Here is a 115,343-nt window from a genome sequence, read left to right on the forward strand (position 1 = left end):
GCGCCCCCCGTCCGTTCCCCCGCCCTGCATCAGCAGGGCGGGGGAAGGAGCCGTAGTGGCTGACAGACCGAAGGTCCATTACCTGCCAGGCACAGCATATGAGCGAGCGCTCTCCTCCCGGATGCAGGCAGGAGACGAGACCGCGTTCCGCGAAGCATACGAAGCGCTCGCACCCAACCTCCTGCGCCTGCTCAAGCGTTACCTGGGGCGCGCGGCGCTCGCGGAGGAGGTCCTCCAGGAGAGCTTCGTGACGGCATTTCGTCACATCGGGAGCTTTCGCGGCGAGGCCCAGCTCTCCACCTGGCTCACCACCATCGCGCTCCGCCGGGCACAGAATGCGCTGCGCGCAGAGGCCCGGCGAGAGCAGAGCGAACGGAACCTGGAGCCACCCACCGAGGCCAGCGTTCCCCTACCGGACGACTCCCTGGCGAGAGCGCAGGAGGCCACGCGCATCGAGAAGCTGCTCGCCTCGCTGCCGGATGAGACGCGCCTCGCGCTGTTGCTGACCGCGGAGGGGTTCACCGCGCAGGAGATCTCCGACATGACCTCCGCACCCAGAGGAACCATCCTCTCACGCATCTTCCGGGGCCGGATCGCCCTCGGTAGGCTGCTGGGCCGGGACGGCATGAGCGGCTCCAGACATCGAGGGTCTCGCGGATGACATGCGAAGAGGCACTCGGGCTCCTGGACACGTCGCCGGCCTCGGCACAGGAGCACATTGCGAGCTGTGCTCGATGCCAGGATCTGCTCCAGCGCGCGGACGGGGCCCTCGAGCTCCTTCGTGAGACGCCTGCGCCCTCCATCCCCCCTGCGTTCTCACCCGCCCTGTTCGACGCGGCGCGTGCCGGCGTGCGAGCAGAGCGCTGGCGGCGGCGGGCGCGGCGGGCCGTGCGCCCCCTCGTGGCCTTGACCGCGACGGCGCTGATTGCCATTGCCGCCGAGCGGATGTTTCACGGCAGCGCCATTCATCGGCTCGCGGCTCCCGGGGACGCGCTGGTCACCACCGCCGCGGCGGTCTCGGCGGGAGCGACCCCTGGTGGTGCATCCATCTGGGTGGACAGACCCGGGGAGCTCCGGCTCGTGGAAGCGGGCCCGGCCGAGCGCGTCCGGCTCGAGGCAGGCAGTGCACGCTTTGAAGTTCGCAAGCTCACCCCGGGCGCCAGCTTCGCCGTCGAGACGGCCCATGCACACGTGTTGGTGCATGGGACGCGATTCACGGTGAGCACGAGCCGGGACATGACCCGCATCGCGGTCAGTGAGGGCCGGGTCGAGGTGCAGCCGCTCGGCGCCGCGCGTGCGCCGGAGCTGCTGACGGCCGGCGACAGCCTGGAGGTGCCTTCGGCGGCTCTGTTCCAGCGTGGGCTCTGGCTGCGCGCGGAAGAGCTCCTCGCCCGCGGAGAGTGGGACAAGGCACTGCACACGTTGGAGCAATCCCTGGAATCGGGGCTGCCGCCGGAGCTGGAGGGACAGGCGCGAGCACGCCGGGCGCTGGTGTTGGCCGCGACGGGAGAGAAAGGCGCCGCACTCGAAGAGTACGAACGGGCGCTGAGCCTCGTTCCGGACGAGCAGGCACCGCTATGGGCGGACAACGCGGCGGCCGAGCGCGCCATCCTGCTCGAGCGCAGCGGTCTTCCAGGCGCCGCGGCAGCCGCATGGCAGGAGTATCAGCGACGCTTTCCGCACGGGGTGCACTCGACGCTTGCGCGGGACAGAGGCGCGGGACCGACGCGATGAGATGGCTCGCGGTGCTGATGTGGATGCTGGCGTGCGACGCCCTGGCGGCAACGGTGACCGTCTCCGCGGCCGGTGCCCGGGGCGAGCCCCACCCGGAGCTGTCTCGAGCGGTGGCGAGTGCGCTGCTGGCGCAAGGTACTTCGGTGGCGATCATGGGCGAGGGCGGGAAGTGTGACCCACCCTGCCAGCGGCTGCGCGTGGAGCTGGACGCGGAAGGCGGTGTCAGCATCCAGGCGGAGCTGGGAACCCTGCGCGCGAGCCGCCACCTCGAGCACGTCGCTGGCGCTTCCACGGTCGAGCTCGCACGGGCAATCGCCCTCGAAGGGCAGGACCTCCTCACCCAGCTCGGGGAGCCCCCGCGTCCCGTGCCGAGGAAGGCTCCGGTGGGCGCGCCACGAAGAGCAGCGGAGCCGGTCGCCTCGGCGAAGGCGAGCGCCGCGCAGTCGGCGTGCGACGGGCCGGTCCAGACAGCGGCGCTCCCCGTCGGGCCTGCTCCCGTCGAACCCGTTCCCATCGAGCGGATGCCACTTCCCCCTGCTCCCGCGCCAGCGCCCATCGAGGTGCCGCGGCTTGAAGTGACAGCACCCTCTCCCGCTCCGCGGTCCTGGCTCTCGTTTGGCGCTCGCGGGCTGGTGCACTCCTTTCCCAGCACGCACCTGGTCATGGCCGGGGCAGCGCTCGGTGCTCGCGCGGAGCTGGTGCGCGGCCTCGATGTGCGGCTCTCGCTGGCCGCCACCGTTCCAACCATCGACGACAGCGGTCCGCTCCGCGTCCGCCTGCATACGACCAGCGGGTCGGCATTGTTCGCGGCGCAGCTCGGGAGCCTGCCGCTGTGGATTGGCGGTGGGGCGGAGCTCGTCTTCCTCGCGGTGGATCGCCCGGTGCCGGACTTCGACACCCTCGAGGCCGAAAGCGTCGGTGGGCTGTTGGGGGTGGAGACACGGCTCAGGCTCGCGCGCGCCACGGCGGTGCTCGGAGTCCAGGGAGCGTGGCACCCATTCGGCTCTCGCGCCGAGCTCGACAGGACGACGGCCTTCGTCTACCCGTCTTTCGGGGCGAGCGTGCTCGCCGGCCTCGAAGTCGATGTCTTCTGACGCCACGAGGCGCTCCACGAAGGTGTGCTTCCTTCGAGCGGCCCCTACTCGAGGATGAAGTTCCGGGGACGCAGCGGCTCGGGCTGGGGCTCGCCCAGCGCCTCCAGCAGGTTGATTTCCGCGGTGCGGGCGAGCGCGAGCAGGGGCAGGTCGTTGGGGGCATCCCCGAAGGGCTCCTCCAATTCATCGCTCAGCCGGTCCAGCCCGAAGAAGGTGTAGGCAATCATCGCCGCGAGCACCGGCGTGAACCAGCCCAGCGCCTCGGCGATACCGAACGGGAGCAGCAGGCAGAAGAGGTACGCGGTGCGGTGGAGGAGCACCGTGTACGTGAAGGGTACCGGGGTGGAGCGGATGCGCTCGCAGGCGGTGAACACGCTCATCAGGGCGTGCACCCGCTCGCTCAACGCGCTCCACGTGATGTCCGAGAGCCGGCCCTCCCGCAGCAGCGCGGCCAGCTCGACTTCGTGCTCTCGCAGCAGCGCGCTCGGCCGATTTCCGCTGGTCAGCACGCGTGAGCGCTCCGGCTCCGGGACGTAGCGGGAAAGGTCCTCCCGGGCGTCGTGTCCCCGCAGGTGCGCCGCGAGCGCATGCGCGAACGCGATGTTGCGGTGCACGAGCCGCCGCGCCGCCTGCCGCCCCGCCACGGGCAACTCGGCGCGCCCGTCATCCAGCAGCGCGATGGCCGCGTGTGAGAAGGCGCGCAGCTCGATGAGCAGCGCTCCCCACTGCTTCCGGGCCTCCCACCAGCGGTCGTAACAGGCGTTGTTCCTGAACCCGAGGAAGATGGAGAGCGCGATGCCCAGCAGGGACAGGGGCGCGGGCGAGGTGACCGAGAGCCGCAGGTGGCCCTGCTTGAGCGTCCACACGACAAGGCAGGAGAGCACCGCGATGCCCAGCACGTGGGGCAGCACGCGCGGCAGGATGGTGCCACGCACGACGAACAGGAGACGGAGGGAGCCAGGGCGGGGACGGACAATCACGACCGGCCCCTCGTCCTCCAGATTCACGCCAGTCGCAAGGGCGCCGTGCGAGCGTGTGTCCAGGAGTCGCGGTCCGTGAAGGCTCCCATCTGACCTATGCTCGTAGATTGTCTGATTGTCGGAGGCTTGCCATGGAGCCAATCCCCGCTGCGCAGTCCTCGTCCGGCAACGCGAACGACCTGGTCCGGAAGCTTCAGGAGACGGAGGAGACGGTGAACGCCTTCCTCGCGAATCCCTGGAAGGTGCCGTGGATCAAGAGGAAGGACCCGGAGCTCGTGAAGGCGTTCTCGCGGATCTCCTCTCGCCTCGTCGAGCTCCGCGTGTATCTGGAGCTCGGAGCCGCCGGGGCCAGTCCGCCACCGCCGGTCCACGCTGTCATCTCCGTCCTCCAGCGCATCACCGACACGCTGGGCCGCGACGCGGCCTGGGATGCCGCCGAGGATTTGAAGATCGCCTTGCTCTACTTCGCGCCGGACGCGCACCTGCTTTCGCTGCTCGACGGCGAAGCGGAGCTGAAGGAACTCCGCGAGCAGCGTGCGGCTGCCGAAAAGACGGGTGAAGCCTTCTCCCCGAAATGGCGGGCAGTGGTCGTGGACCGGCTCGCCTCGCTCTACCAGCAGCGGATGGACTCCTGGCGACATGACCGCGCGAATGAACAGCTCCGCGCGAACTACTACTTCGCGGTGACGGTCGTGCTCGGCGTGGTGCTCGGTCTGGCGGGCGCGATGACGGTCTGGGCGGGGAAGCCCTTTTCCGGCCCCGTGAACACCCTCCTCCTGACGGCGATGGCGGCCGGAGCCCTGGGGTCGGTCCTCGGCGGTGTCTATTCACTGCGGGACGAAGTCATGGGCATCCGGCAGCTCCGTGCCTTCTGGCCCGTGCTGACCGCGCAGCCCTTCGTTGGCGCGACCGCCGCGATGTTGCTCTTCGCCGTGCTGACGAGTGGTCTCATCCAGGTGGGGAACCTGGACGTGGAATCCTTCACCTGGCAGCACCACACCGTCTTCGGTTTCCTCGCGGGCTTCTCCGAGCCGTTCTTCCTCGGCGTCGTGAAGCGGGTCGCGGGCCTGGCGGACGAGAAGAAGGCGCCTCCCCAAGCGCCCCTTCCCCCGAAGCAAGCCGCGGCTACCGAGAGCCCCGTGGCAAAGCCTGCCCGGTAGGGCCATGGCATCACCGAGCAGACGCTCTAGCGGTAGCGCCAGAAGTCTGGCGGCATGGAGGCCATCGGCGCGGAGCTTGGGCCCTACCCGAGCGGCGGCGGGTCTGGCTATAGTTGGCGCCTGAACCGTGCGTCCTGGGACGCGGCTCTTCGAGGTCGCGCGCCAGAGCGGTCTTCTTGCTCGTCCGACATCCCGCCGGTCCCGCGTCGCAGCAGGCAGGAGATTGATCGTGACGAAGAGAGCACTCTTGTTGGCAGCGGTCCTGGCCGCGGGTTGCGGCGGTGAGGCCAAGAAGGCAATCGAGCAGCGACGCATGGCCGTGGCCCAGAAGCTCGCCAAGGTGACGTCGATCGCGGACCAGGCTCGGGCGCTGCCGCCGGTGAAGGAGGGCTCGCTCACGCTCGGCGCGGCGCCCCTCGTCATGGCCTTCCTCACGACCACGCCGCTGCGCACCGGCACCGTGGTCTACGCCGAGGACCTCGACGACCTCTCGGTTTTCAAGGACGAGCCTCCGCACTACACGATGCGCGTGAATCAGGCCCAGTTGGTTCAGGCCTGCGGCCAGCTCCTCGACAAGGGCACCTACGGCCAGCAGACCGCCGCCAACGTGCACGCCAACGTCGCCATCGAGTACCTCGACGCCTGCGCCAACCTCGCCTACGTCTTCGTGCTGCGCACCCGCGAGGTGAAGGGGCGCTCCTTCGAGGGCGACGTCGTCGCCTTCGACCTTGCCGACGGAAAGCCCATCGGCGGCTTCCCGATCTCGTTCACCAGCGAAGGCCGCCGCGACCAGGTGCGCAACACCACGACGAGCGTGAGCACGCAACGGGTGGGCGGCCGCAACCGCACCACGGTCACGAAGACGACCACGATCTCCACGGTGGACGCAGATAGCGATCAACTGCGCAGCGACCTCGATGGAGAGATCGAGGCCGCGATCGTGAAGCTCGCTCCGGCGGGCAAGTGGTTCGACTGACCGAGGTGGCCCGTAGACTGCTACGCACCTGATGAGAGCGCGGAGGTCGTCTCCTCATCCAGGAGAGCCCTTCATCCTCCGCGACCCTGTCGACCGACTTCGCGGACACTCCACTAGATCGGCATGAACACCTTGAAGCCGCTGCGGCCGCCAGCGCCCAGGGTGTTTCTCTCCACGAAGTCGCTGTAGGAGCTGCGGCCGTCGCCCGAGGTGATGGCGGTGTGGCCGTACTTGCTGCCCGCCGCCGTGGAGGTCTTCTCCCAGGTGAGGATGAGGCCGGGAATCTTCAGCGCCTCGGCGAGCGACAGGTTCACCTGCTTGAACTTGTCCCGCGGCAGGTTGTTGTCAATCTGGTTGCCGTTGCCCCACACCTTGATGCCGTAGGTGTTCTGGATGGCGCGGCTGACGCCCGTGGCGCAGAGGCCCTGGCTCGAGTAGCCACCCATGCTCAACGCCACCGAGCGGGCGTTGTTGGCGAGCGCGGAGTTGCCGCGCACGCCACCGGTGCTGGGGGGGGTCGAGGGCGTGCCGCTCACCTTGATGCCGAGCTTGTCCCAGGTCTTCGGCCCGACGACGCCATCGGCGACGAGGCCCTTGGCCGTCTGGAACGCCTTCACCGCTGCGGTCGTCTTCGGACCGAACTGGCCATCCGCCGCACCGGCGTTGAAGCCGAGCTGATTGAGGCGGTTCTGAAGCGCGGTCACGGGTGCGCCGCTGTGGCCCTGCTTGAGCGTGGGGCCGCTACCGCCCGAAGAAGCAGGCGTCGAGGGAGCCGCGGTCAGCTTGGCCCAGGTCTTCGGCCCGACGATGCCGTCGGCGACAAGGCCCTTGGCCTTCTGGAACGCCTTCACCGCCGCCTCCGTCTTCGGACCGAACTGGCCGTCCGCCGCACCCGGGGAGAAGCCCGCGCCGGCCAGCGCCTGCTGCAGGGCCTTCACGGAGGGGCCGGACGCGCCGCGCTTCAGGGTGGGCTGCGAAGGAGCGCTGGCGGCGGCGGGGGTCGTGCGCGCGGCGGAGGAGATACGCATTTCGAAGACCTCGAACAGAGCGACTGTGGGAGGGTTATCGCCCCCAGCGGCCGAGGGTTGCGTCCCATCCTCGCAAAAGTTGAAATTCCGGTGGGGTGCGACAGCCCGCCTCTCGCAGCCGGGCGGCGAAGCGCTCCGCGGAGTCCGGCGTCATGCGCCGCGGCGAGGAGCCAGTCCTCGGCCTTGTCCCAGCTCACGTCATTGCCGGCGCGCAGGGCTGGGCGGCTGGAGAAGGCCACCTGCACCTCGTCGAAGCCGAAGTCAGCGTAGAAGCGCTTGAGCGAGCGCACGAAGCGGACCACCTCTGCCTGCCCCCACGACTCGGCGTGAGAGGCCTTGAAAAGGTATCCGAGTTACCTGTGTCATGAGCAGGAGCCCCGGTGTCGCCGCACCGGGCCGGTGCGCGTCCCCGAGGCCCCGGACATCACCTCACACGCAGACCCACTGGGTGCCGTCACAGACGCAGGCAAAGCGCCGTCCTGATCCCCCGAGGAGGGTGCAGTACGTAACCGCGCCCTGCGTGGCACACGCCGTGGTGTCGACGTCCGAGCAGGCCGGGGTGGCGCTGGCCGTGACCTCCTCCGTGGCCGGCGTGGGCTCCTCGGACTGGAGCTCGGCCTCGGGCCCACCACAGCCCAGCAGGGACACACTGAACATCACCGCTACCGCGACGAAGACATTCTTCACGAGACACCTCGGACGGGTTGAGTGAGACCGGCTCAAACTACTCCAGTCTCTCCAACCTGTCGGACATATCTCGTGTCCGCGGTGATTCACGCGAGCAGCGACGCGAGGCCAATCATCCCGGCGATGAGCCCGCCGCCGATGAGAGACATGCTGCTCATGTCTTCCGGAAGCGCCTCGCCCTGGCCGGGGCTGCCCGCGGCACCGACCATGCTCAGCCGTCGTCGCGGGCCCGCGCCCTCGCGGGCCCTCAGAGACTCAGGATGCCCGTCATGGCCTCCGCCATGTCGAGCGGAAGCTCGCCTTCATGGGGGCTGCGCGTGCCAGCCCCTCGCGTCGCGGTCACCTTCACCACGAACCGTGAGGTGGACACCAGCCCTGGAGGCAGCCGCACCTCCGCGTCCGAGGTGACGACGTAGGCCCTGCTGGTTCCGTCGAGCGCGATGACCTGGACGAAGTAGCGCGTCGCGGTCCCGAGTTCGGGCGGGTCCCAGCTCACCGTGGGCGTGCCCCCCACGCCCGTGAGCCCGATGGAGGCGCTCTGCCCGTTGATGCGCAGGTTGCGCACCGGGCCGAGCCGGGGGGCCAGCGTGCCTGCCTCGGCCAGCCCCTCGAGGGTGTCGGCGCGCCGCAGGACCAGCGTGCCGTTGTAGGCGGAGTCGCCCGAGGTGAGCCGCACCTGCGTGGAGGCGGAAACATGCGCCACGCGCCGCCAGCGCTCCGGGAAGGCGTCCAGGAAGCGCACGGTATAGGGCGCGAGAGCGACATCGATGGACGTGGACGCGAAGGCGAGCTCGGGGGTGCTGCCGAGCCGCGCGAAGGGCTCGGCACCCGGGCGCGCCCCGATGGCCCAGTTGAGCGAGCGAAGCCGTCCCGCCTGCGGGTGCGCTCCCCTCAGTTGCGTCTCGAACGCCGCGACATCCACCGAGAAGGACACGCTGCGCTCGTTGCCCTCTGTGAGTCCCACGTCGAGCGCGGCTGCCTGCCCTGGCTTGAGCGAAACGCCTGGCTGGTGGAAGCCGCGCACCACCCGCGTGAATGCATGGCCCCCGTCGATGCCCGCGCTCTCGGAGAGCTGCTGCACCCAGAGCGAGTCCCCCTGGGAGCCATCGAGCAGGGTGAGGAAGCGGGACACCCGCACGTCGAGCTGCGTGGCGCCGGGCTGGGGCAGCGTGCCTCCGAAGTCCTCGGCGATGCTCAGGCGCATGTCCTCACTGGGGGTGCCACCATTGGGCGAGCTCAGCCGGAGGCTGTCGGTCTGCTGCCAGGGCGCGAGCCCGGAGACGTGCAGGTCGAGTGCGGTCCCCGCGGGGACGCTCCAGTCGAGGCTGGGCCGCTGCACCAGGGTGCTGCGCAGCTCCACCTGGCGCGCGTCCGTCCACAGGTGGGTGCCATTGAAACGCAGGAAGTAGGGGCCCTCCGGTACGCCAGGGATGACGTACCCCTCAATGCCGACATGCCGCGCGGAATACACCTTGAAGCCACCGTCTGGCAGCCCGCCCGGGACAAGCGCCGCCGGCTCCGGCTCGCCAATCCCCGCCCCCGCCTGCCACTCCGTGACATGCCCGCCCTCGTCGATGAATTGGACGATGGGCGCGAAGCGGACGCCTTCGCCCACCGTGTCGGTTCCGCTGTCCGCAGGCGTCCCGCTGTCGGTGGGCGGCGGCGCTCCCGCGTCGGGTCCATCCACCGGGTCGGAAGTGCAGGCAATGAAAGACACCGCAAGCAGCGCGGCGAGGCAGGGCCGAACGGGGCTCATCATGGGATTGTGTGGGTGTGTTTGACGAGGGGTGCGCACCGGTAATGGCGAGCGACACCTCCACTATCGCTGAAGTCTGGCAACGTGTGGAACAGGCGCGTTACAGCAAACCGGGCCTCGGAGGAGACACCCGCCCGCCACTGCCGGGCCACCTCCGCCGCCGCCCCTGAAGAGCCGGGCGGAGCGCGACGAGGGCTCGTGCGATGCGCGTGCCGGAGCCGCACAGGGTCAGCCGCGGCGGCGTCAGCAGCCCGGCGGGTGTTTGCCTCGGTGGCTACCTGGCGGAGCGCCGTCTGCGCTTGCAGTTGGAGAACGGCCGCTAACAGGCCTCGCGCACCGGACAGTGGAAGCAAGCCCCACCCTTCCCGGCTGAGCCATACCACGCTGAAGGTATGTCCAGGCTGCGGGGCGGCGGGCGCAGCACCGTGCGCCACCCCGCAGCCCTTTCCGGCGGTGCCTGTTTGTTCCGCTGCCGGTCATTCCCCTCCTATAGGATGGGTCCCTGCCATCGCGTTCGTGCCATGACGACCCACTCCAGGAGGGCGCCGGTCCGATGAGGGTTCCCAATCCAGACGCGAAGACGATGAACACCGTCCACCACGCGCATTGGCCGGTGGGCCTGCCGCACGCCATCTCCATTCCCGACACGAGCCTGTATGTGAATCTACAGGTCTCCGCGCTGCGCTATCCGAACCGGCCCGCGGTCGTCTTCTACGACACGGTGCGGACCTACGCGCAGGTGCACGAGGAGGTGCTCGCGCTCGCCGGCTACCTGCAGAACGAGTGCGGCGTACAGCGCGGCGACCGCGTGCTGCTGGACATGCAGAACAGCCCGCAGTTCCTCATCGCCTTCTACGCCATCCTCCGTGCCGACGCGATGGTCGTCCCCGTCAATCCCATGCTCCTGACCGAGGAGCTTCAGCACTACGTCACCGACAGCGGCGCAAAGGTCGTCATCGCCTCGCAGGAAATCTTCCCCCGCGTCGCGCCGCTGCTTGGAAGGACGTGCCTCACGAAGGCGGTGGTGGCGGCCTACTCCGACGCCCTGCTCGCACCGACCGAGCTGAACGTGCCCGACTTCGTGCGCGCCCCCTACTCCGTGCCCGCGACGCCGGGCGTGGTGCCCTGGAAGGAAGCGCTGGCCGCAAAGCACGCGCCTCGCGAGCACCTGGCCGGCCCGGATGACCTCGCGTGCATGCCCTACACGTCCGGCACCACCGGACGGCCCAAGGGCTGCGTGCACACGCACCGCACGGTGGTCTTCAACGCGATGGCCACGCCGACCTGGTGCGGACCGGTGGTGCCCGACAACGTCGCGCTGGCCGTGCTGCCGGTCTTCCACGTGACGGGCATGCAGTCGGTGATGAACGCCATGATTTACTCCGGCGGCGCCGTGGTCATGCTGCCGCGCTGGGACCGCGACACGGCCGGCCAGCTCATCACGCGGTACAAGGTGACGTCGTGGACGCTGATTCCGACCATGATGATCGACTTCCTGTCCAACCCGCGCCTGGGTGAATACGACCTCTCCGGCATCCGGCTCGTGTCCGGTGGCGGCGCGGCCATGCCGGCGGCCATCGCGCAGAAGCTGCTCGACCTCACCGGCCAGCAATACCTGGAAGGCTATGGCCTGTCCGAAACGATGGCCGCCTCGCACATCAACCCGCGCCATCGCATGAAGCAGCAATGCCTGGGCGTCCCCTACCTGAACGTCGACTCACGCGTCGTGGACCCCATTACCTTCAAGGAGGTACCGCGGGGCGAGGTCGGGGAGATATGGATTCACGGCCCGCAGGTGTTCAAGGGCTACTGGAACGACCCACAGAAGACCGAGGAGGCCTTCGCCGAGCTCGACGGCAAGCGGTTCTTCCGCTCCGGCGACCTGGGCTACATGGATGAAGAGGGGTTCTTCTTCTTCACCGACCGCCTGAAGCGGATGATCAACGCCAGCGGCTTCAAGGTCTGGCCCGCCGAGGTGGAATCCATGATGTACCAGCACCCCGCCGTGCAGGAGTGCTGCATCATCGCGGCGAAGGATGCGTACCGCGGTGAGACAGTCAAAGCGGTCATCGTGAAGCGGTCCGGCGTGACGGCGACGGGTGGGGACATCATCCAGTGGGCGCAGGAGAAGATGGCCGCCTACAAGGTCCCCAGGGTGGTGGAGTTCGTGGACACGCTGCCGAAGACGGCCACCGGCAAGGTGCTGTGGAAGGTCTTGCAGGACCATGAGTTGGCGAAGCCGTAGGCACCGCTCCGCTACAGCCGCAGGCGAAGCCCGAACACCTCGAGCGCCTCCTGTCTGAAGTCCAGGTCGGGAGCGCGCTCGAAGCCCATCTGCTCGTACATCGTCCAGGCCACCGTCATCGCGCGCGTGGTGTGGATGATGACCTGCCGCACCCCGTCTGCCTTTGCCCGGGCGATGCAGTCCTCGACCAGGGCCCTGCCCACGCCCATCCCACGCGTCCCGGGGTCCACCGCCAGCAACCTGAACCCGGCCGCGTCCTTCTCCCGCGTGGCACTTCCTCCCGAGCCGTACTGCGCCATGTCCGAGAAGTAGACCACTCCACCTGCGAGCGCATCGCCGATGACGGCCACGAGGAGTCGGGTGGCGGGGCGCTCCGCCATCCGCCCGATGTGGGCCAGCATGTCGTAGTACTTCGGCTGTTCGTCCGGCCCCGGGAATCCCTCCAGGCGCGAGTAGACGGAGACCATCAGCTTCCCCAGCCCTTCGAACTCGTCGCTTCTCGCTTCCCGGATGGTGATGTGGCTCTGCATCGCGCGGCCCTCGGCTGTTGGAGCTGCCCTGGACAATAGGGAGGCCGCTACTCGTGAGCGGTACGAAATCCGGACCGGGAGCCCGGCGGCTTCACGGTACCCTTGGTCGATGAAGACCTACGGTCAGTTCTGCTCCATCGCCCGCGCGTTGGACCTGCTCGGAGAGCGATGGACCCTGCTCATCGTCCGCGAGCTGCTCTGCGGGAGCCGGCGCTTCGGCGACCTGCGCCGCGGCATTCCGCGCATCTCCCGCACGATGCTCTCCGCGCGGCTGCGCGAGCTGGTCGACGCGGGCGTCGTCGCGCGCGATGACGGCGACGAGGGGCCTTCGTACGTGCTCAGCCGCTCAGGGGAGGAACTCGCGGGCGTCGTGCGCGAGCTCGGCACCTGGGGGCAGCGCTGGCTCCCCCGCGAGCTCCCTCCGGAGGAGCTCGATGTGGACGCACTCGTCTGGGACATGCGTCGCCGGGTGGATGCCGGAGCCCTTCCTACCGCCCCCGTCCTGACGCGGCTCGAGCTGACCGACGCCCGGGGACGCGCGGCCGTGCGCTACCTGCTCCTCCGCCGGAGCGAGGTGTCGCTGTGCTCCGTCAATCCCGGCTTCCCCGAGGAATTGGTCGTGCGCGCTCCGCTCCGCACCCTCACGGCCTGGTGGCGCGGCGACCTCTCGCTCGCCGACGCGCGCTCGGCGGGGATGGTCGTCCACGGTCGGAGGGAGTGGGTGCGCGCCTTCCCGAAGTGGTTCGAGCGCTACGCGTTCGCGGCTGTCACCCCCGCTGCCTCGGGATGACTCGCGGGCGGCTGCCCGCTCCAGCCGTGTCCTCCCTGAACGCGGCTGCGTCCCATGAGGACGGCGACGCGGAGCGCTCCGGGTGCCAACCCCGCGAGTCCCCGACTTCGCCGTGCTGGTACGCGGCTTGCTCATCTCCTCTCGACACCAACACGAGAGGGTTTTCATGAAGACGAAGAACGCAAGCTGCCTGGCCATCACCGTGGCCGCCCTGTTCTGTACGGCCTCGGCGTATGCGGCGGATTGCCGTGTCACCAGCACCGTCGAGTCGAGCGCCGCCAGCGTCCAGGCCAACACCGACGCGGGAGGACATGTGTCCATCCACGTCAAGGGCAACAAGACGGAGGCCGACAAGTCCCAGTTCCAGAGCGGCGCCAACTTCACCAGCGCCTTCCAGCAGTGGTCGGCCTACTCCGGGCCCAAGGGCCCCACCCCGAAGGGATGCGGTGGCGGTGACAAGGGCGTGATGGACTGCGTCCCCGCGACCCTCGTCAGCATGGGGGTGAACAGCGGCTACGTCTGCCAGGAGGTGGACGACAAGGGCAAGTGCACGAAGGGCTTCAACTTCACCCCCACGAAGGTCGCCTTCCGCTACGCCAAGAACGACAAGGGTAAGTGGATTCTCAACACGGCCTACCCCACCACGAACGACAGCTGCCAGTAGGCCCAGGCGGGCCCGCCGTGCTCCGACATCCGCTGTGTCGGAGCACGGCTCGCACCTGACTCACGCCACCAGCAGCGAGTCGCTCACCTGCGCGAGGTGATGGTCCGCGTCACCGAAGGTGGCGTTGATGACCGTCAGTCGCTTGAACAGGTGGGCCGCGGCCAGCTCGTCCGTGACACCCATGCCGCCGTGGAGCTGCACGGCCTGTTGCCCCACGTAGCGCGCGGACTGCCCCACGAGCGCCTTGGCCGCGGACACCATCCGCCGCCGCTCGGCCGCGTCCTCGGACTGCACCTTCACCGCCGCGACCATGGCCATGGACCGGGCCTGCTCGGTGGCAATCAGCATGTCCGCCATCCGGTGCTGGAGCACCTGGAACCGGCCAATGGGCACGCCGAACTGCTTGCGCGTCTTCAGGTACTCGCGCGTGGTTTCGAGCAGCGCGTCCATGGCCCCCACCGCCTCGGCGCACAGCGCGGCAATCGCCAGGTCCACCGCGCGCTCGATGACCGGCAGCGCGCCGCCTTCCTGCCCGAGCAGCGCCTCCGCCCCCACGCGCACGTCCGACAGCTTCACCTCCGCCGCGCGTCCTCCGTCCTGCGTCACGTAGCCATGGACGCTCACGCCCGGGGCCTCGCGGTCCATGAGGAAGAGCGAGACTCCCGACCTGTCGCGCGAGCCCCCCGCCGTGCGCGCCGAGACGACGAGCTTGCCGGCCTGCGCCCCGGAGAGCACCAGGGACTTGGTCCCGTTCAGGACGTACCCGTCACCCTCCCGCTTCGCCCCGGTGGCGACGTGCTCCAGCGCGTACCGACTCCCCTGCTCGTAGTGGGCGAAGGCCATCAGCAGTTCGCCCATGGCGATGGCGGGCAGCAACGCCGCCTGCTGCGCCTCCGTGCCCGCGTCGCGCACCAGCCCGCCGCACAGCACCACGGTGGGCAGGTACGGCTCCAGCACCAGCGCGCGACCGAAGCTCTCCATGACGAGCATCGTGTCCACGGGGCTGCCATTCATCCCGCCGTGGGCCTCGGGGACGCCGAGCCCGAGCACGCCCATCTCGGCGAGCGTCCTCCAGTGCTCCTTGCTGTAGCCCGCGGCCGAGCGGGAAATCTGGCGCCGCTTCTCGAAGTCGTACTCCTTCGCCAGGAAGCGGCGGAGCGAGTCCTGGAGGGCCTGCTGTTCCTCGGTGTAGCTGAAGTCCATGTCCGCCTCGCCTCACAGGCCCAGGAGCATCTGGGAGATGATGTTGCGCTGAATCTCGTTGGAGCCGCCGAAGATGCTCAGCTTGCGCATGTTGAAGTAGTCACCCGCCGCGGCCGCCGCGTGCTCGCCTCCGACACGCGGGCCGGAGTACCCCGGCTCCAGCGCCTCGGGCAGGTACGCCAGGGCGTCATGCCCGCAGGCCTGCATGGTGAGCTCGAAGATGGCCTGGCCGATTTCCGTGCCCTTGATCTTGAGCACCGAGGCGACGGGCCCCAGCCCCTTCTTCGCGTCCTTCGCCTCCGCCGACAGCACGCGCAGGAGCGTCACCTCCAGCGCGAGCAACTCCACCTTCGCCTGGGCCAGCTTGTCGCGGAAGCGCGCGTCCTCGATGAGCGGGCGGCCGCTGGAGGCCGTCTCGCGGCGGGCCACCGCCTCCAGCCGCTTGAGCAGCCGCTTCCACTGGCCCACGTTGGCCAGCCCCGTGCGCTCGTGGCCGAGGAGGAACTTGGCGTACGTCCAGCCACGGTTCTCCTCGCCCACGAGGTTCTCCACGGGCACCTCGACGTCGTCGAAGTACGTCTCGTTCACCTCGTGCTCACCGTCCAGCATGATGGTGGGACGCACGGTGATGCCCTTGCTCCTCATGTCGATGAGCAGGAAGGAGATGCCCTCCTGGGGCCGCCCTTCGGTGCTGGTGCGCACGAGGCAGAAAATCCAGTCCGCGTGCTGCCCGAGCGTCGTCCAGGCCTTCTGGCCGTTGACGACGTAGTGCTGCCCCTTGCGCTCGGCGCGCGTGCGCAGCGAGGCCAGGTCCGAGCCCGAGCCCGGCTCCGAGTAGCCCTGGCACCACCAGTCCTCGCCACTGAGAATCCGGGGCAGGAAGCGCTCCTGCTGCGTCTTGTTGCCGAAGGCCATGATGACCGGCGCCACCATCCGCAGTCCGAAGTCGAGCTGCCGGGGCGCGCCCGCGTCCGTGGCCTCCTCCTCGAAGATGTGCTGCTCGATGGTGCTCCAGCCCGTGCCGCCGAAGGCCTTCGGCCACCCGGGCGCGCCCCACCCGCGCTGGTGGAGGATTCGCTGCCAGAGGACCGTGTCCTCCTTGCCGAGCCGGAGCCGGTGTTGGACCTTGTGGCTCAGCGCCGGGGGGAGCTGGGCCGCGAGAAAGGCGCGCACCTCGCGCCGGAAGGCTGACTGCTCGGGAGTGTCGTTCAGGTCCATGTTCAGGTCACCTCGAAGAGACCGGCCGCGCCCATGCCGGTGCCAACGCACATGGTGACGACCACGTGCTTCACGCCTCGGCGTCTACCCTCGATGAGCGCGTGCCCCACCAGGCGCGCGCCCGACATGCCGTAGGGGTGCCCCACGGCGATGGCGCCGCCATCCACGTTGAGCCGCTCGTCGGGGATGCCCAGCCGGTCCCGGCAGTAGAGCACCTGCACCGCGAACGCCTCGTTCAACTCCCACAGGCCGATGTCGTCCACCTTCAGCCCGGCCCGCTTCAGCAGCTTCGGCACGGCGAACACGGGGCCGATGCCCATCTCGTCCGGCTCGCACCCGGCCACCGCGAAGCCACGGAAGTAGCCCAGCGGCTTCAGGTTGCGCTGAGCGGCCTGCTTCGCGTCCATCAGCACGCAGGCGGAGGCGCCGTCGGAGAACTGGCTCGCGTTGCCCGCCGTCACCACGCCGCCGGGCACGGCCGAGCGGATGCCCTTCACTCCTTCGAGCGTCGTGTCCGGGCGGATGCCCTCGTCGGCGGCCACCGTCACCTCGCGGGTGCCCAGCGCGCCCGTGCTCTTGTCGGCGGTGCCCATCAGGGTGGTGAGGGGGACGATTTCGTCGTTGAACCTCCCCGCCGCCTGCGCCGCAGCGGCGCGCTGCTGGCTGCGCACGCCGTACGCGTCCTGGGCCTCCTTCGAAATCCCATAGCGGGACGCAACCGTCTCCGCGGTCTGCAGCATGGTCCAGTAGAGCTCGGGCTTGTTCCGGGCCAGCCACTCCTCCTGGAGGTACTGGGTGTTGACGTTCGCCTGCACGGTGGAGATGGACTCCACGCCGCCGGCCACCATCACCCCCGCCCCATCCACGAGGATGTGCTGGGCGGCCATGGCGATGGCCTGCAGGCCCGAGGAGCAGAAGCGGTTGACGGTGACGCCGGCGACGCTCACCGGCAGACCAGCGCGGATGGCGGCCATGCGCGCCACGTCATTGCCGGTGGAGCCCTCGGGCAGGGCGCAGCCGAAGATGACGTCCTCCACCTCGGCCGGGTCCACGCCCGCGCGCTGCACGGCGTGCTGGATGACGTGGCCCGACAGCGTGGCGCCGTGGGTCATGTTGAAGCCGCCGCGCCAGGACTTCGCCAGCGCCGTGCGTGCGGTCGATACGATTGCGACGTCGTTCATGAGTGTCTCCCGCGGAAGTCAGTTGAAGGTCTTGCCCTCGGCGGCGAGCCGGGCGAGCAGGGGCGCGGGCTGCCAGAACGTGCGGTGGCCGCGAGGATTGGCCGCGAAGCCCTCCATCGCGCGCACCACGTTCATCAGCCCCACGGAGTCGGCGTAGAGCATCGGGCCGCCGCGGAAGACCGGGAAGCCGTAGCCCGTCAGGTAGACGAGGTCGATGTCCGAGGCGCGCTGGGCAATGCCTTCCTCCAGGATGCGCGCCCCCTCGTTCGCCAGCGCGAAGACGCAGCGCTGGACGATTTCCTCGTCGCTCAGCTTGCGCGGCGCGACGCCCAACTCCTGGCGGCACGCGTCGATGACCGCGTCCACCGCCGGGTCATGCAGGGCGTCGCGGCGGCCGGGCTCGTAGCGGTAGAAACCGGAGCCGGTCTTCTGGCCGAAGCGGCCCATTTCACACAGCCGGTCGGCGATGAGCACGCGCCGCATCTCCGGGCGCTCCGCGTACTGGCGCTTGCGAATGGCCCAGCCGATGTCGCCGCCCGCCAGGTCCGCCATCTTCAGCGGCCCCATGGCGAAGCCAAACGCCTCGATGGCGCCGTCCACCTGCTGGGGTGATGCGCCCTCCTCCAGCATCACCAGCGCCTCGCGCTGGTACATGGCAATCATGCGGTTGCCGATGAAGCCGTCGCAGACGCCCGACACCACCGCGGTCTTCTTGATGGCCTTGGCCAGCTGCATGACGGTGGCGAGCACGTCGCTGCCGGTCTTCTCGCCGCGGATGACCTCGAGCAGCTTCATCACGTTGGCGGGGCTGAAGAAGTGCGCGCCCACCACGTCCTGGGGCCGCCGCGTGAAGCCGGCAATCCGGTTCAGGTCGAGCGTGGAGGTGTTGCTCGCGAGGATTGCCCCCGGCTTGCAGACCTCATCCAGCTTGCGGAACACCGCCTCCTTGACGGACAGCTCCTCGAACACCGCCTCGATGACGAGGTCGGCCTGGCGGAAGTCTTCGTAGGACAGCGTCGGCTTGAGCAGCGCGAGCCGCTGCTCGGCCTTGTCGGCCTTGAGCTTCCCCTTGGCGACCTGGCCCTCGTAGACCTTGCGGATGGAGCCGAGCCCACGCTCCAGCGCCTCCTGCTTCATCTCCAAGAGGACTACCGGGATGCCGGCGTTGAGGAAGTTGATGGCGATGCCGGTGCCCATGGTGCCGGCGCCGATGATGCCCACCGACTGGAGGGTACGGGCCGGCGTGTCCTCCCCCACCCCGGCCACCTTGGAGGCGGCGCGCTCGGCGAAGAACGCGTGGCGCAGGGCGCGCGACTCGGAGGTCTGCATGAGGTTGACGAAGGCCTCGCGCTCCACCCGCAGGCCCTCCTCGAAGCCCTTCGTGACGGCGGCCTCCACCGCGTCCACGCACTTGAGCGGCGCGGGGAAGTTCTTCGACGCCGCGCCGACGGCCGTGCGGGCGTACAGGAAGAACGCCTCCGGCCTGGGGTGCGTCGCGGTGAGGTCTCGCACCCGCTTGAGCGGCCGGCCCTCCTCGACGACGACCCGGGCGAAGGCGAGCGCGCCCTCGAGCAGGTCGCCCTCGACGAAGTGGTCGAAGAGGGCGGTGCCCTTGAGCTGCTCGGAAGGGACGGTGGCGCCGGACACAATCATGTTGAGGGCCGCCTCCACGCCGATGAGGCGCGGCAGCCGCTGCGTGCCGCCCGCGCCGGGCAAGAGGCCCAGCTTCACCTCGGGCAGCGCAATCTGCGCCCCGGGCTGCACCACGCGGTAGTGACAGCCGAGCGCGAGCTCCAGGCCGCCGCCCATGCACGCGCCGCCGATGGCCGCGATGACCGGCCGGGAGGACGACTCCACGTAGTGGATGACGGTGCCGAGGTGGGGCTCGGCGAGCGACTTCGGCGTGTTGAACTCGCGGATGTCCGCGCCGCCCGAGAAGGCCCGCTCCGAGCCGATGAGGATGACGGCCTTCACCGCCGGGTCCGCCTCCGCCTTCCGCAAGCCCTCGACGATGCCGGCGCGCACCGCGTGGCCGAGGCCGTTCACCGGTGGGTTGTCCAGGCGGATGACGGCCACACTGCCGTGCTGCGCGTAGTGGGTGCTGCTCATGTCAGCTCCTCTCTCGCAGCCGCGCGCCGCGAGCCGGGTGAGTCACTTGCTCAACCTGACTCACGTTGAGTTTTCCTGTCAAGACGGCTATTAGCGATTCATGGCGACATCTCGACCCAGGGCCGCCGGGAGCAAGCGGCACTCGCCGCCGAAGGCGACCCGGCTGGCACGGGAGCTGGCGGGCGGAGGAGCGAAGGCGAAGGTCACCCCCCTGGACGCGTTCCAGCTGGCGCGGAAGAAGTGGCTGGCCGGGGAGCGCATCGACATCGGGGCGCTCGCGAAGGAACTGGGCGTGGGCCGGGCGACGCTGTTCCGCTGGGTGGGCAGCCGCGAGCTGCTCATCGGAGAAATCATCTGGTCCATCCAGGTGCCCTTCATGGAGAAGGCCCGGGCGGAGGTGAAGGAGCGCGGCGCGAAGGGCGCGGCCTACGTGGCGGGCGTCAGCGAGCGGCTGATGGAGGGCATCCGCTCCTTCGCGCCCCTGCGCCGCTTCATCGAGAACGACCCCGAGTACGCACTGCGGGTGCTCACCTCGAAGAGCAGCACGGTGCAGAGCCGCAACGTGGACCTGGTGCGTGAGAACCTGATGGACCAGGTGGAGCGCGGGCACCTCACCCCGCCCCTGCCGATTGATACCCTCGCCTACGTCATCGTGCGCATCGGCGAGGCGTTCGTGTACGCGGATGTCATCAGCGGCCGCGAGCCCGCCATCGACCAGGCCGCCGCCGCCATCCTCGTGCTGCTCGGCGGCAAGCCGAGGTAGCGACCTGCCGCGTGCGTACGGGACGCGCCGCGTTCCCACCGTACGCAGTCTCCCGGGACCTCACCGCCCCTACCCGGCGACTCCAGGCGGGGGGGGCCCACCTTCCCAGGCGGCATGGACGTTGCTGAAATGCCGCCGCATGAGCTCCGAATCCACGCTGTCCACCTCGAAGCCCCATGGTCCGCTCGGACCCATCGCGGTGTCATTGTCCGGCGGCGGCTATCGCGCGGCGGCATTCCACCTGGGGACGCTGCGGTTCCTGGACACCGTGGGACTGCTGCCCGACGTGGTGGGTCTGTCCACCGTGTCCGGCGGCACGCTCACCGGGCTCGCGTGGGTGGTGAGCCAGATTGATGGCAAGCCCTTCACGGAGTTCTACGACGGCTATTCGGCGTACCTGAAGCGGACCAACGTGATTGGCGAGGCGCTGGGCGAGCTCACCTCGAACCGCGACCACATCAGCCACAACTGGGCCAGCCTCATCCGCTCCGCTGCGGACGTGTATGCCCGGCCGGACTTCCTCGGGGACCGGAACCTCGGCGAAGTCCTCGGCGCGAGCGGGCTGCAGTTCCAGGAGGCCATCTTCAACTCCACCGAGTTCCACACCGGCCTGGACTTCCGCTTCCGGCGGAGCAACAACCCGGCCGCGCTGCTGGGCAACAACAACTACCGGCTGCCGCGCTCCGTGGCCCAACACGTCCGGCTGGCGGACATCGCGGCCGCGTCGTCCTGCTTCCCGGGCGGCTTCGAGCCGCTGGTCTTCCCGCAGCAGTTCCACTGGCCCCAGGACTTCCCGCTCAGCGCCGCGCTCGGTGAGCTGGCGCCGGGCTTCAATGGCGGGCTGCCGCTGATGGATGGCGGCATCTACGACAACCAGGGCGTCGACAGCCTGATGCTGGCCTTCGAGGGGACGCCCAACCCGCCCACGCTGCTCATCTCGGACGTCAGCGTGCAGCAGGATGAGATCTACAACATCCCCGAGAATCCGACGAAGCGGGGCTGGGTGACGCTGAACGGCGTCTCGTGGATGGGCTGGGGGCTGTTCTTCCTGACGCTGGCCAGCGCGGCCATCCTGGCGTGGCATGGCTTCAAGGCCGCGCGCGCGGGCACCTGGAGCCCCGAGGACTATTTCCTGTACCTGGTGCCCGGCGCGATGACCGCGTCCGTGGCGGCGGCGCTGGTCTGGGCCCACCGACGCCTTCACGACGTCAACGCGATGCTTCGCAAGACGCTCGACATGGACGCCTGGCCGTCGTTCATGAAGCTCACGGTGGCGGAGCTCGCGCAGATGCTGGTGCTGCGCGTCGGCTCGGTGCTGGCGCTGACCTCCAGCGTGTTCATGAAGCGGGTACGGGGACTGGTGTTCGACCGCGTGTACAAGGCCCAGGACTTCAAGGACCGGCGGATGTCGAATCTCATCTACGCGCTCACGGTGAACCGTCCCCGCCTGTTCACCGAGTACCCGTGGCTGCAGCCCGGGCCGCACCTGGTGGCCCTGTCCCAGCAGGCCTGCCAGATGCCCACCACGCTCTGGTTCAGCGATGCCAACCAGTTCACCACGCTGGAGTCCGCCGGAGAGGCCACCATCTGCTACGTGTTGCTGCGCCACATCATCGAGCACCGCAAGGGGCAGTACGAGTCCGAGGGACAGCCGCTGTACGGCCTCTTCCAACGGCTGCGGAAGGAGTGGGCGGGGTTCAACCAGGGCGTCCGCGCGCCCGAGGCCCAGCGCTCCGTCGCAGCCTAGCTTCCCGCCCCGAAGACACGACGGCCCGCCCCGGAGGTCCGAGGCGAGCCGTCGCACACCCACGCGTGGGCCGCGGGTCAGTCGAGGTAGAAGCACTGCCACTGGTTGTGGGGGAAGTCCTGGCAGATGCACGTGCCGGGCTGCCCGTTGGGGAACTGACAGGACAGCTCGGAGAACGGACCACAGCCCCGGTCCTGGAGCTGCGAGCAGGGCGTCTCGAGCGCCGCCTGGTCCTGCTGCAGCGCCGCGTCGTCCCCGTTGCTGTCGGGAACGGCCCCTCCGCCACAGCCCAGCAGCCCCATGGCGGAGACAACGAACGCGGACACGACATGACGTCGGAACATGCGTGAAACCCCTTTCACTCCGGTGAAGCCGGGATGGACGCAGCAGGGGATGCGTCCGTCAAGTTTCGCGGACTTTTCTGTACTCAAAGGAAATACCCGTCCCGTGAGGACGAGAGCGAGCCCGGCTCCGCTGCGCATGCCCAACCCGATTGCCGGTGGAGCAGTAGCCATGCTGAGTTGACGCCCGGGCTCCCAGTCAGCGGCGAGCCTCCATTCGCCGCTTCGCGAGAGGGTATGAAACATCAGTCGCATCGAATGCTGGGGTGGACGGTCGGGCTGCTGGTGTGGGCCGGGTGTAGCGGAGACGGAGGGCCGCCAACCGTTCCCGATACCCATGCGCCCTCCGTACCCGGCATGCTGCGCGCCGGCCCCGTCTCGAGCTCGATGATGGCCCTGGCCTGGGCGGCGAGCACCGACGATGTCGGCGTGACGGGCTACCGCGTCGAGCGGTGCACGGGCGACGGCTGCACTGACTTCGCGGTGGTGGGAACCCAGACGGGGCTCACCCACCAGGATGGGAACCTCGCCGCCAGGACGCTCTACCGCTACCGGATTGCCGCCTTCGACGCCGCGGGCAACATCAGCGAGGCCTCCGCCGCCACCCAGGCAACCACTCCGGAGCCCACCCCGGAGCCCACCCCGGATGGCGGCACCGGCAATGACGGCAATGCCACCGTGGCTGGCGAGGTCCGCCTTCCGTACCCGACGCTGAACCACCTGACGGTGGAATGGGCCTTCAGCGGCGATGACAACGCCAATGGCCTGGTGACGGTGCGCTACCGGCCCTCGGGCACCACGCCCTGGCGCGAGTCGCTGCCGCTGCGCCACGTGCCCGGCGGCGGCAACGAGGGCTTCAACTGGACCCGTCGCCATTCGGGCAGCGTGTTCGACCTGCAGCCGGGGACGACCTACGAACTGGAGCTGACGCTCACCGACCCGGACGGTGGAGCGACGACGCGCACGGTGAGCGGCACCACCCGGGCGGTGCCGGTAGCCATGGCGGGCGCCCCGGTCAAGGCGGTGACGCCCGGCACCTTCGCCACCGTCACCGCGAGCGCCCAGCCGGGTGACATCCTGGAGTTCGGCGCGGGAATCTACAGCGGCTTCGACTGGTCCCGGAGTGGTGCCGTCGGCAGGCCCATCGTCCTCCGCGGCGTCCCGGGCACCGTCGTCAACGGGCCGCTCAACGTCTTCAACCAGAGCTACGTGCACCTCGAGGGGCTCACGGTGAACGGGCGCATCCGCTTCAATGGCTCGAACCACCTCGCCATCACCCGCTGCACCGTCAACGCCAGCGCCAGCTCCGGAGGCGACGGCATCGTGACGTACCTCCGGGCGGAGAACGCCTATATCGCCGACAACGTGGTGACGGGCCTCACCACCTGGGCCGAGTCGTCGCTGGGCGTCGACGGCAACAACCTGGGTGAGGGAATCGCCGTCACCGGCCCCGGGCACGTCATCCAGAACAACCGGGTCACCGGCTTCCGCGATGGCATCTCCCTGTTGGAGGACGACGAGGCGGCGGACCAGTTCAGCATCGACATCCTGAACAATGACCTCCGAGAGAACGCAGACGACGGCATCGAGGCGGACTTCTGCTTCCACAACTGCCGCATCGTGCGCAATCGCCTGACCAACAACTTCATCGCGCTGTCATCGCAACCGGGGCTCGGCGGGCCCACCTGGTTCGTGCGCAACGTCGTCTACAACCCGGTCCACGTCGCCTTCAAGCTCTACCGCGGCAGCACCGGTGACGTGCTCCTCCACAACACGGTGGTGAAGAACGGCGATGCCCTGGGAATCTACGCGGGCCGGCCGGTGGCACGCCTCTACTCGCGCAACAACCTGTTCCTCGGCGGGCCGGGCGGCACTTTCAATGGCTACAGCAGCGGCTCCGGGCGCACGCTGCACATTCCCGACCTGGTGACCACCAACTCCAGCCTGGACCATGATGGCTTCGGCTCCACCTCGGGCGAGTTCATCGGCAGTTGGGGGAGCACCCGCTTCTCCAACCTCGCTTCGCTGCGCGCCAACACCAGCGAGAAGAGCGCCGTGCAGGTGGACCTCGGCGTCTTCGCGGCGACCGTCGCATACCCGGCCGCGCCGATGACACAGTATGCGGCGCCCGACCTGCGCCTCCGCACGGGCTCGGCCGCGGAGAACGCGGGACAGGTCCTCCCAGGCATCACGGATGGCTTCAGCGGCGCCGCGCCGGACCTCGGTGCCCATGAGGTGGGCGCCGCGCTACCGGTGTACGGCCCTCGGCCCTGAGATTCCCAACGCGCAACCTTCACGGAGCCCCCGCGCGGGGGCATGCTGCCCTTCGATTGGCACCCCTGGAGGCCGTGTGATTCGTACCCGCTTCTCCCTCGCAACTGTCGCCGCCGTGTTCCTGACCGTCGCCCTCTCCCCCCTGGCCAATGCGGCCCCGGCCGGAGCGCGCGCGCAGGACGAAGCGGCCCTCCGCAAGCTCGTGGCCGACCAGACCGAGGCCTGGAACCGCCAGGACGCGGCGGCGTGGAGCAAGGACTTCACCGACGACGCCACCTTCATCAACATCGTCGGCACCATCTTCAGCGGCCGCGCCGAAATCGAGAAGCGACATGCCTTCGTCTTCGGCACCCTCTTCAAGGGCAGCCGCAGCGAGGTGACGGTGCGCAACCTCCTGTTCCTCGACGGAGGCGTGGCGGTGGTCGACACGGAGCACCAGGTGACCGGCTACGCGGGGCTGCCTCCGGGCGTCCAGGCCACCACGCCGGGCGTGCTGCGAACCCAGATGCGGTACGTGCTGAAGAAGACCCGCGGCCGGTGGCTCATCGTCGCGGGCCAGAACACCGACGTGAAGCCCGCGCCCGTCCCTGCCGGAAGCTCGCCGGCGCCTGCCGGGCATTGACGGCAGCGGCACCTGGGAGCACGGCCAGGGCAGGCGCGTGCCTCCCTCGCTGCCCTCGCGCCAGGGCGTCACCGGGTCGGCGCGCCGTCACTCCCGAAGGTGCACGGGCGCGGCCATAGCGTTGAGCGATGCCTGAGTGGTTCCATGCACCGGACTCCTGGCTTGCCCGGCTCGTGCTCCAGCGGGGCCTGGGACTCGGCTACCTCCTCGGCTTCCTCGTCGCGCTGGAACAATTCCGGCCGCTGCTCGGGGAGAAGGGCCTCCTCCCCGTCCCGCACTACCTCGCCAGGGTGCGCTTCCGCGACGCGCCGAGCGTGTTCCACTTCCGCTACTCCGACCGCCTGCTGGTCGCCGTTGCGCTCGTCGGCATCCTCCTGTCGCTCACCGTCGTGCTCGGGCTCCCCGACGCGTGGCCGGTGCCCCTCACGGTGGCCCTCTGGCTCGTGCTCTGGGCGCTCTACCTCTCCATCGTCAACGTCGGGCAGACCTTCTATTCCTTCGGCTGGGAGTCGCTCCTCCTGGAGGCCGGCTTCCTCGCGGCGTTCCTGGGCCCGGCCTGGAGCGCGGTGCCCGCCCCGCTCATCTGGCTCTTCCGCTGGCTGCTGTTCCGCGTCGAGTTCGGCGCCGGGCTCATCAAGCTGCGCGGCGACCCGTGCTGGCGTGACCTCTCCTGCCTCGACTACCACCACGAGACACAGCCGATGCCGAACCCGCTCTCGTGGTACTTCCATCGCCTGCCCGGGCCGCTGCACCGGGCCGAGGTGCTCGGGAGCCACTTCGCCCAGCTCGTCGCGCCCGTCCTCCTCTTCTTCCCTCAGCCCATCGCCACCTTCGCGGGGCTCTTCATCGCGCTCACGCAGGCGTGGCTCGTCCTGAGCGGCAACTACTCCTGGCTCAACTTCGTCACCATCGTCCTCGCCTTCTCCGCCTTCGACGATTCCCTGCTCGCGCGGGTGCTACCGCTCGAGCGCGCCGGGACGACCGTCGTCTCCTGGCACGATGCGCTCGTCCTCGCGGTCTCCGCGCTCGTCGTCGCGCTCTCCTACCGGCCCACGCGCAACCTCTTCTCACGGGAGCAGGTGATGAATGCCAGCTTCGAGCCGCTCCGCCTCGTGAACACGTACGGTGCTTTCGGCAGCATCACCCGCGAGCGCTACGAGGTCGTCATCGAGGGCACGAGCGACGAGCGAATCACCCCGGACACGCAGTGGCGTGAGTACGAGTTCCGCGGCAAGCCGACCGACCCGAAGCGGCGCCCGCCGCAGTGGGCGCCGTACCACCTGCGCCTCGACTGGCTCATGTGGTTCGCCGCACTGTCGCCGGCGTATGCGCCCAGGTGGTTCCGGCCGTTCATGGTGAAACTCCTGCAGAACGACGCGGCGACACTCCGCCTGCTGCGGCGCAACCCCTTCCCACGACACCCGCCGCGTGCGGTCCGGGCAACCCTGTACCTCTACCGCTTCACGACCTGGCAGGAGCGGCGTGACACGGGCGCATGGTGGGAGCGCACGCGCCTGGGCGAGTACCTTCCACCGATGATGCTCCTCGGCTGACGGCCCGACACGCCCCACGTGGAACCGACGGACGTACGGCCAAGGCAGAAGTCGCGTGGCCCGCGCGGTTGCCCTTCACGCGGAAAGTATCCGCGACGCACCGACCCCGGCCCGTTGAAACCGACACTTCGATTCACGTAACCGTGCCCCTCCCCGAATCTCTGGGGAAACACCAACCAACACGCGTGTATCGACAACCGGGAGACGACATCGTGACTTCTCATGACCTGGGAGTTGCATCTGTAAATCAGTGGCGATGGAGTGCAATCCTGCTGGCGGCAATGGTGGGCTGTGGTCAGGAAACGCAGGCGCCAGCCGCTCCGTCGGAGCAGGAGGCCCTTCAGGTGGCGCAGCAACAGGCCGCGCTGCTGTCTCCTCCCGCCGGGTGTACGGAAATCACCCTGGGCGAGCTCCAGAACGGCATCGAGCTGACGCCGGTGCTGTACGGCTCGCAGCCGACGTATCGCGGTGAGTTCTCGAACCTGGGGAACCCCGCGGTCGCGGACCTCGCTCGCCTCCGGCTGGATGTGAATACGGCGCCGGGGCTCCATGACCTGGCCGCCGGCGGCACCAACCTCTTCACCTGCGAGCAGTGCGTATGGGGCATCCAGGATTCCGGGACGACGGGGCAGAAGATGTTCGTCGCCGAGTCGGGCGCGCTGCTGCTCGCGCTCAAGGTCTCCCCGCAGCAGACGGTGGGCGCGCTCTCCAACGTCGTCCTGCGTGAGTCGGTGGCGGCGGCGCCGCTGTCCGCCCCGTACACCGGAAGCGCTCCGGTGACGGGGGGCGAGTGCCGGTGGATTCGCTTCGCGACGTGGAACACGGTCCGCGCCGGAGGGTGTGACCCGCGTGAGGGCTCGCTGACGGCGAACCTGCCGGGCCACACCTGCGTCGCCACCGACTACGCGGCCGACGACGGCACGCTGGAGAAGTCGCTCGGCACGAAGACGCAGGGCGAGGCGTGCACGTACACGGCGGCGGCGGGTGAGCATGCGCTCGCGTCGACGGACTGCGCCCAGGGCTACGCCTGCACCGACGCCTATACCGACGCGGCGCAGTGCATGGCCACGTGCGACTACATGGCGGCGGACCCCGGCTGCCCGAGCGGCACGGTGTGCGGCGTCTACGGCCTGTGCAACGCGCAGTCGGTCATGGAGCCCCTCGGCTTCGCCTTCGACCCGGCGCTCATCGGGGAGACGTGCAGCGTCGGCTTCGCCGAGTTCTGCGGCGTCGAGGGCGCGCGAGGCGTCTGCCTGGACCTGACAGGCTCGGGGCGGGGCGTGTGCCGCCGCTATGCGCGCGCCCGCTCGGAGTGTGGCCCGGGTGAGGAGCTTGGCTACGTCAGCTACGGGCGTCCCGGTGGTGGGAGCGACCGGACCTACGGGTTCTGCTACCCGGACGGCCTGTAGGCCATGCCGCTACCTGCCCGGGTGCTGACAGGCCCGGGCAGGCGCGAGGCCAGGGCCTCCGCGCGCCTGGGCTGGACGACACGAACCTGCCCCCCGGGGCGGGGGAGCCTGGCATGCGGTGCCACGTTGCGTGGCCCGTGTGCCGCTCCCCACCTTCTCCGCACAGGACTCACGGCAGAGGAGGCCATCATGTTCTCGTCCAGACTTCCGTCTGTGCTCGCTGTCTCCGCGGCGCTGTGCTTCGCGGTCGGTTGCTCCAAGAGTGCGACGACCTCTCAACAGTATCCAGAAGCGACCGCCTCGGCCTCGAAGGAGGTCCCACCCGAGCAGCCACTCGCTCCGCCCCAGATCGAGCATGACTGCCCGATGATTGTCCCCGGGGCCCAGGCGCGAGCAGAGGACACCCCTGAAGGCGTGGCCCTCACCATCGTCACCACCGAGGAGGACAAGGTGGCGGACGTGCGCGAGCTCAGCCGCCGGTTGATGCAGCGGCAGCAGGAGCGCGGCACCGCGGGTCGCCGGGGAGAAGCTCAGCCGCCCGGGGTCGAATACAAGAACATGGGTGGCAGTGGCCTCCCGGGCTCGGCAGGTGCGCCGACTGTTCCGGCTGCCGCCCGTATCGAGGACATCCCGGGCGGATCCGTCATCACCTACCGGGCCTCCGACCCCAAGCATCAGGACCAGTTGAGCTCGGACATCCACGGGAACGCGGAGAAGATGACGCCGGGCCAGTGCCCGGGAATGGCTGCTCCGGTGAAGTGAGGACGTGGGCCGCCGCTGGCACGGAGTCCGCTCACTCCGTTCGCCAGCGGCAGAGGCCCGCCACGGCTCGACACCGCCGGGCGGGCACCTGGAACGTGCGGAGGGTTCAGGACGGCGCCACACGCGCATCCGTGTGGCGTCCGGCCCCGCGCACGTCAGTGGCGAAACCGCTGCATCAGACGGGCTGGAGGTAGTCGATGACGACCTGCCCGTTGCCACCGCCGACGTCGGGCTGGTTGGACTGGTTGCTGCCCGCGTTGTACGAGCCGCCACCTCCGCCACCGCCGCAGTTGCTCGCGGCACCGCCCGCGCCACCGCCGCTGTAGCCACCCGCTCCGCCAGCCGCGCCGGCCGCGCCACCACCGCCGCCGAAGCCACCATTGCCGTTGAGGGTGCCACCTCCACCGCCGCCGCCCGCGCTGATGGCCGCGCCACCGCCGCCGCCACCCGAGCCAGCGCCATTGGCACCCGTGCCGCCCGCCTGCACCAGGCCCGCGCCACCACCGCCACCACCGTGGAAGCCAGCCGCGCCTCCGGAGCCACCACCAGCGCTGCTGCCACCGCTCGCGCCAGGGCTGCCATTCCCCCCGTTGCCCGAGGCGTTCAGCGCCGCACCCGAGCCGTTGAAGCCATTGCAGCCAGCTCCACCACCGCCGCCCGCCGCCACCAGCAGTGACGAGACGGACGCGGCTCCCGTGCCACGCCACACGAAGGTGCCACCGCCACCACCACCGTTGGTGCCGTCAGCGCCACGGCCTCCCACCAGCAGCGTCAACTGCTCGCCCGCCGTCACGCTGAAGGTGCCCCGCAGTGAAGCGCCACCGCCCGCTCCCGAGTTGTTGAAGGCATTGCCGCCACGCGCGCCCACCGCCCTGACGGTCACCGCGCTCACGTTCGCCGGCACCGTGAAGGTCTGCAGTCCCCCCGTGTAGTTGTACGTCGCGGTGACGGGAACGGCCGGAACCCAGGTGAGGACGACCTGCCCGTTGCCACCGCCGACGTCGGGCTGGTTGGACTGGTTGCCACCCACGTTGTACGAGCCGCCGCCTCCACCACCGCCGCAGTTGCTCGCGGCACCACCCGCGCCACCGCCGCTGTAGCCACCCGCTCCGCCAGCCGCGCCGGCCGCGCCACCACCGCCGCCGAAGCCACCATTGCCGTTGAGGGTGCCACCTCCACCGCCACCGCCCGCGCTGATGGCCGCGCCACCACCGCCGCCACCCGAGCCAGCGCCATTCGCGCCCGTGCCGCCTGCCTGCACCAGGCCCGCGCCACCACCGCCACCACCGTGGAAGCCAGACGCGCCTCCAGCGCCACCGCCAGCGCTGCTGCCACCGCTCGCGCCAGGGCTGCCATTCCCCCCGTTGCCCGAGGCGTTCAGCGCCGCACCCGAGCCGTTGAAGCCATTGCAGCCAGCTCCACCACCGCCGCCCGCCGCCACCAGCAGCGACGAGACGGACGCGGCTCCCGTGCCACGCCACACGAAGGTGCCACCGCCACCACCACCGTTGGTGCCGTCAGCGCCACGGCCTCCCACCAGCAGCGTCAACTGCTCGCCCGCCGTCACGCTGAAGGTGCCCTGCAGCGAAGCGCCACCTCCCGCTCCCGAGTTGTTGTAAGCATTGCCGCCGCGCGCGCCCACCGCCTTGACGGTCAGCGCACTCACGTTCGCCGGCACCGTGAAGGTCTGCAGTCCCCCCGTGTAGTTGTACGTCTGGGTCTGCGGCGTCTGCCCGTAGGCGGGCCCCCATAGCAAGCCTGTTACAAGTGCCGTTGATACAGCGAGAAATCTCGATACACCGATGACATCAGGACGAGTGTTCCTCATCGCGACCTTTCTTGCCGTGCACTGCTGCCGTGGCCAGGGTTGGCCACGGCGCAGCCGCCTGAGCAAGCAGCGCGCCACTTCGCGTCCTGCATGAACGCACCCCCGGTATGAGTCGCCGTTGGCCCCGGGTCCATGAGAGCTGCGTCCGAACGGGAAACACGTGCGTCTCAACAGGAAGCAACCAGGATGGCTTCATGAAACAGATGCAGCTCTGTTGTAGATGTCGGGCGGGTGGGATGAGCACGGCGACCGCGAGCGCTCCTGCCCCGGCACTTCAGCTCCGAGGCAGGAGCACTCAGTCCGGGTGCGTCAGTCGTTGTCCGAGAGCGTCACGGTCGCGCCCGACGTGCCCAGGGTGTAGCCGGCGGTGGCCGTGAGCGTCACGACGACCGTCTCGCTCCCCTCCTTCACCGCATCATCGATGGGAGCGACGGGCAGCCCCACCGACGTGACCCCGGCCGGAAGGGTCAGCGGCGAGGTGAGCGCCGCGTAGTCCGTGCCCTGGGTCGCGGTCCCCGTCACCGTGAAGGAGATGGGGAGGTCGGATCTGGGCGCGGGGACGGCCGTCACGGAGAACAGGCCGCCATTCGCGTTGGCCTCACCCGCCGCGGAGTCCGTCGCGGTGATGCGCAGCTCCGGCTTCTCGTCGTCGAAGAGGTTCACCGTGGCCGCGGTGCTCGTGGCGAGCTGGTACGAGACATCCGCCACCAGCGTGACGGTGACGGCCTCCTTGCCTTCCACGAGCACGTCATCCGCGGGCTGCACCACCAGCACCGCCGAGGCCGCGCCTTCCGGGATGACCACCGAGGTCGCCAGGGGCTGGTAGTCGCTCGTGCTGGACGCGCTCCCGCTCACCGCCAGCAACACCGTGAGCGACGCCTGCGTCGGTCCGGTGCGGCTCACGGTGAATGCCCCCGGGTTCGAGGGCTCGGCGGCCTCCGCGTCGGTCGCCGTCACGGTGACGACGGGCTGCTCATCATCCAGCAGCGACACCGTCGCGGAGGCGCTGGTATGAACCTGATACGCCGCGTCCTCCAGCAGCGTCAGGATGACGGTCTCCTTGCCCTCGACGAGGGCGTCATCCAACGCCGTGAGCACCACGTTCGCCGAGGCCACGCCGGCCGGAATCGTCACCGTGCCCGGCAGGGCGACGTAGTCCGTCTCCGCCGCCGTTCCGGCCAGGGCGTAGCGAACCGTGAGCGCCGAGGTCGTCGGTCCGGTCCGGGCCACCGAGAACCGCGCCGTGTCGGTGCCCGGCTCCGCGCCCAGGGAATCCGCTGCGCTCACCGTCACCACCGGCAGCTCGTTGTCCAGCAGCGTCACCGTCCCGCTCGCCGTGGTCCCCAGCTTGTAGGTCGGGTCCGGAGCGACGGTCAGCACCACCGTTTCCTTGCCCTCCACGTCCGCGTCATCCACGGGCAGCACGTCGACACTCACCGAGTTCACGCCCGCCGGCATCGTCACCGCGCCTGAGAGGGCGGTGAAGTCGGCGCCGGAGGTGGCCGTCCCCGTCAGGCCATACCGGACGGTCAGCACCTGGCCGGAGACACCGCCCGAGCGGGTGAGCGTGAAGCGGCCGATGTCCGTCCCCGGCTCGGCGCCCGTCGCATCCGAGGCCGAGACGCTCACCGTGGGCGACTGGACATAGACGTAGATGGACGAAGACGTGGTGACGGCGCCGCTGGCGTCGTACGCCTTCGCGGAGAGGATGTAGGTCGCGGCCACCAGCCCGTCGAGCTGGAAGGTGAAGGGCGCCTCGCTGTCCTCACCCAGCTTCGTGGAGCCCTGGTACAGCTCGACGCGGGAGACGGGGCCCTCCACGTCGGAGGCAGCCACCTCGAAGGTCACCGTGGCGGGGGCGGCGAAGGCCGAGCCATGGGCCGGGGAGGTGATGCGCACCGTCGGCGCATCGTTCACCGGAGTCACCGTCAGCGTGGCGACGGCGAGCGGAGAGCTCTCCATGCCGTCATGCGCCTGGAACGTGAAGCTGTCAGTCCCGGCGTAGTTCAACTCCGGCCGGTAGAGCGGGCTCGGCAGCGAGCCCGAAAGCGTGCCGTGCGCGGGCGGGTCCACCACCGTCCACGTCAGCAGGTCCCCGTCGGCGTCGAAGGCCGTGAGGGCGAAGGCCTTCGAGGAGTCCTCGGTCAGCGTGGCGCTCTGGCTGTTGGCGAGCGGCCGCGCGTTGAGGGCCACGCTCCAGTGCTGGAGCGTCACGCCGCCGACGCCGTCCGACACCGCGACGCGCACCGAGTGGGTTCCCACCGCCGTGGGCGCGTAGGTGAACGAGGCGGTGTTGCTCCCGACGGAAGCGCCGTCCACGCTCCACGCGTAGGACAGCACCTGGCCGTCGGCGTCTTCCGCGAGGACGGCCAGCTCCACCGAGCCCGCCGGCCCCAGCTTGACCCGTCCCGCCGGAAGCGCGCTGCTGATGACGGGGGGCCGGTTCACCCGGGTGTAGTCGACATGGGCGAACCCCGTCGCCGCATCGACGGTGAGCGGCGCATCCAGGCTCGCCACCGCGAAATCCCCGCTCGCGACATCCACGATGCGGAAGGACTTCAGCACGGCGGGGTCTCCCACGGCGGAGTCCGTCATCCGCACGAGGAAGCGCTTCTCCGCGAGCGTGGCGGGGAGCAGGTCCGTGAAGTCGAACACGAACGTGGCATCCACGGCCGCCGACGTGGAGCCATTGAAGGCCCTCGCGCCACCCGTGTACCAGACCGTCGTCGAGTTCCACACCGTCGGGTCCACCGGCCCCGCGTCCACCGCCCCCGAGTCACGTCCTCCGCCCTGCCCCGCGTCCTGCTCGCCCGTCGAGCCACCGCCCTGGCCTCCGGGCCGGCCCGCATCCTCCTCGCCCGCCCCCACCAGGAACCCGCGTCCCTCGCCGGCCCAGGCCACCGCGTCCTGGAACGCCGACACCGGCATGCCGAACCCCACCTCGGTGAAGCCCAGTGTGAGCGCGAGCTGGTTGCGACGCAGGTGGTTGACCTTCACTTCCGCCACGAGCTTCGGCGTGTAGTTGGGACGCACGGTGAGGTGGTAGACGGAGTCGCCCTGGAAGATGGGGACGCGGCCCGTGCTCGGGCCGCCGGTGACGGCCGACACCGCCCGCAGCGCGTCGTAGGCCATCCAGGTGAAGCCTCCTTCGTTCCAGCCCGTGCCCCAGGAGTTGGCGATGCGCAGCGCGCCCTTCTCGCCCGGGTCCACCACGTTGTTCTTGTTGATGTCGGCCCAGATGGTGTCGTCGTACCCGACGATGGTCATCGCATGGGAGCCGTTGTAGCCGTTCTGCCAGTAGGTGACGTACTTGCCCGCGAACGCGTCGTCATCCGGCGTGGACGGGTCGTTCTTGATGGACATGCTCTGCCACGAATTGACGTACGTCCCGTAGACGAGGACGTAGCCATTGGCCAGCAGCTCCTTCACCCGCTGCAGGCCGTCCGGGGTGCTCACCTGGCTGATGTACTGCACGGGGTTCGCCCGAAACGGGAGCGCACCGCGCCACACCGCCGGGTCCACCGGCCAGGCCGTGTAGTTGGAGTCGTAGGGGATGTTGGCCCAGCTCGTCGCCCCCTGGCGCGCGAGCAGGCTGTAGGCGCTGGAGATGTAGCTGCCCTCGTCCACGCCATTGTTGATGAAGTTGTAGGTCCACTTCGGAGAGAACAGCCGCGTGTTGTCGGTGCTGTGCTTCGCATCCCAGCCATACATGAGCGCGACGGTGTGGCTGAGCTGGTAATACGTCGTGGCCCACGCGGTGCACGAGCCAATCGACCCCTGGCTGCGAATGGGCGGGAAGAAGTCCAGCACGCTGTTGTCGACATGCGACGGCAGCACCGCGAACGAGGCGACCCCGGACGGCGCGCGCAGGCCCGGGCCGAGGACTTCCTCACCCACCGCCGCGGCGGTGGACATCGACAATGCCCGCTCGCCCCTCGCACGCCGGAGCTCGTTCATGCGCTCCAGCGCGATGCGGTTCGGGAGGACCTGACGGACCTCGTGACCTTCCGAGCGAAGCTGTTCGACCTCCCGGGTCGTCAGGGGCTTCAAACCGGTGGCGCCGGACTCACGGGACGACTGCGCCAGGGCAGGCACTCCCCCCGCGAGCAACAGTCCGCCGACGAGTAACGCGCATAGATGATTTCGTGGTGACACGCACTTGCTCCAATCAATGAACAACGAGCTCTTTGAAGACGAGAAACACCACCCACGTCGTGACGTGTGCTCGAGGCCAGGTCTCGCGGAGGTGAATGGTGGCGCGCGCTCAGGCAAGCCCCGGGCCACGGACGAACCGTGGCTCGCTCAGGGGAGGACACCGCGCGGGCCGCGTGAAATCACGTCTGACTGTGGGCGTTGCTCCCCATCGAAGTGGGGGCGCGAGCCCACGGTCCGTCATGTTTCATGATTGGGTCATCAACGACTTGCAGCCTTCGAGAAACCGGCTCGTGCGGCTCACTTCTTCCTGGAAGGAACTCCCAGCATGCGCAGCGCCAGCTCGGCGTGAGCGTCCGCGAGGGTGTCGATATCCAACGCGCCTCCCGGCTCGTACCAGTACGGCAGGCGCACGCCCATCGCGGCAATCGCGCGCGCGGCGACGAGGGGATGCGGAGGAGCGAAGCGCCCCTTCGACACGCCGCGCTCGATGACCTCCATCAGCAGCGCGGCGGACTGCTCCCGGAGGGCCTGCGCCGGAGCCGCCAGCTCCGGCGTCAGGGCGTAGAACTCCTCGTTCACCACCAGGGCGAGCTGCGGGTGCTCCGCGTGAGCGCGGGTGTGGGCGCGGACGAGCGCGCGCACCTGCTCGGCCGGCTCGGAGCCCGCGTCCAGCAGCGCGGTCCGGAGCACCTCGTGGAGCGCCTCGTGGCCGATACGCACCAGCTCCGCGAGCACGTGGTCCTTGGAGGGGAAGTGCGCGTACAGCGCGCTGGGCCGCAGCTCCAGGACCGCGGCCAGGTCCCGAATCGACGTGTCGTGGAACCCCTTGCTCGCGAAGAGCTGCAGGGCCGTCTCCAGGATGCGCCGGCGCGTGCCCTCGGGGGCCGCGGAGGGCGGAAGGCTCGCGTGCTGGGCTCGCAGCCGCGAGCGGGGAGGGAGGCTCATGAAGGACCTTGAAAAACGAACGTTCGTTCAGATAGCGTGGTGGCGCTGCTGAGAGCATTTCTACTCGAACCCGTGAATGGCCGTTCGTTCAGGCGGCCGCAGACAGGAGACCGGGCATGCCGATGCTTCCGCTCGATGGGGTCTCCCTCCACTGCGACACGGCGGGCGACGGGACACCGGTGCTGCTCCTCCATGGCCTGGGTTCCTCCGGGAAGGACTGGGAGCTCGTCACCCCGCGGCTCGCGAAGCGCCACCGGGTCCTCGTCCCGGATGCGCGGGGACATGGCCGGAGCGAGACGCCCGCGGGGAAGTACGGCGTGCCGCTCTTCACGCGAGACATCGCCGCGCTGTGCGACGCGCTGGGCCTGGGCCGGGTGCACGTGGTGGGGCTGTCGATGGGCGGGATGATGGGCTTCCAGCTCGCGGTGGACCGGCCGGACCTGGTGCGCAGCCTGGTCATCGTCAACAGCGGGCCGGAGCTGAAGGCACGGACGCTGCGCCGGAAGTTCGACTTCGCGTTGCGGCTGGTGGTGCTGCGACTGCTGGGGCCCATGCGCATGGCCAGGATTCTCGCGCCACGGCTGTTTCCCAAGCCGGAGCAGGCGGACCTGCGGCAGCGCGTGCTGGACACCCTCGGACACAATGACCCGGGTGCGTACCTGCGCGCGACGCGCGGGCTGCTCGGGTGGAGCGTGCTGGAGCGCGTGAAGGACATCACCTGTCCCGTGCTGGTGCTCCACTCCGAGCGTGACTACACGCCGCTGTCCGAGAAGCAGGCCTACGTCGACCTGCTCCGGGACGCACGCCTCCAGGTGTTGAGCGACTCCGGGCATGCGGCGCCGCTGGACCAGCCCGAGCAGCTCGCCGAGGCGGTGGAGACCTTCCTCCGCGAAGTCGAGGGCGCGGCTCCGGCCACGCGCGGCCTGGGCTGAGCGGTCCGAACTTCCCCGAAGGAGGCAGGCCCATGTCGATGAGTCGGAGTGTTGGCGCGCTCGCGCGGATGCTGCTCGTGTGTCTCGCAATCTTCACGGGGGCGCCGGCCCAGGCCGGTGCCTGGGTAGCCGGCGCCCATGGCGGCCGGAGCTTCCAGCTCTGGGTCCCCGAGGGCTACCAGGCCGGAGCGCAGCTCCCGCTGGTGGTGGCGCTGCACGGCTGCCTCCAGAACCCGGACCAGTTCGCCGGCCTGACGCGGCTGAACGTGAAGGCGGACGCGGAGAAGTTCCTGGTGCTCTATCCAAACCAGGCGCTCTTCGCCAATCCCACGCAGTGCTGGAACTTCATGCTCGGGAGCAACCAGGAGCGCGGCACGGGCGAGCCGGCGCTGATTGTCGGCATGGTGGACCTGGTGAAGCAGCACTACGCGGTGGACGCGCGCCGCGTGTACATCGGCGGGGTGTCCGCGGGGGCCGTCATGGCGGGCACACTGCTGGCCTGCTACTCGGACGTCTTCGCAGCCGGCATGGTGGGCGCGGGAGCGATGTACAAGGCGGCCACGACGATTTCAGGCACGGCCTGGGCCATGTCGTTCGGCAGCATCTACCACCCGGATGACCGGGGCCGCGACGCGTGGGTGTGCTCGGGGCGGCCGCGCCGGACGGTGCCGGTGCTCGTCATGCACGGCACCGAGGACGACGTCGTCAACCCCATCAATGGCGAGCAGGCGGTGCGGCAGTTCCTGCAGACCAGTGATTACGGCGACGACGGTGTGAGCAACGACAGCGTGCGCTACGTGCCGACCTGGACGGGGAGCGCCAGCGTGCCCGGGGGCCGGACCTACACCGTGAAGGACTACGTCTACGGCGGCGAATTGCTGGCGAGACACTTCGAAGTCCGGGGCATGGGCCACGCCTGGCCCGGGGGTGATTCGCGCTACCCCTTCGCGGACCCCTCGGGGCCGGACGCCACCACCTTCATGTGGGACTTCTTCCGGCAGCACGCGCTGGACGCGCCGTAGACACGACGTCGCCCCCGGTCGACAGCCCCGGGGGCGACGGTTGCGACGGTGCTCCGCCGTGCGGCGGGAGCTACATCGTCGGCATGAAGATCTTCAGCCCGGTGCGGCCACCGGCGCCCAGCGTGTTGCGCTCGATGAAGTCGCTCACGGACGAACGGCCGTCGCCGGTGGTGATGGCGGTGTGGCCGTACTTGCTGCCCGCCGCCGTGGAGGTCTTCTCCCACGTGAGGACGAGGCCCGGAATCTTCAGCGCCTCCTCGAGCGACATGTTGACCTGCTTGAACTTGTCGCGCGGCAGGTTGTTGTCAATCTGGTTGCCGTTGCCCCACACCTTGAAGCCGAAGGCGTTCTGGATGGCCTTGCTCACGCCCGTGGCGCACAGGCCCTGGCTGTTGTAGCCGCCGATGCTCATCGCCGCCGCGCGGCCCGCCTCCGCGAGCTTGCGCATCGCGGGGGTCGCCTTGCCCGGAGCCGAGGCGCCGCTGCTGCCCTCGGTCTTCCCGCCGCCCTTCGTACCGCCAGAGCTCTTCGTGCCACCGGAGCTCTTCGTGCCGCCCTTGGTGCCCTCGAAGCTGTCCTTCCCGCCGTGGCCGGGAATGCGCAGGGTCTTCCCCGCGATGATGAGGTTCGGGTTGGAGATGTTGTTGGCTTTCGCCAGGGCCGAGACGCTGGTCTTGAAACGGGTCGCGAGGGCCGAGAGGGTGTCGCCGGAGCGGATGCGGTAGGTGGACATGGGAATCTCCTGGAGCGATTGTCGCCACGGCCCTCCCGGAGTTGCGCGGAATTTCCCAAGCTCTTGGAATTCACCCGAATTCATGGGTTCTGGCCGGATAATCCCGAGTAAAATCAAGAACCTGGGCGACGGGTAGGAATGGCCCCCGCCGCCCGGGTCTCCGGAACTACGGCTTGCTGATGAAGAGTTCGTACGCGCCGACGCCCGAGTAGTTCACCACGCGGAAGCGGTAGTACGCGGCCGTGCCCGGGTAGGAGATGTTCTCCACCGCCGTGGAGCTCTCGCTCGCGGCCACCTGCACCCAGGCGGCGCCGTCCCAGCGGTCCAGGTACAGGTCGAAGTCCGTGCCGCCCGGACCCGTGAGGCAGGCGGCATGGGTGCCGCTCACGGTGCTCTGGTAGTAGGTGCCGCCGGGGTGGATCTGCGTCTGCCCGTTCGCACCGCTGAACGTGCCCGTGTAGCGCGTGCCGGGGCAGGTGGAGCCGGTGCTCACCGTCACGTTCTGCGTCGCGGTGCCGGTGGCGCCCACGTTGTCCGTCACCGTCAATTGCACCGCGTACGTGCCCGCGGCGGTGTACGTCTTGCTCGGGCTCGTCGCGCTCGACGTCGTGCCGTCGCCAAAGGCCCAGCTGCGCGAGGCGATGGTGCCATCCGCATCCGTCGAGGTGTCGCTGAAGGTGGCCGTCAGGCTGCTCGTGGTGAAGTTGAAGTTGGCCACCGGGGACTGGTTGGCCGCCCCGCCCGTCAGGTCCACCTTCCACGCACCACGGCCGTAGGTGCCGGCCACGAGGACGTGCGGCACGTCGTCCACTTCGAGGTCCATGACGACCAGACCCAGCGGCAGGCCGGCGGAGAACGGCACGAAGTTGTCGCCGCCGTCGGTGCTCTCGTACACGCCGACGTCGGTGGCCACGAAGACGCGGTTGGTGTCCACCGGGTCGATGGCCACGCTGTTGGCCGGCACGTTGGGCAGGCCCGCGCCCACGGCGGACCACGTCGTGCCGCCGCTGGTCGAGCGGAACAGCTTGTTGCCGCCGAAGGCCGCGCGCGTGGCGAACACGCGCAGCCGGTTGTTCGGCGTCATCGCCACGTCGGACACGGTGCCGCCCGGGTAGTTCCCGGTGACGTTGGTCCACGTCACGCTCGCGGCCGCCGCGTCCACGGCGGAGAAGAGGGTGCCGCTGGACGTGCCGACGTAGGTGGGGATGGTGGTGCCCGTCAGCATGGGCGTGATGACCGCCACGCGCGCGCCCAGGTTCGCCGAGATGGCCGTCCACGTCATGGGGTTCGTGGACGTGGTACCGCGATACACCGTGTCACTGGCCACGAAGATGCGGTTGCTGGCCACCGCCAGCGGGGTGACCCAGGGGAAGTTCGCGGAGGCGGTGATGCCCGTCGTCGCCAGTTTGCTGAAGCTGTTGGGAGTCCCGCCCGTGGTGGAGCGGTAGACGCTGGGCAGGTTGCTGGAAGGGTAGCTCGTCTGGAACACGTTGTTCGTGTTGGTGGGGTCCACCGCGTTCATGAAGCCGTCGCCGCTGACGAACGTCAGGTCCCACACGGGACTCGAGGTACGGCGCGAGGACGAGTTGTCCTGCGCGCCGCCGAAGACGGTGTCCGCGTTGGTGGGGTGCACGGCCAGGTCGTAGAACTGCGTCACGTTCAGGTTCGAGTTCATGTTGACGAAGCCCGTGCCACCGTTGTCCGTGCGCCACAGACCGCCGTCGCTGCCAATCCAGAAGCGGTTGCCGTTGGTGCGCGAGTACAGGACGACGTGGATGTCCTGATGCACCGTCTGGCCGGAGCCCCACGTCGTGGTGAGGAAGGTGAACGTCGTGCCGCCATCGGTCGAGCGCGCCGGGCGGATGGCGCCCACCAGCACCTGATTCACGTCCGTGGGGTGCACGGAGATGGCCTGGTTGTAGGTGCACTGGCCCTCGCACGCGCCACTGGTGCGCAGGGTCCACGTCGCCGCGCCGTCCATGGAGCGGTAGACTTGGCCGCCCTGCAGCACGTAGAGCACCTGCGCGTCGCTCGGCGCCATGGACAAGCGCATGCGGGTGCCCGACGGCGTCATACCGCTGCTGGAGTTCGTCCACGTGGCACCGCCGTCGGTGGACTTGTAGACGCCCTGGCCGGGGACGCTCGCGTACGCCGTCGCGCTGCCCGGGGCGAAGACGATGTCCTCCACGTTGAAGCTGAGCACGCGCGTCCACGTGGCGCCCCGGTCCGCCGAGCGGAACATCCCGGGTCCCGTAGGGGAGGTGGAGCCGGTGCAGCTGCCGGCGCCGCCCGCGAGCACCACGTTGGTATTCGTCGGCTGCACGGCCACGGCGTTGACGATGGACAGCGGCATCGCGGTGGCGCCCGAGCCGTTCTTCGCGACCCACGTGGTGCCGCCGTCCGTGCTCAGGAAGACGCCCTGGCCGAAGTAGCCCGCGCACCCGCCGCCGTTCTTGTCGCCCGTGCCCACCCAGACGTTGTTGGGCGTGGCCGGCTCCACGAGGATGGCGCCGATGGGCAGCGTGCCCACGGAGTCGAACAGCGGCGTCCAGCTGGTGCCCGCGTTCGTGGTCTTCCACACGCCGCCCGCGGCGCTGCCGAAGTAGACGGTGTTCTCGTCCGTCGGGTGCGGGACGACGGCGTTCACACGGCCCGAGACGCGGCCCATGGTCCAGGAGCCCATGCTCATGGCCGACGGGCCCATGGACGTCCACACCTCGCCGGCGAGGGTGAGCTGGTTCTCTCGTGCGCGCCGCTGCTGGCGCAGGTCGTTGACGGCCCTGGCGCGCTCGGACCGCGGGTTGGCGCGCACCTTGTCCAGCCCGCGCGACTCCATGAACCAGCGCTTGCGCTCTTCAATCTCCCGCGTCTCATCCCGGGGACCGCCGCGCCCCTCCCGTTCCTCTTCTTCCCGCTCCTGCGCCCAGGCACTGCTTCCCAGCATCGACAGCGCGAGCGCGACGAACGCGCCCCGGCGTGCAGACAACGTCGGCTTCATCAGGTCCCCTCCCCTTCTGGCCACGCATCAGGGTGACGCGCGGCGCGGCGAACCGGGCACGGCCCCCGCATTCAGGGACGAAGGTCGCGGAGAGAGAGTCGCGGCCGGGGCACGCAACGTAGCGCCCGGGCCTGACTCGCACGGAAGGGAAATCGCCCGCCGCGAGGCGTCACGTGCACGGTGGCGTCCGCCGTCGACGGAGAAGTGCACCCCGCAACGGCGAAGGCCTCGGCGCATGCGCGGTGAGCGCCGGCCGGCCCGCGCCTCATCGGAGCGGAGCGCGCGCCACCATCGCCAGCGCGCCCGTCCCATGCGGCGGGCCGCATGAGCCCAGGTCCTCTTCCCCGAGCATCACTCCATCGCACCCGGAGTCGATCCGGGTCACTCCCGCGGCAACGCGGAGAAATGGGCGCGCACAGGCCGCGGAGGGATGGGATAGGAGCCGCGCCGACGCCATGGACACGCACGTCGCGAAGTCTCCCGCCTTGAAGGCCCTGCTGCTCACGACGGTGGGGTTCGCCCTGCGCGACGCGTACCCGTACCTTCCGACGGTGCTGAGCGGGGGCCCCGGGCTCTTCGTCGCGGTGGGCGTGTCGTTCTGCCTCCTCGCGCAGGTGTGGGGGCGGCTCACTGGAGTGAGGAGGGCTGCGCGGCCATGGCTTCTTCCGGCACGCGGGCTGGGGGGGCGCAACCTCGCGCTGGGCTTCGCGGCCGGGTTCGCGTTCAAGGGGCTCACCTCGGAAGCCCGTGAGGCCCTACCTGCCCGCGGCGTGGTGCCTCACCCGCCGCTGAGTGCCTGGACGAGCTGCACGGCATCCGTGGGGAGCAGCGCGCGATTCAGGTCGAACACCTGCTCGCCGTTCACGAAGAAGCGCATGTGCGGGCGCATCTGGTCCTGCTCGTTGACGACGCGGAAGCGCAGGCCCGGGTAGCGACGGTCGAGGTCAGCGAGCACCTCCGAGAGCGTGCCGCCTTCGGCCTCGACCTCGCTCTTGCGCGTGTACGAGAGGAGCGGACTGGGAATCAGCACCTTCATGACTCGCACTCCCCCGTGGCTCAGGCCAGCTCGATGGCTTCCACCGCGTAGATTTCAGGAAGGTTCCGCGCGAGACACGTCCACCGTTCGCCTTCGTCACGGCTGCCCCACAGCTCACCGCTCGTGGTGCCGAAGTACAGGCCGACCGGGTCCAACGTGTCCACGCACATCGCCTGGCGCTTCACCGTCCACCAGGCCTGGCTCTCCGGAAACCCCGAGGCCAGGCGCTGCCAGCGCTTGCCGCCGTTGCGCGTGACGTACACGGAGGGCGTACCGCCCGGGCTGGTGCGCGGCCACACCGTCGTGCCGTCCATGGGGAACACCCACGCCGTGTCCGCGTCGCGCGGGTGCACCGCCATCGGAAAGCCGATGTCCCCGACGCGCCGGGGCATGTTGCGCCCGATGCGCGTCCACTCGTTCGACGGCCGGTCGAGGCGATAGATGCCGCAGTGGTTCTGCTGGTACAGCCGGTCGGGGTTGCTCGGGCACAGGCGCACGCAGTGCGGGTCGTGGAAGCCGACGTTCGCCGGGTCGAAGCCCTCGACGACCTCCATGCCGCGCACGAGCGGCGCCCAGGTCCTGCCCGCGTCCGTCGACTCGTGCACGCCGCCACTCGACATGGCCATGTAGAGGTGCGCGGCATCGCGCGGGTCCACGATGACCGAGTGCAGCTTCGGCCCATCCGGCGTGCCGTCCTGCTCGCCGCCCATCCAGGCCCGGTACTGTGGGTGGTCGTTGAGCCCGGACACGGGCTCCCAGCTGACGCCGCCATCCTCGGAGCGGAAGAGCCCCTGCGGTGACGTCCCCGCGTACCAGGCGTTCGGCTCGCTCGCGTGGCCGGGCGTCAGCCAGAAGGTGTGGTCGACGACGCGGCCCTTCTCGCCCTCTGGCGCCTTCGCGAAGGCCGGCGGACGCGCCGCTTCCTTCCACGTGCGCCCGAAGTCCATGGAGCGGAAGACGGTGGGCCCGAGGTGCCCCGTCTTCGCCGCGGCCAGGAGCGTGCGGCCATCGCGCGGGTCGAGCACGACGTGGCTGATGATGTGGCCGAGGAAGTGAGGGCCGTCCACGCGCCACGTCCGACGCCTGTCATCGCCGTGGTACAGCCACGCGCCCTTGCGCGTCGCGACGAGCACCAGCACGCGGCCCTGGGCGCCGCGCCGTGGGGCGCGCTCGGGCGCCGCCTTCCGCTTCTTCAAACCCGCTGCGAGCTTCCGGGTGATGGCCATGAGGTGCTGCCCCTCCGAGAGGGAGATTCGGGTGGCACGCAATGTAGAGGAACGGCACGGCCCGCAGAAGCACGAGCCCGCCCAGGGGCCTCACGGCCTGGTCGCCCGGAGGAGCGCCCCCGCGCTCAGTTCCTCCCGCGTCCGCTCCCTCAGCCTCACCATCTCCGGCCAGCCCTCGCCCTCCGGCACCAGCGGCTCGCCGATGACGACCGTGATGCGCCCGGGCCGCAGCAGGTGCTTTCCCCTCGGCCAGATGCGCCGCGTCCCCGCGATGTGCACCGGCACCAGCGGCCTGCCTGCTTCCACCGCCGCCTTGAAGGCTCCCAGCTTCAACGGCAGCATTCCCGGGCCCCGGGCCCTCGTGCCTTCGGGGAAGACGAGCAGCGAGGTCCCCGCCTGGAGCAGTCGTGACGCCCGCTCCGCTGCCTCCGCCGCCGGCCCCGCGTGGAAACGGTCCACCAGCAGGTGTCCCGACTGCCGCATCGCCCTTCCCACCACCGGCCAGCTCCCCGCCTCCCGCTGCGCCACCGCCCGGAAGTCCACCGGCAGCACCGCCAGCAGCACCACCGAGTCCAGGTAGCTCACGTGCCTCGCCACCAGCACCCACGGCCCCTCGGCCCGCAGGTGCTCCTCACCATCCACCCGCACCGGACAACCCGCTCCCCTCAGCAGCCAGCGCGAGCCCCTCCGCACCAGCCGGTCCGTCCTCGGCCCCGCCGGCGTCACCCACAGCGCCACCTCCAGCACCAGCGCCGCCAACGACACCACCGCCGTGAAGTACCCCGTGTATGCCGCCGCCCCCGCCGTCCCCAGCAGCCGCCCCGCCCGCGCCCGCAGCGTGCTCGCCGCCAGCCGCGCGAACTGCGCCCACACCCCGCCCGGGCCCCGGGACAGCGCGCCTCTCATCCAGGCCTCTCGCGTGGCGCCGCGCCGGAGCTTGCCGCTCGACGTCTTGCGCACCGCTCCCGGCGACACCAGCACCACCTCGTCCGGCGGCAGCTCCAGCACCTCCACGACCCGTTCCACGATGGCCGCCCGCAGCCGCTCGCGAGCCTCGTGCGAACGCTCGCGCGTCTCCGCCACCACCACCAGCCGCTCCGTCCCCACCCTCGGGTCCGGCTGCCCGAACGCCGCCACGCGCCCCTTGCGCACCCCGGGCACCTCCCCCACCACCTCCTCGATTTCCGACGGGTACAGGTTGCGCCCCGCCTTGATGATGAGCTCCTTGCTCCTCCCCGTCACGTACAGCTCCCCATCCGCGAGGTAGCCCAGGTCCCCCGAGTCCATCCACCCGCCGCGCAGCACCTTCATGGTCGCCACCGGGTTGTTGTAGTACCCCGATGTCATCGATGGCCCCTGGAACTCGATGTGGCCCCGCACCCGCTCGCCCATCGGGCGGCCCCTCTCGTCGACGATTCGTACCGCGTAGCCGGGCAGCGGACTCCCACACGAGACGAAGTGCTGCGCCCTCGGGGTCTCCGCCGCGGGACGCGCCTCTCCCTTCCGCTCGAAGGGCTCGCGAGCAATCGCGTCGATGCGCGGCGGCCGGCCCGGCGGAGGGAAGGTGAGCGCCACCGCCGCCTCGGCCAGCCCATACGCAGGCAGGAGCGCCCCCGCCTTCAGCCCATACGGGGCAAAGCGCCGCGTGAAGCACTCCAGCGTCTCCGCGCTCACAGACTCCGAGCCGTTCAGCGCCACGCGCCAGGCGCTCAGGTCCAACCCCTCGAGCTCCTCGTCGCGCACCAGCTTCACGCACAGGTCATAGGCGAAGTTCGGCGCCGCCGAGAGCGTCCCCCGGTGCGCATGCAGCGCGTGCAGCCAGCGCGCCGGGCGCGCCAGGAAGGCCAGCGGCGAGAGGAAGGTGACCGGAATCCCGTACGTCAGCGGCATCAGCCAGGAGCCGATGAGCCCCATGTCGTGGTACAGCGGCAGCCAGCTCACCCCTACGTCCTCGGGGCCCACCCGCAGTGCCCGGCCGATGGCCCGGATGTTGGCCAACAACTGGCCGTGCGTCAGCAATACCCCCTTCGGCGCCCCCGTGCTGCCCGAGGTGTACTGGATGAGCGCCCCGTCCGCCTCCTCCACGTGCACCGCCGGTGCGCTCGCGTCCACCCATTCGAGCTCCCGGGGCGTCCGCGTGCGCCGCAGCGAGGACACCCGGGCCTTGAGCAGCGCCCCCACCCCGCGCGCCTCGTCGAAGGTGACGAGCACCCGCGGACTCGCGTTGCGCAGAATCCCCACCTGACGCCCCACGTACTCCTCCAGCCTGTCCATGCGGACGGGCGGGTAGAGGGGCACCGGAATGCCTCCCGCCAGCAGCGCGCCGAAGAAGCACGAGAAGAAGGCCACCTCCGTGCGGAGCATGAGGGCCACCGGCTCGCCGCGCTCCACGCCCTCGTGCACCAACGCCGCGGCCACCCCCGAAGCCCTCGCCCACAGCGTCCCGTACGTCAGCGGGCGCTCCGTGCCGTCGTCCTCGCGCAGGAAGAGGTGGGTGCGCTCGGGGTGGACCTCCGCGTGCCAGCGCAGCACATCCGTCAGGAGGGGGGCGAACTCGGGGGCCGCCCTTGCAGGGGCCTGTGCGGCATGCAGGGCGGGGGGCGCTTCCGCGACGGAAGGGTGCGCCTCGGCAACGAGTCGGGATAGCGCCCGCGCGCACGTGGCCCGGGCCACCGCGTCATCCGGCAGCGTGACGCCGAACGCCCGCTCCAGCCTCAGCAGCAACTCCACCCGCTCCAGGCTGCCCAGCCCGAGCGCCGTGTCCAGCGGGGCCTCCGCGCCAGGTTCCTCCGCGGCGCGCGGCTGGCCGAGCTCGGACAAGAGGCCGCCCAACACGTCGAGCACCCTGCGCTCGACGGCCTGCTGAGTACCTGGAGAGCCCTGCCCGGCCATGGCGCCCCCCCGTCCATATTGAATAGCGACGTCTCGCGAGCGCTTCACACCCGCGCCTTTCGAGCGCCCTCCCGCCAGCCCCGACGCCTGGCGGCAGCGGCGCGTTCGTGAGCTCGCGGGAAGCACGCGAGGGGCGGGATTCGCGGCGGCTGCAGGGGTGGAGCGGAGTTCAGCCCTTCTCGACGTTGTGGAAGTCCCGGCAGGGCTCCTTCAGCCCGAGGTAGTAGTGAAGCACCTTCGCGTTCATTGCGATTCGCTCCCACCAGCGTGCGGCCAGGCTCTTGCGCAGGGCGGGCGGCAGGTCGGCGGCCATCTCCGCGAGGTCGAGATAGTGCGTCTGGGTCGGGCCGATGCCCTCGAAGTCGTGAAGGAGGGAGCGCGCGGACCGGCCCAGGGCGGGCTCCAGGCTCCGCAGCAGCTCTTCGGTCATCAGCAGGTACTCCCGGGCCGGCACCTCGTTCTTCAACATGCGGTGCACGAGGATGACGTCCATGCCAGCCAGTTCCGTGTGGCGCTTCACCTTCTGGAACGCCACCTCTCCCACGTGAGCGACGAACTTGAGGTTCAGGCTGTCGACTTCCACGCACCCGTGGCAGGAGCACAACCGGTTGGTTGCGATTTCCTGCTGCCGGGCAAGAAACGCGCGGCGGATGTCCGCCACCGTCCGCCCGACGGAGGTGAGCTGCGCGTCGCTCTCAATCGGGACGTAGAGGAACGCGGCGTCCCCCTCCAGCTTCGCCAGCTTGAGCGGCCTGGACGCGTCGATGACGGCCTCGAGCAACGACGCCACCATCTCCTGCGCGTGTGCGAGCGACATGCGATGGGTCCGCATGAAGCGGGTGTACCCGCCGATGTCCGCGATGAGCAGGATGGAGCGCTGGATGGCCATGCCCCCAGGTTAACGCGCCGCCCGCCCATTCCGGAGCGAAGCGTGACGAGCCCCGCCCGACAGGGAGCCTCCTCCTTCACCTTGAACGGGGTGGGGTTCAAACGCCCCATGACCGGTGCGAGGATGCGGGCCGGAGGCAGTCGATGACCCGATGCACCGTGCTCGTCATGCTGCTCTGCGGCTGCGCGACACCCCAGGGAGGGCCCGAGATGGGAGACGACGTGGCCGACAAGGAACGTCGCCCGATGCGCAAGGGCGACCCGGAGCCCGTCTATACATTCGAACCGGGGCCGCCCGTCACCGACACGGCGGGCCTCACGGCCTGGCTCGAGGCCCACCGGGGAAAGCGTCTTCGGCTGCCCATCGTCATCGAGCTCGGAGAACCGGGCCGCCGCTTCGAAAGCGCGCGCGTCGGAGCTGTCGAGCTGCGGGTGACGGACCTGGCACTGGGCGTCCCGCTGAGCGAGCGAATTGCGCAGAAGTGTGGCCGGGAGGCGAGGCGCTGCGCGCTCTGGCTCGAGGGACGGTACGGCGAGACGCCCCCGTTCCCTGACCCCCTCCCTCGATACGAGGTGGTCAAGGTCGGTGAAGTCGTTGACGAGGAGGCGGAGCTGACGGCCGAAAGCGCGAAGTAGCGACCTAATGCGGGTTCTGCGGCAAGCCGTCGGCAATCTCGTAGTAGTCGCCCTTGTTGGCCACGTGGATGTGCATCGCCAATCGGGTGTCCGTGGGCAGGTCGAATGCGCCCATGGCGATGGAGATGGTGTCCTTGTGAATCGGGTCCCAGAAGAGTGAAGAGCCGCAGGTGGAACAGAACCCGCGCCGCACCTTTTCGGACGAGCGGAACCAGGTGAGCTTGTCGGCGCCGTGGAGCGTCAAGGCGGCGCGGGCCACGTCGGTGGACGCCCAGAAATGACCTGACTGCTTGCGGCATTGCGAGCAATGGCAGGCATCGGGCGGATGCAAGGTACCGCTGACCTCGAAGGTAACGGCCCCGCAAAGGCAGGATCCTCTGTGCATGGCGGACTCCTTTCTTCGCCACGGAGGCGAGCCTTCGCTCGCCCGGGCCCGCCGCATCTACCACCGCGGCGGGCGGGCTTCGAGGCTCAGGGTCCGCTCTGATTCTCCAGGGGCCCGGGCCCGAAGGCTCGCCTGCCCCCTTGCCTGCCGGTCGGGAGGGCGGATGTGCCTAGGCGACGTGCCGTGCCCATGTTCCCTCCAACGGACCTGCTGGAGGGATGAGATGGGACTGGAAACGATTCTGTTGTGGGCAGTCATCGGCCTCATCGCGGGATGGCTCGCGTCGGCCGTGGTGGGCGGGGGCTACGGCGTCATTGGCGACATCGTGGTGGGCGTGGTGGGCGCGTTCCTCGGAGGGTTCATCTTCCGGGCGCTCGGCACGGGGGCGCCCTTCGGCGGGCTCGCCGGAACCATCTTCGTGGCGTTCATCGGAGCCGTGGTCTTGCTCCTGGTGCTCAGACTCATCCGGTCCTCCACGGTCCGCAGAGCCTGACACGCGCCGGCCGCGTCTGATTTCAGGGCCTGTTTGAACGAACGGAGCCTGCTCGCCCTCGCGAGCAGGCTCTCTTCATTGGCTCAGTGTGGAGACGAGAGGCCGTCCTCCACGGGCGGCGTCACTCCCAGCTTGAGCAGCATCCGGTCCGCCGTCTGCAGTGCGCCCTCCACCCAGCCCTGCGCATCCGAGTAGGCCTCGCCGCAGATGTACACGGGGGCACCCTCCACGGGCTGGATGATGCGCTCCCCCACCTCCCAGCTCTTCACGCCGATGTTCCAGCTGTTCCACCCGCCGCCGAAGGGGTCATCGCCCCAGTCCATGAAGGCGGCCTCCTCCACCTCGGGCACGTAGGACAGCCCGTGGATGGCACCGAGCTGCCGTTGCACCTCGGCCACCATGGCCTCCGGCGCGTGGTGCTTGAGCCACTCGGGGTCCACCTCGCTGGACAGACCCTGCCGCTCGCGCCGGCCCTTGAACTCCTCCGGCCTGGACACGCCCTGCGTCTGCCGGCGCCAGCCGAGGCCGCGCTTGGGACGGAAGCTGTCCCAGAAGCCGATGTTCAAGCCATCGTCATAGCTGGCCATCAGCATGGCCGGCCCGTTCTTCACCGGCTGGCCGCTGCTGTTGGGCCAGTAGTACGTCTGCCTCACGGGCAGGTCCGTCACCGTGCGACCCTTCTCCACGCCCGACGGCAGCCACCACGGCGCCCGGTACGTGGTGAAGAGCTTGAAGAGCGGCTGCGGGGTGACGCTCTGGACCAACCGGCTCACCTCCAGCGACTGGAGCATCGGGCTGCCCCCGGTGATGAGGTCCAGCGCCCGGCGCGGCATGGCCAGCACCAGGGCCCGGGCCCGGACGGTGGGCGCGTCCTTGAAGTGCACCTCGGCCACGCCGTCCTTCCACTCGAAGCCGGTGACCTGGGTGTTGAGCTTCAGCTCGCCACCGGCCTCGCGGAAGCGTTTGGCCAGCGTCAGCGGCACCTGCTGGAAGCCCTTCTTGAAGCCCTTGTAGTCCGGGTTGATGCCGAAGTCGGACAGGTACCAGGGAATGGCATCCGCCGCGTTCCAGTTGTTGAGCGTGGATTGGTAGCCGCCCGCGTCCAGCGCCAGGTGGTACGCCTCGCCGCTGATGACGCGCACCAGGACCTGCCAGAAGCCCTGCGCGTACAGCGGCTTGCCCGCGAAGGAGGCCTTCCGCGCCATCTCGCGCCGGTCGTACTCGTTGAGGCCCTTGTCGGTGATGCCGGGGACGATCTGCTCGATGGCGTTGACGACGATGTTGCCCGGCGACTGTCCATGCTCCAGGAAGGACAGGTGGTAGGGCACGCGGTCGGGGCGTGAGGTGAAGTCCTGCAGCCGCAGGTGGATGCCGCGCAGGAAGGCGATGTTGGCCGGGTCATCGACGGGGAAGTCGTACGTCTCGATGCGCTCCTCCTGGCCCACGCCGTGGTTGAGGTGCTCCAGCAGCCGCTTGATGCGCGGCTGCACGGCGGGAAGGATGCGCATGCCCCCGAGCTCCGCCCTGGCGCACTCCGGCACGCCAGGCGCCATCACGGACAGGAGGCGTCCCCCCACGCGGTCGCTCGCCTCGAAGACGGTGACACTGCGGTTGCCACCCTGGGTCAGCAGCCGCCAACCCGAGTACACGCCGGAGACACCGGCGCCAATGATGGCCACATCGAGAATGGATTCGGACATGAGGGGCTCCCACGGCGGGTGTGGTGAGGCGGACCTGCCGGGAGCAACAGGCGTGCCTCGGCCCTCTCGCGAGTGTTTCCAGCCGATTGCGTCCTGGCGTCCGAGCGCGGCCCTACGTCCCGCGTCCTGTCAGGAGCGGGCTGCGTGCGGATGGTACGCGTCCCGCGCGCGGAGGCACCCACCCCGAGGTCCAGGGGTGCACCCCACCCCGCGGATTGCTCGTAGACGCGGGCGCAGGACCGGCGCTCCAGCCTCAGTCCCCCGGGTTGAGGAACAGGTTGACGACGGGGTCGTTGCTGGAGTCCCAGCCCAACACGCCGACGTACATTCCGCGGCGGCCCCCGGTGTCGGACTGCGCGTCGAAGCCAGACGGACAGGGGCTGCTGCCGCACAGCCAGCCGTGGAAGAAGATGCGCTGCCCGCCGTCGAGCGCCGCCGCGATGTCCCCGCCGCCAGGGCCGCACACCCCATCCGTGCTTCCGGGCGTGAGCAGCGTGTGCTGGGTGACGGTGTTGAAGGCGTTGGCGCCCAGGCCGGAGGCCCGCATCCAGATGGTCTCGTAGCTGCACTTGTTGTAGGGGCCGCGCGAGGCGAACAGGATGTAGGAACCCGCGCGCTTCACGACGACGGGGTTCTCCACGATGCGGTCCGAGCGGAGCAACTGGCGGCTGGTGGCGCCACTGAACACGTGCGTGCCGGCCGCGTTGAGCCGGACGATGCGCAGCGACGACGGCAACTGCTGCGTCTTGTAGAGCAGATAGCGCGTGCCATCGCTGTCCTTGAAGCCGGAGGGGTCGATGACCCCCGCCGTCGAGATGGGGCGGCCCGGGACGGTGTCATCCGCGGTGGGGGTGGCGGCCAGCCCCGGGCAGACCAGCGGCCCACCAGAAACGGGGGTGAACGGCCCCAGGGGCGAGCTGGCCGTGGCCGCGCCGATGCAGCGCTGGCCGCTGTCCAGCCCGTCGACCGGGGCGGCGAAGTAGAGCACCCACTCGTTCGCGCCGATGCGCTCGAGGTCCGGGGCCCACATGCCGCTGCTGGTGGCCCAGGAGGGCTTCGCGCTGAGGGCCGGCCCCTGGGACGTCCAGGGCCCGGAGGCGATGTCCCCCAACGCCGAGGGGACGTTGCTGCCGGTCGCCATGCCGTAGAACTGGCCGCTCTCGCTCGTCACGGAGGGGTCCGGGAACCCGTTGGTGGGCGCGTAGACCGGCTTCGGCAGCGCGGCCCGGGCGGGAGCGGCGGCCCCCAGGCAGACGGCGAGGACGACGGCCGTGGTGGGGGTGCCGGCCGTCGCCAGCCGACACAGGGAACGCACAGCAGCGAAGCATCGCTTCATGGGGAGCCTCCAAAAGGTGACCTTCGCCTCCCTGGAGGGAAGTTCCCCCCTGGAATCTCACTCAAAATGAACCCTCCGATTTTTTGAGATGTTTTCGGGTCCGCGCCCTCCGAGGAACATGCGGGCGCGCGCCGAAAAGGGAGGGCTTCCGATGCGGTACGGGCTCATCGCGGGGGGCGCATTGCTCCTGCTGCTGGCGCTCCTCGGCGTCGCCCTCGCGCCCGGCTCCTCCGCTGGCCGGGGGACCTCCGCCGAGGCGCGGGCTGCTGGCACCGACCCGGGCTCGAACGCCCCGGAGACAGGCCCGACGGCCGACGCGAGCGCCGTGCCGAGCGGCCAGGGCCAGGATGCCCGCGAGGAGGCCCAGGACGAGCGGGGGCTGCTCGCTCCCGCGTCCCGGCCCGACACCGTGTCGCCGCCCTGCGCGCTGCGCGTGGAGGGACGGGTGCTCGAGCGCGGCGCTGTCGTTCCAGGGGCCCGGGTGACGTCTCAAGGACAAGGCGCGGAGGCGAGGACCGACGGCGCGGGACGCTTCGTGTTGGAGGGGCTGGACTGCGGACGCGCCGAGCTGCGCGCCGAGAGCGCCACGGGACTGGGCCTGCGGGTGCTCGACCCCTTGAGCGAGGACACCTCGGGAGTCGACGTGGAGCTGGAGCCGGCGGGCGGGCTCCACGTGCGGGTGGTGGAGGCCGGCTCGGGCCGGGAGCTCGAGGGCGCGAGCGTCCAGTCTCCCACCGCGCCGGAGGTCCGCTGGCGCGAGGAGGGCGTGGGCCACTTCCGAGCCGCGCCGCTGCCGCCGGGTGCCCAGGCCGTCATCGTCCGGGCCCCGGGTCATGGGGCCGAGCAGCGGACCGTCATGGTGGACGCAGGCATCGAGACGCAGGTCGAGGTCGCGCTGCAGCCGGAGTACGTGCTGGCGGGTCAGGTCCTGGGACCCGAGGGGCTCGGCCTGGAGGGTGCGCGAATCGAGCTCATGGGGCCCGGGCGCGGCGGCGAGGAGGAGGTGCGCACGGGCGCGGATGGGCGCTTCGAGGTGCATGAGCTCACGGGGGACACCTATGAGCTGCGCGTCGAGCGCCCGGGATACCTCCCCGTGGCGCGGGAGCTCCGGCTGCCGCGGACCGAGCCACTGCGGCTGTCGCTGGCGCCCGCGGCAGCGGTGTCCGTGAAGGTGTACGGCGCGCGCGGGGCGCCCGTGGAGGAAGCGTCCGTCTCCCTCACACTGGTGGGCGAGGGACGCGGGGAGACGGTGCGAGAGGAAGGCACGGACGCCCGGGGCGACGTCCACTTCGGGGGGCTCGTTCCTGGCAGCTACATCGCGCAGGCGCGTGCCCCGGGCTACCTCACTTCCGAATCCGTCCGGGTGGGAGCCTGGGACGAGGAGGCCGTGCCCGTCACGTTGGTGCTGCGCGAGGGCCTCACGCTGTCCGGCCGCGTCCGGGATGCGCGGGGAGCACCGGTGGGCGCGGCGGAAGTGGGCGTCCTGGAAGAAGGAACGAGCGTGGGCAGCGCCCTCACGGATGCCCAGGGCCACTTCACCCTGTCAGGCCTCGTCGCGGGGCGACTCAAGCTGCGGGTGGAGAAGCTCGGCCATCCGCCGCGAGACGTGGAGGTGCAGGTACCCGCGACGAACGTGGAGCTGATGCTGGAGGGCTCCGTCGAGGGGGATTGATTCGAGCCCCCAAGGGAGCCCACGCGTCGAAGCCGTCCTCAGTTCGAAAGCTGCGAGCGCTTCAGGACTGTCGTGGAGACGGTGACTCCCGCTCCCGAAATCGTCGAGCGCTGCTGGGGGTTGTTGATGACCTTGAGCGTGACGGTGGGGTCCGCCAGCGTCGTGTTGAACTCCATGATGCCGAAGCTGTACTCCGCCGGGTCGGCGGAGACGCCAATGCCAGACGAGGTGAGCTCCCACAGCGGGTAGCCCCCCGCGGGCGTGCGCTGGGAGACCAGGCTCCGGTGGATGTCACCCGTCACGAAGAGCACCCCGCCAATCTTGTTCGAGACGATGTGGTCGAAGAGCGCCTGCTTCTGGGTTCCCCAGCACTCGCTGCCCAGGGTGGAGCCATTCACAATCACCTTGAAGGTCGCCTTCGAGGCCAGCAGCGAGGTCTTCAGCCAGGTGAACTGCGTCGAGCCATACATCTTCGGCGCATACCCCGCGGGCATGGACCGGGGACAGTCACGTCCCCAGCGGTCATCCATCATGAAGACCTCCACGCCGCTGACGGCGTTCGCATCCCCGGCCCAGGTGAACTTGTAGTTGATGCCGTCTCCGGCGAACTCGGGGTGGGGAAAGAGGGCCGCGTACACCGAGCGGGCCACGTCCTTCTGGGCGAAGGTGCCATCCTCGTCGTTGGGCCCGTAGTCATGGTCATCCCAGGTGGCGAACGTCGGGAAGGCGCGGAAGACGTTCGTGAACTCCGGCACCTGGCGCTGCTGGAAGTACTTGAACCAGTAGTGGTCCTTCGTGGGAGGGCTCTGCGTCGTGTACATGTTGTCCCCGATGAGCAGCTGGAGGTTGGCCTCTCCCGTGTTGAGCTGCTCGTGCATGATGTCCCACGAGGGCTGGCTCGGGTTCTTCTCGCCGTTCATGCAGGACGCGACGCCAATCTTGAAGCGCGCCGGTCCATCCGGCTCGGTGATGAAGTAGAAGCCACCGCGCTCGGTGGAGCTGCCCGCGGCGAAGATTCCATAGTGGTACTTCGTGTTGGGCTTCAGCCCTTCGACCACGCCCTTCCACGCGCGGAAGCCACCTCCGGTTCCCGTCTCCGCCATCTCCACCGTGGACACCCAGCACGTCTCACAGGCGGACGCCTCCCGGGCGCGCAGGGTCAGCTTCTCACTGGTGGCGTCCCCGTAGGTTTCCGCGGTGCCCACCCAGATGCTGGCGCCGGTCTGCCAGACACGGCCCACGAAGGGGACGCGCACGAGGGGCGCGGCGAAGGCCTGCGCGACGGTGGGAACCACGAGGCCGATGGCCACGAACACGCCCAGCAGTACGCCGGGCACGGAATTCTTTGTCATTGTCTGCTCCTCTGGATGCGCGGGCGTGCCCAAGGGGGTTGGGTGGCAACGCCTGTCAAAGGGAGGTCTTCTCCCGCGCAAGAGAGGGCCCGCACCCGCCCGTCATCTTGAAAAAAGAATAGCCCCTGAATTTTGCCCGGCGCCCCGGCGGCCTCCGCGAGGTGTCAGCGGACGGGAAGCCGCGCCAGCTCGTCCCGCGCCTCGACGACTCCGGAGCTTGCCGCCTGCTCCAGGAAGCGGCGCGCCAGCTCCAAATCCCTCGGCAGCCCCCGGCCGCGCGCGCACGCCATGCCCAGGACGTAGAGAGCCTCGGCGGCGCCGTGCTCGGCGGCCTCTTGCAGCCACCTCACCCCTTCGCGCTCGTGCCCGTCGATGCTCCACAACATGCCCCCCAGCATCAGCAGGGCCTCCACCGAGCCACGCTCCGCGGCGCCGCTCAGCAGCTCGCTCGCGAGCGGGACATCCACCGGCCCGCCCCGGCCCTCGAACAGCATGGACGCGGCCTCCAGCGCGGCCTGGGCATCACCCGCGCGCGCCGCCTCCACCCGCTTCGCACGCTCGTCCGCGCCCGGCACGCGCGGCACCAGGTGGAATGGCAGCCCGCTCAGGTAGGCCGGAAACCGCGCCCTGCCCTTCATCGCTTGCGCCCCCCAGGCTTCTTCGGCGCTTGCGCGGCCACCTTCGCGTACTTGCGGCCGGTGCGCTCGTAGTACTCGAAGAGGTTCTCCACCTGGAAGTTCTCCGGCGTCCAGGTGCCGCCCAGGTCCTCCGGCAGCTTCGGCGCCAGAATCATGTCCTCGGGCAGGTACTGCCCGGTGGACTGGCGCCAGTGCGCGTAGACGCTCGTGTCGAGGAAGTAGGGAAGCTCCCGGTCCGGCAACCACTTCGCGAACAGGTTCTCGAAGCCGAGGTGTTCGTGCGTCCAATACGCCACGCGGTAAGGCTCCAGGACGAGCACCCGCGGCACGTCGGAGTCACCATTCTCGAGCACGAGGATGGCGCCGTGGATGTTGTACCCGAGCACCCGCCGGTCCGGGTGGTCGGGAGGGACGAGGAAGGCCCACGCCTGGAGGCAGCGCTGAAGCCGCTCCAGCCCGGGTCCGAACAGGTAGACGAAGCGGTCCAGGAACCAGCCCGCGCCCAGCTCGGGGCCCACCGTCTCCCAGAGCAGGCTCACGCCCGGCTCGTTGAAGTGGATGGCATTCGGTGTCGCAGGAGCGGGGCGTCCCATGCCCCGGCGGAAGTGCTTCGCCAGGGGTGTCATCTCACGGAGTCCCCGCCGGCGGGTTCATCAGGAACCGGAAGTTGTTCCTCCAGATGGGGTGCGCGCTCGCGGGGATGCGGCCCATGACGGCCCTGCCCTCCTGGTTCATCTGGTCACCCCACTGCTCACCGATGCGGCTGTTCACCATGGAGTTGCCGACGTAGCGCCGCATCTGGTTGTAGAACCGCGTCCAGGCCGCGTCGGTGTAGTCCTCGCCCGCGGGGAAGACGATTTCCGGGAAGGCGTCCTCGCCGCCCGCGACCTGGTCGGGGTTGTGGAGCACGGCGAAGCTCTGGAACCCATTCCTCAGGCTGCCGAACTGCTCCCATACGGGCAGCCGCCGACGCAGCCGCTCGTAGTGGGGGTTGAGCCTGTCCCGGAAGCGAATCTCGTTGTTCTGACGGCCGACGATGCGCAGGTCGTAATAGATGATGACCTCCTCGCCCCGCCTGTCGCGGCGGATTTCGCGCACGGGCCGCAGGTCCTCGCGCAGGGGGCGGGGCAGCGTCACCCCGTTGTCGTCCACCTCGATGGCCGCCAGGTCTCTCGAGCCCTGCGTCCGGAGGATGGCGTCCGCAGCGACCTGGGCCCTGCGCAGCGTCTCGTTGGCCACCGTGATGAGCCGTGCCACCTCGATCAGGTCGGCCGCGTTCCGGGCGAGCGCGGTCCGGGTGCTCGCCAGCGCGGCATTCTGCGCCTGGATGTTGGCGAGCTCCGCCTGGAGCCGGTCGCGGCGCTGCTGCAGCCGTGCGAGGTAGCCGGCCACGCGCACCTGGGCGGCGGCGGCGCGCTCCTGCAGGCGCTGGAGGACGACGGTGCGCCCCCCGCGGTCCATCTGCCGGTACAGCGTGGCATTCATCCGGAACAGCGCCAGGTTCACCAGCCACCGGTCCACGGTGAGCTGGTTGATGCCCCGCTGCTGGAGCAGGAGCTGGCGCGCCATCTCCTGGCGGAAGATGCCGCGATACACCGCGCGAGGCATGCCCTGTCCGTCGGGATACCTCCGGGGGTTGCTCACGAAGGTCAGCGTGCGTATCGGGGTGACGGGGTTGATGCGCAGCGCGCGGGCGAGGTTGGCGATGCGCATGACGCGCCCGACGGTGGCGACGATGTCCGTCAGCTCGTTCATCGGCGCGCGCAGGGCCACGAAGGCGCGCCGGTTGATGCGATTGCGGATGATGCGCGTGAGCCGGAGCCTCACCGCGCGCCGCTGCACGTCATTCAACGTGGTGCGGATGAGATTCGGCCCCGTCTGGTTGTTCGCCCTCGACATCGGCGCGCCCGAGGCGATGCGCACGAACACGCCCGCGTCGTCGGCGTTGGACACGCGCAGCTTCGCCCGGTCATCCTGCTCCACCAGCTGGAGGGACTCTCTTCCTCCCTCCGGCATCGACGCCGTGCGCAGGATGGGGGTGAAGGGCTGGTCGGCCACCAGCGTGCTCAATTCGCGCAGCATGTCCCGCAGCCCGGCCTGCGACTCGCGCACCTGCCTGCGGACCTCCGAGGGACGCTTGCGCTGATTCTGTCCGGAGCGCCTTCGGCGCTGCCCCCGGTTCCGCTCGTACACCGGCCGGGCGTTGCGCTCGGCGTCCTTCAGCGACTTCTGCTCGTCGGCGCGCTCATCCAGCTCCCGCGCGCGGTCCCGCGTCAGCTGGATGAGGGTCTCCGCCCGCGAGCGGTCCGCCGGGGTCAGCAGGTCGAGGTTGCGCCGCCAGCGCGTCAGCTTCGTCTCGATGCGCTCCGCCTCGCTCGCCATCATCGGCGTGGTGCCGCGCGCGTCCTCCTGGATGAACAGGCGGTGCGACTCGTGCCCGTCGGAGAACGTCATGTTCTCTCCGATGGGGCCGTCGAAGCTCTCGGTGCCCTGGCCCCGGCCAGCGCCTCCGCGCCCGCCCCGTGCGCCTCCCGGCGCGCCGCCGCCCGTGCCCTCGCGCCAGTTGCCCGGCCGCCGCTGCTCCCCGCCGCGCCCGCGGTCCACGTTGTCGTTGAGCAGGTCGGTCATGAACTTGCTGGAGTCGAAGTCCACCTCGCCGAACTGGACGGTGGGCCAGCTGCGGGAGCCGAGCACGTAGTCCACGTCCGCGCCGATGCCGAACTCCCCCGGCAGCGGGTACTCCAGGTTGAACAGCGGCCACGTCCACCGCTTGTCCGGCGCGGGCGACCACCAGGGCGAGTCCAGCTCCACGAACAGGTCTCCGCTGAAGCCCAGGAACGGCTGCGCGGCGATTTCCATGTGGCCGGCGATGAACCACTCGGGACGCCCGCCCGGGGCCTGGCGCCGGCCGATGCGGGGCGTGGCGTCCACGTAGCCACGGATGCCCGCCAGCGCGTTCAGCCCCACGCCGGCCTTGATGTCGTGGCCGAGGATGGTGAGCCCCACGCCGCCCTCGGCGCGCAGGCGCAGCCCGGCGAAGGCGGAGATGTTGAGCGTGCCCTGGATGGTGAAGAGGTTCTCCACCCGCGGGTCCGTGGAGAACTGCCCCGTCACGCTCATGTTGTGCAGGCGGCCCGGGCCCACACGCGCCAGGGCCTCCAGCCCGATGTTGGCGAAGACGAAGACCTGGCCCACCACGGGGATGCCGTAGCCGGCGCGAATCTCCACGCGGAACAGGCGCCGGTTCCACTCCCGCTCCTGGAAGAGGATGAGCTCCCGCTGGGGGCGGACCTCTCCGATGATGGTCGCCTGCGCCTGGTTGTTGACGAGGACGCGCGCACGCCCGGACAGCCAGGGCGTGAGGGTGATGGAGAGCTCGCCCCAGCCGCAGAAGGCGCGCCGGCCCGGCCGCGCCGGGTTGTCCGGCCCCGGCTGGGCCACCGGGAGCGCCGACGGGTCCAGGTCGGTCCGCGTGGTGAGGTCCCTCGCGGTGCGCTCGTCGGTGGCGATGAGGGTGATGCTGCCGCTCATGCGCTCGGTGCGGTAGCCCACCGTGCCCTGGACGTGGACGAAGCCCTGGTCGAGCATCGCGACGACGGTGCCCGTCGCCGGGCCGATGGCGACCGTCATGCGCAGGTCGCCACCCAGCACGCCGTTGGAGCCCCGGCGCACGCGTAACTCACCGCCCGAGCCGCCCGGAATCTCGACGCGCGCGCCGCCCTCCACCTGCAGCGCCTGGTTGTCGAGCCGCAGGGTGCCGGTACCCTCGAGGTAGCCGCCCAGGCGGAAGCCGAGTCCCTCGACGGCGAGGTTGATGCGGCCGCCGGTGAATTCGTTGACCACGGTGGGGATGGTGATGTTCGTCATCCCCAGCAGGCCGAGCGCGGTGCTGCCCCCGCGCAGCATGCCTTCCACCAGCGCGCGCCGGGTGCCGCGCGCCGGGCCCGGCTGGCCCACGCCCACCCAGCCGGTGACGACGTTCTCCCGCACCGTCACCACCAGCACGGTGGGGACCTGGTCCGCGAGGGGCGCGAGCGCGGGGTGGCTCAGGCGGATGGCGGTGCCAGCGCCGGTGGTGCTGAAGGTGTCACCGCGCTTGCGCACGCGGATGGTGCCCTCGGCGAGGCCGGGCAGCCGCACGCGCAGGTCCACGTCGCGCCCGGGCCGCGCCTCCGCGGCAGTGGCCTCCGGCACCGTGAGCTGTCCCGAGGAGATGTCGACCTCATCGGGCGTGACGGTGCTTCCCACGGGCTGCGGGGTGAGGCGCACCGCCGGGGCGCCGCTCACGGTACCGGTGGGCCTTCCCGGGGCGGCCGCCCGCGCGGGCGCGGGGCGCGCGGCGGGCGCGGGGGTGGGGGCGCTCTGGCGCGAGGTCCGCGTTCCACCTGGCATCAGCGCACGCTCCTGACGGTGCCCGCGCCGCGCTTCAGCGGGCAGATTCCCCCGGCCGTCCGGTACTCACGCTGGATGGCGGCGTCGAGATGGTCGGTCCCCATGGCTCCTCCGTCCCCGAGTGCGAGCGTGGCCGCGTGCAGCACCACGTTCCGTATCTGTCCACCCGAGAGCGTGCAGCGCGCCGCCACCTCGTGCAGGAACTGGGTCTCCACGGCGTGGCCCACGGGCAGGTGGAGCTGCCAGATGCTCCAGCGCTCGGAAACCTCGGGCGGGCGGAAGTCGATGGTGACGTCCATGCGCCGCGCGAAGGCGGTGTCCATCTGGTCCCCCGCGTTGGTGGTGAGGAGCATGACGCCCTCGAAGGACTCGATGCGCTGCAGGAGGTAGTTCGTCTCCAGATTTGCGTAGCGGTCGTTCGCCGACTGGACGGCGGTGCGCTTCGCGAGCAGGGCGTCGCCCTCGTCGAACAGGAGCATCACGTCGAGCTCCTCCGCGAGCGAGAAGATGCGGGAGAGGTTCTTCTCCGTCTCGCCGATGTACTTGTTCACGACGGTGGAGAGGTCCACCTTGTAGAGTTCCATGCCCAGCTCCGCGGCGAGCAGCCGGGCCGCCAGCGTCTTGCCGGTGCCACTGGGCCCGCGGAACAACGCGCGCACACCGGGACGGAGCTGCCGCCCCACGGACGGACCCACGGCGTCCTGGAGCCGCTCGCGCTGGCTGCATCGCCGCTCCAGGTGGACCAACTCCCGCTGCACGTCGGGGGCGACGGCGAGCTCGCTCCAGTCACCGCCCGTCTCCAGGCGCGTGGCGAGCGCATCCAGCGCCTGTCGGTCGAGCGAGCCGACAGCGCGGCTCACGTCCTCGGCGGTGATGGCACGGCGGCCCGCGAGCGCCGCATACGAGCGGGCCAGCTCCCCCGCGGTGTGGATGTGGCCGCTGGTGAGCCGGAAGCGAGAGGCGATGGTGTCCAGCTCGGCCTCGTCCACGGCGTGCGCGCGGAGCCAGTGCGCGCGGCGTGCCGCCGGCCCCGGCGTCTCGAGTGTCAGCGTGACGGGGCGCTCGACAGTGCCGCTCACGCCCCCATGCCGGCCGAGCACGACGGCGACGGGCGCGTCACAGGCGCCCAGGCGGGGCAACTCGGTGACTTCGCCGGGCGCCGGCTCGAGGATGACGGCGGGCACGGCGTGGAGCAGCGTGGCCAGCGTGCCCGCCACGCGGGCGTGCTCGTCGTTGCGCGGCGTGGGCAGCTCCACCTCGAGCAGGCCGCGGCCCAGCGCGCGTGCGACAGCCCCCACCAGCGTGCGGCGTCCGCCATGGCGCGGCCCGCGGACAATCAGCGTGCGGACCTCGCGCTGCTTCAGCAGCGGAGGCAGGCGGGCGACGGTGTCCCGCACCGCGTCGGGGAGGATGAGCCGGGGAATCTCCAGCAGCTCCGCCGCCGGGCGGTAGCGCAGCCACGGCAACGGGCGGAGGCGCACGTCACCGCGCAGCGCATCCCACAGGGCTCCAGGCACTTCGAAGGCCCACTCGACGCGTGGCGCGTCGGGGTTCGTCACCCGCAGGAGGCCGGCCTCGCGGAGCGGCTCCAGGGCCGCGCGCGCCTCGCTCCCCTCCGCGTTCCACCACGCGTGGAGCAGCCCCAGTGTCGGGCGATGGACACCCGGCGCCGCCTGCAGCGCTTCGAAGAGGAGGCCGAAGCGCGCGTCCTCCTCCGTGAGGCCCACGCAGAACAGGAGCGTGAGCGCTCGGTGGTCCAGTCCCGCCGCCTCACGCAGGGCGCGCGCCGGCAGGTGGCCCGGGATGCGCTGCTCCCATGCGGCAAGGGCCTCCTGCCACCAGGCCTCGTCGCGCCCGGCTGCCCCCAGGGCCGCCAGCTCGTCGTGGTAGCCAGCAAGGAACGGAAACTCCTCGAAGGAGGGGGCGCGCGCGAGCACCCGCGAGACGGCCGCGAAGTAGTACAGGCGGAAGTGGTGTGCGGGCGTGGAGGGGACCGCCTCGAACGCCGTCGCAGGCTGCTTCATGGCTCCCCCACTCCGAAGCACTCACCGCGAGGTGGAGCATAGAGGTGGGCACACGCCGCGTACAACAAGGCGGGACTGCCAGAGCACACGCCCATGGCGCCTGGCCGGCCCTGGGCATACACGCCGTAAATCCAAGCACTTGACGGAACAGTGAGCCTCACAGGCGCCGTTCGCCGGGGCCGTGAGAATTCAATGCAAAAGAATCCGGGTGGGAGCGTCCTCGTATCGCCGCACGCATGAGTCCAGCACGACCGGAGAATCCATGCCCCCCCAAGTGACGGGTCAGCGTCCTTCACCGACGACGACGACGACGAAGCCGACCACGAGCAGGGTTCCGCCGACTCCGACGAAGCCGAGCGTGCCGACCCGGACCCCGCCAGCGCAGCCGAACGTGCTGCCGCGCGACTCGTTCACGACCTCGACGCAGAACAAGACGCCGCTGACGCAGCGACTGCTGGGCGACAACCTGCTGCTGAAGCCGCTCGTCACCGACGACTTCATGTCGGGCGTGAAGCTGCGCGCGACCTCGCGTCGAGACAGCGACCTCAAGCTGCCGAAGGACGCGAAGGAGAGCGTGAAGGTCTCCGACGTCCCGTTGCCGACGGATGCTTCCACGCCCACGCCGTCGCAGGCCTTCGTCATCGACGCGGCGATGAAGCTCGGCTTCTCGAAGGAGGTCGCGACGATTGCCGTCGCGGAGATGGCGCGGCGCGATGGGAACCAGCTCACCATCGACCTCGACTCGAAGAAGCCGCTGGTGACCGCCGAGGATTTCAAGAAGGCAGCCAACGGCGGCACGACGGACGCGTACACCTTCAGCCCCCACCAGGTCGCCATCCTGAAGGACGCGAACATGGCGGCCGCGTACGGGATGGACTCGCTCGACAAGCTCTACGCCGCGCAGGCCGAGGTGCTGCCCGCGCTCCGTCAGGCTGCCATCAACGGCACCGATGTCGACTTCGACCAGATGCTGAAGCTCGTGAACGACCCGGCGACGCGGGATGGAATGACCGCGTACTACGAGGCGATGCGGGTGACGCGAGACATCGGCCACGGTGACGAGCGTGGCTTCGAAGCGCTTCCCGCCGCGAAGACGAAGCTGGAACAGGCACTCAAGAGCCTGCCGGATGGCAGCCCGCTGAAGGCCTCGCTCCAGGCGATGACCGCGCAGATGGAAGGCGCGCAGAAGACGCTCCTCGCGGGGACGGAGTCGGGCGGCAAGACGCCGCGCGCCGCCATCGCGCTGATGAACAACATCGCCAACGCTCCGCTCGGCCAACTGCCCGACGAGGACATGGTGACGGGCTCCATCGACAACGTCGTGTCGGACGCCATCGAAAAGGGCGCGAACCCCAAGCAGGCCGAGGCGCTGAAGGGCGCGCTCGAGCTCGCCTACGGCCTGCGCGCGAACGGCGGCAGCTCCACCGAGCTCCTGGATGCGAACAAGAAGAAGCTCGCCGACCTGGCGAAGGACGCGGGACCGCTGGGCCAGGGCCTTCGGCCCCTGTTCGACAAGATTTCCAAGGAGGCGACGCTCAAGCCGTATGCCGCCCCGCAGATCAACTCGCAGGCCGATGCCGTCAACAACGCGGAGACCGTCTCCACCATCGCCGGGAACCTGAAGATCGCGGCGAGCATGGCCGGCATCGACGGCCTGCCGGACGCGCTCGACGCGCTGAAGAACTCGGCGGACGCCATCGCGAAGGGCAACACCGTGGAGGGAGCGGTCGCCGGCATCACCGCCGCGCCCGCCATCATCAGCGGCCTGCTGCAGCTCGTCGCGAAGCAGCCGCATCTCGAAGAGCAGGTGCTGAAGCTGCTCGGGCGCGTGGGCGGCCTCGCGAAGGGCCCCACGGACCTGCTCGGCATGTACGGCAATGCCAAGAAGGTCCTGTACGGCACCGACCTCGACGGCAAGAAGGTCTCGGCGGATGACCGCATCAAGGCCGGCGCGGACCTGGCACTCGACAACGTGCCTTCCGTCATCTCGACCATCGGCGCCATCTCCGGCAGCACCGCCACCATCTTCGAGATCGCCGCGGCCCCTCCGCTCCTCATCGGGCTCGGCCAGGCGAAGCTGATGATCTACGTCATGGAAGAAGCCGGGAAGATGAAGGGCAACATCGCGACACACGAGCTGCGCAAGCGCTTCGCGCTCGGTGACGGCGACGACGCGCAGTTCCAGAAGGCGCTCGCGGAGCAGGTGCAGACCGTGGAGCAGAAGCCCGTTGCGAGGACGGACCAGGCCCTTTCGACTTCGCAGTACCTGCTGCAGTCCCACTTCAAGGACATCGACACGGCGGCGCGCTTCCAGGCGTTCGCGGCGTCACGCCTGAGCGGAGGCCGGGCCACGGTGACCGCGCTGATGCGCGGCGAAGTCCCCTCGCAGTACCGCAACCCGATGGGACCGAACGTCACCACCAAGGACGGCGCGGCGCTCATCCAGGTCGCGAAGGAGCTGAAGGCGCTCACCGCGGAGTTCTACAAGAACGAAGTGGATGAGGTCCGCAAGACGCTCAACAACCAGGGCGGTCGCAACAGGGGCGACACGTACATGCGGACCGAGGAGCAGCAGAAGCAGCTGCGCCTCTCGTTCCCGAACCGCTACTAGGCAACCCGGGGGGAGGGAGCCGGAACGCCCAGGCGTGCATCTTGTACGCTGTCGACGACGGCCACCCGGTCCCCCACCTTGACGGCCTCGTAGAGGACGAGGATGGCGGCGTTGTCGTGGCGGATGCACCCGTGCGAGACGTCCTCGCCCAGCCGGGTCGGTGCGTTGGTACCGTGGAGTTCCTCGCCCGAGCGGGAGCCATCCGCCCAGGACAGGTCGATGATGCACGGGCCGTAGACGAGGCCGCCCCACAGCTTCAGGCCCAGGTCCCGTGCCTCCGCCGCGCCCAGCTTCGCGTTGACCTTCTTCAGGCCGAGGTCCGTCGGGGTGACACGTGCCCCCACGGCGTTGCCGAAGATGCCCTGCAGCCCGCCCTGCGCGTCGAAGAGGAAGGTCCGGTGCTCGTTCTTCACCACCAGCACGCGCAGCGGGGTGCCGTCGTAGCGTGGCACCGGGAGGTTTTTCACCTGGCCGCGCTGCTTCGGGAGCGGGGCGAGCGTGTCGAGGGCACGCAGGGTGGCGGCATCCACCACGCCGGTGGCCTGGACGTCAGCGAAGGCCGAGCGGGCGTGCACCTGGAAATTGAGGACCGCCTTGAGCGACTGCGGGCCGAAGGCGCCATCCGCGCCTCCGTGCAGGCTGAAGCCCATGTCGATCAGGGCCTGCTGCACGGCCTGCGCGCCCGGGCCCCGGGCGTTGCGGCCGAGCGTTGCCCGGCCTGCGAGCACCTGCGCCAGTTCGGGCTCGGCGGCGAAGCGGTCATTGCGAAGAGGGGTGGAACCAGCGGGAGTCGTGGACATGGGATTCCTCGTGCGAGGTGAAGCGCGGAAACAATCCAGGGGAGAGGCCAGGACCCTCAGGCGACGGCCACGGACGGCCGCTGCGGCGGGTCTCCGTAGGACCGGAACTCCCACCCTTCCGCCTGGAGGCCGAGGATGAAGTTCTTCAGGTCCCTGGCCGTGGCCTGATTCACATGCATGAGCATGTCCAGTGGCCCGCCCTGCCTGCCGTAGAGCCCCTTCCAGCGCTTGCGGCCCGGATAACACTTCTGCGTGTCGGCCAGGCCGCGGGGGGCCTTCCAGTCGTTGGTGTCCACGTCCCACCCGGTGAGCTGCAGGCCCAGCCCGGTCGCCACCTTCAGCAGCACCGGGCACTTCGGGCCCACCCACCCGGCGCCGTATGGAGGCCTCAACCGGTTGGGACGCACGCCCGCGGTCTGGAAGATGAGGTCCTGCGTCCGCTGGAGCTCCTGCCTGAGCTGCGCCTCGGGCAGCTTGGGAAGCGCCACGTGGCTCCACGCGTGACTCTGGAGGATGTGGCCGCGCTCGGCGATGAGCTTGACCAGCGCCGGCTGCTTCCGCACTTCCTCACCCAGCACGTAGAAGACACCCTGGATGCGATGGGCATCCAGGATGTCCAGCGTGGACTTCAGGGCCCAATCACTGCCCTTGTCGTCGAGCGGGCCGTCATCGAAGGTGAGGATGGCACCAGGAGTAGGGTTCATGGGTCAGACCTCTCTTCCGGAGTCCGGATGGACCGATAGGACGTTGGAACGTCCAGAGGTCACACGGACAGCGGCACGAAGAAGGTCTGGCTCCCCGACTCCCGGCCCGGCTTTGTTCATGCTCCGAACACAGCAGCGGGCTGTCGCGCCAACTCTCAGTAGAGGTAGTTCAGCGCAACGATGTCGTACTGGGAGAACTCGCCGGTCGCGGTCGCCCTGAAGCAGGAGTTCATGAGCGACGACGGGTCCGAGGTCGGCGTCCCGGGGATGAGGATGGCACCCACGCCCGCGCTTCCCTCGTTGCCGCCGCAGCTGGCCGCGTTGAAGAAGTCCGTGTGGCGGAAGCCAATCGTGTGACCCAGCTCGTGGGTGATCATGTGCTCGTTCGCATCAACGCTGTAGCTCTGCAGCCCGGTGCCGATGGTGATGGTCCCGTAGGGACGCCCCCCGGAGGGGAATCCCGCGGAGCCTCCGGCGCCACTCGTGGCCTGTGCGGTGATGTTCGCGTTGCAGCCGGTGGTCGGTCCTCGCGCCATGACGAAGCTGAGTCCCAGGCTGTTGTAGTTCTGGATGGCCAGGTCGAGCCCCTGGCTGAGCCGGCTGTAGGTGTTGAACGCAGAGGTCGGGTTGATGCAGATCTTCTTCACGATGGTGGTGTCGACCAGGTTGTTCGTCCTGTATTGCTCCGCGCTCCCCTCGCCGCGCTGGAGCATCTCCCGGGACGCCTCGAGCGATACCTGAGCGTCGCGCTCCACGTACACGGCACCCTCGACAACCATGATGCTGTCGGCCGGATACCCGGCCTCGATGAGGTTGGAGATGATCTCCTCGTTCTCGAGCCGCGGGTCAGCGTCGGTACCGCAGGCGGTCAGCAACGCGCCACAGCTCACCACGAGGACTGCCGTTCTCTTGAACATGCGGGTCTCCCTCCAGTTCTGAAGCGGTTCTTCCCACGCTCCCGACATGGGAGCGTCTGGGCGGAAGACAGACTTTATTCGAACCTTCTACCCGCAAAGCGGGTCATTTCTGACTAAGCGGTAAAATAAGAACGAGACCCTCCGGCTCCGCGTCGCCCACGCCGGAGCTAGCCCGGCCGGAAGCGGCGCTCGATGCGCGAGCGCAGCAGCGCCACCAACTCCTGCTCGTCCCCGGCCAGCACGGGCGCGAGCGAGTCCCGGCCCGCCTTGCGGATGGCGAGCGTCAGCACGGACGCCTCGACCCGGGCCTCATCCTTCAGCGCGCGTGCACCCGCCTTCACCACCAGGTCCGCGGGCTCCGCCGCGATGCCGTACGGCTTGAGGTACAGGTCCGTGAAGAGCTGCTTGAGCGCTCCGACGGTCAGCGCCTCGCGCGTCACGGGCAGCAGCTGGAAGGCAATGCCCTTGCCCGCGAGCTTCACCACCACTTCGTCGACGAGGCCGACCTTCAGGGCGAAGGGCAGGAGCGCTTCCTGGCCCTCGGACCAGTTGAAGAGGAAGTAGCTCTTGGCGACGTGGCCGCAGGCCGGGCACACCAGGCCATTGAGCTCATCCAGGCCCCGGGTGCGCAGCAGGTGGACGAGAAAGACGTCCGCGCCACAGCCCTTGCACTGCTCACGCGGGCCGAGGTGCGCGAGCACCCGCTGCGCCAGCATCGCGACGGTGCGGCGCTCGAGCGCAATGGGCACTCCGGCGAGCAACTCGACCGACTTGAGCTGGAGCCCGAAGCGCACCTTTCCCCCCTGGAAGCGCAGCCCGATCTCGAGGGGAGGTGGCAGCCGGGTGAGCAACTCCTCGAAGGCCGGGGCTTCCGGCCAGGCCGTGGCCACGGCGGCATAGCGCTCGGCCCAGCCCTCCCGGTTCGAGAGCGCATCGGGTGGACGCCCCGCGCGCTCGGCGAAGAAGGCCATCAGCACCAGCGTGGCCTCCCACGGGGCCTGATCCACCGCTTCCTCCAGCGTCTGCGCGAGCGTGCGGGCCTCGGACGAGGCCCGTCGGCGCTCGAGACGCTCCGCGCCCTTCCGCACCAGGGGGCTCTCGAGGATGGGGTCGAAGGTGCGCAGCGCCCCTTCCGGTTTCGCTTCGGTGAGCGGGTGCTTCAACGTGGTCAGCTCCCGGGCCGCTCGGTCGAGTCGGCCCATGCGCGCCAGGGCGTCGCGCATCGTGCGCTCGGCGTCCTCGGCGAGCTCGGTGAGGGTCTCCTGGAAGTAGTCGCGGCCCAGCTCCTGGCGCCCCTTCCATTCGGCATGGAGCCGGAAGGTGGACGTCGCTCGCAAGCGGTCGAGGTCCGCGAGCAGCGAGCGGCGAACAGGTGTCAGGGCGGCGATGCGCTTCTCGACGTGCGCGAGCCGCTCGTCCACGGACACCGTCGGCTCGAGCAGCTCGCCCTGGTCCACGCGGACGAGGAAGAGCTCCAGCAGGGTCCGGTCTGCCCGCTCGAAGGCGAGGTTGACCTGAATCATCAACTGGTGGAGCCGCTCCTGCTCCTCCTCCGTCCGGGCGAGGTCCGGGTGGAGCAGTCGCGCCAGCTTGCGATAGAGCCGCTTGAGGGTCTGCGCCTCGGACGCGAGGTCGGGAGGGGGAGAGAGCGGCTCGGGCACGTCGTCGTCGAGCGTGGCTCCAGGCGTCCAGGGGCGCTCGCCTTCCGCCTCTTCCCTCTCGGACTGATGCGACCGCGTGGACTTCTTGCGCGACTTGCGGCGGGACACCTTCGGTTGCGGCGCACGCAGCTCCGCGTCGAGTCGCGCCAGCTCGTCCTGGAGCGCCTGGAGCCACCGGACCAGGCGCTCGCGGCGCTCGAGCGGGACGAAGGCGACCGACAGCTCGCGCTCGTAGCGCGCGGAGAACGTGGCCAGCTCCGAGGCGAGGGTCTCCACCTCCAGGTCGAGCGTGGAAATCTCCTCGAGCAATGCGCGGAGCCGCCGCTCGGCCTCGGCGACGGCAGCTTCGGACTCGGTCTGGGGGCGCGCGAGGGTGCCGGAGCGAACCAGCGCGTCGGAAGCGCTCATCCCCACGCCTTCTACCACCAGCGACCTCCGCACGCCTCCGTGCCAGCCCGCCTACCCAGCGAGCGGGCCGGCCGGATGTCCCTCTTTGCGTCTCTCGCTCACACACCGTGGGGGTGGGGATGAACTCGAGGTGCAGTGGGACGCTACGTCGCGAACCGCTTCCGGTAATCCCTGGGTGAGGTGGAAAGGTTTCGCTGGAAGGTCACCCGCATCCGTTCCTCGTTCCCGAATCCGCACATCCGGGCAATCTGGTCGACATTGCGCTTCGACTCCTCCAGCAACCGCCGGGCCGCCTCCAGTCGAAGGACTTCAACGGCCTTCGCCGGGGTGCGGCCGGTCTTCTGCTTGTAGACGCGCGCGAAGTTGCGCGGGCTCATGCTGGCTCTCCTGGCCATCGCTTCGACCGTGAGGTCGTCCCTGCCCAGGTTGCCCGCGAGCCACAGGTGCAGCTCATCGAAGGCGGCGGTGTCCTTCGTCTGTGAGCGCAGCAGCTCGCTGAACTGTGACTGCCCGCCAGGTCGCTTCAGGAAGACGACCAGCTCCCTGGCCACCTTCATGGCGATGTCATGTCCATGGTCCGCCTCCACCAGTGCCAGGGCGAGGTCGATGCCCGCGCTGACACCGGCCGAGGTCCACACGGAGCCCTCACGGACGAAGAGCGCGTCGCGGTCGACCTCGATGGAGGGGAAGCGCTCGCGCAGCCGGTCGCACATGGCCCAATGTGTTGCCGCGCGCCTGCCGTGAAGCAGTCCGGCTTGCGCCAGCAGGAAGGTACCGCTGCAGACCGAGGCGGTGCGGCGGGCCGTCCTGGCCTTCCGCCTCAGCCAGCCGACCAGCTGCCCCGAGCGGGCGAGCACGTCTTCGATGGTCGGCGAGCCCGGAACGATGACGGTGTCGACACGGACGCGTGTGAAGGCGGCGAGCGGCGACGTCTGCAACGCGACGCCCTCCGCCGTCTGCACCAGCCCGCCGTCCAGGCTCACCGTGTGGCGGAGGTACCCCGGCAGGCCCTGCTCCGCCAGTGCCTTGGACGCCGCCCAGAACACCGTCTGGGGCCCCGACAGGTCCAGCAACCCCATGTCGGGAAAGGCGACGAAGAGCACGGTGCGCGGCTTGCCGGAAGCTGGCAGAAATTCCGGGTTATCTGTCATGGCTGCCACATCCTTCCCTCCGTACGTTCCCCCCGTCAACGGAGAGGCAAACATGAAAATCGTAGTCATCGGAGGCACGGGCCTCATCGGGACGAAGGCGGTCCAGCGGCTGCGCGGGCGGGGCCACGACGTGGTGGCGGCGGCGCCCAGCTCGGGCATCAATGCCCTCACGGGCGAGGGGCTGGCAGAGGCACTCGCGGGCGCGCAGGTGGTCGTCGACGTGGCGAACTCACCGTCGTTCGAGGACAAGGCCGTGCTGGAGTTCTTCCAGACCTCGGGGCGCAACCTCCTCGCGGCGGAAGAGAGGGCCGGTGTGAAACACCACGTCGCGCTGTCGGTGGTCGGCACCGAGCGGCTGCTGGGCAGTGGCTACTTCCGCGGCAAGATGGCGCAGGAAGACCTCATCACGGCCGGCAGGATTCCGTACACCCTCGTGCGCTCGACGCAGTTCTTCGAGTTCATGGGCGGCATCGCGCAGGCGGGAACGGAAGGCGACACGGTGCGCCTGTCCACTGCGCTCATGCAGCCCATCGCTTCGGACGACGTGGCGGACGCGGTGGCCGAAGCGGCGCTGGGCGCGCCGGTCCATGGCATCGTCGAAGTCGCCGGGCCGGAGCGCGTGCGACTCGTCGACGTGGTCCAGCGGTTCATGAACGCGAAGCAGGACGTGCGCAAGGTCGTCGCCGACGCCCAGGCGCGCTACTTCCGAGTGGTGCTGGACGACCAGTCGCTCATGCCGGCCAGCACTCCGCGTGTCGGGTCGACGCGGTTCGAGGAGTGGCTCCGCCGTTCCGCGCCATGAACACGGAAGGGTCATGACGCCGAGGCCTTCCGCTCGCGGGCATTTACGCGGCCTGCCCGCTCACGCGAAACTCGGGAGCGAATGAGCCTCTCGCGACTGCTTCTCCCGCTTGCCATCTGCCTGGGCGCTTGCGTCAAGCGGGTCAACATCGAGGTCCTCGAACCCGTCACACCCGCTCCCGCCGCCAGTGCCCGGCCCCTGGGCCAGCTCGACAAGGACCAGATTCGCGCCGTCATCGGGGCGAACCGGGCGCAGATTCGCGGCTGCTACGAGACGCGCCTCGAGTCCGCCCCGAACCTTCGCGGCAAGGTGGTCATCCGGTTCGTCATCGGCGCAGATGGCCAGGTACTGGAGTCCAAGGTCCGTGAGTCCACGGTCGGAGATGCGGAGCTGGAGGGCTGCGTCACCGCCCGCGTGGGCACCTTCCGGTTCCCACCCACGGGTGGCGGTGTCGTCATCGTCACCTACCCCTTCATCTTCAAGACGTCCCCGGAGGGCTGAAGCTCCGGCGAGCGCCACACTGCTCCAGCACTCCACCCCCGAGAGGTGCTACGTCACAGGGACAATGACGCCCAAACTCCGCGAGCAACTGACGTACTCCGCGTGCTCCGCCGGCCTGCTGATCCCCCTTCTCTATTTCGGGGTCCAGCTCACGGCCATGCCCTTCGCAGCGGGCTACAGCGTGTTGAAACAAACGGCGAGCGAGCTTGGCATGACCACGGTTTCGACTGTGCCGCAGGTGTTCAACTTCGGCACGATGTTGCGTGGCGCGGTCATGCTGGTGGCCGCGGGCGGATTCCTGGGTGCCTTGAAGCGGATGAACGTCGGCCCCTTCAGCACCTGGCTGACCACGTTGTCGATGGTCTCGATTGCCTTCAACGACATCGGTGCGGGACTGTTCCCCCTGCCCGATGATCGCCATGAAGGCGTTTTCCTGCTGGGCTATGTGTTCTGGCCACTGAGCCTTCTTGCGGCGATCTGGCGCTCGCCCGAGGCTCGCGCCTTCAAGACGTACATGCTCCTGAACGTCGTGCTCACCTATGGGCTCCTGGCCGCCAGAGGTGTCCTGGGTGACGCATTCATGCCCGCGGGCTTGTTTCAACGGGTCTTCGGGCTGGTCACCGTGGTGCCCATTGGCGCAGCGGCGTGGTTCGTAGGTCACGCGTTCAAGCAAGCACTGGACTTCAGGCCCGCGCCGCAACCTGGCTGACGCAGTAGACTGTGACGCCATGATCTTCCGTGGGAAGGTGCCCCGGACGCGCTCCGAGCTCATCGCCGAGGCGGACCGTGCTCGCGCCAGGGGCCGCACCAAGAAGGCCGTCGAGGCCTATCGCAAGGCGCTGGAGCTCGAGCCGGGAGACCCGGTCATCCACGGCAAGCTGGCACCGCTACTGGCCCGGGTGAAGCAGCCCGAAGCCGCGCTCCAGAGCTTCCACGCGGCGGCGAAGGGACACCTGGACAAGGGGTTCGCGGACAAGGCCATCGCTGTCTATACGCAGGCCGCGGATACGTTCCCCCACCGGGTGGACCTCTGGCAACAACTGGCGCAGCTCAGCCTCGCCAAGGGACACCGCGTCGACGCGGTGAGAGCCCTGCTTCGCGGACGATTCCACCTCCGCCACCGGAACGAGCGGCGCGACGCCATCCTCCTCCTGAAGGAGGTGCTGGCGCTCGATTCGGCCCTCCTGGAGGTGAAGCTGGACCTGGCCTTGCTGCTGGCAAGCGAGGGGCAGCGCGCCGAGGCACTGGCGTTGCTCGAGCCGCTGACCCGCGAGGCGCCGGGGCCGAAGCGCGCGAAGGTGAACTGGACGCTCCTGCGCATCTCGCCGGGCCTGGGGACAGGATGGCGCTGGTTGCGCTCCGCACTGGCGCGACACTGAAGCCTCTTCCAGGTCTCAGCGTATCCACTCGCGGCCGTGGTGGGTGTGCATGGGGTGGCGCCCACTCCCACCGGCCGGGAGCATCGCTCGGGCGGCCCCGTCATCGGCCCCCATCCCCCCTGTGCGTTGCAGCTCGTACCGGCCGAAATGTCTTCCCTGCTCACTTGCCACGGGGGGGTCTACGGTACTGCCGTGGTGGGGTGGTTGCTAAGCCCGCGGCATCACCGAAGCCGGGGAGGCTTCACTCGTGGGGCCGTTGGGACTCGAGGTTGTGGGCTCGACCATGAGACTCCAGTATCTGTCGCACCGTCCGTGCCTGAGGGTGGTTCGGGTGGTGCTCGACGAAGCGCCGGTACCGGCTCGCCGCCTCCTCGACGCGATTCAGGCGGGCCAGGGCCAAGCCGGAATACAGCAGGCAGTCCGCATGCTCGGGCACGAAATTCAGGCAGACATTCGCCAACTCGGCTGCCTGAAAGGCCCCCCCTACGCCACCCATTTTCAGCACCCCCTTGACCTGTGAGGCCATGCGGTCGGCATGCACCAATCTGCTGTCCTCGATGGACGAGGACTGCGACAGTGGCCAGTTCTGGCTGCCGCCGTTGACAGGCGTGACGTGCACCTGCATGAGGCCCACGTTGTCCGAGGGGTTGTCGTCGACGAAGCCACATTTCAGCGCCTCGACTCCCTCGATGACCACCTTGTTGAACGCCTCCAACTCGTTGCCCTGTCTCAGGAGGAACGCCACGGGCCCCCTCACGGCGACGTCTCCGTCCTGCGCGGAAGGCGACCATTGGATGCAGGCGATCCAACGCTCGAGGCCGCGCCCCGGCCCACGGGTGCGCGCTGGCACACCGCCCGAGGCCGTCAGCGTCACGGAATATCTGATCGACCGGCTCAGCCCCGTGAGCAGCGCGGCCTTTTCCAGGGACGCGCCTCTGGCCTCCGGGCGGAAGGCGATCTGCTTCTGCTTCTTCAAGCCAGCTTGTGTGCTCGCGAGCTGGATGCTGCGCTGACGCGGACTCCCCAGGGAGGGCGGGCTCAACGTGAAGAAGGAGATGCTCGAGGCCCCGACGAAGAACATCGCTTTGTCGGTCACCTCCCCGAGGGAGTCCTCCGCGGGCATCCGCGAGCCCGAGAGCAGGTAGAAGATGCGGAGCGGATTGGAATTGGAAGGACTGAGGATCGCCGGCCGCCGCGAACGCGGGTTCTCGGTGATATCCGACACCTCGTAGAGCCTGCTCGGTGTCAGCCCCGTGGCGGCGACGAAGCTTCGAGGCACGAGGATGACATGCCTCCGGGCCTCCAGCCGGAAGGTCAGCTTACGGGCGGTGTCCGACGTCGTGCCCGAGTCTGGCGCCTCGCGCGCGAAGGCCGCTGTCGCCATGGCCTCGGCGAGAGCTACGAGCGCCTCCTGTTTCGGCGCTTCCACCGGTGCGGCGGGTTGCTGGACGGAAACCTCCTCCAGAGCCTCCGCCGGCGGCGGCTGCGGTGACGGTTCATTCTCCGTGGGAGTCGGGCCCGCGCTCCAGTCGGGCATCAGCACGGCGGCAGTCCCGAGCGACAGCAGGAGGCCCGCGCCAGCAACGAGCGCTCTCCGTGAGAGACGTGGCGAGGACGCCGGCATCGTCTCGGGTTCCGTCTCGTGCTTCGGCCCGCGCTCGACGGCCGTCTGCCGCGCCTTCGGGGGAAGCGGCGAAGGCCCGTCCCCATTTCGCGTCGGAGTGAGGTTGGGTGCGGTGCTTCGCCAGAGGGCCAGCTCCTCCCGGAACGAGGGCGGCACCGACATCTCGCGTCCCTCCTTGGCCAGCTCCTCCCGGAACAACTCCCGGACGAGGTGCGCCAGGTTCACGGAGGAGAACCGGGGATCGAAACCGTAGAGGAAGCCCGCCAACGCATCGCCGAAGGCGTGGCTGGACTCGAAACGTGCCGGCAGGTCCACCGCCAGCGCGCGCATGACGAGCGCATCCAGCGCGGCGGGGATGCCTCCGCGCAGCTCGCTGGGCGCGGGGAAGTCGCCGCGCGCCATCCGCACCATCACCGTCTGCGGCGGCCCGGTGAGCGGGCGCTGACCGCACAGCATCTCGTACAGCACCAGGCCGGTGGCCCACACGTCCGTGCGCGCATCCACCGCCTCACCGCGCGCCTGCTCGGGCGAGAAGAAAAGGTACTTCCCCTTCACCACGCCGGGCTCGGTGTCGAACGTGCGCAGCAAGCGCGCCTTGGCGATGCCGAAGTCGACGATCTTGACCTGACCTTCGTAGCTGACGAGCACGTTGTCCGGAGAGATGTCCCGGTGGACGATGCCCAGCGGCTGCCCCTTCTCGTCCGTGCGCGTGTGCGCGTAGTGCAGGCCCCGGCACATCTCCAGCGCGATGAAGGTGGCGACCGGGACGGGCAGGCAGGAGAACCCGGAGCGCAGCGCCCGCTTCAGGATGCGGTGGAGGGGCTGGCCGTCCACGTACTCCATGGCCAGGAAGTAGTCCCCGTCCACCTGACCGAAGTCGAAGACCTGGGCGACGTTGCCATGCGACAGCGTGGCGGAGATGCGCGCCTCGCTGATGAACATGGAGATGAAGGCCTCGTCACCGGAGAACTCCGGCAACACCTTCTTGATGAGCACGGGCTTGGTGACGCCGGCGTCGCCCACCAGGCGGGCGCGCCACGTCTCCGCCATTCCGCCTCGACCGAGCCAGGACACCAGCTCGTAGCGGCCGAACCTGTCTCCGGGTTGCAAGGACATTGCGGCGTGGAGCCTACCTCATAAACCGGGAATTCAAGGCCATGCGCCTCACCCGCCCCGTGGCATGTTCCGGGACGTGTCGCGTCAGCACCTCATCCTCGAAGTGAGGGAAGACGGCGGACGCGCGATGAACCCGGGCTCGCGCAACGGCTCGTTCTGCGAGGGCATGCGCCTGACACCACAGGCCCGTCCGCGGAGTCGGGCCCCGGGAAGATCCGGGCGACCCGTCGTTTCCTTTCCCATGCCCCATTCTTCGCAGCACTCCTCGCGAACCCGAGGAGCCAGGATGCGCCGTGCCGTCATCAGCTTGATAGGAGCACTGGGGCTCCACACGGGATGCGATTCCGTGGCGGTGGTCGATTCACCCGCGCCCGAGGCGCGGACGGCGTCGACGGCCCTGTGCACCCCGCCGCCCGTCGACGAGGAGTTCCCCGACGACCCCTCGAACCCGAACTTCCCCAAGGGCTGGGTCGTCTTCACGCAGGTCCCCGGCACGACCGACGATACCCATGCCCTGCAACAGGCGCTCGATGCCCTCGATCCCCCGGGCTGCGGCGCGCCGCCCTGCCGCAACACGCTCTTCCTTCCTCGCGGCGACTACAACATCTCGGGGACCCTCTACATGGCGACCCGAGGCATCCGGGTCATCGGTGCCGCCCCCTCGAGCACTCGCATCCACTGGAGGGGACAGCCGTATGTCAACGCCACGGAGATCAGCCTGGGCAACGTTGGCGTCTTCCATGGACCCGACCGGGACTCGCTGTGGGGCTTCGACTCGAGCAGCTATCCGGACGTGGTCGAGTCGCTCGCCCCGCCCTACCCTCAGCCCACCCGCCCCAAGCCGTGGATGTTCCTGCTCAATGGCGCGGGCGGGGGTGAAATCAAGCGGCTGACGCTCGACGGCGCCGGTCGCGCGGAAGCGGCGATTCGCATCGCGAACAACCGCGGCCTCCGGCCGAACAGCAGCTGGGTGGACGCCAGCGGCCGGTTGCATGGGAGCAATGCGAGCGGATTCCGCTTCACCGACCTGATCATCGCCGACTCCGCCCGAGGCATCTGGGCCGGCTACAACGATCCAGTCCTCGGGAACTCGGCGAACGACGACGAGGGCTACATCCTCCGCACCCGGTTCCTGCGCATTGGCAAGGCGCACTCGGTGGACGTCGGGTTGCCCCCGGGCGCGGCGCAGGCCGGCGTGCTGTTGAGCGCGCAGCAGACCTACAACTGGGACATCCAGGACTCGTCGTTCGAGGACTGCGACGCGGGCATCGTGGCGGCGGTCGGCGGCTTCAATGCCTGGCACAATGTCTTCACCGGCTCGCGGGTCAGTGACCTGTACCTCGGCGGCTCGGGGGGCCGGTTCGAGGCGCGCGACAATACCTCGCAGGGCTCGTGGCGCTTCGTGCTCACCGACGGGAGCGACGAGAACGGCCACTTCGTCCCCCTGGTGAACCCCCAGAGCCAGAGCAACCAGGGCGCCGGCTGGTACAAGCCCATCATCCTCGCCAACAACGCCGTGCTGGCACCCCGCTGGGCGGCGCTCGACCTACGGACCCAGGCGGCGTTGATCATCGACAACACCCTGCAGAGTGCGACGTTCCCGGACGGCTCCGTCCACGCGCCCATCCAGTTCACCATCGGGCCAGGCTACCAGTCGGCGGGCACGTACTCGCCCAACAACCTGACAATCATTGGCAATGCGTTCAGCGGCACCGATACCACCGCCGCATCGCTCGTCTCCAACACCTGGTGGAGGGGCTCGCTGCAAGCGGGCCAGTGGAGTGGTCCTCCACCGATGCACCTCGTGCAGTTTGGAAACGCGACGTGGTCCGGGCCGCCCACGGTTCCCGCTCCGCCGGTCGCCCCGACCTATCACGGCCGTCCGGTCGTCGAGATCACCCCCTCGATGTCGGTGGCGGCGATCAACCATGCGCTCATCGACGCGATGGCACTGCCGACGCGGCCGATGTTCCACTTCCAGTCCGGCGTCTACTACCTCGACTCGACCATCGTGGTACCCGCCGGTTTCGACGGCATCCTCGCGGGCGACGGCGTGGGCACCCAGATCCTGCCCGACTTCCAGAGCTACGAAGGGGTGCCGGGCACGACGTATCTCGACCTCCCGCCCGGCTCGACGTTCCCGCTCTTCAAGCTGCTGGCTCCGGCGCGGGCGACGGTCCGCGATCTCCTCATCCAGACCGCGGGGTCCGCTTCCGCGGGGACCGCCAACCCGGCGAGGCCGCAGGTGCGCGCGTTCGTCATCAACAGCTTCGACAGCTTCGGTGACCAGACCTACCTCCGTCAGACGCTCGTCTCGGCGAGCAATGCGGACAAGGCGCTGAGCAACGGCGTGCTGACCGACACCTTCAGCCGCAGCCTGATGGTGGATGGCCTCGACGCCAACCTCGTGCGCTCCGACAAGGGCGCCTTCGGCGCGGCGAACATCGGCGTGCTGGTTCGCGGCTCGCCGACAGCCCCTCCGAGCCAGGCCGGCGTGCGGCTCAACGGAGGCAGCGCCGGACTCACCTGGCGCAGCGTGCTGCGCACCGAGCGCAACGCCCTCCTCATCGAGCAGGGCGTCGAGCACGAGAGCGTGCTGGGGTACGACCTGTCGAATGACGGTGGGCCCGACGGCGCCTCGGGGAGGGTGACGCTCGCGGGCTCGAGCAACCTGATCGTTCCGACCCATCCGCTCCCGTTGACCCTCCAATACGGCGACCTGAACGCGACCGGGTTCCAGGGCAACCTGACCGTCCTCGCCAAGAACTCCGACATGCACGTGGTGCGCGGCGGCACTCCCCACGGGGGCGACGGCACGCTCCTGCTCGGCTACCTGTTCGAGAACCACACGCCCATCGCCCCCTGGGGGCAGGGCCTGGCCCCCGTCTACGACCCCATCGCACTGCCGAATCAGCCGATGCCCTGTGGCCCCGTGCAGAGCATCGCCTCTCCCTTCCTGGCGAAACAGAACCGGGCCTACGCCTCGGTCAACGGCGGCTTCGGCTACAAGGACTGCGTCGAGATCAACACCATCAGCGGCGGCGTCTCCGCGGAGACCTCGTTCATGTCGCTGCTGCTGCGCGACTTCCGCGCGTCGCACGTCCTGCCATGGACGCGCACCTGCCAGACGGACCTGGCCGACCTCGTCATCGATCGCGTCGACGTCTCGTTCTTCGATCCGGTTGGCAACATCCAGACCGGCAAGGTGCTCTCCTACGGAGGAGCCATCCACCTCCGCAAGGTGACGGCCGCCAGCAACCATTGACCCCACCCGCTCGAGGGTGGCGGCGGTGCGAGGAGAGCGACGGGATGCCGCGACGCTCCCGCTGCACCGCCGTCACTTCCTCGGCCGCCTCCGGTACGCCACGAACGACGCAGGGAGGACTCTCGTCACCCCAGGCTCACTCCTTGGCGCGCACGTACACGTACGGCTCCGCGCGGACCCAGGCGTCCGGCTGCATCAGCGCCAGGGAGAAGTCGTCGTAATCAAAGGAGCTGGTGGTGAAGCTGCCGGTGTCCACGTACCAGGACACGTGCTGGCCGGGCGGCCGGGGCCGCGACGGCGCGAGGGTGCTCGGCTCCGGGAGCTGGAAGGCCACGGGCTGCTCGCCCACCGGAGCCATGTAGAGCCAGTCATCCGGTGCCAGCGCGGCGCCGATTCCCACCTGGAGCAGTTTCGTGCCCTCGGGTGGGCTCAGCGACCAGGTCTCCTGCGCCACCGTGGGAATCTCCGGCCCCACGATGCACTCCGCGACGCCCGGCGTGAGGTTCGTGGACGGTGAGGGCACGGCCAGGGGCTGGCTCGGCGTGCCCTCCCAGTAGACCCAGGCGCTGACACACGTATCCATCGTCTGCCCGGTGAGGATGGCGGTGAACCACTGCGCCGTGCCGGGCTGGAGGGGAATGGTGTCGAAGCGCAGTCTGCGCCCGGCGAGGTCCGCCTGGACGACACCGTTGGTCTCCGAAAAGAAGCCGGGGCGCTGTCGGTAGGCCGCGCCGCTCAGGGACGCCATGGACATCCACGACTCGGGGAGGGCGAGAGTGGCCGTGGTGGTCTGCAGCGGCAGCGGCCCGGGCGGGAAGGCGATGTCCAGCGACGTGTCCGCCGTGAAGGGGCCCACCACGCCCAGGTCCGCGTGAGACCAGAGCACGGCCGGAGTCTGGCTCCGGTCCGAGACGTAGGCGGTGATGGAGAGCCGCTCGTCGAGGGGCACGTCCGGTAGCGCGTAGGAGCCCGTGCCACCCACCAGGGTGACGGTCCTCCGGCCCAGGTAGCCGCCGTCCCCCGACACCTGCACCGTGGCCTGGATGCGAGTGCCCGACGGGCCTCCGGACAGCAGGCCCGACAGCCGCACCGAGGGCCGGGACGGCGGCGGGGCACTGCGCCACGTCCACTGGCCCGTGGAGGGCGCGAAGGTCCACACGTCACCGCTGATGCGGCTGTCCGCCTGTCGGACGCCACCCACGACGAGGAGCTGGCCGCTCCGGGCATCCGCCACCAGCGCATGGCCATGGAGCTTCGGCGGAGCGCCCGGCGCTCCATCCGGAACCAGAGTCATCCAGGCTCCGTCGCGGAGCACCAGCAGGTCGTTCCGGTCCAGGCCGTCGACCCTGCCGCCGAAGGCGTACAGCTCACCGGTGGCCGGGTGGAAGGCCAGGCCGAAGTCCTCGCGGGTGGAGGGCATCGAGGACAGGGGCCTCCACGTGTCGTTCGCGGGGGAGTAGGCGTTGCAGTCGGACAGCTCGCCCAGGAAGGCGTGGGTGCCTCCACAGACCACCACCTCACCGTGGACCGGGTCGAACGCCGCGGCCGCGTCGGCGCGAGCCATGGGAATGGGGCCGGAGGGGAAGCGCTGCGTCCAGGCGTGGGTGGCCGGCGTGTAGACCCAGGTGTCGTTGAGCGTCATCCAGGCGCTCGAGGAGTAGCCCCCGAAGAGGACGACGTGCTCGCCCGTTCCGTCCGCCGCCATCACCGCCGCGGTGCGACCCTCCGGGCCCGCCACGTCCCACCGGGTCCACGCGCGCGCGTCCGACTCGTACTCCCAGGTCTCGGTGGGGAAGGTGTTGTCCAGGCACGTGACGCCGCCGAAGACGACGAGCGTGCCGCTCGCGAAGGCCCCCGCGCCGTAGACGCGGGCCGGCATGGTGGCCGGCATGCCGTGAAGGACGGGCTCGTGCCAGGTGTTCGTGGTGGCGTCGCCCAGCTCGACGACGTTGTCGATGCACCCCCAGGTCCCCAGGGCGTTGTAGCCGCCGGTGACGAGGATGCGCCCGGAGGCCGGGTCCGTGGCGGAGACGAAGTCATAGCGGGGCATCGGCAGCGGCCAGGCCCCCAGGGACAGCGTCACGAGCGCGGCATTCACCCTCGCCATCGTCATGTTCTGCAGGTGGTTGCCGTTGGCGGTGATGTCCACGGTGTCGGAGTCGCCGTCCAGCCCCAGGCCGGTGAAGACCACCTTGCCCGTGGCGTCGGAGAGGGCCTGCCTCGGCGGGTCATACTCCTGGCCATTGCGGCGCACGCGGACGCCCACGCCCGGAAGGGCCCGGCCGGCGCTGTCCACGGTGAAGACGGTGAGGGTGTCAGTCAGCGGGCTGCCCCGGGGAGGAAGGCTCGCGGCGCCGCCTCCGGCGATGGGGCGGGGGACGCGGGTCTCCAGGGGCAGGACGCGCTCCACGCGGCCTCCCGCCGCGTCCGAGACGCGCACCGTCACCATGGAGCGACCAGCGCTGCCCTGGGCGGGGGCTCCAGAGAAGGTGCCACTCGCGGCGTCCAGGGCGAGGCCCGCGGGAAGGGGGCTGACGCTGAAGGTGAGCGGAGGCTGGCCGCCGCGCGCCGACAGCCGCACCGGAACTCCCGGGACGGCGAGCCAGGTGATGCCCTCGAAGGCTCCGGGCAGGGCCTCCGTGGTGAGCACGAGCTCCGCGGAGATGACCAGTCCCAGCGCCTTGCGCACGCGCTGGACGCCGTCCGTCACCTCCACGATGAGGACGGTGGTGCCCTCGGTCGTGGGGGTTCCCGACAGCGTTCCGTCCACCGCGAGCGTCACGCCTCCGGGCAGCGGCCCCGACACGAGCCTCCAGGACAGCGGACTGTTGCCACCGATGGCGGTCAGCTTCGCGAGGTAGCCCGCGCCAACGCGTCCCGGAGGCAGCTTGTTCGTGGTGATGAAGAGTGGAAGGGGCTGGGGCGGCAGCACGCCATGAATCCCAGACACATCCTGTTGCAATTCCGGAGCGCTCGCGGTGCTCCGGCCAGACTCCATCGAGGCGTCCTGGCAGGCCGTCAGGGCCAGCAGCAGGACACATCCCAGGTAGATACGATTCATTCCAGACATCCCCCTCGACTGCGCGTGGTCGTCCGCGAAGGAGCAACATCGCCAGGAGGTGGTGGGACAGCGGGCCTCTGGGATGCTGCGACTTCGCATTCCGCGTCCGGCCCGCGGGGCTGGGAACATCTCAAAATCCTCGCTTGAAAAGCAACGGGACTTTCCTTCAGCACGGGTATCCTTCCCAGACACGTCTGCGCAGAAGAGAGGATTGAGGCCAGACGCGGGCCATGGAGCGCCTCGTCTTCACCGGGGCGGAGGGCGCCCTGCCCCACCCCTCGTGACGACAGGCCGCCTGCGTCCCTGAGCACGCGCCCGGCCGCTCCCCCGGCAGCCGGGGCCCCCGCGCACGGATGGGGCACGCCCGCGACTCCCGGATATGGTCCGCCCCGAGATGAAGACCGCACCCTCGGAGCCCCTGGGCCTGCCCGCCCACCTTCCCGCGCTGGACGGCCTGCGCGGGGTGGCAGTGTTGATGGTGATTGCCTACCACTCGCTGACGGTGCTCACCACCGCGTCGGTGGGCAGGCTCTTCCAGGTGGGCTGGGCGGGCGTGGACCTCTTCTTCGTCCTGTCCGGCTTCCTGATTACGCGCATCCTCGTGCAGACGCGCGAGCGCGGGGCCTACTTCCGCACCTTCTACGCGCGGCGCGCGCTGCGCATCTGGCCGCTGTACTTCCTGGTGCTGGCCTTCGCCTTCACCCTCATGGGGCGGTTGCTGCCGATTCTGGCCTTCGACACCCAGCAGTATCCGTGGGCCCTCTACGCGCTGTACCTCCAGAACCTCTGGCTGACGGACTTCGGCCCCTCGCCGCTCAGCGTGACGTGGTCCCTGGCCATCGAGGAGCAGTTCTACCTGGTGTGGCCGCTGCTCGTGTTCTTCCTCCGAAACGGACAGCTGCGCGCGCTGCTGTGGGCGTGCGTGCTGCTCTCCCCCGTGGCGCGCTTCGCCGCGCTGTGGGAGGGCGTGTCTCCCTTCCAGGTCTACACCTTCACCCTGCTCCGCCTGGACGGGCTGGCGCTCGGGGGACTGCTGGCGCTGGGCGTGGTGGACGGCCGCTACACGGCGGAGCGGCTGGAGCGGTGGGGCCGGCGGCTCGCGGTGCCCGCGCTGCTCGTGGCCTTCGGAGTCTCCTTCGTCTTCTTCAGCCACGGGCACGCCATCCACATGGCCACGGCGCTCGTGGGGCCGGGCGGCCCGACGGTCCGCGCGCTGCTGGTGACGGGCCTGTACTCACTCTGGACGGTGGGCTTCGCCAGCCTGCTGGGGTGGGTGCTCACCGGGCGTGTGAGGGTGCTCCAGGCCGTGCTGCAGTGGGCTCCGCTGCGCTTCGTGGGGCAGGTGAGCTACGGGCTCTACCTCTTCCACACGCTCGTCTTCCCTGTCGGCGCCTACTACACGCGGCCGCTGTTCTACCGCTTCATTCCCTGGAGCGTCGCCGCCACCGCGCTCGGCCTGCTGTTCGAGTACGTGGTGCTGCTGGCGCTCACCGTCGTGTCGTGGCGCTGCTTCGAGCGGCCGCTGCTGCGCCTCAAGGACCGGTTCACCCACACGGACGCCCCCGGGAAGGCCGTGGCTCCCACGGCTTGACGGCCAGCGGCAGCCACCCTCAACCGGGTCGCATCCTCCCTAGGCTCCAGCCGCGGACGGGGCGGCCCCCTTCCCCACCCGTCCCTTCAGCTCCGCGAGCGCGGAGCCTCCCGGGCCATTGCACGCAAGCACGTCCACGATGACGGCGGCGGGGATGGCGCGCGCGAGCAATACCCCGTTGGGTGCGCGGAAGATGCGCAGCCCCGAGGCCCGCAGGCGCACGGGGGAGATGACCAGCAGCACATCCACGCCGGCCCGCTTGCCCACCTTCGAGTCCACCGCGGCAGCCAGGTGCACGTGGGTGCGCGCCGCGGAATGAACGCCCTCCCCGGAGAGGATGGCGCGCGCGGCGGCCACGGACGTGCCGTGGTAGAGGAGCGCGTCTCCGGATACCTCGTCCCAGCTGCGCTCCAGCCCGTCGAGCGTCACGGGAGTGCCCTCCAGGGAGTGGCCCTGCACGGCGCGCACCTGCTCGCCCCGCACCTCGAAGCGGGACTTGTTGTTCTCCGCGACCACCTCGTCGAACGCCCTGTGCGAGAGCCCCGTCATCCGCAGCACGTCGACGATGGGGGCAAAGCCCGCGGAGTCCATGGCGAGGCCCGTCTCCCGGGCACCATGACGCAACAACCACGACAGCTTCTTCGACTTCTGGGCGAGTCCCTGGAGCTGCTTCTCCGGACGGTGTGCGGTGGCCATGAGCGCTCTTCCTTTCTTCTGATGAAGGAACACTAGCCGGCCCCTTCCCCGAGCACGAATCGGGACTTCTCTCCAGCTATCGAAAAGGCGGATAGTTCCACTCATGGACACGGATGGGCTTCGCGCCCTGGTGGCGTTCGCGGAGGCTGGCTGCAATCTGACGCTCGCGGGGCGCACCATCGGGCTGTCCCAGCCGGCGATGCATGCACGGCTGCAAGGAGTGTCGCGGGCGCTGGAGACCGACCTCTATGAGCGCCGGGGCCGGCGCCTCCAGCTCACCCCGGATGGAGCGCGCGTGCTCGCCTGGGCACGTGACGTGCTCGAGCGTGAGCGCTCCCTGCGCGTGGAGCTGCGTCAGGGACACGCGGAGGAGCGGGTGGTGCTCGCGTGTGGAGAGGGGGCGCTGGTGCACGTGGTGGCCGAGCGCATCGCTCCGCTCCTGCGCGAGCGGGCCGGCGTGCTCTCCTTCCTCGTGGTGGATGGCCCCGCCGCGGTCGCCGCGGTGGAGCGAGGCTCGGCGCACCTGGCGGTGGTGGCCGGCCCCGCTTCCAGCCCCCCGGGCCTGCGCTCGCAGCCGCTGGTCACCGCCGCGCTGCTGGCCGTGGCCGCACGGCAGCATCCGCTGGCGCGGGCAGGGCGAGAGGTGGAGATGGGGGCACTGCTGGAGCACCGGCTCCTGGTGCCTCCGCTCGGCCGCGCCCTGCGCGCCACGCTGGAGGACGCCGCCGCGGCCCGTGGACGGGCACTCGCGGTCGCCGCGGAAGTGACTGGCTGGGAGGCGGTCTGCCGGCTCGCGGCCCTGGGCGTGGGGGTGGGCATCATCAACGACGTGGTGGCCACCCCGGGCCTCGCACGCCTTGCCGTGCGCGGCCTGCCCCCTGTGACCTACCGGCTGCTGATGCGGCGTGGACGGGGCACTCCGCTCGCGGACGAAGTGGTCCGGGCCCTGCTCGGCTGACGCTTCGGCTTGCCCCCCCGGTGACGTCAGTCCAGGCTCTGCTGGTCATCCTCCGAGCCTGTGATGCGCTTCCAGTTCTTCTTCTGGTGGGCGTCCCACTTCAGCTTGAGGAGGAGGTAGGCGAAGGTCGTTCCGTATGAGAGCCTGAGCGTCAGGTCACCCGTGGAGCCCTGGCTGCCTTGTGCGGTGACCATCACCTCGCCGTTGGTCGCCGACAGCGCCAGCGAAGTGCTGGAGCTGAAGACCTTGGCCGTCTTCGCTTTCAGGATCATGAAGATCTGGTGCACCAGACGACCGCTGTCGCCGCACTCCTTGAGGTGGGCGAGCACGGCCGGCGAGTCGTTGGCCGCCTTGATGATGTCGCTTGGGTAGATGTCCAGCTTCACGAGACAGAGCTGGTCGTGGCGCAGTTGCTCGTAGGCCACGGATGGCGAGAGCGTGACCGTGCCTGTGTCCGCACGCGGAACCGTACCCATGTCCGTGCCCATTCCGGTGTCCGAGCCCGAGATCGGCACCGACACGTCCACGGCGAGATCGACCGAGCTGGTGCCGGTGAAGTCAATCCTCGCCGTGGTGGCCCGGTGCACCTTCAGCCGGGCCACCGGGATGCGGCCGAGCACCTCGATGTAGTTCTGCTTCGTCAGCGGCGTCTTCTTGTCGCCGAACGAGCCAATCACCACGCTCGGCGCATTCGCACGGAAGTAGCTGAGACCCGCGAACTTCAAACTCGTATTGGTGATTCTGGCGTCGCCAGCCATCTTGGATTCCCCCTGAGCACGGTGACTGTCACTCAGGAGGGAGGGTGGCGCTGACGGATGTGACGGTCCGGACCCGGTCATCAGCCCGGAGGCACCCGGGCTCCGAGCGGGCCCTACTTGCTCGCCGCGATGGACTTCCGGAAGAGCGCCAGGCTGTAGACGAAGAATCCCACGCCCACCGCGCTCACCACCAGGAACTGGCGCCAGACGGCCCACAGCCCACCGCCGCGGTAGATGATGACCTGCGAGAAGCTGACGAAGTGCCGGGAAGGCAGGAGGTACGTGACGTACTGCAGCCACTTCGGCTGGCTCTCGACGGGCGTGCTCCCGCCCGAAAGCAGCATCAGCACGAGGATGACGAGGATGATCAGCAGCGCGAACTGCGCCATCGAACGTGAAATCGTCCCCAGGAAGATGCCGAGCGCCGTGGCGAAGAACAGGTAGAGCACGACGCCGACGAACCACAGCACCACCGAGCCGGCGAAGGGCACCTCCAGCACCATGTCCACGACCAGGAAGAGCGAAGCCCCGGTCGCGACGAGAATCACGAGGCTGTTGGCCCAGACCTTCGCCATCGCGATTTCGAACGAGGTCAGCGGCATCACGAGCAGGTGCTCCAGCGTTCCGTGTTCGCGCTCGCGGATGACCGCGGCGCCCGTCAGGACGACTGTGAGCAGGGTTATCTGATTGATGATGGCCACCACGCTCTTGAACCAGGACGACACCCCGTTGGGGTTGAAGAGCTTGCGAATGACCAGGTTGACGGGCTTCGGCCCCGTCTCCTCCGTGCGCTTGAGAAAGGACGCAATCCGGTCGTTTACGATGTTCTTGATGTAGCCGGAGCCGATGCCCGCCTGCTGCATGGCGGTCGCGTCGATGTTCACCTGGATGTCCGGGTTGCGCCCCGCGCGAAGGTCGTGCTCGAAGCGGGGCGGAATCACCACGACGAACATGAACCGGCCCCTGTCCATGTCCGTCTGGATGGCATCGGGGGAGATGAGCTCAGGCAGCTTGAAACGGGGCGGATAGAAGGCGTTGAGCAATTCCTTGGACAACGCGGACCCGTCCTCGTCGACGAAGGCAATCGAGGCGTTGTTCACCTCGCTCGAGGTCCCCGTGGCCTGGACATAGATTGCCAGGGTGAACGCGTAGACGACGAACACGACCATCACCACGTCGCTCAGCAGGCTGCGAAGCTCCTTGAGCCCGAGCCACAGAATGTTCAGCAGCGAGTTCACCCCTATTTCTCCTGCTTCTTCAGGCCGACACTGATCGCCAGGAGGAGGGGGACGCATACGGCCAGGAAGGCGACATCCCGCATGATGAGGTCCGCCCCCAGTCCCTTCGTGAACGCGCCCAGACTGGCGTGCATGTAATAGGTGGCCGGCCAGATGGAGCCGATGACACCGGCGCCCCCCTGCAGCGTGGAGACAGGCTGCAACAAGCCGGAGAACTGGATGGTCGGCGTGATGGTCAGGATGGCCGTGACGAAGACGGCCGCGACCTGGCTGCCGGTAAAGGTCGAGGTCACCATCCCGAGGCCCGTCGTCGCCATGACGTAGAACAGCGTGCAGAGAATCAACGTCAGGAAGCTGCCCTTGATGGGAACACGGAAGACAATCAGCGTCAGGGCGGTCAGGATGAAGAAGTTGATCATGCCGATGGCGACGTACGGCAATTGCTTTCCGAGCAGGTACTCCAACCTCCCCGTGGGCGTGACATAGAAGTTGATGATCGACCCCAGCTCCTTCTCGCGCACGATGCTGACCGTCATGAGAATCGCGGGTATCAGCAGCAGCAGAAGCGCCGGGACGCTCGGCACGATGGAATAGACGCTCTCGAACGTCGGATTGTACAGGTAGCGCTCTTCGATGTTGGCCGTGTACTTCTGGGCACTCGCCGACAGGAAGCCGCTCGCGGGGTCCTGCAACAACCCGTTGTGCACCCCCTGGACATATTGCGCGACGGTGTCGCCACGGAAGGTCATGGCGCCATCCACCTGCGCCAGCACCTCGGGCCCGGAGCCCCGGCGGAAATCCAGGCCGAAGCGGGGCGGAATCTCCAGCACCACCGAGACATCGTCTGACTGGAGCCGGCGAAGCGCCTCGTCCGCGGATTGGGCCGGCGGAGTCGGAGCGAAATAACGTCTGGCCGCGCCGAACTGCTCGAGATACGCGCGACTCTCGGGTGACTGGTCGAGGTCCAGCGAGGCATAGCGGATGTTTTCGACGTCGGTCGTGATTCCGAAGCCGAAGACGAGCATCAACAGCGCCGAGCCGACGAAGGCAAAGGCCAGCCGGACCTTGTCGCGGAGGATCTGGATGGTCTCATTGTGGGTGTATGCGAGCATCCGGCCGACCCGCAGCCGCAGGCCGGCCCGCTCCGGTCGCGCGGCCTTGGATGGAGGGGGAACGACGGGCGCTTCGACCGCGGGCGCCGGGGCCGGAGCGGTGTCCTTCTTGCCCTCGGCGCGCGCCGTCTCGGCAATGGCGTCTTCCATGTAGGCGATGAAGGCGGTCTCCAGGCTGTCGGCGTTGCGTGCCTCGATCAGCTTCTGGGGAGCATCCGCCGCCAGCACCCTTCCCGCGTTCATGAGGGAGATGCGGTCGCAGCGCATCCCCTCGTTCATGAAGTGCGTCGTCACGAAGATGGTGACGCCCTGATTGCGCGACAGGTCGATGAGCAGCTCCCAGAAGCTGTCCCGGGCGACCGGATCGACTCCCGACGTGGGCTCGTCGAGGATGAGGATCTGCGGCCCGTGCAGCACGGCGACGGCCAGCGAGAGCCGCTGGCGCAGCCCCATCGGCAGCGCCTCGGCCAGCGCATCCAGATGCGCGCCCAGTCCGAAGCGCTCGACCAGCTCGTCGATGCGCGCCTTCGCCTGGTCTGGCGGCAGATGGTAGAGCCGGGCATGCAGGACCAGGTTCTGATGGACGCTCAGCTCGCCGTAGAGCGAGAACGCCTGCGTCATGTAACCCAGGTTCTTGCGCACCTCCATGCTTCCGGCCTCGACGGAGCTGCCGAAGAGCTTCGCCGTCCCTTCCGTGGGGGGCAGCAGGCCGGTCAGCATCTTCATCGTCGTGGACTTGCCGCAGCCGTTGGAGCCCAGGAAGCCGAAGATCTCCCCGCGCTCAATCGACAAGGTGACGTGGTCGACGGCGGTGAAGGTCCCGAAGCGGCAGGTCAGTCCCTGGGCCTCGATGGCCAGCTCCGCCTTGCCCGGTGCACGGGGCGGGATGATGATTTCCTTGTGGCCGCTGCGCTTCTCCTCGGGGAGCAGCGCGATGAAGCACCGCTCCAGGTCCTTCGTCCCCGTGCGCGCCATCAGCTCCGCGGGAGACCCCGTCGCCAGCACGCGCCCCGCGTCCATGGCGACAATCCAGTCCCACTGCTGCGCTTCGTCCATGTAGGCCGTGGAGATGATGACGCTCATCCCCGGGCGCCCCGCGCGAATGTCGTCGATGAGCGTCCAGAACTGCCGCCGGGAGAGCGGGTCGACGCCGGTGGTGGGCTCGTCGAGGATGAGCAGGTCCGGGTCATGGACCAACGCGCCGCAGAGCCCCACCTTCTGCTTCATTCCGCCCGAGAGCTTGCCGGCGGGGCGCTCCGCGAACTTGCCCAGTCCCGTGGCAGCGAGCAGCTCCGGAACGCGGACCTTGCGCTCCTGGGGTGACAGCCCGAAGAGCCGGGCCATGAAGTCGACGTTGTCGTAGACGCTGAGCTCCAGGTAGAGGTTCTTCCCCAGCCCCTGAGGCATGTATGCGACGCGCGGGCCCACCGCGCGCCGGTGCCGGGCGTCGGCGATGTCCCCGTCCAGGACGATCACCCGTCCCTCCTGCATCTTCTTGGAGCCGGCGACCAGGGCCATCAGCGTCGACTTGCCGACACCATCAGGCCCCACGATGCCCACCATGATGCCGGTGGGAACGTCGAGCGAGAGGCCGTCGAGCGCGACGACGCTGCCGTAGCGGTGGGTCACGTTCTGGATGGAGACCACGGGCCTGCTGGCGGAACCGCCCGGCGCTGCTGGAGACGCGGATGAGACCATGGCTGAGCCCTCCCGGGGCGCCGGGCTACTGAGGTCCGGCTTCAGCCGTGATGACGTTCTGCAGTCGGTCAGGCCAGGCGGTGGAGGGGTCCAACTTGACGTAACCGACGCCGCGGATGCCTGTCTTGATGCGGTCGACGTAGCGGCTGGCCAGCTCCTTGGGGACCTGGAGCTTCACCCGGAACATCAGCTTCTCCCGTTCGCTCTTCGTCTCGACCTGCTTGGGAGTGAACTGCGCTTCTGGCGATACGAAGGAGACATATCCGGGGATGGAGCGCTCAGGCTCGAAGTCGACGGTGAGCCGTGCTTCGGAGCCGATCTTCAGGTTGGCGGCCTCGCTGGCAGGAAGGAATATCTCCATGTAGACGTCTTCCAGGTTCACGAGCGTCAGCGCCGGCCCGCCGGGCGCGAGCACCTCGCCGGGCTCGGCGAGGCGATAGAGGACTCTTCCCGTCACGGGAGACTTGAGCGTCGCGTCGGCGATGCGCGTTTGAATCGTCGCCGCGTTGGCTCGCGCGACTTCAATCTGCTCCTTGGAGGTCTTCAGCGTCGCTTCCGCCTCCGCCAGGGTGGCCCGGGTGGTCGCGAGCCGGCTCGTTCGGACGTCCAGCTCCCGCTGCGAACCGGCGCCCTGCGCCACCAGCTTCTTGGCGCGCTCGACCTCGATGTTGGCGAGCTCGATTTCACTCTTCTGCTTGACGATGGACGCCTCGGCCACCGCCAGGCGCTCCTGCGCGGCCGCGACGTTCGCGTTGGCTTCCGCCAGGTTGGCTTCCAGCGTGACGGTGTCCAGTTGCACCAGCACCTGGTCCGGTTTGACGAGGTCGCCCTCGTTGACAAGGATTTGTTTCACCCGCAGGGGTTCCTTGGCGGCGACATCCACCAGCTTCGCCTCGATGCGGCCGTTGCCCGAGACGATTCCCTCCGGCAGCGCGGATTGCTTCCCCTTCCAGTACCGGAAGCCAATGAACACGGCGACCGCGACGGCGATCAACCCAATGACCCACTTGATCTTCCCTTTCGGGCTCTTGGGCATGACAGATCCTCTATTCCTTTCCCGAGGGCGAGCTCTTCTTGGTTTCCTGCGACCGCGGCTTGGACAACATGTCGCCCCAGTCGGTCCGCTTCTCCATCTCGCCTTGCATGGACTCCGGCACGACGGGCTGGTCCTGACGCACCTCCCAGCCTCCGCCCAGCGCCTTGTACAGGGCGACCAGACTCGTCGCGATGGACGAGCTCGTCCGGGCCAGGTTGTTCTGCTGCTCCAGGAGCGAGCGTTGCGCGTCCAGCACGCGTTGGTAATCCACGGCGCCTTCGCGGTACTGCACCACGGAGAGCTCCACCGAGCGCTGCGCGGACTTCACGGCGGCCTGCTCGAACGCCATGGCCTTCTGGGCATTGACGAAGCCCACCACGGCGTCCGACACCTCCTGGGCGGCCTTGAGCACCGTGTTGCGGTAGTTGACGAGCAGTTGCTGGAACCGCGCGTCTTCGACACGCACCCCATTCTTCAGGCGGCCGTAGTTCAGGAAGGGCCAGACAATCCGAGGGCCGAAGGAATAGACCAGGCTGCCAATGGAGAAGAGATTGCCGGAGGCGCCGCCAGCGGTGCTCGCCTCGAGCCCGATGGTCCCGAAGAGGGAGAAGCTCGGGTAGAGCTCCGACTCGGCGATGCCGATGCGGGCACACTGCGCGGCGGCATACAGCTCGGCGCTGCGGACGTCCGGACGCCGCCGGAGTATCTCCGCCGGCATGCCGACGGCCACCGCCGCGGGCGCCAGCGGAATCTGCTTGGGGCCCGCCAGCAGGGCCTCCACGTCCCCCACGGGTTGGCCCAGGAGCGTGCTCAGGGCGTTGCGAGCCTGCTCCAGCCCGCTCTCCAGTTGGGGGATGGTGGCCCGGGTGCTCTCCAGCAGGGTCGACGCCTGCGCCACGTCGAGCTCCGAAGTGGCACCGTTCTGGAAGCGTGAGTCGGCGATCCGGTAGCCCTCCTCCTGAATCCTGACGTTCTCCCGGGCCTGCTCGATGAGCACCTCGAACGTCCGCACCACGACGTAGGTGCGCGCCACCTCCGCGGTGAGCGAGACGAGCGCGGACTGGTAGTCCGCCACGGTCGCGAGCAGGCCGGCGGTTCCCGCCTCCACTCCCCGCCGGTACTTGCCCCAGAAATCCAACTCCCAGACCGCGTCGAAGCCCAGCTGGTAATCCAGATAGTCGCGGTCCAGCACGCCGAGATTGGCCGTGTTGGCCGCGTTGTCACTGAGTCCCACCGCGGACGCGCTGCCGGTGGCCACCTGGACCTGCGGATACTGCTGGCCGGTGACGATGCCCAACTGGGCGCGCGCCTCCACGATTCTCAGACCTGCTATCTGCAGCGGCAGGTTCTGCCGGTAGGAGAGCTCGACGAGGCGGTCGAGCGTTGGATCGCCGAACGACTTCCACCATTGGGTGTCGACCTCGGCCTGCGTCGAGAGTCGCGGGTCGCCCTGGGTGCGCCACTCCTGGGGAACCGCGGCCTCGGGCTTCGTGAAGTTGGGACCGACCGTGCACCCGGAGAGCACCGAGAGCACGCCGAGCAGCGGCAATGCCCCGACGAAGGGTGCAAGCCCTGGATGCATTCCCTGCCTGGTGCTGTCCATCCCCCGCATTCGAGACACCTCGGTAGGTGCGGATGATCTGCACTTCGCGGAGCACGCGGAAGTACGAGTTGCCCAACTGCCCCGCGGGGCAATATTCGATGTCCGTTCCCCAGGACTGACACCGACCGGGGGGCGACGTGTCTGTCTCCGTTCGGACAGCGTTTGCGTGTCGCGTCCATATCTCCCGACTGTCTGTCGCGTCCTCGAAGGCACGGATTGCGCGCGTCGAGGGGCCGCATCACCATCAGGTCATGGCACACGTCACTCCCGCGGAGCCCCTGAAGCGCAACGTCTATGAAAAGGAGCTTCGCAAGCTCCAGGCCCGGCTCTGCCTGCTCCAGGAATGGGTCAAGCAGGAGGGAATGCGCGTCGTCGTGGTCTTCGAAGGGCGGGATGCCGCGGGAAAGGGTGGCACGATTCGCGCCATCACCGAGCGGGTGAGTCCCCGGGTGTTTCGAGTGGTGGCCCTCCCGGCGCCTTCGAGCCGGGAGAAGTCCCAGATGTACCTGCAGCGGTATGTGCCGCATTTTCCCGCGGCGGGCGAAATCGTGATTTTCGACCGCAGTTGGTACAACCGGGCCGGAGTCGAACCGGTGATGGGCTTCTGTACTCCCGAAGAGCACGACCGCTTCCTGATTGGCTGTCCCATCTTCGAGAAGTACATGGTCGATAGCGGAATCCTCCTGCTGAAGATCTGGCTCGAGGTCGGCAAGGAGGAGCAGCAGCGGAGGTTCGAAGCACGGATTGACGACCCCCTCCGGCAGTGGAAGCTGAGCCCGATGGACATCAAGTCCTGGACGCGCTGGTACGACTACTCCAAGGCGAGAGACCAGATGCTGGCCGCGACCGACACGCCGGATGCTCCCTGGTACATCCTGCGGTCCGACGACAAGAAGAAGGCGCGGCTCAACTGCATCCGCTTCCTGCTGGACCAGATTCCCCACAAGCGGGTGAAGCGCCCCAAGGTGAAGCTGCCCCGCCGCTCCACGCGTGGCGAGTACGACGACGCCGCCCCGCTCGAGGGGAAGAACTTCATCCCCGACAGGTACTGAGCGCCCGTCCGCGCCGGGACGCGGTGCGTCCTCAGTGCGCTTCCTCCAGCGCGAGGTGCGGGGTGGCTTCCTGCTCGAGGAGGGCGGCGGGGTCGGTCACCACGATGTCCGCGCCGTGGCGGCGCAGCTCGGCGGGCTGGCCCAGCCGGTCGACACCGATGACGTAGGCGAAGTGGGCCGCCCGTGCGGCCGCGATGCCGGCAGGCGTGTCCTCGAAGACGACTGCTTCCTCGGAGCCGACGTCGAGGGCCCGGGCGGCCGCGCGGTAGAGCTCGGGGGGCGCCGTGGCGTCGAGCCGCGCGTCGAAGAGGTCCGCGATGCCGGCCGACCGGAGCATCTCATCGCAGTGCCTGCTCGGGGAGACGACCGCGGTCCGAAGGCCGGCCGCGCGCGCCGCCTGGGCGTAGCGAACCGCTCCCTCATACGTCTCCGCCTGCTCCTGCCGGAGCAGCTCCACCAGGACCGCGGCCTTGCGGTCGTTCAGCGCGCGAACCGTGCTCTCCGGCAGCACGATGTCGCGGGAGTCGAGGAACGCGCGGAGGTCCTCCAGGGGCGGCTTGCCGTCGAAGTAGCGGCTGTAGTCGCGCACCAGGTCGAAGGGGATGAAGGGCTGCCCCGAGGCTCGCGCACGCTGCCGCAGGTAGTAGTCGCACAGCTGCTTCCAGGCCCGGGCGTGGAGGCTGGAGGTCTGGGTGAGGACGCCATCGAGACCGAAGAGGCAGGCGCGCGTACGGGGCGGAAGCCCCAGCCGCGTCCGTGCGCGAGGCGGCTGGCCCAGGATGAAGGAGTCGACCGCGTAGGCGAACCCGTCCTCTTCGTTGGAGCGCGTGACGTGGCGCGCGAACCGCTGGACCTCGGGACTGGCGTTGCCCATGGCGATGCCCAGGCCGGCGGTGGTCAGCATGGGCAGGTCGTTGGACATGTCCCCGATGGCGGCAATCTGCTCGAGCGGAAGCTGGAGCAGGCGTGAGGCCTCACGCACGACCATTCCCTTGTTCGCTTCGGGGTGCGTGACGTCGAGATAGTAGGGCGTCGAACGTGCCGCCGACGCTTCGGTGCCCAGTCGCATGGAGAGCTCGGCCTCGCAACGCGCGACCAGCGCCGTGTCCTCGCTCACACCGACGAGCTTGATGGGGGCGTCCAGCACTCGGCGCAGGTCCGCGATGACGACCGGGTCGAACCCGACGTTGTTCCGCTCGCGCGGCGCGCGGAACGCCTCGGGGTCGCGGAGGAACCAATCGGTCCCCTGGTATACCCAGACATCCAGGCCCGCCTGGAGCATGTAGTCGACAGCCTGCCTGGCAATGTCGGGAGGAATCGTCCGCTGCTCCAGCACCGTCGTGAGGTCGGGCTTGACGTACATGCCACCGTTGAAGGCGGCCACGGGGGCGGTGAGCTTCAGTGCCGCCACCAGCCCCGCCATCCCGCGCGGTGGCCGCCCGCTCGTGACGGTGAACATGACGCCGCTGGCACGCAGCCGGTCGACTGCCTCACAGGTCCGCGCGGTGAGGACCTTGTCCTGCGTCACCATGGTCCCGTCGATGTCCGCGATGAGCAACTTGATGGTCATGGCTGTCTCCAGCGCCCACCCGCTGCTGCCACCGCGAGCCGGGCGTTGCCAGTTACGACTGAGTCCTGAATCAAGGTGGCATCGCAACCTGGGCAACACCATCCTGCCCATTCCTCCGGGGCAGGCTCGTTGCCAACCGCCCCCCCGCTGGTTGCCGGCGTTCCAGCAGGCGCCCAGGTTCTCTTCCGGTGAATGGGAGGAACACATGCCGACGATGCCAGGGCTTGGTGAAACCGCGCGAGCAATCGTTGCTGACGGAAAGGGCATCCTGGCGGCGGACGAGACAGTCTCCACCATCACGAAGCGCCTGACCGCGCGCGAAATCGAGTCGACCGCGGACAGCCGCCGCGCGTACCGCGAGATGCTCTTCAGTACGCCCGACATCGCCCCATTCATCGGCGGTGTCATCCTGCAGGATGAGACCATCCGGCAGGACAGCTCGACGGGCATCCCGCTGGTGGACCTGCTGGCCGGCCGCGGCATCATCCCCGGCATCAAGGTGGACGCCGGCGTCCACCCCCTGGCTGGCGCGCCGGGAGAGTTCGTCACGGAAGGACTCGACGGGCTCCGCGCGCGGTTCGAGGAGTACCGCGAATTGGGTGCGCGCTTCGCCAAGTGGCGCGCGGTCTTCGTCATCCGCGACGGGATGCCGACCGGGAGGTGCATCTACGCGAATGCACACGCGCTCGCACGTTACGCCGCCCTCTGCCAGGAGCAGGGCCTGGTGCCCATCGTGGAGCCGGAAGTCCTGATGGAGGGAGCGCACGGGCTCGAGCGGTGTGAGGACGTGACGGGGCGCGTGCTGCAAGCGGTCTTCGACGAGCTCTTCGACGCGCAGGTGTCCCTGGAAGGGATGTTGCTCAAGCCGAACATGATCACCGCGGGCCAGGGGTTCTCCCGGCAGGCCACGGTGAAGCAGGTGGCGGAGGCGACGTTGCGCACCCTGACGCGCCATGTGCCGCCCGCGGTCCCCGGCATCGTCTTCCTGTCCGGCGGACAGGACCATGTCCTGGCCACCGAGCACCTCAACGCCATCAATGAACTGGACCGTCCGAAGCCCTGGAAGCTGACCTTCTCCTACGGACGCGCGCTGCAGGACGAGGCGCTCGCGGCCTGGCAGGGCCGGCGGGAGAACGTGCCTGCCGGCCAGCAGGCATTCCAGCACCGCGCCTGGTGCGACAGCGCGGCGGCCCAGGGCAGGTACAGCAGCGACATGGAGGGCGCGGCGTTCGCCCGGGCAGAGGCGCCCCCCTCCATCTAGCGCCAACCCGACTCAACGCTCCAAACGCAACACGGATGGGAGGCATGTCATGGCACACCCGGTAGGGACGGGAGAATCGGAGTACGCGCCGCCGCGGACGGCGAGAGAGCAGGGCCAGGGGCCCTCCGCACCCGGCAGGGAACGGACCCGGGGCGGTGGACCGCTGACCGCCCGGGAAGTGGAGTTGATGAACGCGTACTGGCGGGCGTGCAACTACCTCTCGGTGGGGATGATCTACCTCCAGGACAACCCGCTGCTGCAGCGGCCCCTGGTGCCGGAGGACGTGAAGCACCGGCTGCTCGGCCACTGGGGCGCGAGCCCGGCGCTCTCGTTCACCTGGATTCATCTGAACCGGCTCATCGTCGAGCAGGACCTCGACGTCATCTTCGTGGCCGGGCCGGGCCACGGCGCCCCGGGCGTGCTCGGGCCGGCGTACCTCGAGGGCACCTACTCGGAGGTCTATCCGGACAAGAGCCTGGACGCGGAGGGGATGCGGAAGTTCTTCAAGCAGTTCTCCTTCCCCGGTCACATCGGCAGCCACGTCACGCCGGAGACGCCGGGCTCCATCCATGAAGGTGGCGAGCTCGGTTACAGCCTCTCCCACGCGTACGGCATGGCCTACGACAATCCCGACGTCATCGTCGCCTGCGTCGTGGGTGACGGCGAAGCGGAGACCGGGCCGCTCGCGACGGCCTGGCACTCGAACAAGTTCATCAACCCCGTGCGGGACGGCGCCGTGCTGCCCATCCTGAACCTCAACGGGTACAAGATCGCCAACCCGACCATCCTCTCCCGCATCAGCCAGGAAGAGCTGGAGGCCCTGTTCGTCGGCTACGGCTACAAGCCCTACTTCGTCGAGGGCAGCGACCCGGCCGAGATGCACCAGAAGATGGCGGAGACCCTGGAGCGCGCCGTCGAGGAGATTCGCGCCCTGCAGAAGAAGGCACGGCAGACGGACACCCCGACCCGGCCGCGCTGGCCGATGATCGTCCTGCGCTCGCCCAAGGGGTGGACCGGACCGAAGGAGCTGGAGGGGCACAAGCTGGAGGGCTACTGGCGCTCACACCAGGTCCCCTTCGGCGACGTGCGGGCCAACCCGGCGCATCTGAAGGCGCTCGAGGACTGGATGCGCAGCTACCGGCCCGAAGAGCTGTTCGACGAGCAGGGACGGCTGATGCCGGAGCTCCGGTCGCTTGCGCCCAAGGGCATCCGGCGGATGAGCGCGAACCCGCACGCCAACGGCGGCCTGCTTCGCAAGGCGCTCAATCTGCCCGACTTCCGCGACTATGCGGTCAAGGTCGGCACGCGCGGCACCCAGCTGCATGAGAACACGAAGCCGCTCGGCGAGTTCCTGCGTGACGTCATGCGCAACAACATGACGAGCTTCCGCGTCTTCGGCCCGGATGAGACCGCCTCGAACCGGCTCCAGGCCATCTACGAGGTGAGCAAGAAGACCTGGATGGCCGACCTGCTGCCGGAGGACTCCGACGGGGGCGAGCTCGCGCGCGACGGCCGCGTCATGGAGATGCTGTCGGAGCACACGCTGCTCGGCTGGCTCGAGGGGTATCTGCTCACGGGGCGCCACGGCTTCTTCCACACGTATGAGGCGTTCGCCCACGTCATCGACTCCATGTTCAACCAGCACGCCAAGTGGTTGGACATCAGCAAGAACCACGTGAAATGGCGGGCGCCCGTCGCCTCGGAGAACATCCTCCTGTCCTCGACGGTGTGGCGACAGGACCACAACGGGTTCTCCCATCAGGACCCGGGGTTCATCGACCTGGTGACCAACAAGTCCGGCTCCGTCACGCGCATCTACCTGCCTCCGGACGCCAACACGCTGCTGGTGGTGGCGGACCAGTGCCTGCGCAGCACCGACTGCGTCAATGTCATCGTCGCGGACAAGCAGAAGCACCTGCAGTTCACCAGCATCGACGAGGCCATTGCCCACTGCGCCAAGGGGATGGGCATCTGGGCGAGGGCCAGCACGGACGCGGACGCGGAGCCGGATGTCATCATGGCCAGCTGCGGCGACGTCGCGACGCAGGAGGCCCTGGCCGCCGCCTCCATCCTGCGCGCACGCGCACCGGGCCTGAAGCTGCGCTTCGTCAACATCGTCGACCTGTTCAAGCTGCAGTCGGAGGCGGACCATCCGCACGGGTCCAGCCGACGCGAGATAGAGAGCCTGTTCCCGCCGGGCAAGCCGATCATCTTCAGCTTCCACGGCTATCCCTCGCTCATCCACAAGCTGGCCTATCGCTACATCGACCACGAAGACCTGCACGTGCATGGCTACAAGGAGAAAGGCAACATCAACACGCCTTTCGAGCTGGCCATCCTGAACGAGACGTCCCGCTTCCACCTGGTCATCGACGTCATCGACCGGGTGCCGGGGATGCATGCGAAGGCAGGACACCTCAAGGAAGAGATGAAGAACGCCATCATCTCCAACCTGGCCTACGCGCACGAGCACGGCAGGGACCGGCCTGAAATCGCGGACTGGACCTGGCCGGACTGAGAGAGAGGCTCACACATGGAGCAGCGACCGTTCGAAACGGGGGACGTGCCGGACGCGCTGCTCGTGCTCAACGCCGGTTCCTCGAGCCTGAAGTTCTCCGTCTTCCTCGAGGAGGAGCCCCTGCGGCTCCTCCTCCGAGGGGAGTTCGAGGAGCTGTCGACCCATCCGCGGTTCGTCGCGCACGCGGAGGGTGCCGTCATCGGTGAGAAGGACTGGGCCGCCGGAACGCGGCTCGGGTACGAGGGCGCCACCGACTTCCTGTTCACCTGGGGTCGAGGGGGCGTCCTCGGCGGGCACCGGATCGCCGCCGTCGGACATCGCGTGGTCCATGGCGGCATGCGGTTCTCCGGGCCCGCCCTCATCGACGCGGCGACCCTGGAGGAGTTGGAAGCGCTCATCCCGCTGGCGCCGTTGCACCAGCCCCACTGCGTGGAAGCGATTCGCGCCGTCATGCGGACGGCACCATGGGTGCCGCAGGTCGCCTGCTTCGATACCGCATTCCACCGCACCCAGCCGCCCGTGGCCCAGGCCTTCGCCCTGCCCCGGCGTTATGCCGAGGAGGGCATCCGCCGCTACGGGTTCCATGGGCTTTCCTACGAGTACATCGCCTCCACGCTGCCGCGCACGGCGCCCGCGGCCGCCGAGGGACGCACGGTGGTCGCGCACCTCGGGAACGGCGCGAGCCTGTGCGCCCTGCTCCGGGGACGCAGCGTGGCGACCACCATGGGCCTCACCGCCCTGGACGGGCTCATGATGGGCACCCGCTGCGGTGCCATCGACCCCGGGGTCCTGCTGTACCTGATGGACCGGCACGGCATGGACGCGCGCGCGCTGGAGCGACTCCTCTACCAACAATCCGGCCTGCTGGGCGTCTCCGGCGAGTCCAGCGACATGCGGGAGCTGCTCGACAGCACCAGTGCCGCCGCCGCCGAGGCACTGGAGTTGTTCGTCTACCGCATCCATCGCGAGCTCGCCTCGCTCGCGGCGGCGCTGCACGGACTGGACGCCGTCGTCTTCACGGGCGGCATTGGCGAGCACGCCGCGCCGATTCGCGAGCGCGTCTGTCGCGCCGCGGGCTGGCTCGGGCTGGAGCTGGATGAAGAGGCCAATGCTCGTGGCGGCCCCTGCATCACCCGGCCTGGCAGCCGCGTCTCCGCCTGGGTGATTCCCACGGATGAAGAGACGATGATTGCCCACCACACCCGGCGCGTGCTGAGCGCAACGAGCCTGGAGCCCGGTCCGCGGGCTCCAGGCAGCAGGTGAGCGGGGCGTAACCAGGGGCCCGGGCGCCTCGCGCCGCGGGCCCGGGCCTCACAGGGTCGTCGGGACGTACACGAGGTTGGTGCCCTGGTAGGAAGGCCTGTAATACGTGCCGCCGCACTGGTGGTAGGTGACGCCGGCATTGACGACGTTGACGCAGCCGGTGGGCAGCGTGGACAGCACCGCGGCGGTTCCCACCGCGGCGGTTCCCACCACGGCGGCGGTCCCCACGGCCGCCGCGCCGACGACGGCCGTCCCATAGACGGCCCGACGCGTGGTGCGACGGGCCACACCCGCGACGCTCACGGGCGTCAGCGGCCTGCCAACCACGGCCAGGACCTCGCCCGAGACGAGCACGAGTGTCAGCGTGAGAGCGGAGAAATGGGCGCGTTTCATTTCGTATCTCCTTGCGTCCCCTTGCGGGACGACACCTCGAGGAAGTCGATGCGTTCGGCGTCGCCGGGCGGCGAGAAGCGGAACACGTCGTTGCCGAAGCGGGGCGAGAAGTCCCACTCCGAGAGCTCGACGACGAACTCGGGCAGGCCCTCGACCTTCTTCGAGACAATCACGAGCTTGCGCGGCACGGGCACCGGCCCGTCTTCAATCCACAACTGCCAGTCCGTCTCGTTTCCGCGAAACGCCAGGTGTTGGCAGGGAACGCCGCGGACGACGCTCGGTCCCAGGTTGCTTCCCGAGACGACGTCCTCCATCAGGACCTTGGCGGGGTTGCTGTAGAGCAGGTCCGCCCCGGGCGCCTCGATGTCCAGCTTCTCGCGCGCCGCATCGATGGCCTCGTCGATGTTCGGCGGGGCGTCGGCGGTCGCGTAGTAGCGGGACTTCTTGCCGAACAGGGTGAAGGTGCGCCCGTCGTAGAAGAACGAGAGGTCCGCCACCTCTCCGCGCCGGTCGCTCCGGAGCTTGTCGGGCCGCTGGAGCCGGACGGTGCTCGAGAAGTCGAACTCCTGCTTCTCTCCCGTCTTGAGCACGACCTCTATCGAGCCATCCGTCTGGACGCTGAACCGCTGCTGGCTGGCGAGGAAATCACTCATCTTCTCCACCAGCGCGCGGGCCTTGGGGTCGACGACAGGCTTCTGGGCCTTCTCGGCCTCAGGAGGCGCGGCCCCGGCGATTCCGCCGGCAAGTGTGGCGAGCACCGCAATGGAACACACCCACCGCCGCGAGCGCGTGGCGGTTGAAAGGCTTCGTCCGCATGGCATTGGTTTCCCCATTTCTGCCTCCGGCCGCGGTCCACGGAGCCCTGGATGGCAGGGCTCCGGACTCGCGGGCTGTGTGAAAGCTGAGGTGCGGTCCGTCCAGAATCAACCACCCGGCGGGAGCCGCACCCGACGCCCGCTGCCCTCCGCGCGCCCGGGCGCGGGCGGGCAGCAGGCGGGTCCGCTCAGGTTGGAGACGACGGCTCCGAGGGCGGGACGGTGGCGCGCTCGTTCGCCTCGCGGGGCGCGGGTCCCGCGATGACCGCGGGGGCGCGGCCCTCTCTCCGGGCCGCGCGGGCGTTCTCGATGTTGATGATGGCCTGGATGAGCCCCGCATGGCTGAAGGCCTGGGGCACGTTTCCCAGGGCCTCGTGCTTCACGGGGTCTATCTCCTCGGCGAGCAGGCCCAGGTCATTCACGTACTCCAGCACCTGCCCGAGCCGCTCCTCGGCCCGCTCCACGTCGCCGCGGACCGCGAAGCACGTGGTCAGCCACAGCGTGCAGAAGGCGAACGTGCCCTCCTCGCCGGGCAGTCCGTCCTTGCGTTCGATGTAGCGGTAGACGTGGCCATGGCGCGTCAGCTCCTTGTCGATGCGCTCCACCGTCGCCGTCACGCGCGGGTCGTCCGGGGGCAGGAAGCCGCTGAGCAGCACCTGGAGGCCCGTGGCGTCCAGCGCCTTCTGTCCGAAGGTCTGCACGAAGGCGCCGGTGTCCGGGTCCACGCCCTGCGTTTCAATGGCCTGCCGCAGCTCGTCCCGCGCGCGCCGCCAGCCGTCGAGGTCCGGCTTCAGCTCGGGGAGGGGCTCGAAGAGGGTGATGGCGCGGTCCAGCGCCACCCACGCCATCAGCTTGGAGAACACGAAGTGCTGCCGGCCGCCGCGCGTCTCCCAGATGCCGTCATCGGGCTCCTTCCACCGGCTCGCCGCGGTGTCCGCCACCTGCCGGATGAAGTCCATCCAGAAGCGGCTGCGGGGGTCCGCCATCTGCGCCTCGTAGTTGATGCCCAGGTTTCGGATGAGGCCGTACATCACCCCGATGAGCTCACCGTAGGTGTCCATCTGGAGCTGGTCGAACGCGCCGTTGCCGGTGCGTACCGGACGGCTGCCCCGGTAGCCGTCCAGGAAGTCCAGGTCGTTCTCCTGGAGGAAGCGCTCGCCGCCGATGCCGTAGAGAATCTGCAGCTCGTCGGTGCGGCCCGCCGTGGTGGAGAGGAGGAAGCGGCCGAACTGGCGCGCCTCCTGCCGGTAGCCGAACATGCCCAGCGCCGCGATGAGCACCGAGGAGTCCCGCAGCCAGCTGAACCGGTAGTCCCAGTTGCGCACGCCGCCCACCTCCTCGGGCAGGGACGTGGTGGCCGCGGCGATGATGGCGCCCGTGTCCGCGTAGGTGAGCCCCTTGAGGACGAGCAGGCTGCGCACCACCAGGTCGCGGTGGGGTCCCGCATACGTGCACCGGCCGGCCCAGGAGCGCCACCAGGACTCCGTGCGCTCCACGCGCGTGCGCAGGTCCGCCGGCTCCAGCCGCTCCGGCTTCATGCGGTGCGGGCGCTCCCACTGGAGGGCAATCTCGCGCGTGTCACCGGCCCGCAGCACCTCGCGGGCGTCGCAGCCGCCCTTCGCGTCGGAGGTGATGCGGCCGAGGTTGCACTGCAGGAGCAGCGAGTCCGCGCCGCCGAACACGACGGCGAGGTCATCCGCGAGGGGATGGAGATAGGGCGTGGTGCGGCCGAAGTCGAAGCGCGGTGAGAAGGTGACGGCCACCTCCACCTCGCCCTTCTCGCACCGGACCAGGCGGATGAGGAGGTGCCGGGGCTGGGTGACAGCGAGCTTCCCGGACTCACGCTCGTCCTCCCAGCAGGGCAGGCAGTCGGTGACGGTGATGACGCCCGTGTCGGTGGTGAAGCGCGTCTCCAGGACATTTGTATCCGGCAGGTAGCGCCGGGTGATGGTGGAGGGGGCCACGGGAGCGATGCGGAAGAAGCCGCCCTTCTCGCGGTCCAGCATGCAGGCGAAGACGGGGTTGTTGTCGAAACGATGGAAGCACATCCATTCCAGCGTTCCGTCACGGGCAACCATGCCCAGCGAGTGGCAGTCGCTCAGGAAGGCATAGTCGGAGATGGGAGGATAGGGGGTCCCCGCGGGGCGTACTGATGTCTTGGAGGTCATGTGCCACACGCTGTGCATGTGGATGAAGGGAGTGAATCGCCCTGGGGACGGTGGCGTGTCCGTGCGCCTGCCCGCGACGGAGCGGTCCCGCGCACGCACGCGCGCCACGGTTCGCGGGCGGGTCGGGCAGGCGTGCGCGGCCTGCGCCGGGCGCCCGCTCCCCTTCCCGCTCCGCGTTCGAGTCGGTGGGGACGTCCTACGGCTTCGGCCTCGCGGGCAGGCTGGCCGCGGCAATGGCCTGCCCGTGGCGCTTGTCCTTCTCGCTCGGCATCCGCAGGTCCACGCGGGCGGCGAGCTCCGGGAACTCGATGCGCAGCACCTCCCGCGCCGTGTCGAGCATGATGGCGCCGCCCCGCCCGGACGTGACGCGCCCGAGGACGAGCACGTGGCGGAAGTCATAGACACTCGCGAGGTGGCCCAGCGCATAACCCAGATAGGCGCCGAGCGTGAGGTACACGTCCACGGCCCGCTCGTCGCCCTTCAGCATCAGCTCCTGCAACTGCCTCAGCCGCGCGGGAAGCGGCAGCTCGCCAGGGACGGTGATGCCGGCCGGCTCGAGCAGCCTTCCCACGGCCTGCTGCGAGAGGTACTGCACGCAGCAGCCCTCGTCGCCGGACCACTCGTCGCGCGGGGCGCCGGCGCGGTAGTCGATGGGGACGAAGGCAATCTCGTTGAGCCAGGGGGTGACGCACTTCTCACCGGTGACGTAACCGCCCGCGGTGCTGGTGCCGAGCGCGATTCCCAGCACGCCACCACCGTCGTCGATGGACATGGAGCCGAGCAGCGCGGCGACGTCCCCGTCGTTGACCACGTCGAACGGGACGTCGTTCCAGGCGTGCCGGAGGTCGCGGAAGATGTTCCTCACGCGCTGCTCGAAGAGCTCGGGGGGGATTCCCCGGAACAGCGAGGAGAAACGCACCTGGTTGTCGACGTAGACGCCCGCGGCGCTGCCTCCGATGGCGTCGACCCGGGGAAGGTGCTCCGCCGCGCGGCGCAGCGAGTCCATGATGCCGTCCCAGTGATACCGGGGGTCCGGCTGGTGGTACGGGTCCCACTCCACCTCCTCGCTCCAGACCACGTGGCCGTCGATGATGGCGGCCACCTTGCGGTCGCTGCCTCCCAGGTCGAAGCCAATGCGGCAGCCGTCGAGGTGGCCTCCCAACGAGGCGCTGCCCGAGCGCTCCGGCGGCAACTCGCGAGCCGCCACCACTTCGATGGGATGGCCGTAGACGCTCTCGCCGACGATGCGCGAGTCGAAGCGGCCGGTCGGGCTCTCGCGGAAGTGCGCGCGAAGCTCCGCGACCAGTGGGGCGGGCGCGTCGAGGTGGATGCGAAAGCCGCCGCGCGCCCAGAGTGAGAGCTTGACCAGTCGCTCGAGCATCCTGAAGTTCGCGGTGGCGAGGGCATCCCCCTCCGGGAGCAGGTCCGCCGTGAAGTGTGAAGTCGCGCCGTCCTTCTGCTCGAGGGCGAAGCGCACCCGCACCGGCTGCCCGGTCTCTCTCGCGCGCTGCTGCCAGGCACGCCAGGCGAGCGCGGCCGGACGGAACAGCGGGTCGAGCACCGGCACGACCTTCGGAGTCACGAGCGCCGAACTCCAGTGGGCATCCACAATCGCGGGGGGTGGGAGCATGCCCCAAAGCTGGGGACCGCTGTCCGCGGGTTCAAGCTCACGCACGCCCTGCCGACGCTGCGAGCGCCCTCCTCCCCTGGCCTGAAACACGCCGCGGCCCAGGGGTTGGGGTGCGGGAAGCGGAGGCCCGGAGGCTGCCTCCCCCGGACTTCCGTCAGGGGCCGACGGGCGGGCGGGACTCGGCACCCCTGCCGTGCCGCGCGCAATGTCAGGAGGCCGACGGCGCGCGCCTCGGCGCCAACCCCTAGGAGACGCCCATGCGGCTGCCGCTTCGTATCGCTCCGTTCCTGCTGGGCCTGATGCTCGCCGCCTGCGCGGGCATCGAGGTCAACACCCACTACGACCCCAAGTCCGTGCCGCAGCTCGAGAGCTTCCGCACCTACGCCTGGTTGCCGCAGCCGGAGGGCAAGGACCCACGCGTCTACAACGACATCATCGACTCCTACATCCGGCAGGCGGTGGACCAGGAGCTGCAGGGGCGCGGCTACAAGCAGGTGGAGGCGAACGCCAATCCAGACTTCCGCATCGGGTGGCAGGGCGCCATCGACTCGAAGGTGGACGTCTCGACGGTGAACTCCTACTACGGCTACGGCTGGGACCCGTATTGGAACCCCTACTACGGGGGCGTCGGGATGCCGTACACCCACGTGTACGAGTACGAGCAGGGCACCATCATCCTCGACGTGGTGGACGCGAAGGCGAACAAGCTCGTCTGGCGCGGCACGGCCCAGGCGGAGGTGAACGAGAACCCGTCTGCTTCACGCACCCAGCAGCGCATCGGAGAGGCCGTGAACGAGATGCTGTCGCGCTTCCCGCCCAAGGCCGAGAAGTGAGCGCGTGCCCGCCCGCCCCTCCCCGGTGGCCGGCGGGCGCGTTGCGCTCCTGACGCACCCGACACTGAAATGCAGATGCAATGACATGACGACAGACGCCGGGCCGGGGTTGGACTCACGCCCCCCTGCCCGGCCCTCCCTGGGGGGGCGGTGTGCGGACAGGCGGCCCGTCCCCACGCTCCCGGCACCACGTAGTCCGGTGTCACAAGGAGGTCTTCATGCGGTTGCATACCTTGCTTCCCCTCGCCCTGCTGGCGCTCACCGTGCCTCGGGGCGTGTCTGCCCAGACGACGTCTGGCTCGGACGCATCCATGGTGGGCTTTGAAACGCAGGCGAGTGAAGGGCCCGTGCGGCACTTCATGTTCAACGCAGGCGGCGGCGCCAACTTCCCCATCTCCGACGCGGGGGACCGCTTCAAGACGGGCGGCGGCTTCCAGTTGGGCGCCGGCTTCCAGTTCACGAGGAACCTCGGCATCACGGGCGAGTACTACTTCAGCGCCCATGACATCCAGGCCGACGTGCTCACCGGGACTGGCGTCGACGGCAACCACTACATGCAGTACGGAAGCCTCAACGCCGTCTGGAACGTGATGCCCCGCAGCCCCTTCGGCTTCTACCTCATCGCCGGGCCGGGCCTGTACTACCGCAAGGTGGAGCTGACGCAACTGGCGGGCGTCGCGGCCGTCCCGTACTGCGACCCGTGGCTGTACTACTGCGCCACGGACGTGGTGCCGGTGACGGAGATTCTCGGCTCGCGCAGCAGCACGGACTTCGGTCTCAGCGGCGGCATCGGCGTCACCCTGAAAATCTATGGGGACCTGCGCCTCTACCTGGAGGGCCGCTACCACTACATCTTCGGCCCGAGCTTCACCCTGCCGGACGGCAGCTCGCGCAACGCCGACGGCCAGTACCTGCCGGTCAACTTCGGTATCCGCTACTGAAGATGCGCGCGCGGCGGGAGGAGGACGCCCGGCAGGCCACGGGCGTCCACTTCCAGCCCGGCGTCCCGACCCTGGAGGAGCAGGGCCCTGTCCAAAGCGGACAGGGCGCTCGTCCCGGAGGCTGCGCGACTTGCCCCGCGTGCTCCCTCGCCCCATACCTTGGGGACTGTCCGGCCGCATCCCGCCGGCTGTCCGCCCCGAGCAACTCGGGCCGCGGAGAAGGAGCAATGATGGAATCGCCTGGCAAGGCCCGGCTTCGCGGTGGAGTGGTGCTGGTGCTGGGACTGTGCGCGCTGGGCGGCGTCCTCTCCGCCGTGGCCGGCTGTGTCACCACCGTCACGGCCGCCCCCGCACCGGCCGCCGCGTCCCGGGAGGGCGGCCTCGTGCTCTCCCCGAAGCCGCTCTACGGGAAGTTCGTCTGGCATGACCTCGTCACGCAGAACCCCGCCGCCGTCAAACGCTTCTACAGCCAGTTGCTCGGCTGGGAGTTCCAGGACGTGGCGGGCAGCAAGCGGCCCTACTCGCTCATCAAGGCGGAGGGGCGCTTCATCGGCGGCATCGTCCAGCCCACCGGCGTGGGCAAGGGCGAGTACTCGCAGTGGCTGGGCTACCTCTCCGTGCCCGACGTGGACCGCGCGGTGAGCCAGGTCCGCGCGGGCGGCGGCAAGGCCCTGGTGGGGCCGGAGGACGTACAGAACATCGGTCGGGCCGCGGTGGTGACGGACCCGCAGGGGGCTCCGCTGGGCTTCGTGCGCTCCGAGCCCGGGGACCCGGCCGACATGGGCCTGCCCACGGCCGGGCAGATTCTATGGATGGAGTATCTGGCCGATGACGCCGTCGCGGCCGTGGACTTCTACAAGGGGCTGCTCGGCTACACGGTGGAGGAGCGCAACCAGCACGGCGGCATCTACTACGTCCTCAAGGACGGTGAGCACCCCCGCGCCGGCGTCCTGCGCAAGCCCGTGGAGCGCGTGAAGCCCAACTGGCTCACCTACGTCCGGGTGGATGACCCGGCGGCGGTCGCCGCGCGGGTGGAGGAGCTCGGCGGCCGCGTGGTGATGGCGCCCCGGCCCGAAGTGCGGGGAGGTTCGCTGGCGCTCATCGCCGACCCGAGCGGAGCGGTGCTCGCCCTGCAGAAATTCCCGTTCGAGGACACCGGGGCCCCGGCGGCCTCCAAGTGATTGCCTTTCGAGGAGAACGCCCCATGTCCCCGAGCAAGTCCTTCCGTCACGCCGCGTGGCTCCTGCTGCTCGGCGGCGCCCTGATGACCTCCGGCTGTGCGAATGCCCAGGTCGGCGTGGGCTTCGGCGTCGCGGTGCCCGCGCCCTGGGGCGGGGTGGGCGTGGGCACCTCCACCGGCTGGTATGGCGGCCCGCGCTGGTATCCTTGAGCGGATGGCGCCCTGGGACGAGCGCATCGCCTGAAAGGCGACGACGGGTGTGACCCGGGAGCGGCGGTTGCCTCGCGCTGCGCTGGCACCCAGGTTGACACCGTGAGCCAGTGCAGAGGTGGACTACCGGCCTGGCGTTCTCGAGGGGGGCATGCCCATGGCGAGTACGGTGCCTGCATACGCGGAGTGGTCCAAGCTGGAGCGTCGGATTCGCGCGCTCGTCCCCGAGGCCTTCGACCCCTCGGGCCGGGTGCTCAACCTCGTCGGAGGCGCCTGGGGACATCCGGGGAAGGGCAAGCCCTACCTGTCTCCGGTGGACGGCACCGTGCTGGGGCGCCTGCCCATGGTGGATGCCAACACCGCGCGGACCGCCGCGAGCGCCGCCGCGGCGGAGGCCAGGACCTGGGCCCGGGAGGAGCTCGACGTCCGCCGCGAGCGCGTCTCGCGGTGCCTGGCCCTGCTGCGTGAGCAGCGCGAGCTGCTGGCCCTCATCCTGGCCTGGGAGATTGGCAAGCCCGTGCCCCAGGCGCGCGTCAGCGTGGACCGCTGTATCAGCGGCGTGGAGTGGTACGTCTCCCAAATCGAGCCGATGCTGGATGGCCGCCGGCCGCTGGGGCTCATCTCCAACATCGCCTCCTGGAACTACCCGCTGTCCGTGCTGGTCCATGCCGTGCTGGTCCAGGTCCTCGCGGGCAACAGCGCCATCGCGAAGACGCCCACGGATGGGGGCCTGTATTCGCTGACGCTCTGCATGGCGCTGGCGCGCCGCTGCGGGCTGCCTGTCTCGCTCATCAGCGGCTCCGGCGGGCAGCTCAGCGACGCGCTGGTGCGCAATCCGGACATCGCCTGCCTGTCCTTCGTGGGTGGCAAGGCGAACGGGCGGGACATCGCCGCCAGCCTCTATGACCGCAACAAGCGCTACATGCTGGAGATGGAGGGGGTGAACACCTACGGCATCTGGCACTTCAGCGACTGGGAAGGCCTGGCGAAGCAGCTCAAGAAGGGCTTCGAGTACGGCAAGCAGCGCTGCACGGCCTACCCGCGCTTCGTGGTGGAGCGCGGCCTCATGCCGCGCTTCCTGGAGACGTACCTGCCCGTCGTCTCCGCGCTGAAGGTGGGCCATCCCCTGCTGGCCGAGTCGCCCGACGGAGCGCCTCCCGCGCTCGACTTCGGACCGCTCATCAACAGTCAGAAGGTGGAGGAGCTGCACGGGCTGATGAGCGAGGCGGAGGCGCGCGGCGCCGTGCCCCTCTTCGCCGGGCGCCTGGAGCCGGAGCGCTTCCTGCCGGAGCAGGACGTGTCCGCGTACCTGGCCCCGCACGCGCTGCTGCACGTGCCGCGCAACTGCAAGCTCTACCACGGCGAGCCCTTCGGCCCCGTGGACACGCTGGTGGTCGTGGACAGCGAGGAGGAGCTCGTCGCCGAGATGAACGTGTCCAACGGCGCGCTGGTATCCACCATCGCCTGCGACGAGCCGGAGACGTGCCGCCGCATCGCCGGCGAGCTGCGGGCCTTCAAGGTGGGGCACAACCTGCAGCGCTCGCGCGGGGACCGGGAAGAAGTGTTCGGCGGCATTGGCGGCTCGTGGAAGGGCTGCTTCGTGGGCGGGCCGTTGCTGGTCCAGGCCGTCACGGAGGGCCCTCCGGACGAGCGGCTGTACGGCAACTTCCACGACTACACGCAGCTTCCGGATGGGCGCTGACGCAGGCTCCACTCCCGGCGGCTCCTCGAGGCTTCTCAGGGGCTCGAGGGGCCGCCCATCAGGAGTGAAATCTTCAGGGGGCGGAAGAGATTCCGCTTCTTGAACTGGTGTTGCTCCATCTTCCGCAGAATCACATCCAGCGTCCGGCAGGCGTCCACCACGTGTGCGCCCTTGTTGAGCATGACGCACTCCGCCTGGACCGACATGGAGGCGTCCGTAATCTCCGCACGGGAAGGAATGCCGGTCCGTGCCAGGGTATCGAGGACCTGCGTGGCCCAGACGACGGGCAGGTGCGCGGCCTCGGCGAACCACATGATTTCCTGCTGGAGTTCCGCCAGGCGCTCGAAGCCGATTTCGACGGCCAGGTCGCCCCGCGCAATCATGAGGCCGACGGGGGTGTGCCGCATGGCCTCCAGCAGCAGCCCGGGAAGCGATTGCAGCGCGCGCGCCGTCTCCAGCTTGACGATGATTCCCGGCATGCGCCGCCCCGCGACCGCGCGAATGGCGGCGATGGCTTCTCGCAGGTCGCTCGGCGTGCGGATGAAGGACACGCCCAGGACATCCGCGAACTCCAGCACCTCCGGGAGCACCTCCAGGTCCTTGCGCGAGACGACGCACGCGCGCAGGTCGCTGTCCGGGAAGTTGACGCCCTTCTCCGCCCGGACCTTGACGCGCGCCTTGAGCGTCCTCACCACCCGCGCGGTCGCCTGGCGCGCATCGACCTCCTCGACCACCGCTTCCACCTTGCCGTCGTCCAGGAGCACGCGATGTCCTGGCTTGAGCTGCAGCGTGACGCCCGGCATGTCCAGGCCAAGCCTGGGCGGGCCATGCGACTCGGGCCCGTCGAGCGACTCGCGCACCCCGGGCGAACCTTCCACTGCGTCCATCCAGAGCTGGAAGCGGTCTCCGACGGACAGCTCGACGTAGCCGGGGCGCTGGGGGATGGCGCTGGGGAAGGCCCGGCCCAGCTCCTCGGCCCCCCGCATCCAGACGAGCTCGGTCCGAGGCGTCAGGTAGCACGTCTTGTCGAGCTCGGCGAAGGCCCCGTGGGACTCCACCTCGGTGATGCGGAAGCGCCGCTCCCGCTGGCGGCTGTCCCAGGTCTGCACGGTGTCTCCGACACGCATGCCGTCGAGCCAGGCGTCGGGCACGCGGAGCGGAGGGGGCGCATCCTCCGGAGTGGGCGGGGCGGAGGCACTGGCGCCAAGCAGGGGAATGCGCAGCGCGCCGACCACGTGCCCCAGCGAGTCCTTGCGCGGGCGATACCGGAGGACGGCCGGGCCCGGGGAGACATGCGTGGTGCGAATCTTCGGCCCTTCCAGGTCCACGAGGACGCGCACCGGGCGCCCCATGCGGCGGGCGACCCGGCGCACCACCTCGGCCGTGCGGCGCCACACGCCGGGACTTCCGTGGGCGCTGTTGATGCGCAGGACGTTCATCCCCGCCCCCAGCAGGGCGGCACACTCCTCCTCTGAGGGCGGCTCCACGTCCCGCGCCGTCACCATGATGTACACGTGGCGCTCCCGCGGTCGGGGGCCCAGGAGCGCCTCCGTGTGCTGGTGCAGGAGCCGCTCGGCCTCGTCGCGGCGCAGCCCCCCGGGTGAGGGGACGGGCGGAGGGCCGGCGGGCTCCGGAGCGCCGCGCGCGAGGGAGTCCTCGATGCGCTGGACGAGCTCGTGGAGGCTGGAGAGGACGGAGCCCTCGCTGCGTCCCAGGGAGGAGAGCCCCACCTCGCTCAGCTCCAGTTGGAGCCGGCGCAGCTCGAGCTGTCTCAGTGCCACGTAGGCGAGCAGGTTCTCCGCGCTCGCGCGGTAGCCGGGCTGCACGGCCGCGAGCGCGCCGAGGTTCGCCTCGACGAAGCCCGTGACATGCCGCTGGACCTTGAGCACTTCCGCATGGATGTCTTCGAGCTGCTGGCCGGACATGGGGCCCTCGCGTCGAGGTTCTCGGCTTAAATTGCAGCCGAGGTGACGGGAAGGCACCGCCGGGGTGGTAACTCCGGTTACCAGCCGGTAGGCGCAGTGACCAGGCGCCCGGCCTGGAGCCCTCCCAGGTGCCTGTGGAACCCCCTGGAATCACGGAAGCCCGCGCGAGAGGCCCGACGCGGTCCGGCCGGCACGGGAGCTGCTCTGGTGTCGGAACGTCGCCCACCGCCGCCCCCCCAGAGGCTCCCCATGAAGCTCCGCTCGAAGCCGTCCCTCTCCCTTCTCAAGTCCTCCCCTTCCACGCCGTCCGCCTCGCGCTCCCCGAGCCCTGGCGCCGCCGCGAAGCCGGACGCGGCCAGCGCCCCGAAGAAGCCCAACGCCCCGCGGCCGACGCCCGGCGAGCTCCAGGCGGGAAAGAGCCAGCTCAAGCCGGCGGACCATGGCGTGGTGCACCCGGACCTGCCGGGCATCCGGACGCGCCGTGACAGCGGCCAGTCGGGCGCGGACTTCGCGGACTTCACGTCGGACGTGCGCAACTCCACACACAAGCTGATGAGCAAGCCCGAGGGACATCGGCTGATGACGGAGCTCAACGGCCGCACGCAGGCGGTGAACCCCGGCGTGACGGGCACGCCGTACAAGCCGGTGACGGTGGCCGACATCTCCTCGGGCCGCAACGACGCACGCATGCCCATGTCCCACGCGCCCCGCCACGAGGGCACCTACGACTCGCTGCGCCCGGCGTACCGCCAGGACGGCCAGCCCGGTGCGGGCCGGCCCAGCAACATCAAGTACAACGAGCAGGATGCGGGGCCGCGCTTCAACAGCCTGGGCCACGAGTCCGTCCACGCCTGGCGCGCGTCCAACGGCCTCCAGGTGAGCCCCCTGGCCGTCAGCAAGCACGACAAGGCGGACGTGTTCCAGCGATTCCCCGAGCACTCGGCCGACATGAAGAACACGCTCGAGACGCGCCTGCGGCTGACGGAGGAGTTCGAGACGGTGGGCCTGCGCCCCACGCCGCACACGCCCGCGGGCTGGGCGCCCAGCGAGAACAAGCTTCGCGCGGAGCATGGGCTGCCGCAGCGCCAGGACTACTCGGGCATGCGCCCCACCGGGAACCAGAACGACGTCAACCTGGGCCACTACGACGCGGGCTCCGACAACCGCAACTTCTTCCAGAAGCTGCGCGGCGAGCCCACGCCCATCGGCCGCATCCTGGGCGACCTGGAGAAGTGAGCATCGTCCGGGCCCGCAGTGCCGGGGCCGTCGCTTCGCCAGCCATGCGAAGCGACGGCCTCGTCGGTGCGGTGTCTCACCTCACTGCGAATACACCTCCACGAAGCGGCTCGGCGCGCCATTCACGCACCCCACCGCCAGCGCCTCGTCGCCAGGCATCGCGGTGAGCGTGTGGCCGGAGCGCGCGGCCAGCATGCTCGCCGTGGGCCTCCAGACCTGGAAGTCCCAGTCGTACAGCTCGGCGCTGGCCAGGAAGCTGGAGGCGTTGGCGCCCCCAATCTTCCAGGTGCCTCCGGTGGTCAGGATGCCCGCGAACGGCAGGGCGTCGGTCGCGTGGTCATGGCGGGGCGTGGAGAGGGCACTCGCGGAGACCCAGACGTTGGCGCCCGGCACAAACTGCTGCACGGTGGCCAGCGAGCCCTGCCCCACGTACGAGCCCGTTCCCATCAGCCCGCCGATGGCGAGCGGCCCGTTCGAGGAGCCATTCCACTGCAGGGTGAAGTTGCTGCGCGCCTGGGCCAGGCTCGTGGTGGTCTGCCAGACTCCGGTGTTCGGGTCGTACAGCTCCGCGCTCGCGAGCCGGTTGAGCGTCGTGAAGACCAGGTTGTACCCGCCCGCGACGAGCACCCGGCCGTCGTCCAGGCGAATGGCGGAGTGGTTGATGCGGCCCGTGGCGAGGTGGCCCGTGGCGGACCACGTGCCGGTGGCCGGGTCATACAGCTCGGTGCTCGTCACGTAGACGCCGCCGTCGGTGCGCCCACCGGTGACGAGCACCTGTCCCGACGAGAGGACGGTCGCCTTGAAGGAGGTCCGCGCGGTGAGCAGGCTTCCGGTGGCCGTCCACGTGTTGGGGCCCGGGTTGAACACCTCCGCGGTGGTGACGCTGCTGTTGGCGTTGCCGCCAATCACGAGCACCCTGCCCGTGTTCAGCCAGACGGCGACGGCATTCGTGCGAGGCTCGGTCATGTCCCCCACCGGCAGCCACGACTTGATGGAGGGTTCGTACACCTCGGCGCTGGCGAGGGGACCGGAGGCGTCACTTCCGCCTGCCACGAGCACGTTGAAGGACATATGCGTGGCGGTGTGGCCGCACCGGGCCGTGTTGAGCGAGCCGGTGGCGTTCCACACGAAGGTGCCCGGGTCGTACAGCTCCGCGGTGGCCGTGGTGCCGCCGCCGGCGACGAGCACCTGCCCGGAGCGCAGCAGTGCGACGGACGCGCCACCGCGGCCCGTCGTGGCCATGGTGGGGCCGGCGCTCCACGTCCCGCTGAACGACGGGTCATAGAGCTCCGTCGCGCCCACGTTGTCGACGAGGAACACCTTGCCCGACGGCAGCACGGCGGTGCGGGGGCTCGAGTGGTACTGCACCAGGTTGCCGGTATAGGACCAGGTGTTGGTCGCCGGGTCATACAGCTCGGTGGTGGTGCCACCGACGCCGCCCACCACCAGGACCTTGCCCGAGGGCAACAGCATCGCCTGGTGGTAGTAGCGCGCCGCCTTCATCGAAGGGCCCGCGGTCCACGTGTTGGTCGCCGGGTCATACAGCTCCGTGGTCGCCAGGTTGAGGCCGCTCCGGTTGGTGCCGCCCGCCACGAGGACCTTGCCCGAGAGCAGCCGCGTCGCCGTGTGCCGGTAGCGGGGGCCGAGCATGCTCGCGGCCGCCGACCACGCGTTGCTGGCCGGGTCATACACGTGCACGCCGGCAGTGGGGCCCATGGGCGAACCGGAGACGGCGCCACCGGTGATGAGCACCTTGCCCGAAGCGAGCAGGACGTCCCGGGCCTGGCTGCGCGCAAGCGGGCTGACGGGAGTCGCCGTCCAGGTACCGGTGGCCGGGTCATACAGCT

86 protein-coding genes (1 of these 86 cut by a window edge) are annotated in these 115,343 nt (G+C 69.4%); 38 read left to right on the forward strand and 48 right to left on the reverse strand.

Going from position 1 to position 115,343, the window contains the following annotated elements; all coding sequences use genetic code 11:
- Positions 1 to 121 precede the first annotated feature (121 nt).
- The 3 genes from OV427_RS08350 (at position 122) to OV427_RS08360 (ending at position 2,828) form a co-directional block, all read left to right on the forward strand.
- Positions 122 to 661 carry an RNA polymerase sigma factor gene (locus OV427_RS08350; protein WP_267855581.1) on the forward strand — a complete coding sequence of 180 codons (540 nt, stop codon included), beginning with the start codon at positions 122 to 124 and terminating at the stop codon, positions 659 to 661.
- 239 nt (positions 662 to 900) lie between these two features.
- Positions 901 to 1,734 (forward strand): FecR domain-containing protein, encoded by an 834-nt coding sequence (locus OV427_RS08355; protein WP_267855582.1) that lies wholly within the window; start codon positions 901 to 903, stop codon positions 1,732 to 1,734.
- A complete protein-coding gene (locus OV427_RS08360; RefSeq protein ID WP_267855583.1) occupies positions 1,731 to 2,828 on the forward strand; it encodes a hypothetical protein in 1,098 nt (365 codons plus the stop codon). Before OV427_RS08355 ends, OV427_RS08360 begins: the two co-directional genes overlap by 4 nt.
- Before the next feature lie 44 nt (positions 2,829 to 2,872).
- Here the strand turns inward: OV427_RS08360 and OV427_RS08365 are convergent, their stop codons facing one another.
- Positions 2,873 to 3,808 carry a bestrophin family protein gene (locus OV427_RS08365; RefSeq protein ID WP_267855584.1) on the reverse strand — a complete coding sequence of 312 codons (936 nt, stop codon included), beginning with the start codon at positions 3,806 to 3,808 and terminating at the stop codon, positions 2,873 to 2,875.
- Positions 3,809 to 3,939: 131 nt separating this feature from the next.
- On the opposite strand from OV427_RS08365, the gene OV427_RS08370 reads away from it, so the two are divergent.
- Together OV427_RS08370 and OV427_RS08375 are read left to right on the forward strand one after the other, a co-directional pair.
- Entirely contained in the window at positions 3,940 to 4,968 is a 1,029-nt protein-coding gene (locus tag OV427_RS08370; RefSeq protein WP_267855585.1) for a hypothetical protein, read from the forward strand.
- Positions 4,969 to 5,197: 229 nt separating this feature from the next.
- Positions 5,198 to 5,944, forward strand: a complete 747-nt coding sequence (locus OV427_RS08375) for a hypothetical protein (RefSeq protein WP_267855586.1) — start codon at positions 5,198 to 5,200, stop codon at positions 5,942 to 5,944.
- 113 nt (positions 5,945 to 6,057) lie between these two features.
- On the opposite strand, the gene OV427_RS08380 is transcribed toward OV427_RS08375, so the two are convergent.
- The 4 genes from OV427_RS08380 to OV427_RS08400 form a co-directional block, all read right to left on the reverse strand.
- Entirely contained in the window at positions 6,058 to 6,972 is a 915-nt protein-coding gene (locus OV427_RS08380; RefSeq protein WP_267855587.1) for a peptidoglycan-binding domain-containing protein, read from the reverse strand.
- Between the two features lie 429 nt (positions 6,973 to 7,401).
- Entirely contained in the window at positions 7,402 to 7,659 is a 258-nt protein-coding gene (locus OV427_RS08390; protein WP_267855588.1) for a hypothetical protein, read from the reverse strand.
- 86 nt (positions 7,660 to 7,745) lie between these two features.
- Positions 7,746 to 7,868: a hypothetical protein gene (locus tag OV427_RS08395; RefSeq protein WP_267855589.1), complete on the reverse strand. Its 123-nt coding sequence runs from the start codon at positions 7,866 to 7,868 to the stop codon at positions 7,746 to 7,748.
- A gap of 38 nt (positions 7,869 to 7,906) precedes the next feature.
- A complete protein-coding gene (locus tag OV427_RS08400) occupies positions 7,907 to 9,274 on the reverse strand; it encodes a hypothetical protein (RefSeq protein WP_267855590.1) in 1,368 nt (455 codons plus the stop codon).
- Positions 9,275 to 9,968: 694 nt separating this feature from the next.
- Here OV427_RS08400 and OV427_RS08405 point away from each other — a divergent pair.
- Positions 9,969 to 11,660, forward strand: coding sequence for a long-chain fatty acid--CoA ligase (locus tag OV427_RS08405; protein ID WP_267855591.1), 1,692 nt, complete (start codon positions 9,969 to 9,971; stop codon positions 11,658 to 11,660).
- A gap of 11 nt (positions 11,661 to 11,671) precedes the next feature.
- On the opposite strand, the gene OV427_RS08410 is transcribed toward OV427_RS08405, so the two are convergent.
- A complete protein-coding gene (locus OV427_RS08410; protein WP_267855592.1) occupies positions 11,672 to 12,190 on the reverse strand; it encodes a GNAT family N-acetyltransferase in 519 nt (172 codons plus the stop codon).
- A 109-nt stretch (positions 12,191 to 12,299) separates the two neighbouring features.
- On the opposite strand from OV427_RS08410, the gene OV427_RS08415 reads away from it, so the two are divergent.
- Positions 12,300 to 12,980: a winged helix-turn-helix transcriptional regulator gene (locus OV427_RS08415; RefSeq protein ID WP_267855593.1), complete on the forward strand. Its 681-nt coding sequence runs from the start codon at positions 12,300 to 12,302 to the stop codon at positions 12,978 to 12,980.
- A 166-nt stretch (positions 12,981 to 13,146) separates the two neighbouring features.
- Entirely contained in the window at positions 13,147 to 13,644 is a 498-nt protein-coding gene (locus OV427_RS08420; RefSeq protein WP_267855594.1) for a hypothetical protein, read from the forward strand.
- 60 nt (positions 13,645 to 13,704) lie between these two features.
- Here OV427_RS08420 and OV427_RS08425 read toward each other — a convergent pair whose 3' ends face one another.
- The 4 genes from OV427_RS08425 to OV427_RS08440 are packed head-to-tail and all read right to left on the reverse strand — an operon-like array spanning position 13,705 to position 19,355.
- A complete protein-coding gene (locus tag OV427_RS08425) occupies positions 13,705 to 14,847 on the reverse strand; it encodes an acyl-CoA dehydrogenase family protein (protein ID WP_267855595.1) in 1,143 nt (380 codons plus the stop codon).
- A gap of 12 nt (positions 14,848 to 14,859) precedes the next feature.
- The gene (locus OV427_RS08430; RefSeq protein ID WP_267855596.1) at positions 14,860 to 16,065 is read right to left on the reverse strand and encodes an acyl-CoA dehydrogenase family protein; all 1,206 of its coding nucleotides are present in this window, start codon (positions 16,063 to 16,065) and stop codon (positions 14,860 to 14,862) included.
- A gap of 2 nt (positions 16,066 to 16,067) precedes the next feature.
- Positions 16,068 to 17,246 (reverse strand): acetyl-CoA C-acyltransferase, encoded by a 1,179-nt coding sequence (locus OV427_RS08435; protein ID WP_267855597.1) that lies wholly within the window; start codon positions 17,244 to 17,246, stop codon positions 16,068 to 16,070.
- Positions 17,247 to 17,264: 18 nt separating this feature from the next.
- A complete protein-coding gene (locus OV427_RS08440) occupies positions 17,265 to 19,355 on the reverse strand; it encodes a 3-hydroxyacyl-CoA dehydrogenase NAD-binding domain-containing protein (RefSeq protein ID WP_267855598.1) in 2,091 nt (696 codons plus the stop codon).
- 100 nt (positions 19,356 to 19,455) lie between these two features.
- Here OV427_RS08440 and OV427_RS08445 point away from each other — a divergent pair, with 100 nt between their 5' ends.
- Together OV427_RS08445 and OV427_RS08450 are read left to right on the forward strand one after the other, a co-directional pair.
- Complete coding sequence (locus tag OV427_RS08445; RefSeq protein WP_267855599.1) at positions 19,456 to 20,118, forward strand: QsdR family transcriptional regulator; 663 nt, start codon at positions 19,456 to 19,458, stop codon at positions 20,116 to 20,118.
- 139 nt (positions 20,119 to 20,257) lie between these two features.
- Positions 20,258 to 21,865 (forward strand): patatin-like phospholipase family protein, encoded by a 1,608-nt coding sequence (locus OV427_RS08450; RefSeq protein WP_267855600.1) that lies wholly within the window; start codon positions 20,258 to 20,260, stop codon positions 21,863 to 21,865.
- Between the two features lie 77 nt (positions 21,866 to 21,942).
- On the opposite strand, the gene OV427_RS08455 is transcribed toward OV427_RS08450, so the two are convergent.
- Positions 21,943 to 22,209, reverse strand: coding sequence for a hypothetical protein (locus OV427_RS08455; protein ID WP_267855601.1), 267 nt, complete (start codon positions 22,207 to 22,209; stop codon positions 21,943 to 21,945).
- Positions 22,210 to 22,596: 387 nt separating this feature from the next.
- Between OV427_RS08455 and OV427_RS08460 the strand changes: the two genes are divergently transcribed.
- The 5 genes from OV427_RS08460 to OV427_RS08480 all read left to right on the forward strand — a co-directional run bounded on the left by OV427_RS08460 (position 22,597) and on the right by OV427_RS08480 (position 28,826).
- Positions 22,597 to 24,480, forward strand: coding sequence for a right-handed parallel beta-helix repeat-containing protein (locus tag OV427_RS08460; RefSeq protein WP_267855602.1), 1,884 nt, complete (start codon positions 22,597 to 22,599; stop codon positions 24,478 to 24,480).
- 76 nt (positions 24,481 to 24,556) lie between these two features.
- A complete protein-coding gene (locus tag OV427_RS08465; RefSeq protein ID WP_420718251.1) occupies positions 24,557 to 25,102 on the forward strand; it encodes an SgcJ/EcaC family oxidoreductase in 546 nt (181 codons plus the stop codon).
- Between the two features lie 128 nt (positions 25,103 to 25,230).
- Complete coding sequence (locus OV427_RS08470; protein ID WP_267855603.1) at positions 25,231 to 26,655, forward strand: lipase maturation factor family protein; 1,425 nt, start codon at positions 25,231 to 25,233, stop codon at positions 26,653 to 26,655.
- 344 nt (positions 26,656 to 26,999) lie between these two features.
- The gene (locus OV427_RS08475; protein ID WP_267855604.1) at positions 27,000 to 28,064 is read left to right on the forward strand and encodes a hypothetical protein; all 1,065 of its coding nucleotides are present in this window, start codon (positions 27,000 to 27,002) and stop codon (positions 28,062 to 28,064) included.
- A 189-nt stretch (positions 28,065 to 28,253) separates the two neighbouring features.
- Positions 28,254 to 28,826, forward strand: coding sequence for a hypothetical protein (locus OV427_RS08480; RefSeq protein WP_267855605.1), 573 nt, complete (start codon positions 28,254 to 28,256; stop codon positions 28,824 to 28,826).
- 175 nt (positions 28,827 to 29,001) lie between these two features.
- Here the strand turns inward: OV427_RS08480 and OV427_RS08485 are convergent, their stop codons facing one another.
- The 3 genes from OV427_RS08485 to OV427_RS08495 all read right to left on the reverse strand — a co-directional run bounded on the left by OV427_RS08485 (position 29,002) and on the right by OV427_RS08495 (position 35,754).
- A complete protein-coding gene (locus OV427_RS08485) occupies positions 29,002 to 30,582 on the reverse strand; it encodes a hypothetical protein (protein ID WP_267855606.1) in 1,581 nt (526 codons plus the stop codon).
- A gap of 381 nt (positions 30,583 to 30,963) precedes the next feature.
- Positions 30,964 to 34,611: a Calx-beta domain-containing protein gene (locus OV427_RS08490; protein WP_267855607.1), complete on the reverse strand. Its 3,648-nt coding sequence runs from the start codon at positions 34,609 to 34,611 to the stop codon at positions 30,964 to 30,966.
- A 495-nt stretch (positions 34,612 to 35,106) separates the two neighbouring features.
- A complete protein-coding gene (locus OV427_RS08495; protein ID WP_267855608.1) occupies positions 35,107 to 35,754 on the reverse strand; it encodes a TetR/AcrR family transcriptional regulator in 648 nt (215 codons plus the stop codon).
- A gap of 116 nt (positions 35,755 to 35,870) precedes the next feature.
- Between OV427_RS08495 and OV427_RS08500 the strand changes: the two genes are divergently transcribed.
- On the forward strand, positions 35,871 to 36,686 hold the full coding sequence (locus OV427_RS08500) for an alpha/beta fold hydrolase (protein ID WP_267855609.1): 816 nt from the start codon (positions 35,871 to 35,873) through the stop codon (positions 36,684 to 36,686).
- A 32-nt stretch (positions 36,687 to 36,718) separates the two neighbouring features.
- On the forward strand, positions 36,719 to 37,708 hold the full coding sequence (locus OV427_RS08505; protein WP_267855610.1) for an alpha/beta hydrolase family esterase: 990 nt from the start codon (positions 36,719 to 36,721) through the stop codon (positions 37,706 to 37,708).
- Between the two features lie 70 nt (positions 37,709 to 37,778).
- On the opposite strand, the gene OV427_RS08510 is transcribed toward OV427_RS08505, so the two are convergent.
- The 6 genes from OV427_RS08510 to OV427_RS08535 all read right to left on the reverse strand — a co-directional run bounded on the left by OV427_RS08510 (position 37,779) and on the right by OV427_RS08535 (position 47,482).
- A complete protein-coding gene (locus OV427_RS08510) occupies positions 37,779 to 38,441 on the reverse strand; it encodes a LysM peptidoglycan-binding domain-containing protein (RefSeq protein ID WP_267855611.1) in 663 nt (220 codons plus the stop codon).
- A gap of 166 nt (positions 38,442 to 38,607) precedes the next feature.
- Positions 38,608 to 41,439, reverse strand: a complete 2,832-nt coding sequence (locus tag OV427_RS50745; protein WP_420718252.1) for a PKD domain-containing protein — start codon at positions 41,437 to 41,439, stop codon at positions 38,608 to 38,610.
- 778 nt (positions 41,440 to 42,217) lie between these two features.
- Positions 42,218 to 42,475: a MoaD/ThiS family protein gene (locus OV427_RS08520; protein ID WP_267855612.1), complete on the reverse strand. Its 258-nt coding sequence runs from the start codon at positions 42,473 to 42,475 to the stop codon at positions 42,218 to 42,220.
- Between the two features lie 20 nt (positions 42,476 to 42,495).
- Complete coding sequence (locus tag OV427_RS08525; RefSeq protein ID WP_267855613.1) at positions 42,496 to 43,701, reverse strand: exo-alpha-sialidase; 1,206 nt, start codon at positions 43,699 to 43,701, stop codon at positions 42,496 to 42,498.
- Between the two features lie 90 nt (positions 43,702 to 43,791).
- Positions 43,792 to 46,593 (reverse strand): AMP-binding protein, encoded by a 2,802-nt coding sequence (locus OV427_RS08530; protein WP_267855614.1) that lies wholly within the window; start codon positions 46,591 to 46,593, stop codon positions 43,792 to 43,794.
- A gap of 169 nt (positions 46,594 to 46,762) precedes the next feature.
- Positions 46,763 to 47,482, reverse strand: a complete 720-nt coding sequence (locus OV427_RS08535; protein WP_267855615.1) for a DUF2652 domain-containing protein — start codon at positions 47,480 to 47,482, stop codon at positions 46,763 to 46,765.
- A gap of 143 nt (positions 47,483 to 47,625) precedes the next feature.
- Between OV427_RS08535 and OV427_RS08540 the strand changes: the two genes are divergently transcribed.
- Positions 47,626 to 48,117: a hypothetical protein gene (locus OV427_RS08540; protein WP_267855616.1), complete on the forward strand. Its 492-nt coding sequence runs from the start codon at positions 47,626 to 47,628 to the stop codon at positions 48,115 to 48,117.
- 4 nt (positions 48,118 to 48,121) lie between these two features.
- Here the strand turns inward: OV427_RS08540 and OV427_RS08545 are convergent, their stop codons facing one another.
- Positions 48,122 to 48,502, reverse strand: coding sequence for a GFA family protein (locus tag OV427_RS08545; protein WP_267855617.1), 381 nt, complete (start codon positions 48,500 to 48,502; stop codon positions 48,122 to 48,124).
- Positions 48,503 to 48,725: 223 nt separating this feature from the next.
- Here OV427_RS08545 and OV427_RS08550 point away from each other — a divergent pair, with 223 nt between their 5' ends.
- Positions 48,726 to 48,995, forward strand: a complete 270-nt coding sequence (locus OV427_RS08550; RefSeq protein ID WP_267855618.1) for a GlsB/YeaQ/YmgE family stress response membrane protein — start codon at positions 48,726 to 48,728, stop codon at positions 48,993 to 48,995.
- 83 nt (positions 48,996 to 49,078) lie between these two features.
- On the opposite strand, the gene OV427_RS08555 is transcribed toward OV427_RS08550, so the two are convergent.
- Both OV427_RS08555 and OV427_RS08560 read right to left on the reverse strand, forming a co-directional pair.
- Complete coding sequence (locus tag OV427_RS08555; RefSeq protein WP_267855619.1) at positions 49,079 to 50,695, reverse strand: flavin monoamine oxidase family protein; 1,617 nt, start codon at positions 50,693 to 50,695, stop codon at positions 49,079 to 49,081.
- A gap of 253 nt (positions 50,696 to 50,948) precedes the next feature.
- Positions 50,949 to 52,031 (reverse strand): glycoside hydrolase family 43 protein, encoded by a 1,083-nt coding sequence (locus tag OV427_RS08560; RefSeq protein WP_267855620.1) that lies wholly within the window; start codon positions 52,029 to 52,031, stop codon positions 50,949 to 50,951.
- Between the two features lie 151 nt (positions 52,032 to 52,182).
- Between OV427_RS08560 and OV427_RS08565 the strand changes: the two genes are divergently transcribed.
- Positions 52,183 to 53,703: a carboxypeptidase-like regulatory domain-containing protein gene (locus OV427_RS08565; RefSeq protein WP_267855621.1), complete on the forward strand. Its 1,521-nt coding sequence runs from the start codon at positions 52,183 to 52,185 to the stop codon at positions 53,701 to 53,703.
- A 38-nt stretch (positions 53,704 to 53,741) separates the two neighbouring features.
- On the opposite strand, the gene OV427_RS08570 is transcribed toward OV427_RS08565, so the two are convergent.
- The 5 genes from OV427_RS08570 to OV427_RS08590 form a co-directional block, all read right to left on the reverse strand.
- The gene (locus tag OV427_RS08570) at positions 53,742 to 55,055 is read right to left on the reverse strand and encodes an alkaline phosphatase D family protein (RefSeq protein ID WP_267855622.1); all 1,314 of its coding nucleotides are present in this window, start codon (positions 55,053 to 55,055) and stop codon (positions 53,742 to 53,744) included.
- 164 nt (positions 55,056 to 55,219) lie between these two features.
- Positions 55,220 to 55,693, reverse strand: a complete 474-nt coding sequence (locus tag OV427_RS08575; protein ID WP_267855623.1) for a tetratricopeptide repeat protein — start codon at positions 55,691 to 55,693, stop codon at positions 55,220 to 55,222.
- Entirely contained in the window at positions 55,690 to 56,319 is a 630-nt protein-coding gene (locus OV427_RS08580) for a hypothetical protein (RefSeq protein WP_267855624.1), read from the reverse strand. The genes OV427_RS08575 and OV427_RS08580 overlap by 4 nt, the downstream gene beginning before the upstream one ends.
- A gap of 1 nt (position 56,320) precedes the next feature.
- The gene (locus OV427_RS08585; RefSeq protein ID WP_267855625.1) at positions 56,321 to 60,085 is read right to left on the reverse strand and encodes a polymorphic toxin type 15 domain-containing protein; all 3,765 of its coding nucleotides are present in this window, start codon (positions 60,083 to 60,085) and stop codon (positions 56,321 to 56,323) included.
- A complete protein-coding gene (locus tag OV427_RS08590; protein WP_267855626.1) occupies positions 60,085 to 62,109 on the reverse strand; it encodes an AAA family ATPase in 2,025 nt (674 codons plus the stop codon). Before OV427_RS08590 ends, OV427_RS08585 begins: the two co-directional genes overlap by 1 nt.
- Positions 62,110 to 62,371: 262 nt before the next feature.
- Between OV427_RS08590 and OV427_RS08595 the strand changes: the two genes are divergently transcribed.
- On the forward strand, positions 62,372 to 64,720 hold the full coding sequence (locus OV427_RS08595; protein ID WP_267855627.1) for a hypothetical protein: 2,349 nt from the start codon (positions 62,372 to 62,374) through the stop codon (positions 64,718 to 64,720).
- Here the strand turns inward: OV427_RS08595 and OV427_RS08600 are convergent.
- The 5 genes from OV427_RS08600 to OV427_RS08620 all read right to left on the reverse strand — a co-directional run bounded on the left by OV427_RS08600 (position 64,717) and on the right by OV427_RS08620 (position 70,361).
- Entirely contained in the window at positions 64,717 to 65,520 is an 804-nt protein-coding gene (locus OV427_RS08600) for a L,D-transpeptidase family protein (protein WP_267855628.1), read from the reverse strand. The two genes, OV427_RS08595 and OV427_RS08600, sit on opposite strands and share 4 nt — an antisense overlap.
- Positions 65,521 to 65,576: 56 nt before the next feature.
- Entirely contained in the window at positions 65,577 to 66,224 is a 648-nt protein-coding gene (locus tag OV427_RS08605; protein WP_267855629.1) for a polysaccharide deacetylase family protein, read from the reverse strand.
- Between the two features lie 155 nt (positions 66,225 to 66,379).
- Positions 66,380 to 67,141 (reverse strand): zinc-dependent metalloprotease, encoded by a 762-nt coding sequence (locus OV427_RS08610; protein ID WP_267855630.1) that lies wholly within the window; start codon positions 67,139 to 67,141, stop codon positions 66,380 to 66,382.
- Positions 67,142 to 67,308: 167 nt separating this feature from the next.
- Positions 67,309 to 69,210: a molecular chaperone DnaJ gene (locus OV427_RS08615; protein WP_267855631.1), complete on the reverse strand. Its 1,902-nt coding sequence runs from the start codon at positions 69,208 to 69,210 to the stop codon at positions 67,309 to 67,311.
- A 143-nt stretch (positions 69,211 to 69,353) separates the two neighbouring features.
- Positions 69,354 to 70,361 (reverse strand): GlxA family transcriptional regulator, encoded by a 1,008-nt coding sequence (locus OV427_RS08620; protein ID WP_267855632.1) that lies wholly within the window; start codon positions 70,359 to 70,361, stop codon positions 69,354 to 69,356.
- Positions 70,362 to 70,413: 52 nt separating this feature from the next.
- Between OV427_RS08620 and OV427_RS08625 the strand changes: the two genes are divergently transcribed.
- The 4 genes from OV427_RS08625 to OV427_RS08640 all read left to right on the forward strand — a co-directional run bounded on the left by OV427_RS08625 (position 70,414) and on the right by OV427_RS08640 (position 73,043).
- A complete protein-coding gene (locus OV427_RS08625) occupies positions 70,414 to 71,163 on the forward strand; it encodes an SDR family oxidoreductase (protein ID WP_267855633.1) in 750 nt (249 codons plus the stop codon).
- An 81-nt stretch (positions 71,164 to 71,244) separates the two neighbouring features.
- Positions 71,245 to 71,664, forward strand: coding sequence for an AgmX/PglI C-terminal domain-containing protein (locus OV427_RS08630; RefSeq protein WP_267855634.1), 420 nt, complete (start codon positions 71,245 to 71,247; stop codon positions 71,662 to 71,664).
- A gap of 64 nt (positions 71,665 to 71,728) precedes the next feature.
- The gene (locus OV427_RS08635) at positions 71,729 to 72,373 is read left to right on the forward strand and encodes a DUF998 domain-containing protein (RefSeq protein ID WP_267855635.1); all 645 of its coding nucleotides are present in this window, start codon (positions 71,729 to 71,731) and stop codon (positions 72,371 to 72,373) included.
- Positions 72,374 to 72,392: 19 nt separating this feature from the next.
- Positions 72,393 to 73,043 carry a tetratricopeptide repeat protein gene (locus tag OV427_RS08640; protein ID WP_267855636.1) on the forward strand — a complete coding sequence of 217 codons (651 nt, stop codon included), beginning with the start codon at positions 72,393 to 72,395 and terminating at the stop codon, positions 73,041 to 73,043.
- A gap of 241 nt (positions 73,044 to 73,284) precedes the next feature.
- On the opposite strand, the gene OV427_RS50750 is transcribed toward OV427_RS08640, so the two are convergent.
- Positions 73,285 to 75,783: a protein kinase domain-containing protein gene (locus OV427_RS50750; protein ID WP_420718253.1), complete on the reverse strand. Its 2,499-nt coding sequence runs from the start codon at positions 75,781 to 75,783 to the stop codon at positions 73,285 to 73,287.
- Positions 75,784 to 76,129: 346 nt separating this feature from the next.
- Here OV427_RS50750 and OV427_RS08650 point away from each other — a divergent pair, with 346 nt between their 5' ends.
- Complete coding sequence (locus OV427_RS08650) at positions 76,130 to 79,048, forward strand: hypothetical protein (protein ID WP_267855637.1); 2,919 nt, start codon at positions 76,130 to 76,132, stop codon at positions 79,046 to 79,048.
- Between the two features lie 136 nt (positions 79,049 to 79,184).
- On the opposite strand, the gene OV427_RS08655 is transcribed toward OV427_RS08650, so the two are convergent.
- Positions 79,185 to 82,109, reverse strand: a complete 2,925-nt coding sequence (locus OV427_RS08655; RefSeq protein ID WP_267855638.1) for a kelch repeat-containing protein — start codon at positions 82,107 to 82,109, stop codon at positions 79,185 to 79,187.
- 394 nt (positions 82,110 to 82,503) lie between these two features.
- Between OV427_RS08655 and OV427_RS08660 the strand changes: the two genes are divergently transcribed.
- On the forward strand, positions 82,504 to 83,700 hold the full coding sequence (locus OV427_RS08660) for an acyltransferase family protein (protein WP_267855639.1): 1,197 nt from the start codon (positions 82,504 to 82,506) through the stop codon (positions 83,698 to 83,700).
- A gap of 39 nt (positions 83,701 to 83,739) precedes the next feature.
- Here the strand turns inward: OV427_RS08660 and OV427_RS08665 are convergent, their stop codons facing one another.
- Entirely contained in the window at positions 83,740 to 84,396 is a 657-nt protein-coding gene (locus OV427_RS08665) for an RNA 2'-phosphotransferase (RefSeq protein WP_267855640.1), read from the reverse strand.
- Between the two features lie 103 nt (positions 84,397 to 84,499).
- Between OV427_RS08665 and OV427_RS08670 the strand changes: the two genes are divergently transcribed.
- On the forward strand, positions 84,500 to 85,354 hold the full coding sequence (locus tag OV427_RS08670; RefSeq protein ID WP_267855641.1) for a LysR family transcriptional regulator: 855 nt from the start codon (positions 84,500 to 84,502) through the stop codon (positions 85,352 to 85,354).
- 26 nt (positions 85,355 to 85,380) lie between these two features.
- Here OV427_RS08670 and OV427_RS08675 read toward each other — a convergent pair whose 3' ends face one another.
- The 5 genes from OV427_RS08675 to OV427_RS08695 form a co-directional block, all read right to left on the reverse strand.
- Complete coding sequence (locus OV427_RS08675; protein WP_267855642.1) at positions 85,381 to 86,112, reverse strand: hypothetical protein; 732 nt, start codon at positions 86,110 to 86,112, stop codon at positions 85,381 to 85,383.
- A 113-nt stretch (positions 86,113 to 86,225) separates the two neighbouring features.
- Positions 86,226 to 87,350 (reverse strand): ABC transporter permease, encoded by a 1,125-nt coding sequence (locus OV427_RS08680; protein WP_267855643.1) that lies wholly within the window; start codon positions 87,348 to 87,350, stop codon positions 86,226 to 86,228.
- Between the two features lie 2 nt (positions 87,351 to 87,352).
- The gene (gene rbbA, locus OV427_RS08685; RefSeq protein WP_267855644.1) at positions 87,353 to 90,160 is read right to left on the reverse strand and encodes a ribosome-associated ATPase/putative transporter RbbA; all 2,808 of its coding nucleotides are present in this window, start codon (positions 90,158 to 90,160) and stop codon (positions 87,353 to 87,355) included.
- A gap of 25 nt (positions 90,161 to 90,185) precedes the next feature.
- Complete coding sequence (locus OV427_RS08690) at positions 90,186 to 91,196, reverse strand: HlyD family secretion protein (protein ID WP_267855645.1); 1,011 nt, start codon at positions 91,194 to 91,196, stop codon at positions 90,186 to 90,188.
- Positions 91,197 to 91,206: 10 nt separating this feature from the next.
- Positions 91,207 to 92,778 (reverse strand): efflux transporter outer membrane subunit, encoded by a 1,572-nt coding sequence (locus tag OV427_RS08695; protein ID WP_267855646.1) that lies wholly within the window; start codon positions 92,776 to 92,778, stop codon positions 91,207 to 91,209.
- Positions 92,779 to 93,050: 272 nt separating this feature from the next.
- On the opposite strand from OV427_RS08695, the gene ppk2 reads away from it, so the two are divergent.
- Complete coding sequence (gene ppk2, locus OV427_RS08700) at positions 93,051 to 93,851, forward strand: polyphosphate kinase 2 (protein WP_267855647.1); 801 nt, start codon at positions 93,051 to 93,053, stop codon at positions 93,849 to 93,851.
- Between the two features lie 31 nt (positions 93,852 to 93,882).
- Here the strand turns inward: ppk2 and OV427_RS08705 are convergent, their stop codons facing one another.
- Positions 93,883 to 95,421 (reverse strand): Cof-type HAD-IIB family hydrolase, encoded by a 1,539-nt coding sequence (locus OV427_RS08705; protein ID WP_267855648.1) that lies wholly within the window; start codon positions 95,419 to 95,421, stop codon positions 93,883 to 93,885.
- A gap of 205 nt (positions 95,422 to 95,626) precedes the next feature.
- Between OV427_RS08705 and OV427_RS08710 the strand changes: the two genes are divergently transcribed.
- The 3 genes from OV427_RS08710 to OV427_RS08720 are packed head-to-tail and all read left to right on the forward strand — an operon-like array spanning position 95,627 to position 100,463.
- A complete protein-coding gene (locus OV427_RS08710; RefSeq protein WP_267855649.1) occupies positions 95,627 to 96,682 on the forward strand; it encodes a class I fructose-bisphosphate aldolase in 1,056 nt (351 codons plus the stop codon).
- A 49-nt stretch (positions 96,683 to 96,731) separates the two neighbouring features.
- On the forward strand, positions 96,732 to 99,200 hold the full coding sequence (locus OV427_RS08715) for a phosphoketolase (protein WP_267855650.1): 2,469 nt from the start codon (positions 96,732 to 96,734) through the stop codon (positions 99,198 to 99,200).
- A gap of 15 nt (positions 99,201 to 99,215) precedes the next feature.
- Positions 99,216 to 100,463: an acetate/propionate family kinase gene (locus tag OV427_RS08720; protein WP_267855651.1), complete on the forward strand. Its 1,248-nt coding sequence runs from the start codon at positions 99,216 to 99,218 to the stop codon at positions 100,461 to 100,463.
- Between the two features lie 48 nt (positions 100,464 to 100,511).
- Here OV427_RS08720 and OV427_RS08725 read toward each other — a convergent pair whose 3' ends face one another.
- From OV427_RS08725 to OV427_RS08740, 4 genes are all read right to left on the reverse strand, one after another.
- Entirely contained in the window at positions 100,512 to 100,856 is a 345-nt protein-coding gene (locus OV427_RS08725) for a hypothetical protein (protein ID WP_267855652.1), read from the reverse strand.
- Positions 100,853 to 101,614, reverse strand: coding sequence for a DUF2092 domain-containing protein (locus tag OV427_RS08730; RefSeq protein WP_267855653.1), 762 nt, complete (start codon positions 101,612 to 101,614; stop codon positions 100,853 to 100,855). The genes OV427_RS08725 and OV427_RS08730 overlap by 4 nt, the downstream gene beginning before the upstream one ends.
- 245 nt (positions 101,615 to 101,859) lie before the next feature.
- Entirely contained in the window at positions 101,860 to 103,839 is a 1,980-nt protein-coding gene (locus tag OV427_RS08735; protein ID WP_267855654.1) for a glycoside hydrolase family 15 protein, read from the reverse strand.
- 196 nt (positions 103,840 to 104,035) lie between these two features.
- Entirely contained in the window at positions 104,036 to 105,421 is a 1,386-nt protein-coding gene (locus tag OV427_RS08740) for an ROK family protein (protein WP_267855655.1), read from the reverse strand.
- A 305-nt stretch (positions 105,422 to 105,726) separates the two neighbouring features.
- Between OV427_RS08740 and OV427_RS08745 the strand changes: the two genes are divergently transcribed.
- The 5 genes from OV427_RS08745 (at position 105,727) to OV427_RS08765 (ending at position 110,335) form a co-directional block, all read left to right on the forward strand.
- Positions 105,727 to 106,302, forward strand: a complete 576-nt coding sequence (locus OV427_RS08745) for a DUF4136 domain-containing protein (RefSeq protein WP_267855656.1) — start codon at positions 105,727 to 105,729, stop codon at positions 106,300 to 106,302.
- A gap of 218 nt (positions 106,303 to 106,520) precedes the next feature.
- Positions 106,521 to 107,243 (forward strand): outer membrane beta-barrel protein, encoded by a 723-nt coding sequence (locus tag OV427_RS08750; protein WP_267855657.1) that lies wholly within the window; start codon positions 106,521 to 106,523, stop codon positions 107,241 to 107,243.
- A 227-nt stretch (positions 107,244 to 107,470) separates the two neighbouring features.
- A complete protein-coding gene (locus OV427_RS08755) occupies positions 107,471 to 108,424 on the forward strand; it encodes a VOC family protein (protein ID WP_267855658.1) in 954 nt (317 codons plus the stop codon).
- Positions 108,425 to 108,447: 23 nt separating this feature from the next.
- Complete coding sequence (locus OV427_RS08760; protein ID WP_267855659.1) at positions 108,448 to 108,633, forward strand: hypothetical protein; 186 nt, start codon at positions 108,448 to 108,450, stop codon at positions 108,631 to 108,633.
- 157 nt (positions 108,634 to 108,790) lie between these two features.
- Positions 108,791 to 110,335 carry an aldehyde dehydrogenase family protein gene (locus tag OV427_RS08765; RefSeq protein ID WP_420718351.1) on the forward strand — a complete coding sequence of 515 codons (1,545 nt, stop codon included), beginning with the start codon at positions 108,791 to 108,793 and terminating at the stop codon, positions 110,333 to 110,335.
- 35 nt (positions 110,336 to 110,370) lie between these two features.
- Here OV427_RS08765 and OV427_RS08770 read toward each other — a convergent pair whose 3' ends face one another.
- Complete coding sequence (locus tag OV427_RS08770) at positions 110,371 to 112,260, reverse strand: pyruvate kinase (protein WP_267855661.1); 1,890 nt, start codon at positions 112,258 to 112,260, stop codon at positions 110,371 to 110,373.
- A gap of 249 nt (positions 112,261 to 112,509) precedes the next feature.
- Here OV427_RS08770 and OV427_RS08775 point away from each other — a divergent pair, with 249 nt between their 5' ends.
- Positions 112,510 to 113,496: a M91 family zinc metallopeptidase gene (locus OV427_RS08775; RefSeq protein ID WP_267855662.1), complete on the forward strand. Its 987-nt coding sequence runs from the start codon at positions 112,510 to 112,512 to the stop codon at positions 113,494 to 113,496.
- 81 nt (positions 113,497 to 113,577) lie between these two features.
- Here OV427_RS08775 and OV427_RS08780 read toward each other — a convergent pair whose 3' ends face one another.
- Positions 113,578 to 115,343, reverse strand: the 3' portion of a protein-coding gene (locus OV427_RS08780; RefSeq protein ID WP_267855663.1) for a Kelch repeat-containing protein. The gene runs 394 nt beyond the window's last position; only the last 1,766 of its 2,160 coding nucleotides appear in the window; the start codon falls outside the window, past its right edge; the stop codon is at positions 113,578 to 113,580.

The organism is Pyxidicoccus sp. MSG2 (genome assembly GCF_026626705.1).
Classification (GTDB): domain Bacteria; phylum Myxococcota; class Myxococcia; order Myxococcales; family Myxococcaceae; genus Myxococcus.

Bases quoted from the DNA above. Each gene is read 5' to 3' on its own strand.
- OV427_RS08350 (WP_267855581.1), top strand. From the start codon at position 122: ATGCAGGCAGGAGACGAGACCGCGTTCCGCGAAGCATACGAAGCGCTC.
- OV427_RS08360 (WP_267855583.1), top strand. From the start codon at position 1,731: ATGAGATGGCTCGCGGTGCTGATGTGGATGCTGGCGTGCGACGCCCTG.
- OV427_RS08370 (WP_267855585.1), top strand. From the start codon at position 3,940: ATGGAGCCAATCCCCGCTGCGCAGTCCTCGTCCGGCAACGCGAACGAC.
- OV427_RS08380 (WP_267855587.1), bottom strand. From the start codon at position 6,972: ATGCGTATCTCCTCCGCCGCGCGCACGACCCCCGCCGCCGCCAGCGCT.
- OV427_RS08395 (WP_267855589.1), bottom strand. From the start codon at position 7,868: ATGGTCGGTGCCGCGGGCAGCCCCGGCCAGGGCGAGGCGCTTCCGGAA.
- OV427_RS08405 (WP_267855591.1), top strand. From the start codon at position 9,969: ATGAGGGTTCCCAATCCAGACGCGAAGACGATGAACACCGTCCACCAC.
- OV427_RS08410 (WP_267855592.1), bottom strand. From the start codon at position 12,190: ATGCAGAGCCACATCACCATCCGGGAAGCGAGAAGCGACGAGTTCGAA.
- OV427_RS08415 (WP_267855593.1), top strand. From the start codon at position 12,300: ATGAAGACCTACGGTCAGTTCTGCTCCATCGCCCGCGCGTTGGACCTG.
- OV427_RS08420 (WP_267855594.1), top strand. From the start codon at position 13,147: ATGAAGACGAAGAACGCAAGCTGCCTGGCCATCACCGTGGCCGCCCTG.
- OV427_RS08425 (WP_267855595.1), bottom strand. From the start codon at position 14,847: ATGGACTTCAGCTACACCGAGGAACAGCAGGCCCTCCAGGACTCGCTC.
- OV427_RS08430 (WP_267855596.1), bottom strand. From the start codon at position 16,065: ATGGACCTGAACGACACTCCCGAGCAGTCAGCCTTCCGGCGCGAGGTG.
- OV427_RS08435 (WP_267855597.1), bottom strand. From the start codon at position 17,246: ATGAACGACGTCGCAATCGTATCGACCGCACGCACGGCGCTGGCGAAG.
- OV427_RS08440 (WP_267855598.1), bottom strand. From the start codon at position 19,355: ATGAGCAGCACCCACTACGCGCAGCACGGCAGTGTGGCCGTCATCCGC.
- OV427_RS08445 (WP_267855599.1), top strand. From the start codon at position 19,456: ATGGCGACATCTCGACCCAGGGCCGCCGGGAGCAAGCGGCACTCGCCG.
- OV427_RS08450 (WP_267855600.1), top strand. From the start codon at position 20,258: ATGAGCTCCGAATCCACGCTGTCCACCTCGAAGCCCCATGGTCCGCTC.
- OV427_RS08455 (WP_267855601.1), bottom strand. From the start codon at position 22,209: ATGTTCCGACGTCATGTCGTGTCCGCGTTCGTTGTCTCCGCCATGGGG.
- OV427_RS08460 (WP_267855602.1), top strand. From the start codon at position 22,597: ATGGCCCTGGCCTGGGCGGCGAGCACCGACGATGTCGGCGTGACGGGC.
- OV427_RS08470 (WP_267855603.1), top strand. From the start codon at position 25,231: ATGCCTGAGTGGTTCCATGCACCGGACTCCTGGCTTGCCCGGCTCGTG.
- OV427_RS08480 (WP_267855605.1), top strand. From the start codon at position 28,254: ATGTTCTCGTCCAGACTTCCGTCTGTGCTCGCTGTCTCCGCGGCGCTG.
- OV427_RS08490 (WP_267855607.1), bottom strand. From the start codon at position 34,611: ATGAACGAGCTCCGGCGTGCGAGGGGCGAGCGGGCATTGTCGATGTCC.
- OV427_RS08495 (WP_267855608.1), bottom strand. From the start codon at position 35,754: ATGAGCCTCCCTCCCCGCTCGCGGCTGCGAGCCCAGCACGCGAGCCTT.
- OV427_RS08500 (WP_267855609.1), top strand. From the start codon at position 35,871: ATGCCGATGCTTCCGCTCGATGGGGTCTCCCTCCACTGCGACACGGCG.
- OV427_RS08505 (WP_267855610.1), top strand. From the start codon at position 36,719: ATGTCGATGAGTCGGAGTGTTGGCGCGCTCGCGCGGATGCTGCTCGTG.
- OV427_RS08510 (WP_267855611.1), bottom strand. From the start codon at position 38,441: ATGTCCACCTACCGCATCCGCTCCGGCGACACCCTCTCGGCCCTCGCG.
- OV427_RS50745 (WP_420718252.1), bottom strand. From the start codon at position 41,439: ATGAAGCCGACGTTGTCTGCACGCCGGGGCGCGTTCGTCGCGCTCGCG.
- OV427_RS08520 (WP_267855612.1), bottom strand. From the start codon at position 42,475: ATGAAGGTGCTGATTCCCAGTCCGCTCCTCTCGTACACGCGCAAGAGC.
- OV427_RS08525 (WP_267855613.1), bottom strand. From the start codon at position 43,701: ATGGCCATCACCCGGAAGCTCGCAGCGGGTTTGAAGAAGCGGAAGGCG.
- OV427_RS08530 (WP_267855614.1), bottom strand. From the start codon at position 46,593: ATGGCCGGGCAGGGCTCTCCAGGTACTCAGCAGGCCGTCGAGCGCAGG.
- OV427_RS08535 (WP_267855615.1), bottom strand. From the start codon at position 47,482: ATGGCCATCCAGCGCTCCATCCTGCTCATCGCGGACATCGGCGGGTAC.
- OV427_RS08540 (WP_267855616.1), top strand. From the start codon at position 47,626: ATGACCCGATGCACCGTGCTCGTCATGCTGCTCTGCGGCTGCGCGACA.
- OV427_RS08545 (WP_267855617.1), bottom strand. From the start codon at position 48,502: ATGCACAGAGGATCCTGCCTTTGCGGGGCCGTTACCTTCGAGGTCAGC.
- OV427_RS08550 (WP_267855618.1), top strand. From the start codon at position 48,726: ATGGGACTGGAAACGATTCTGTTGTGGGCAGTCATCGGCCTCATCGCG.
- OV427_RS08555 (WP_267855619.1), bottom strand. From the start codon at position 50,695: ATGTCCGAATCCATTCTCGATGTGGCCATCATTGGCGCCGGTGTCTCC.
- OV427_RS08560 (WP_267855620.1), bottom strand. From the start codon at position 52,031: ATGAAGCGATGCTTCGCTGCTGTGCGTTCCCTGTGTCGGCTGGCGACG.
- OV427_RS08565 (WP_267855621.1), top strand. From the start codon at position 52,183: ATGCGGTACGGGCTCATCGCGGGGGGCGCATTGCTCCTGCTGCTGGCG.
- OV427_RS08570 (WP_267855622.1), bottom strand. From the start codon at position 55,055: ATGACAAAGAATTCCGTGCCCGGCGTACTGCTGGGCGTGTTCGTGGCC.
- OV427_RS08575 (WP_267855623.1), bottom strand. From the start codon at position 55,693: ATGAAGGGCAGGGCGCGGTTTCCGGCCTACCTGAGCGGGCTGCCATTC.
- OV427_RS08580 (WP_267855624.1), bottom strand. From the start codon at position 56,319: ATGACACCCCTGGCGAAGCACTTCCGCCGGGGCATGGGACGCCCCGCT.
- OV427_RS08585 (WP_267855625.1), bottom strand. From the start codon at position 60,085: ATGCCAGGTGGAACGCGGACCTCGCGCCAGAGCGCCCCCACCCCCGCG.
- OV427_RS08590 (WP_267855626.1), bottom strand. From the start codon at position 62,109: ATGAAGCAGCCTGCGACGGCGTTCGAGGCGGTCCCCTCCACGCCCGCA.
- OV427_RS08595 (WP_267855627.1), top strand. From the start codon at position 62,372: ATGCCCCCCCAAGTGACGGGTCAGCGTCCTTCACCGACGACGACGACG.
- OV427_RS08600 (WP_267855628.1), bottom strand. From the start codon at position 65,520: ATGTCCACGACTCCCGCTGGTTCCACCCCTCTTCGCAATGACCGCTTC.
- OV427_RS08605 (WP_267855629.1), bottom strand. From the start codon at position 66,224: ATGAACCCTACTCCTGGTGCCATCCTCACCTTCGATGACGGCCCGCTC.
- OV427_RS08610 (WP_267855630.1), bottom strand. From the start codon at position 67,141: ATGTTCAAGAGAACGGCAGTCCTCGTGGTGAGCTGTGGCGCGTTGCTG.
- OV427_RS08615 (WP_267855631.1), bottom strand. From the start codon at position 69,210: ATGAGCGCTTCCGACGCGCTGGTTCGCTCCGGCACCCTCGCGCGCCCC.
- OV427_RS08620 (WP_267855632.1), bottom strand. From the start codon at position 70,361: ATGACAGATAACCCGGAATTTCTGCCAGCTTCCGGCAAGCCGCGCACC.
- OV427_RS08625 (WP_267855633.1), top strand. From the start codon at position 70,414: ATGAAAATCGTAGTCATCGGAGGCACGGGCCTCATCGGGACGAAGGCG.
- OV427_RS08630 (WP_267855634.1), top strand. From the start codon at position 71,245: ATGAGCCTCTCGCGACTGCTTCTCCCGCTTGCCATCTGCCTGGGCGCT.
- OV427_RS08635 (WP_267855635.1), top strand. From the start codon at position 71,729: ATGACGCCCAAACTCCGCGAGCAACTGACGTACTCCGCGTGCTCCGCC.
- OV427_RS08640 (WP_267855636.1), top strand. From the start codon at position 72,393: ATGATCTTCCGTGGGAAGGTGCCCCGGACGCGCTCCGAGCTCATCGCC.
- OV427_RS50750 (WP_420718253.1), bottom strand. From the start codon at position 75,783: ATGTCCTTGCAACCCGGAGACAGGTTCGGCCGCTACGAGCTGGTGTCC.
- OV427_RS08655 (WP_267855638.1), bottom strand. From the start codon at position 82,109: ATGAATCGTATCTACCTGGGATGTGTCCTGCTGCTGGCCCTGACGGCC.
- OV427_RS08660 (WP_267855639.1), top strand. From the start codon at position 82,504: ATGAAGACCGCACCCTCGGAGCCCCTGGGCCTGCCCGCCCACCTTCCC.
- OV427_RS08665 (WP_267855640.1), bottom strand. From the start codon at position 84,396: ATGGCCACCGCACACCGTCCGGAGAAGCAGCTCCAGGGACTCGCCCAG.
- OV427_RS08670 (WP_267855641.1), top strand. From the start codon at position 84,500: ATGGACACGGATGGGCTTCGCGCCCTGGTGGCGTTCGCGGAGGCTGGC.
- OV427_RS08675 (WP_267855642.1), bottom strand. From the start codon at position 86,112: ATGGCTGGCGACGCCAGAATCACCAATACGAGTTTGAAGTTCGCGGGT.
- rbbA (WP_267855644.1), bottom strand. From the start codon at position 90,160: ATGGTCTCATCCGCGTCTCCAGCAGCGCCGGGCGGTTCCGCCAGCAGG.
- OV427_RS08690 (WP_267855645.1), bottom strand. From the start codon at position 91,196: ATGCCCAAGAGCCCGAAAGGGAAGATCAAGTGGGTCATTGGGTTGATC.
- OV427_RS08695 (WP_267855646.1), bottom strand. From the start codon at position 92,778: ATGCATCCAGGGCTTGCACCCTTCGTCGGGGCATTGCCGCTGCTCGGC.
- ppk2 (WP_267855647.1), top strand. From the start codon at position 93,051: ATGGCACACGTCACTCCCGCGGAGCCCCTGAAGCGCAACGTCTATGAA.
- OV427_RS08705 (WP_267855648.1), bottom strand. From the start codon at position 95,421: ATGACCATCAAGTTGCTCATCGCGGACATCGACGGGACCATGGTGACG.
- OV427_RS08710 (WP_267855649.1), top strand. From the start codon at position 95,627: ATGCCGACGATGCCAGGGCTTGGTGAAACCGCGCGAGCAATCGTTGCT.
- OV427_RS08715 (WP_267855650.1), top strand. From the start codon at position 96,732: ATGGCACACCCGGTAGGGACGGGAGAATCGGAGTACGCGCCGCCGCGG.
- OV427_RS08720 (WP_267855651.1), top strand. From the start codon at position 99,216: ATGGAGCAGCGACCGTTCGAAACGGGGGACGTGCCGGACGCGCTGCTC.
- OV427_RS08725 (WP_267855652.1), bottom strand. From the start codon at position 100,856: ATGAAACGCGCCCATTTCTCCGCTCTCACGCTGACACTCGTGCTCGTC.
- OV427_RS08735 (WP_267855654.1), bottom strand. From the start codon at position 103,839: ATGACCTCCAAGACATCAGTACGCCCCGCGGGGACCCCCTATCCTCCC.
- OV427_RS08745 (WP_267855656.1), top strand. From the start codon at position 105,727: ATGCGGCTGCCGCTTCGTATCGCTCCGTTCCTGCTGGGCCTGATGCTC.
- OV427_RS08750 (WP_267855657.1), top strand. From the start codon at position 106,521: ATGCGGTTGCATACCTTGCTTCCCCTCGCCCTGCTGGCGCTCACCGTG.
- OV427_RS08755 (WP_267855658.1), top strand. From the start codon at position 107,471: ATGATGGAATCGCCTGGCAAGGCCCGGCTTCGCGGTGGAGTGGTGCTG.
- OV427_RS08760 (WP_267855659.1), top strand. From the start codon at position 108,448: ATGTCCCCGAGCAAGTCCTTCCGTCACGCCGCGTGGCTCCTGCTGCTC.
- OV427_RS08765 (WP_420718351.1), top strand. From the start codon at position 108,791: ATGGCGAGTACGGTGCCTGCATACGCGGAGTGGTCCAAGCTGGAGCGT.
- OV427_RS08770 (WP_267855661.1), bottom strand. From the start codon at position 112,260: ATGTCCGGCCAGCAGCTCGAAGACATCCATGCGGAAGTGCTCAAGGTC.
- OV427_RS08775 (WP_267855662.1), top strand. From the start codon at position 112,510: ATGAAGCTCCGCTCGAAGCCGTCCCTCTCCCTTCTCAAGTCCTCCCCT.